We start from the raw sequence: 114,483 nt of genomic DNA on the forward strand, positions 1-114,483 counted from the left end.
GATGCCAGTACCACAAAACAAGGCGGTCGATTGATGTTTTGTTTTGGTGAACAGCGCAGGCCGCGCCGCCCCAGTCTGACACCGATGATCGACGTGGTGTTTTTGCTTTTGGTGTTCTTTATGCTGGCCTCGCAATTCGGGCATGACAAGGCCTTGCCCATCGTTTCAGGTGGCGGCGCGGCAAACTATGACGGCCCCCCGAGGTTGCTGGAGATTTCGCCAGAGGCGCTGGCGCTGAACGGCGTTCCGGTAGCAGTGCCAGACCTTGCGCGCCGCCTTTCTGCGCTGACCAACAGCCCCGATGATATCATCATCTTGCGGCCAGATGCCGGGGCCAGCCTGCAACGTCTGATCGACGTTGCCGAAACCCTGAACCGTGCCGGCTTTGCCCGGCTTGCTGTGGTGGAATAGGCCATGCGCTTTGCCAGACCATCCCGCCGCGCTATGCCAGAGTCGGTTGTGCCGATGATCAACGTGGTATTTTTACTGTTGATCTTCTTTCTGATGTCGGCGCGGCTGGCCCCGCCTCCGCCTGTCGATATTGACCTGCCTTATGCCGGATCGGATAAAGCTGCGGATGATGCGCTTGTGCTGTATCTTGGCGAAAGCGGCGTTGCGATGCTGGATATGGTGGGGGATGCCGTGTGGCAACGGCTTGCTACGGTTGAGCCCGGTCAAACCCTGACGTTGCGGGCCGATGCGGCCTTGCCGGGCGTCGATGTGGCGAAAACGCTTTCGCGGCTGGCGGGCCTTGGCCTTACCCAGGTTGAACTGTCGGTGCGTGCAAAATGAAGGCGGTATTGGAATTTGGCGGGTTTCTGGCGCTGGCATTGGGCGCACATCTGCTGATATGGCAGGCCGGTACCACGGGCGGCACCATAGGCGAGGCAGGTACGGCAGGCCATGCCGGGGCGGACACGCTGGCGCTTGCCGGGGCGGATGCCGATTTGCAAGATCTGGTCGCCGACTGGGATAGCCCGCCGCCGCCTGCCATCACCCCGGCCCGATTGCAGCCGCCTGCACCCGATAGCGCCCCGCAGATGCCGCTGGCCCAACAGACTGCGCCGGGTTTGCCGGTTCCCCCGCCCTTGACGCCGGCCTTGCCGACCGAGGTTATGGATACAGCGATGGTTGCCGATACCTTGCCGCCCCCCCAACCACCGCCGCCCCCCAAGCTGCAGCCGCCGGTGCCAGAGCCAAAACCAGAACCCATTGCCAAACCGGCAAAGCCTGCGGCACCAGTGGCAAAGCCGAAAGCCGCAACCAAGACCGAGCGGGCCAAGGGGCAGGCAAGTAATGCTGCAGGCCAGACCAGCGCAGGCCAGAACGGCGGCGGCCAGAAAAAGCCCGGCACACAGGCCCAAGCCAGCGAAATGGCGCGCTGGGGGGGGGCGATCCGCAAGAGCATTGAGCGAAGCAAGCGTCGGCCCGCAACCGGCAACGCCAAGGGTGCGGTGTCGCTGGCCATCAGCGTTTCGACCAATGGTGCGCTGACCGGGCTGGCGGTGGCCAAAAGTTCGGGTGACGGCGTGCTGGACCGTGCGGCCGTTGATGCGGTAAAACGCGCCCGCTTGCCCAAGGCCCCGGCAGATATTCCCCCCGGCACCCACAGGTTTACGCTTTCGGTGTCATTTACGCGTTAGGGCGTTTCGACCCTGGTTTGCAAACACTGCCCGGCACGCGTTGAAGTTTTCAATTTCAGGCAGCGATATATGCGCAAGGGCCAAGGCGAAACGCTTTAAGGGGCTGGGCCAGGCCTTGATTGCATGCCTTTGTTCCTGCCGCCCCCTGCCAGGAATGGCCTTGTTGCGCGGCAGGCCCTGAAGGCCCATGTTTCTTGGGCCAGTGAATACCCAAGAGACTATGGACCTTACAGGTTTGGGCCGGTTACCTGCTGAACCGCTTGTACTTTGCCCGCTTTGGCTCCAACGCATCCGGCCCCAAGCGGCGGATCTTGTCTTGTTCGTAGTCTTCAAAGTTGCCTTCGAACCATTCCACATGCGCGTCGCCTTCAAACGCGAGCATGTGGGTGCAAAGACGGTCGAGGAAAAAGCGGTCGTGCGAAATGATGATGGCGCAGCCGGCGAAATCCTCAATCGCCTGTTCCAGCGCTTGCAGGGTTTCCACGTCCAGATCGTTGGTCGGCTCATCCAGCAGCAGCACGTTGCCGCCAGAGCGCAGCAGTTTCGCCATATGCACGCGGTTGCGTTCACCGCCTGAAAGCAGGCCGACTTTTTTCTGCTGATCGGTGCCTTTGAAGTTGAACGAACCGGCATAGACGCGGCTGTTCACCTCCATGTCGCCAAGGTGGATAACCTCGGCCCCGCCCGAGATTTCCTCCCATGCGGTGGCATTCGGGTCAAGCGCGTCGCGCGACTGGTCAACATAGGCCAGTTGCACGGTGTCACCCAGGGTGATCGTGCCCTCATCCGGCTGTTCCTGGCCGGTGATCATGCGAAACAGCGTGGATTTGCCCGCGCCGTTCGGGCCAATGACGCCCACAATCGCACCGGGTGGCACGGTAAAGCTCAGATCCTCGATCAACAGCTTGTCGCCCATATGTTTTTTCAGGCCGACAACCTCGATCACCTTGTTGCCCAGACGCTCGCCGTTGGGAATGACGATCTGTGCGGTGGTGGCACGTTCCATGACGGTTTGGCCGGCCATTTCATTATAGCGGGTAAGACGGGCCTTGCCCTTGGATTGGCGGGCCTTGACGCCAGAGCGGATCCACTCAAGTTCCTTTTCCAGCGCCTTTTGCTTGGTCTTGTCTTCGCGCGATTCCTGCTGCATCCGCTTGGCTTTTTGCTCCAGCCATGACGAATAATTGCCCTCGTATGGAATGCCGCGGCCACGGTCGAGTTCCAGAATCCAGCTTGTGATATCATCCAGGAAATAGCGGTCATGGGTCACGATCAGGATCGTGCCTTTGTATTTCATCAGGTGCTTTTGCAGCCAGGCAATGGATTCGGCGTCCAGGTGGTTGGTCGGTTCGTCCAACAGCAGCATGTCGGGTTCTTCCAACAGCAGCTTGCACAGCGCCACGCGGCGGCGTTCACCGCCTGAAAGGTCTTCGACATTCGCGTCATCGGGCGGGCAGCGCAGCGCATCCATCGCTACGCCAACGGTCGCTTCCAGTTCCCACAGGTTGCCAGCGTCGATCTGGTCTTGCAAGGCGGCCATCTCATCGGCGGTTTCATCCGAATAGTTCATCGCCAACTCGTTGTAACGCTCTAGAATTGCGGTTTTGTCGGCCACGCCAAGCATTACGTTTTCTTTCACCGTCAGGTTCGGATCAAGATGCGGTTCCTGCGCAAGATAGCCAACGCGTGTGCCCTTGGCCGCCCATGCCTCGCCCTTGAAATCGGTATCGATTCCCGCCATGATTTTCAGCAGGGTTGATTTACCCGAACCGTTCACGCCGACCACACCGATTTTCACACCGGGCAGGAAGTTGAGGTGAATGTTTTCAAAGCATTTCTTGCCACCGGGATAGGTCTTTGACACGCCGTCCATGTGGTAGATATATTGATAGCTGGCCATGATCTTGCTCCATCCGAGGCATATTTACCGCCTCATGTAGTCAATCTGGGCCAGAAGGGCAATCGCTTGCGCGTGGGCAAAAGTGTTTCCGGTTCTTGTTGAAACCAGCTTGGCACCAGCCCGTCGCAAAGCTGCGGCTGTTTACATTGGCCTTCAGGGCTGGGTGCCGCTTTGGTTTTTTGGCCGGGGAATGGGGCGGCCAAGGGCCAGCAAGCCGGGTCAGCATTGTATTTGCCGCAATCTTGGGGTCAGCATGGCTTCAGGAAATTAGTGGGTTATAGCAGGCAATGCGGCAAGGCTTTCCAATCGCGACCAAAGGTATGAAAATCGGGCTTTTGGGCGGTTCGTTTGACCCCGCCCACGAAGGCCATGTGCATTTGACGCATGAGGCGTTGAAGCGCTTTGGGTTGGACCGGGTGTGGTGGCTGGTCAGCCCCGGCAACCCGTTGAAAGCCCGACAGCCTGCGCCGATGACGGAACGTCTGGCGCGGGCGCAGGGCGTGATGGATGACCCGCGGGTCGTGATTACCGATATCGAGGCGCGGCTGGGAACCCGTTACACCGCGCAAACGCTGGCGGCCTTGATCCGGCATTACCCCGAAGTGCGCTTTGTCTGGCTGATGGGGTCGGATAATCTGGTGCAGTTTGATCGCTGGGACCATTGGCAAGACATCATGCAGATGGTCCCCATCGGCGTATTGGCCCGGCCGGACAGCCAAATCGCAGCGCGGTTGTCAAAAGCTGCCACAGTGTATCGGCGCGTGCGCCTGGCCGAGGGCTCGGCGCGACTTTTGGCAATAGGGCCGCCGCCGCGCTGGTGCTTTTTGGACATGCCGTTGCGGAGCGCCTCATCCAGCGCGATCCGGGCGCGGGGTTGCTGGCGCCCAAAAGGCTGAGCGATTTTGCCATGGCGTTGCTACGGTCCGGTTCGCGCCTTGCGTGCCGTGCGGCCAACATCAACCGTGGCGCCGGTTACGGCCGGACCATCCCGGCCATATCAACCGCTACCGCCTTGCCCAGATCGGCCATGCTGTCTTGCAGCAGTTGGATCGCGTAATGCGGGTTATGGGTGTAGGCGCCGGGGTCTTTGGCGATGAACTGATAGTTATAGGCCGCTTTCAGCAGGCGCGGCGTCCAGCTTTGATAGCGGTTCGGAAAGATCGCCTCGCCGGGGGTCACCGCGCCATCGCCATTCGTATCGACAAAGAAATACGGAAAGGCGTGGGGGTCATAGACGACAGGTGTTTCCGCAACCTCGGCGGCGTATGTCTGGATCGCGGCCCCCAGCTTGGCGTGCAAGGTGGTGATCGAATGGGCAATGCCTTGTGCCATGTCGCCTGTTCCGGTCACGTCAATCGCGGTGCTGCGAATATCGGAATATTTGGCGGCCTCTTTGTGGCAGGTGATGCAATTCTCCATCGGTTTTGGCTTCAGGCTGTGTTGGTTGTGGCATGACAGGCAGGTCGACGGTTCCTCTTTCACATGGATGAACGTGCCGGCATAGGTCTGGCCGTCATATTGATAGCCGCCCGCCGCCACGCTGCCCATCTGGGTCGCTGCCGCGGCTTTGTAATGCACGTTGATAAAGGTCAGATCGCCCGCGACCACATCATCCTCGCGCCCCGCAACCGCTGCGGTTACATCGGCACCTGAGGCGCGGCCCTGATGGCAGGTGGCGCAGATCGCCTCTTTGCCCAAGCCATCGACACGCGCGCCGGAAGGGAACACCACGCTTTGCAGCGCCATGGATTTGGGGTTGTGGCAGGTCACGCAATCCACGGTAGAGCCAAGCGGTTGCGGCTGGTCGATCACATTCACCGCGCGCAGATCCGCGCCCAGATAGTCGATGATCCCGCGGCTGGTGTGGCAGGTCGAACATTCCTTTGGCACCATGCGGATGTCTTCATCATTCCAGTGCTTGAAGGCCTCGGCGCTGCGATCGGCATGGGGCGAGGACAGCCAAGCCTCGGTGATCTTTCCCAGATCGGGCTTTTTCTTTTCCTGCGCCGTGGCCGAAAAGCCAACGGCGATCAGGCCGCATAAGATGATGCAAGGCGCGAGTGTTCTGGTTAACCAATGCATGGTGATCCCCCTGAGAAAGCCGCTTTATGGGCATTGTGCTTTCAAGAAAGTGGTCGGGATAAATTTCAATGTCATTGCGGCAGATCATTGCAGCTTGGCGCGATCGTCAATCCTTTGCGTGCCGGATACGCCGCGCTGCGAATCGAAAAGCCCGCACCACTCTGGCGCGCGCTGTCGGGCCTTGCTGGCGGTGTCGCTATGGCACGGCGGGTTTGACCTTGGCTTTGGCCGTGCCTGACTTTGGCAGGCCTGTGGCGGGTGAGTGGCCGCGCTGGTGGGGTTGCCCAGTGCCAACACCCGCCACGATCTTCACGAATTTATAGTGTTTCGACTTTGGCTTGAAATGCTGACCACCACATAACGCACTGAAAAATTTGATTTCAGGCGGCGGCAGGTGGGCGAGGGTCACGGCGAAACGCCTTGGATTGCGCCCGAGGGCTGCCCGCACAAGGTCGCAGCCTTGCGTGGCAGGCTGGCGCGATATTTTGAAGACGAGCAGGGCCGATCCGGGGCAAAACCCGCGCGCCTGACGGCTTCTTTGGGCGGTGACCCGTTTTGTGGCCCCGTAAGATTGACAGGCCAGCGGCCAGCGCCCTTCAGGGGGGGCAATCGGCGGCGATCACAATCGCTGTATTGGCAGCGGCACATTTCGCCAAAAGCTGTGGGCTGACAGGCGTGTCGGTGAAGAACGTGTCAATCTCGGCCAGCGACACGATCCGGGCCGGTGCCGAGCGTTTGAATTTTGAATGATCGGCAACCAGAAAGGTGCGCCGCGCCTGCGCAATGATGGTTTGGCTGACGATCACCTCTTGAAAATCGAAATCCAGCAAATCGCCGTCCTGATCCAGCGCCGAGCAGCCGATCACCGCAAAATCAAACTTGAATTGCCGGATCGTGCCAGAGGCCAGATGCCCCACAAGCCCACCATCTGACCGCCGCAGCATCCCCCCTGTCACGATCACATCGCAGCCCGGATTGGCGGCAAGAATCCCCGCCACATTCATGTTATTGGTTACCACCAACAGCTTTCGGTGCCGCAGCAATTCCCGGGCGACCGCCTCGGTGCTGGTGCCGATGTTCAGAAATATCGACGCGCCATCCGGGATCTGGGCCGCACAGGCGCGGGCGATGGCGGTCTTGGCACCCTCATTCAGGATGCGGCGGTCTTCATAGCCGATATTGGTTGTGCCCGAGGGCATGATAGCGCCGCCATGCACGCGTTGCAATTTGCCGCTGTCGGCAAGCTCGGTCAGGTCGCGGCGAATGGTTTGAACGGTGACGCCAAAGCGTTCGGCCAACCCATCAACGGTCACGCGCCCCTCTTTGCGGGCAATATCCAGAATGTCTGGCTGACGGAAACTTTGAGACATGTGGCGAATCCTCCTCACCCAAGACTGTTCCCTTATGTTCGCTTTTTCAAGAACAACCATGATTTTGATGTAAATCTTCGCTTTAATTGCTGCGCCGCGGCTTCGCAAGCGGCCTTGCCCGCTCAAGGCTCGATGGAAAATCAATGGCCTAGCGCCGCCATTCAGCCGCAAGGCAAAGAAAGAACAATTTCGAAGGAATTTCTTGCAATAACGCGCATTCTGTGTTTCGTTAGGGGTAGCAAATATTCATTTGGCGGGGAGGCCGGATGACAGCCCAACCTCCATCTTATCCGGTAACGGACCTGTTCATCATCGGCGGTGGCATCAATGGCTGTGGCATTGCGCGCGATGCGGCGGGGCGTGGGTTAACCGTGGCCCTGGCCGAAATGAACGACCTCGCCTCGGCCACCTCCAGCGCCTCTACCAAACTGTTTCATGGCGGGTTGCGCTATCTGGAATATTGGGAGGTGCGTTTGGTGCGTGAGGCACTGATCGAACGTGAAACCCTGCTGCGCGCCATGCCCCATATCAGCTGGCCAATGCGTTTTGTGCTGCCATATCATAAGGATATGCGGTTTGAAGGCGACACGCCCACATCCAGGCTGTTGGGTGTTGTGATGCCCTGGATGAAGGGGCGCAGGCCCGCCTGGCTGATCCGGTTGGGCTTGTTCATGTATGACAACCTGGGCGGGCGCAAGATTTTGCCGGGAACGGTTACCCTGTCCTTGCCCGGCACGCCGGAAGGTGCCCCGATTGAGGATCGTTTTACCCGCGCCTATGAATATTCCGACTGCTGGATTGAGGATTCCCGGCTGGTCATCCTGAACGCGCGCGACGCCGAGGCGCGCGGGGCCAAGATCATGGTTCGCACGAAAGTCATTTCGGCCCTGCGCAAAAACGGCCTGTGGGAAATCACGTTGGACCGGGATGGCCAAACCGAAACGCGTCACGCGCGGGTATTGGTGAATGCGGCAGGCCCTTGGGTGGGCGATGTGATACAGCAAAAACTGCGGATCAATTCAACCGAAGGCGTGCGCCTGGTGCGCGGCAGCCATATCGTGACCAAACGGCTGTATGAGCATGACAAATGCTATTTCTTTCAGGGAACCGATGGGCGCATCATTTTTGCAATCCCGTATGAGCAGGATTTTACCCTGATCGGCACGACCGATGCCGAACATGACAGCCCCGATCACGCGCCTGTCTGCACCGATGCGGAACGCGACTATCTGATTGATTTCGCGAACAGGTATTTCAAGCAAGACATCATGGCCGCGGATGTGGTCTGGACCTATTCGGGCGTGCGGCCCTTATATGATGACGGCGCCAGCAGCGCGACAGCCGCGACCCGGGATTATACTTTGAAAGTGGATGCCAATGGCGGCGCGCCCATTCTGAACATCTTTGGCGGTAAAATCACCACCTATCGCCGCCTTGCCGAAAGCGCGATGGACAAGATTGCAGATCACTTTCCTGGCCTGCCCGCAAAATGGACGGCGGGGGTGGCGCTGCCGGGCGGGGATTTTCCGCATGACGGGGTGCCGGATTTGATTGACAGGCTGCGACAGGATTATCCGTTCCTGACCGCCTTTTGGGCGCGGCGCCTGATACGGGCCTACGGCACCGAGGCGGCTGAGGTTTTAGGCGATGCCCGCGAAGCTGATGATCTGGGCCGCGACTTTGGCGCAACCCTGACCGCACGCGAGGTGGCGTGGCTGATGACCCACGAATATGCCCGCCGCGCCGAAGATGTGGTCTGGCGGCGTAACAAATTGGGGCTGCGAATGGACGCAGCACAAATCGCGGCACTGGATGCGTGGATGCAGGCCGATAAAACGGAATTGATGAAGGCGGGGCGCAGATGATCCCCGCAGCAAGCAGGTAAAAAGAGGGTGAAGGTGCAGCCTGTTCTGGCGATTGATCAGGGAACCACGCCCCGCCGGGCGATCCTGTTTGATGCCGCGATGCAGTTTTGGGCCGATATTATCGGGGCAAAGGCAGACCGTCCGAAGGGGGGTGAAACGACCGCATTGGGGGCGGCATGGCTGGCAGGGCATCGGGCCGGCCTCTACCCCGATCAGGCCGGGTTTGCCGCGAACTGGGCTTTGGAGCGGGTGTTTGCACCGCCAATGGCTGAGGGCCTGCGCGCCGAGAAATATGCGGCGTGGAAACGGGCCGTTGTGGCGACGATGGCGTTTTGACTGCAGGCAGTTGCTATCGCTGGGATATTGAGATAGCGCGCTTGCATGGGGTCTGTTGAGAAAGGCGCGCGATGGTTCGCAAAGATCGCACATATTCGTATTGCCTTTTGACGTATAATCAGTCGAAAACAGTGGCCGCCGCCGTAAAAAGCGCCCTCGACCAAGATTGCGCAGCTATGCAGATCGTGATTTCCGACGACTGCTCAAAAGATGATACGTTCTCTATCATTCAGCAAACCGTCGCGGGGTATGCAGGCCCTCATCATGTGGTCCTTAACCGGAATCAACGAAACCTTGGCCTGGCAGGGAACATAGATATTGTTCACGGCTTAAGCGCTGGCGATGTCATTATTGCTGCGGCTGGTGATGATACCTCACATCCAAGCAGAAGCCGGCAGATCATGCGCGCGTTTGAGACGGATGACTGCCTTCTGGCCTGTTCGCGTGCCGTGGTTGTTGACCCGCAAGGTGTTGAATTGCAGGGGGATTTTCACAAGGCCACCTTTTACCAAGGCTGGGATCTGGCCAAAGTGGCTGGTTCAAATTCTCTCTATATCGGCGCTACCGGGGCATGGGCGCGGGAATTATACACCAAATATGGAGCCTTTGATCCTGCGGCCTATGAAGACCTGGTGTTGGGGTTTCGGGCCGCCCTTGAAGGCCGTATCGCTGTGATCGACGAAAAGCTGGTCAATTACTGTCTGGGCGGCGGCATCACCAGTTCGGCTGATTACTTTGACGATCTTCATGCGTTCAAAGCCCACAGAGCCCAGAGCTATGTGGTTGCTTCGGCCATCATGCGGCAACGGTTGAAAGATGCCCAGACCTATGGGTTGGAGGCAAGCTCTGCCGTTTGGGCGGTTATTCGCAAAGCGCAGACGCGCGCGGCGATTGGGCTGTCATATTACCGGGGGACGCGCGGCGACTTGTTTTTGCACGCCCTTCGCCACCCTTTTCTGGTGCTGGATACCGTTTACTCTGAGCGCCGGCGCTGTCGAAAAATGCTGCGCAGAATGCGAAAGCGCGCGGGGGGGCGGCAGTGACAAAACCACATGTCGAAACCAAGGGGCCAAAAATCTCGGTGGTGATGCCGGTCTATAATGGGGCCGCATTTCTTGAAGAGACGTTGGAGTCTTTGAGAAATCAGGACTTTGAAGACTATGAGATACTTTGCATCGACGATTGTTCGACAGATCACAGCGCCCGCTTGCTTGCGCAATACGCTGAAAAGGATGGCAGATTTCGATATTTCAAGACCCCGGAAAACCTTGGGATCGTTCCAAAGGTCATGAACTTTGCCGCCCCATTGGTAAGGGGGGATTATTTTGCATATACCTCTCAGGACGATCTTTATTCAAAAGACTGGCTGAATTCTCTTTACCAGCGCGCGCAGGTGACAAAGGCAGATGCCGTGCTGCCGGATGTCGAGTTTTTCTTTGCGGGTCGTGCCGACAATCACAGGATTGTGGGCTTGAACGGCGACCGGAGTGCCATTTTATCGGGCCGTGATGCGTTTGTGGCATCGCTGGATTGGCGCATCGCTGGCAACGCGCTGTGGAAATCGGCATTTCTGAAAGAGATCGGCTTTCAAGACTTTGGAATGTTTGCGGATGAATATACGGTAAGGAGCTTCTTTCTGGCCTGTGATACGGTTGCATTCTGTGACGGTGTTTTCTTTTATCGGCAAGATAACCCGGATGCCATTACCAAAAAAGTCAGCGCGAAAACTTTGGATGCGGTTCACAATACCTTCATGTTGTGGCGTTTGGCCAAGGAAAACAGCTTTGATGAGACCATCTGTGGGCCAATGGCATATAAGACATTGAAGTCGCTCATACGGGCTTATGCCCTCATTTTTCGGACCCCTCAGCTTCAGCCCTACATATATAAATGCGACGCGGTTTTTGAGGCGTTGCAATCGGATGGTTTCAGGGCCTCACTTGCGGCAGGCCTTCGCTCTGACAAGGGTTTTCCGCTGCGGTTTGTTTATCTGCGCGCGCAAAGTTCTAAAAAATACCTGCTTGCTGTGGCGCGTGTCAAAGCCGTATTTGGCGCAGTGATGCACGGCAAGCGTCGGCGCGGATGAGACTGGGCCAATAAGGCCGCGCCAATAAGACTGGGCCGGAGATGCGGGTTGCCCGACGGTTTTTCTTGGCAAGGGCAGGCCATATAGCCTTGAAAATGTTCTATCCGCCCTTAGCGCCAATCTGAAAAGCCATATCCCATATAGTCGCGGGCATAGGCATCACGGGCTGTGGCCTCGATTTCGGCGTCGTAGATTTCGGCCAAAATATCGCGCGCTGGATCAGCCAGGCCTGGCAGGGGGGGGCAGGTCACACCGATTTCGGCAGCAAGAAACCCAAGGCCCATTGGCAAACTCTCTTCGCGCAGCACCAGGTCCGGGCCTTGAAACTGCGCGAAGCCCTGAAGCACGGCGGTTTGGCTGGCAAAATGCGGGTCTATGCGCAGGCCGGTCTGGCCCGCGACGTTGAGTTTCAGAAAACGCAGAAACTCCAGAAAGGCTTGGCGATGATCGGCGATTGGCAGGGTGTCGCCGATCTTTGGCAAGGCTATTTTATAGGTTTTGATCAGACTTTCGCGGATATGCGGCAACGCGCCCGTGAGGATATGGCTGCAAAATCCGGCATGCGCGCGGGCGACCGGGTGGCGTAACACCGTAAAGCTGCGGTGTCTGGGGGTTTTCCGCAGCCATTGGCGCAAGGATTTCTGGTTGAAATTATCCGCAATGGGCCCCAGACCCGTCAGCCACTGGGCTATCTCTGCCTCGGGCCCGCCGCGCATGGGCATGTAAAGCGCCGCGCCGGCAGCCAGAAAAGACGGGATAGCTGGGGCGCGGCGGGGTTCAAAATTTGGGGTGCGGGCAAGGTTGAACCGGTCAAGCTGCGATAGCGCGACCGCCATTTCCTCAAAGTTTTCAACCTTTTCGGAAATATCTTCGGGGTTTTGCTTTTTCAAGGTGGCATCGGGGGCCGTCAATGCGGCTTCAACCCCCAGAAAACGCGCGAGTCCGTTAAGAACATCGGTATCGTTGATGTCTTCATAATCTATGTAGAACGCGGTTTGACCACTGGTTTGCAGCCCATGCATCAGCCGCATTTGAAAGGCTTGCAACTGCGCGAGATGGGCTGTGAACTCGGCCGTGTCAAAATGCGCCTTGGCGGTTTTCAGCCGTTTTGCTTGCGTCAGCTTCCACTGGCCAGTGGCTTGGGCAATTTTCCAGCTGACATAGCTTTCGACCGGATTGCGGGTCAGGATGATCTTGGCACAACACGGATCAGCAAGCACGCCGGGCAAGATACGGGGGTCATGGTCGTGAAAATACCGAAACCCCGACAAGCCGGGGCTTTGCGCGCGCATTTGGCGCAACAACAGGTCCGGGTCCGCCTCACGCTGTTGCAAGGTGATGCCAAAAGCCTCGGTCTGGTTCAGCTTGCCGATGAAATGCGGATTGAACGCCTCGCCGTGGCAGGCGATACCGGGGATGGCATTCAGATTCGCCTCCAGGAAATTACTGCCAGTGCGCATCTCTGCAAGCAGGACAAAGCTGTCAAATTTACGTTCCAAGGGATTACTTTACCAAATAGGGCCGGCCACGGCGGGCGGCGTTTTGTTGCAGGTCATCATTCGCCGGAAAGTCACCCATCAAGAGGGGTTGCATGCCCTGGTTGCGCAGATTTTGCAAGAATTGCCCAAAGCCTGCAAGGTCTGTCATGCGGGGGGCCTCGGTCAGGCGGCGCAGGGCGCGGGGGCTGATCTCATCGACGATGGTCTGAAGGGGCTCCATCGGGTTTTCCACAAAATCCGCAAGGTTCCAGATGCGGGTCTGCGCCTTGGTCCAGGGGCTGCGCAAAATGTTGAGATGCACCTGCTCCAACCGTTGCAGGCGCGCGGCCTCTGCCCGAATTTCAGAAAAATTCAGGTTGGATTTGAAAAGCGGCACAGCCCAGGCCCCTGAAATCACCGAGATGGTAGCGTTGGGGTCACTGCTGAGTTGCCAATTGATTTCCTGATTGTCGGCGGGGCCAAATTGAAAGCACTGACGCTCGCCACGGGTATTCCACAGCAGATTCGAAAGGAAGCTTTTGGGGTTGTAATCGCGGATTGCAGGCGCGTTTGACATTGCACCGTTATAGACAGTCTCTCCACCCGAGAATTCAACCGTCTTCAATGAAAACAGATGTCCGTGTACACGCGTCCCGGTCATTTTGCCGAGCCAGGTTTCAAAATTCTCGAACAGTTCCGAAAACCCTTCAAAAACAGAGTAGGGCGAGGCACTTTTGCCGTTTTCCCAGTTATCATTGGGAAAACGGCTTTGCATATAAAGACCCGAACGGCCCTTGGTCCGGCGCTCGACGGCCTTTGAAAAAAGGCGGTCAATCTTGCCGGGGTTGGGTTCGGCAGCGGCTTGGCCGGCACCGCCTTCGGTCATGAACACCCGGTAGAGTTTCTTGGCATGTGGCCATATTTTACGGGCGACAAAGCAATCAGACCGCCGCAAAAGTTGCAAATGGTCATCGTAGAAAATATGCGGTTTGCCCTGAAAGTCGAATTTAGACAGGGTAAGCGAGCGGCTTTCAATGTTTGACGAATAGCGCCGGACCAGCGTTTGAAAATAAGATTCGTCGGGTATCCAAACCCGCCGGAAATAGCGATCAATCTCGCCCCGCTCGGGGTCTTCGAGAATGGCTGACAGGGTTTGGCGTGTCAGGCACCACCATTGGCTACCCAGATGCGGCACAACTCCGTCTGGTATTTTGCGCTTGAACCCAACACGGCGTTGCAGGCGGACATAGCTGTCAAACAGCCGCCGTTGGCTGCGCCATGAAAAGGGAAACCGCAGGGTAAATCGCTCAAGGTCAAGGCCGCCGACAGTCCAGCCGACATCGGATGTGGTCACCGATTCAATGAAATCGGTGCGGGGGCGATCATCAAGATAGGCGACAAGTTCCCGGACCGGCCGCAAAGGCAGGCACGACCCCGAGGCAAGGTAGACATGCCGCACGCCAGGAAACTCTTTCAGCATGATGGTTGCAGCACTTTGGGTTGCAGCAACGATACCCCAGGTGCCCCATTCACAAGCGTAGCGGCGCGAAAACCGAACATCCGAAAGGTTGGCCAAACTTGCTTGCAAACCGTCGAAATCGGCCTTTGGAACCCGCTTGTCGACATGAATCACGACCGGGCAGCCGCGATCAACCCAATGGCGCGCAACCTGTGCCGCGCGGTCAAGGGCGGTATGGCACAGCATGACAATGCCCATGCTCATACCCAGTTTCCTTTGGATATCAGCCCCAGAATTTCAAGTTGCCGCCAGTTGATGTATTTTTCCGACCACTTGCACCACATGTCGGGGCTGTCGTTCAGCCCGGCCTTATAGGCTTTGTATTCATGGCTATTGGCGTAATGTTGGCGGCGCAGCATCTCTTCCTCGGCCTTGGCTGCGAATGTATCAAGGAATTTTGCATGTAACAGGCAACCACTGGCCTTTTCGCCGCCCCATTCGTCATAAACAAGGTTAAGGCCGCGCGGCAGCAGCATATGGGTCGAGGAGGCATAGGCATATTGGCGCTGCCATTTCACCAGCGGAATCTTGTTCAGCGCGGGCGCGCGTTCGGGGGCATCTGCAAAGAACATGCGCGCCCGCGGGCCACCCTGAATCCATAAATTGCCATAGCGGCTGTTGCGGGTGATGGTGTAATTGCCGCTGTCAAACCATTGCGCAATCTCGAACGGGTCCTGGCCTTCACGGTAGGGCTGCGCGCCGATCGGTCCCTTGGGGTACATATCAAGCAGCATGGCCGAAAAGGATTTGATGGACGAGGCATCCAGCCAATCGGTCAAGGCGCGCAGGGGGCGGGTATCGCAAAACGGGTAGACAAAAAATTCGTCAGGGTCGACAACCAGCGTCCAATGGTCATGCGCATAACGCATTTGAAGCCAGTTCAGCCAATCCACGCCAAAGCGCGCGCGCTTGTAGCTATGCGTGCTGTGCCAAAGCGACACATCTTTTTGGTCTTTGAGATAGTCACGCGACCCATCGTCACTGTCATTGTCGACGATCAGGAAATGATTGACCCCAAGGTTGCGGTAATAATCCAGAAAGAACGGCAGCCGCACGCGTTCATTGCGCAGAGTTGAAAACAGCAGGATATCGGCAGGTTTGATGGTTTGAACCCGGGTTGCGACCGGCCTCAGCTCCCTCCGCTTGCGGAAGGCGCGAGCAAGCCAGCGTTTGCGCGCCAGTCTTAATCGGTATCGTGAAAATATGCTCACACCTTGCTTTCCAAAAAATACCGCCACATCAACGGGCTAACGAACATAGTCTTTACCCCTAGCAGCCGAGGCTTAAAACGCTCTTGAAATGTGCATCCCAGCGCGGAATTGCTACCGCTGACATGTTTTTTGCATCCTTCTGTCGCGGCACCACCTGTCCCGGTGTCCCGTTCCGATCCTTTAGCTGAATGATTGTTTCCATCCAAGAATACCTGTCATCCAGGCTTGCGTAAACGGGGTAATTGCCCAGAGTCTCATGATAAATTGGCAAAGGTGGCACAATAACCGCGACGCCAAGACTGGCGGCTTCCAATGGCGGCAGGCCATACCCTTCAACAAGGCTGGGAAACAGCAGGGCGCAGGCGTTTGCCAACAGATTTGCCACAGTATCATCCGGCAGATTTGCCATCTCAAACACGGTTTGGTTGCGGAAAGGCTGCGTATCCAATCGCTGAAAGACGCGTTCATTCATCCAGCCCCGGCGTCCAAGAATAAGCAGATGAGGGATTTCAGCCAGCGGAAGATCACGATGCATCGTTTCCCATATGTCCAGCAAGAACGCGTGATTTTTACGCGGCTCAATGGTGCCGAGCGTGACAAAATACGGGTGGTTGCGCGCCGGGCTGGCGTTGGGCTGCAATGGGGAAATGCCCAAGGCGGCAACCGTGCCGGCTGGCACGCGGCCGTGGCGGGCAAAGTGGCGTTCGGTTTGGGTGCGCGTTGTCTTGGCGCTATGGATAACCAGATCGGCCCCCCGCGCCACCGCTGCCAGCTTTTTGTCAAAGCGGGCAATGGTATTGGGGCGGGTAAACTGGGGGTAATCAAGCGGAATGGTATCATGGATCAGCACCACCACGCGTGACGCACCGCCGGACTTCAGGGCGCGAAACGTCCGTGGGTCCAGGTTTGCGTGCCCGGTATTGAAGCTGGTAAACCCCTGCGGCAGATGCCGCCGCAGGGTTTGCGCCAAACGAGATGGGCGGCAGCGGGCCAAGGCCAGTTTACGCAGGGCGGTTTCGGCGCGGGCAAGCAGTGGGTCACTGCGGCGGGTCAGCCGTGACAAAAGATCGGCGGCGGGAAGCGGGTCGGGCTGATGCAATAGGCTGTGAAGCCCAGCCATCCCGCCTCGATCCAGCAAAAAAAAACCCAATGCGCCCCGGATAACGCCAAAAACAGGCGAGGAGAGCGTGAGGAAATGCGCAAGATAGGCGGCCTCAACCCGGTCAACCCCGGTCGGCTGTCCCTTACCCAAGCGCGACACCAATCGCGTCAGATCAAGCAGCCGTGCCGGGGGGTGCATGGTTTTACTGTGCCGCCTTTTGCTGTGCCAGCAGATCATGCAGATAATCCGCAAATTCTGCTTGCAGATCTTCACGGGCAAGGCCGAAAGCCACGGTCGCCTGCAAAAAGCCAGCCTTGGAGCCGCAGTCATAGCGCTGGCCCCGGAATCGGAAGCCGTAAACGCTTTCCTCACTACCGATTTCTTTTGCGATGGCATCGGTGAGCTGAATTTCACCACCCGCGCCTTGCTTGATGTCATTGAGGTTGTTCAACACCCTGGGTGACAGGATGTAGCGACCAATAACAGCAAGGTTTGATGGTGCTTCATCGGCTTTCGGCTTTTCCACCATGCCCTTGGCGCGAACAATGTCGCCCATATCGTCGGCCACATCCAGAACACCATAGGCGCTGACCCTTTCGGGGGCAACTTCCATGGTTGCGACCATATTGCCGCCGGTTTGGGCATAAGCCTCGACCATTTGTTGCAGGCAGGGTTTTTCGGCAGCGATCACATCGTCGGGCAGCAAGACGGCAAAGGGTTCGTCACCAATCAGGCGGCGGGCGCACCAGACGGCGTGGCCAAGACCCAATGGACGGTTTTGACGCACATAAGCGATGGCCCCGCTGTCCATGTTGGTATCTTTAAGCACCTCAAGCAGTTCTTTCTTGCCTGCATCGCGTAGTCTCGATTCCAACTCGGGGGCGACATCGAAATAATCCTCAAGCGCGGATTTTCCACGCGAGGTGACAAAGATGAATTCTGTGATGCCAGCCGCGCGCGCTTCGTCAATCGCATATTGAATAAGCGGCCTGTCAACCAAGGTCATGATTTCTTTTGGAATTGACTTGGTTGCGGGCAAAAAGCGAGTGCCCATTCCTGCGACCGGAAAGACAGCCTTGGTGATTTTCCTGGTTTTCATTTGCACGACCTAACCCAATTTTGTTGCGTTTTTTTGATTGTATACTCTTGTGACCCCTGCTTCACATCTAATTCGGGCATTATTTCGGCAAAAAGTTGACGGAATGGAAACAGTTCCCGGAAAAAATCGGAATTTACGGATTCCAGGCACATAATTCTGGCCCGATGGGGCGAAGCCTGGCAAGGCGCGCGATTTCTTGTGGCAAGCGCAATGTGATCGGTTGAAAACTGATTTTGTGCCCCGCCCGAAAAGTGTGGCCAAACCGGCCACCGCTTTGTTCCCACCAGCCGTCGGCGGTAAAGCGGTGGATGTGTGGGCGCACACCGCGTGAAAAGAGAAACAGGGTTACAATTTCGCCCTTGGCCCGCGCTGCCTTTGCCTCTGCCTCCAGAGCGGTGCGCTGCGTGGTCGGGCCAAACAACAGGCGGCCCTGACGCGGGCCCGTGTTTGGCAGGGCTGCAAAGGGATGTCGGGTCGGGGCAAGCGGGCTGCCGTTCAGGCCCGGCCTTTGCACGCCGGCGGCCTCTTGCGATTGGGCGATCTTGATGCCGTTGCGCAGCCCTGCCATCAGCCGCCGTACTGCGCTCGGTTCCAACGCGCCGCTGACCATGTGGCGGATCAGCCGGGCGTCTTGATGGGCGATGTGCCTGTCCAGGGCATCTGGGGTCAAACCGTGGCGGGCGGTAAACCGCGCGAGGCTGTATCCGATCTGGGTCAGGTCGGTTGGTACCCGGTCTTTGCGGCGGCGTGAGGAAGCCGCAAAACCGTGATGGACCACCGCATCGGGCACCACCGCCGTAAGCCCGCCATGGGCCGCAAGGCGCAGATTCACATCAGCCTCGTCCAGATAAAAGGCAAAGCCTTCGTCAAACCCACCAATGGCCAGAAGCGAATCGCGCCGAAATGCGCAATTGGTGCCTTGGGTTTTAAGGGTGCGGCGGGCGGTGCCGGGATGCAGGCTGATGCCGGGGCCGGGATCAAAGGGCTGGTCGAAACCATCGCCGTCAACCCACAGCGCCCGCCATTGCCAGGCAAGCCCCGATCGCCCCAAGACATAGCCACCCGCTGCCGTCACTTGAAGATCGGCGAAGGGGGCTGCCAGCCGCGACAGCCAGCTTGGCTCTGGCACGGCGTCATCATCAAGAAAGGCAACCACCTGACCTGCAGCCAGTTGCAGGCCGATATTGCGGGCAGCGGAAATATTGGCCTGATCGTATCTGACAAGTTTTATGGGCAAACCAAGCGTGCCGATGATCTGCGCCGATACCGGATCGGTTACAACGATCAGCTCAAAATCAGGATGATCCATCTGCGCCACCCCTGCCAAAGCCCGCATCAGTGCCGCCGGCCTATGGCGGCTTACGATGATAAGGCTGGTGGCCACAGGCGTCATTTCCTTAGCGTGACACCCGGCGCATAAGCGATGAAAAACGGGTTGTCCCAGCCGGGCTTGCCATAGGTCAGCGATGCATGCGTGTCAAAATACACCACCTGCCCACCCGCGCCGCGCAAGACGGCATCACCGGCTGCTGTGTCCCATTCCATTGTGCGGCCAAGCCGTGGATAAAGATCGGCCTCGCCGGTTGCAACAAGGCAGAATTTCAGGCTGCTGCCAGCCGAAGTCATGTCCCGCACGCCATATTTTCCGATATATGCATCGGTCGCGGCGTCGCGATGAGATTTGGAAGCGACGACCATCAACGCCTGATTGTCTGGGGTAGAGACGCGAATTTCACGGGCCGGGCCTGCACGGTCTTTCAAAAAACGGCCCGTTTCTTCGACCGCCTGCCCATCGGCGCGGGTATAGAACAAACGCCCTTTGGCCGGGGCATAGACCACGCCAAGGACAGGAACACCGTTTTCGACATAGGCGATATTCACGGTAAAATCGCCGCGCCGTTGCACAAATTCCTTGGTGCCATCAAGCGGGTCCACAATCAGAAACGTCGTGGCCCGCAAGGCGTGGCTGTCGGCTTGCTCTTCGGTGATCAGCGTCACATCGGGATAGGCGGCGCGTAAACCGGCGGAAATGATGGCGTCGGCGGCCTCATCCGCTTCGGTCACCGGGCTGGCATCTGATTTGGCGCGCACGTCAAAATCGGGTGCGGCATAGACCTCCATTATCTTGTCTCCGGCTTCCAAGGCCAGTTTCCGCATCAGCGAGACGAGGGGGGGGAAATCCATGATACGCTCCGTTTTGGCGGGCTGGTGGCAATATTGCCAAGACCCCTGAATCCCTTTATCATCTTTTGCTAAGGGATCGGCAAGATTTCCATGGTACAAAATTGACGAGGCCACCCGAGCGCAGAGGTAGGATTTAGGATGTTTCAACGCCAAACCCGGAAAAATCCGGTAAGCACTGCCTTTGGCATGTTGGAACTTATCTTTCACGCCACGGTTCGAAATGTTCGTAAAAACCACGGAAACCCGGTCATCGGGCTTATGCTGAACATTTTGCAGACCGTGATGCTGGTTGCGGTATTTTACTTGCTGTTCAAGGTCTTGGGGATGCGCAGAAATGCGATTCGCGGCGATTACCTTTTATATGTGATGTCGGGCATCTTCATGTATATGACGCATATCAAGGCGTTGTCGGCGGTTTCAAGCTGCGATGGGCCGACCTCGCCGATGATGAAACATGCGCCGATGAACACACTTGTTGCAATCAGTGCTGCAGCCCTGAGTTCGCTTTACACACAGGTTTTATCCGCGACCGTGGTGCTTTACGTTTATCACGCGGCCTTTCAACCCATAGAGTTCCATAACTTTCCCGGCACTCTGGGGATGCTGCTGCTATCGTGGAGCAGCGGGGCAGCCATTGGAACAATTTTGCTGGCGGCAAAGCCTTGGCAACCGGATGCCGTCAACATCGTCGCGCAACTTTATCAACGCGCGAATATGATCGCGAGCGGCAAGATGTTTGTCGCCAATGCGATGCCAAGCTCCAAGCTGGTGTTGTTTGATTGGAACCCGCTGTTTCACACGATTGACCAAGGGCGCGGCTTTATTTTTCTCAATTATCACCCGCATTACAGCAGCTCTACCTATCCGCTGAAAGTAACCTTGGTGCTGTTTGTCATCGGCTTGATGGCTGAAAACTTTACACGCAAACATGCGTCAGTCAGTTGGGGCGCCAAGCATTGACCAGGGGCCGTATCAGGTTGGTGATTCGAACAAGTGAATAGCTAAAACCTGTGCGCCTGTGACTGCCGCGTCGGGTGCATCAAAAAGAAAGTCATTCGGGGCAAGGCTGTATGGGCCAAATTGTGCCGGACCCAAAGTGAAAAGACAAAGCGTGGCGCCGGGCAGGGCGGCAAGGGGCGCATTGGCGACCACCTCTACCTTTGGTTTTTGCAGGGTCCTCATGGTCATCACGTTGAAATCGGTGGCCTTTCCAGTAACATTTTGTGCTGCCAGCGGGATGTCACCGGGAAAAGCCACTGGCATCAGTGCTTCGGCGCGAAAGCTGGCTGCGCCGATCAGGTCAAAGCCGGGGCCGTCAATGACGGTCAAATTGCGCTCAATGCCGGGAAGAAGCGAAAACGCGCCATCCTCGGTCACGGTCGCCATTGAAAACCGCCACAAAAAACCGTCACCCGGTGCCGATTTGCGCATGATTTCTATCGTCAGCCCGCGCCCATTGATCCAAGGCATCTCGGTGTAATCTTTGCGGGTAAGGTGGCGGGTCATCTTGGATGTCATGTTGCGGTTTGCCCCGTAATAGCGGCCGGTGTTGGCTCGGGAGATAATTCTTCAAAGTCGAAATTGTCCAGTCTGGCGGCGCGTTTGCCCGCACGTTCTGCGGCCGTACCGATCCCGTCCAGGTCGATGCGGGCCTGGTTGAAATGAGTGTTCAGCTTTTCTACCCGGCCAACGACCAGTTCGACATCACGGTGCAGCAACCGCAAAGTGGCACGGATTGCCCCGGCCTGTTCACGCATCCGCGCATCTTTCAGCACCGCCCGCATCGTGTTCAGGGTCGCCATGCATGTTGTCGGTGAGACAATCCAGACCTTGGCCGAAAACCCGTCGCGCACCAGTTCGGGGAAATTGGCGTGCAACTCGGCATAGACCGCCTCTGAGGGCAGGAACATCAGCGCGCCATCGGCGGTTTCACCTTCCAGAATGTATTTTTCGGCAATAGCCTTGATATGCGCACGCACCGAAACCCGCATGAAGCGCGCTGCCTCGGTCTGTTCCGAGGGCGAGCCCGCGCGGCGCAGGGCCTCATAGGCCTCCAGCGGGAATTTGCTGTCGATGACAATCGGGCCGGGCGGGTTAGGCAGGTGGATCAGGCAATCGGCGCGCTTGCCGTTCGACAATGTGGCCTGCATTGTATAGGCATCCGGCGGCAGCGCCTTGTGGACGATATCATTCAGCTGGATTTCGCCAAAAGCACCGCGGGTCTGCTTGTTTGATAAAATATCCTGCAAACCCAATACGTTGCCGGATAGTTTTTCGATATTGGCCTGCGCTTTGTCGATGGTTTCCAGCCGTTGCTGCAATTCCCCCAAGCTGCGGGCGGTACGGGTCGAGGTGCCTTGCAAGCTTTCGGTCATGCCGCGCTGCACCTCACTTAGCCGCTTTTCCATCAGTTGCAGCATGGCGGTTTGGCTGTGGGCTTGGGTTTCCGAGACGTGATGCAACCCGCCCGCAAGCCGTTCCTGCCCTTCGGACAGGTTTTGGACGCGCTGGCCAAGCCAGCCCATTTCGCGCATCAAAGGTTCGGCAGCCTTGGCCGACTGCCCGGCGGCGCGCAAGATCAGCAGGAAAAACACCAGAACCACAAGGCTGGCCCCCCCGATGATTACCACCAAAGGATCGTTCCACTGATAGGTTTGCCCAGCGATTTCTATCATCTGCGCCCGAACAGCTTTTCAATATCGGCCAATTTCAATTCCACATAGGTGGGGCGGCCGTGGTTGCATTGGCCAGACAGCGGGGTCGCCTCCATTTCACGCAGCAGGGCGTTCATCTCCTCGGCCCGCATTTGCCGCCCGGAACGGATGGAGCCGTGGCAGGCCATACGCGACAAAACCGCATCAATCTTGCCCTGAAGCCGATCTGAACTGCCAAGGTCCGACAGGTCATCAAGGATATCACGCAGCAGCGCTGCAGCATTGATACGGCCAAGCACGGCCGGGGTTTCGCGCACGGCAATCGCGGTGCCGCCAAAACCCTCTATCACGAGGCCAAGCTGTGCAAGATCGGGGGCCAGATCAAGCAGGCGGGCGGTATCGGACGCAGACAGGTCTATGATGTCAGGAATCAGCAGGGCCTGCGCTGCAATGCCTTTGCTGGCGCGCTCGGCCTTCAACCGTTCATAGACCAGCCGTTCATGCGCAGCGTGTTGATCAACGATAACCACACCGTCGCGGGTTTGGGCGATGATGTAGTTTTCATGCACCTGCGCCCGCGCCGCCCCCAGGGGTTGGGCCGTATCGTCGGGGCTGATTGGCTGCGCCTCAAACCGGGCCGAAGGTGCTTCGTCAAAAGCCAGCGGGGCGGGGGCGGGCGCCTGATAGGCATAAGCGCGCGAAATTGCGCCCGCTGAAGGCCGATCCATTTGATAGATGCGTGGCGCTGTGCCCGCCCCCGGCTGAAACGCGCCCAGCGTTTCCGCACCCACGGTTGATGAGGCACGATGCCCCGCCTCGGCCAATGCGTGCCGCAATGTTGAAACGATAAGGGCGCGGGCCAAGGCGGGGTCACGAAACCGCACTTCGGATTTCGCGGGGTGGACGTTTACGTCAACGTTTTGGGGGTCACATTCGATATTCAGCACCGCCGCCGGGTGCCGGTCCCGGCTGAGCACATCCATATAGGCAGCACGCAACGCCCCCCACAGCATCCGGTCCTGCACCGGGCGACCGTTGACAAACAGGTATTGCGCCGCCGAAGAGCCGCGTGAATAGGTCGGCAACGCGGCATAACCAACAAGGCGCAGCCCGTCACGGCTATGGTCAATCGGCAGGGCATTATCGGCAAAATCACGGCCCAGAACGGATGTGATGCGGCCATGCAGGGCATCGAAAAAATCGCCTGAAACCGGGTCGGCGCGAAACATGACCCGCGATTCGCCGTTTGAAACATCGCGCAGGGTAAAGCCGACCTCGGGCTCGGCCAAGGCCAGCCGTTTGATCACTTCGGCAATCGCCTGCGCCTCGGCCCGGTCTGTGCGCATGAATTTCAGTCGGGCGGGGGTGGCGTAGAACAGGTCGCGCAACTCGACAATGGTGCCCTGACTTAACGGGGTTGGGCGCACCGGGCCGATGCGACTGCCGGATACGGCAATCATCATGCCGTCGCGACCCGCCGGGCGGGAACTGATGGTCAACCGCCCGACCGCGCCCAAGGAGGGCAGCGCCTCACCCCGAAAGCCAAAGGAATGGATGTTCAGCAGGTCGCTGCCGTCAATCTTGGAGGTGGCGTGGCGCGACAAGGCAAGCGGCAGATCTTCTGCGGTCATTCCGCAGCCGTCGTCACTAACGCGAATCAGGGTCTTGCCCCCATCGGCATAGTCGATGCTGATCCGGCCTGCGCCGGCATCCAGCGCGTTTTCCACCAGTTCCTTTACCGCAGAGGCGGGACGCTCCACCACCTCACCCGCAGCAATCCGGTTGATCGCGGCTTCATCCAACTGGCGGATGATGGGGCGCGAGTGCGCGTCTATGTTGGGGGTGGCTGCGTTCATACCACCATTTCTAGCATGATGGCGCGGCGCTGGCCACCATTGGGACAGGGTTATCCACCGTTTTTATCGGCGGTCAGGGGGTGGTCTTTAGTCCTTCTGGCTGGCCGACAACGACGAAATGCAAAGCCTCGGGTTGCAACAGACGTTTGGCAACTTTGGCGATGTCGTCCAGCGTCACCGCCTCGATCTTGGCATTGCGGGTTGTGGCATAGTCGATCGGCAAGCCGTCGGCCTGCATGCCAACAAGGATACGCGCAATGCGGGCGTTGCCATCAAAGCGCAGCGGGTAAGAGCCGGTGAGATAGGTCTTGGTTTTTGCCAACTCCTCGGCGGAAACGCCATTATCATATAGGCGGCGCCATTCGGCCTTTACGATCTCGATCGCCTCGGCCGTGGTGGCGTTGGCGCTGGAAAACTGGCCGACCATGGTTTCGGCATGATCCATCGGCGAAAGAAAGCTGCCGATCCCATAGGTCAGCCCGCGCTTGTCGCGCACTTCGGTCATCAACCGGGCTGTGAAACGGCCTCCGCCCAGAATTTCATTCAGAATATAGGCGGGAAAGAAATCAGGATCGTCGCGCTTGATACCTTGATGGCCGAAAAAGATCACCGATTGCGGGCCGGGAAAATCTACTACGGTCACGCCCCCCTCCAGCGCCCAATCGGCGCGTTTGGGCAAGGGGGCCCCTGTGGCAGGCAGGGCAGACAAAAGCGTGTCAAGCAAAAGGCCAAGCTGCTCGGCGCTGATATCGCCGGTGGCGGCCACATAAATCCGATCACGGCCAAAGGCGCCTTTGAACGCGCCGACAATATCGGCCCGGCTAAGGCTGGCAACGCTTTCCGGGGTTCCATCGCCGTCGCTGCCATAGGGATGTGTGCCATAGGCCAGACGGTCAAACCTGTTGGCCGCGATGCTTTCAGGGTTTTTCATATTTGACTGGATGCTGGATAAAACCTGACCGCGCACCCGCTCTACCGCCTCGGCGTCAAAGCGCGGCTCGGTCAGGGCAAGGCGCAGCAAATCGACCGCCTCATCGCGGTTTTCGGTCAGGAATTGGGCCGAGACACCGATGCCATCCGTGCCTGCGCCAAAGCTGAACCGCGCGGCAAGGGCGTCGCGGGCCTTGGCAAAGCCTTGCGCATCAAGATCGCCGGCACCCTCTTCCAGTAACCCGGTCATCAGATTCACGACGCCGCGCTGGTCGGCGGGGTCAAGCGAGGTGCCGCCGCGAAACTGGATTTCCAGCGCGGTAAACGGGATTTGATGATCCTCGACCAACCATGCGGTAATGCCGCCGGGCGAGATTACCTTTTGAATTGGCAACTCGGCCTGCGCAGGCAGGGCCAGGGCAAGAAGGGCGGCAAAGAAAAAGCGTATGATCATTGGTTTACCCCGCTTTTGGTGTCGTCATTGCTATCATCCTTGCGTTGCAGCCAGCCGGTTACGGCGTTGTCGCGATTCAAAACCTCATGCGCTGCGGCCATAACATCTTTGGGCGTGACGGCCTGCAACAGATCGGGCCATGCCTGCACATCGGCAACGGTCAGCCCACTTGTCAGGGCGGCCCCATATTCGCGCGCCAGCCCGTTTACGTTGTCGCGGGCATAGACTTCATCTGCACGCAATTGACGTTTGATGCGATCAAAGGCGGTTTGATCGACGCCATCAAGCAAGAATTGTGCCAGCACCGCATCAACGGCAGCTTCCAGATCGACAAGCGAGGTATCGGGCGTGGGAACGGCAACAAAGCCAAAATCACTGACATCCAGCGATAACCCATCATAGAACGCGCTGGTATACACCGCCTTGGGGGCCTCGCCGAATTGCAGGGCGCGGGCCATCAGCGAGGTGGTCGAACTGCCGCCCAACAGCTCTGCCAGAAAGGTCAAGGCGGCGGCCTTTTCTTGCGCGCCGCTGTCGCGTTCAGGGGCCAGATAGCTGCGAATTACATAGGGTTGCGCGACGCGGGCATCGGCCATCGCCAAACGCCGTTCCGCCAGTTGCGGCGGCTCGGTGGGGCGGGTGCGGGGGCCAAGGCCGGGGGTGGGCAGGATGGGGCCATAATGTGCCTTTGCCATCGCCTTCACCTCATCCGGGTTCACATCACCGGCGACCACCAGAATCGCATTGTTGGGGGCATAATAGGTTTTGTAAAACGACAAGGCATCTTCGCGGGTCAGGGCCTCGGCCTCATGTTTCCAGCCGATGACGGGGGTGCCGTAGGGGTGGTTCAGATATTGCGCGGCGCGGCGCTGCTCGCCGAAAAGCGAGCCGGGGTCGCTGTCAGTGCGTTGGGCGCGTTCCTCAACGATGACGGCGCGTTCGGTTTTCACATCATCTTCCGACAGGATCAGCCCGCGCATGCGGTCTGCCTCCATTGACATCATCAAATCAAGCCTGTCAGTGGCAACCCTTTGAAAATATGCGGTATAATCGTAAAAGGTAAAGGCGTTGTCATCGCCGCCCTGCGCCTCGACGGTTGCCGAAAATTCGCCGGGGGCCATGGTTTTTGTACCTTTGAACATCAGATGTTCCAGGAAATGCGCGATGCCGGATTTGCCGCGCGGCTCATCAGCGGAACCGACCTTGTACCACATCATATGGGTCACGACCGGGGCGCGGTGATCTTCGATCACAACCGCCTCAAGCCCGTTTTCCAGGGTGAAAGTGGTCACCGTGTCGGCATGGGCCGAGGATGCATACAGCACCCCCAAAGCAAGTGGCAGCAACAGGTTACGCAGCATCGGTATCCTCCGTTCGGCATACCGGACTACACCTAAACACAGCATCGGTCAGGTCAAGCCATCTTGACGCGGAAGTGAAGCGACCACGCGAAGCTGTTTTGCCCCGAACCTTACGGTGGGGGGGCCGACACCGTGCGCACACCGCGCTGGCGCCATTTGCCCAACTCTGCGTGTTTGTTCAGCGATTCGCGCTTATAGGCTTTGAAATAGGTATTCACATTGAACAACCGTTCAAGAATGCGCCCCTTGTTGTCGCGGCGGTATTCCAGATCGGCCGCCGCAAGCTCTGGCCGGATAGCAGCGGCACGGCCATAGCGTGACGCATGATTCACAATCGCATAATCGCCCGCCGGAACACCGGTGCCTTCACGCAAGCGACCACCCAGGGCCAAGGCAATATCGGCCTCGGGGTTCGGGTCGGTCAGGTTGCTGCCGCCAAGCGTCGGTGCCGGCAGTGCCTTGAGGTCTTCGGGCAATTGCAGCGGCTTGGGCGGAAGAATGGCAAATTCATCCGGGCCATCGCCTGTGGCCTGCAGGTTCATCAGATGCGGTTCGCCATCACCGCAGGCTGCCAGCGTCAGCATCGCGGCAACCGCGAGTGCCAATACCCCTTTTCCTGCAAGCATTTCCGCCTCCTTCAAACAATTCGTCCCCTGTTTAGCCCAAACTAATCGGCGCGTCACGGGGTCTTTCGCGTCTTAGTCTTGCTGTCGGCGGCAAAAATAACAAGCCCCGCCGCGCCGGCAAAGATTGCGATATCCGCCACATTGAACGCATAAGGGTTTTCAAAGCCACAGCAAGACATATTCAGAAAATCAGCAACGGCGCCATAGGCAAGGCGATCAATCACGTTACCCAAGGCCCCGCCGATCAGAATACCGGCTGATATCTGGGCCAGATTCGGTTGCTGTGTGCGCGCCATCCAGCGCCAGACCCATGCGGTAATGGCCAGCGAGACGGCGACAAGCACCCAACGCATGATGTCGGAATTATGCGCAAACAGGCCAAAATTCACGCCTTTGTTCCATGCCATGCGAAAGGTCAGATAGGGTGGCCATATCGCCATATCCCCGACTTCACGCAGGTTCAGGCCGAAAACCACAGCCAGTTTGCTGGCCTGGTCCAGAATGAGAATTATCAGGGCGGCCCAGAAAATGCGCATATCAGTGCCGGAAATGCCGCTGGCCGGTAAAGACCATGGCAAGGCCCGCAGCATCAGCTGCCGCGATCACCTCATCATCGCGCATCGACCCGCCGGGTTGGATTATTGCCGTTGCCCCGGCTTCTGCCGCCGTGATCAGGCCATCGGCAAAGGGAAAAAAGGCGTCTGAGGCTACGACCGCGCCGCGTGTCAGTGGCGCAGAAAGCCCCATCGCTTCGGCCATATCCTGCGCTTTGCGGGCCGCGATGCGGGTGCTGTCAACGCGGCTCATCTGCCCTGCGCCGACGCCGACGGTCGCGCCATCCTTGACATAGATGATCGCGTTGGATTTGACGTGCTTTGCCACGGTCCAAGCCATCAGCAGGTCGCGCATTTCCGCATCGGTTGGCGCGCGTTTGGTCACAACCCGCAAATCGGCAAGCGTCACATTGGCCGCATCGCGGTCTTGCACCAGAAACCCGCCCGCCACCTGCCGAAAGGCAAGGCCGGGTGTGGTGGCGTCGGGCAGCGTGCCCGTGGTCAGCAGCCGCAGGTTTTTCTTGCCCGCAAACACCGCACGAGCGGCGTCATCGGCATCGGGGGCAATTACCACCTCGGTAAAGATTTCGACGATCTTTTCGGCGGTTGGGCCGTCAAGTGTCTGGTTCAGCGCGATAATTCCACCAAAAGCCGAGGTGCGGTCGCAGTCAAACGCGCGCTGATAAGCTTCGGCCAGTGTCGCCCCCATCGCCACACCGCAGGGATTGGCGTGCTTGATGATGGCGCAAGCCGGGCCTTTGCCCAGAAATTCCGCAACCAGCTCAAACGCGGCATCGGTATCATTGATGTTGTTGTATGACAGTTCTTTGCCCTGCCATTGTTTCGCGGTTGCCACGCCAGGGCGGTTTGATCCGTCGGTATAAAACGCCGCGCGTTGATGCGGGTTTTCGCCGTAGCGCAGGGTTTGCGCCAAGGTGCCGGCAAAGGCGCGGCGGCGCGGCGCTGGCATATCCAGCGCGCCGCCCATCCAGTTCGAGACAGCCGCGTCATAGGCGGCGGTGCGGGCATATGCGATTTGCGACAGGCGCTGACGGAAGGCGTAGGAGGTGGCACCGTCATGCGCTGCCATTTCGGCCAGCAGCGCCGCGTAATCTTCGGGATCGGTGACCACATTCACAAACGCATGGTTTTTGGAGGCCGCGCGAATCATTGCTGGCCCGCCAATGTCGATATTCTCGATGCAGGTGTCATAATCGGCACCTTTGGCAACGGTCGCTTCGAATGGGTAAAGGTTGACGACCAGCAAGTCGATCGGCGCGATTCCGTGGGTCTTCATGGCTGCGTTGTGCTCGGCGTTGTCGCGCAGGGCCAGCAAGCCGCCATGTACCATCGGGTGCAGGGTTTTGACGCGCCCGTCCATCATTTCTGGAAAACCCGTCACTTCGGCCACATCGCGCACGGGCAGGCCCGCCGCACGCAGCGCTGCCGCCGACCCCCCGGTTGACACCAGATCCACCCCCTGCGCCACCAGCGCTTTTGCCAGATCAATCAGCCCGGTCTTGTCCGAAACAGACAAAAGTGCGCGTTTGACGGGAACAAGATCGGCAGCATTTTCGGCGGGCATGGGCAAATACCTCTGGGCAGTGTTGGGTCAGACCTGGATCGGAAAATCATCACGTTCCAGATCGCGGATGGCCAGCGGAGTATCCTGTGCTTTCGCCAAGGTCCAGCCAATCACGGCATCATAGGCGGCAACATGGCCGGAAAGTACGATTTGTTTTGACGCACGCGGGTTCAGCCGCCCCTTTTTCAAGATAGACCGAGGGTTCAAGCGACAGCCCCCGCGAGCCGGAGTGGCGGAAAATCCAGATTTCTCCGCTTTTCAGCGCCAATGACACCGCGTTGCCGCCAAGATCAATCGCGGCATCAACATCGGGGTGCAGGTGAAAGCGGATGGCAAAGCGAATCTCGGCATCGGCTTTGCGGGCCATGACGCTGGCAAGGCGGGCGCGGTCATCGGCAGAAATGGCGCGCAGCTCATCTTGCCCGCCAAGATGGCGGCCGTCATGCGATAAAATCAGCAGCCGTGCATGGGTCAGCCCGTGGGTTGCAACCCAACCGTCATGCGCAAGGCGCAGCAGATGGCCCTCGGCGGTTTCGGTCGGGCGTGATTGGGTAACATGGGCACGGTCGGCCATTATCTCGGGCGTGCCACGGTTCAACCGGCTAGAGGAATAGCCCTCGACAGACAGGGTCGAATGGCTGGGTGTGGCGCGGCCGGCGCGGTGCCATTCGGGCCCAAAAGGCGCGCCAGAGCCACAATTCACGACGACAGGCCGACGCCCGGATGTCAATTCAAACGCTTGGGTAGAGGCATGGGCCGAAGCCCCTGCGCGCCCCCCCCGGCGGATCGGCAGCATCAATGATGACCGAGGTTCGCCCCCCCGACAGGCGCAAGAACCCCATGGCGGGGCCGTTGCCGGGGGCCGCCCTGATGCCCGATGCCGCCAGTGCGTGGTCAAGCCGCCCTTCCATCCCGCGCCCACCGCCATGAAACCGGGCAAGGGCGCCATCGGAATGACGCAGACTGCGCAAGGTGGGGGCAATGCGTTCAATCGCGGCGCGGTGGGCCTGTGGCACGGTTTGCCCCGCCTGGCCCAATGCCTGAGCCGCCCAGGTCAGCAAGGTGAACACCTCAAGCAACTCTTCGGGGTTGCGCGTGGGCAACCCGCCATATTGGTCAATCTCGGCTTCACATTCGCGGGCCAGGGCCGCCACGGCCGGGGCGACCACGCGTTCCATCCCGGTCAGCGCCAGGCCGGCATATATAAGCCCCGTCAGTGCCTCGAACCGTGGCAGGCCAGGGGCCGAGGCCTGCCAGCGCCGCGACAGGAACATGGTTTGCGCCGAGACCACCTTGAAATAGGCGCGGGTATCGGCAGGGCTGCGCCCATTCATCAGAAGCAGTGCGTGGTTGATCCAGCGGATCAGCCGCCGCCCCGTCAGGTCCGGGGTCCAGCCCGGCCCTTTGCCCTTGCCAAAGCGCGTAATCCAGCCCCAGGTCCAGTCTTGTGCGCGGGATTTGGCGATGGGGTCACCCACGGCCGCCAGATCATCCAGCCAGGCAAAGCCATGCGCCTCGGTCCAGAATTTCGGCGCTGATGCCGGTGCGTCCCACAACAGGGTGCCGGGGGCCTCAACCAAATGCCCAGCCAGCAAAAAATTACCGGCGATCAATTGCTTGCCTCTGGCATACAGCCCGATGCTGCGGGGTTCAGGTTGCGACACAAACCCTGTTGCGGCATGGCTGTGGGATGCGCGCCAAGCCGCAAGCCGGTTCTGCCAGCGCGTTAGTCGCGCCGCGAACCCATCTTCACGCGGGTGAGCCAAGGTGCCTCATCTTTACTGCCACTCAATTATTCGCCCGGTTCTTGGCATTCGCCCGGCCGTGGGCGCGCGCCCGGTTTTGGGTCTGCTTTCGGGGGATCATAGCGGCGCAGGCCTGCGCTGTCACCGCCAATTGAACATCCGTCAAACAGGAAGCCGGAGTCGTGCCATGAAAAACCCATCCATTCCGCCCCTCTCGGCCCAATAATCAGGGCGCAGGCGTAAACCACCAGCCGATGTGATCCATTCGGGGGGGATGCCTTGCAGGGTTGGCGGCTCTACCGTCAGGCCGGGGTGGCGAGCAAGGGTGGCGGCCAGTTGGTCCTCGCCTTCCTCGGGCAGCAGCGAGCAGGTACAAAACACCAGCCGCCCGCCGGGCTTTACGAAACTTAGCGCCTTGTCGATCAGGGCGGTTTGCAGGGCAACCAGTGCCGGAAGGTCGCCAGCATCTTTGATAAAGGCCAAGTCCGGGTGGCGGCGCAGGGTGCCGGTGGCCGAACAGGGCGCATCCAGCAGCACCGCGTCAAACAGCGCGGGGGGCTGCCAATGCAAGGCATCGGTGGCGATAACCTCGGCGTGCAGCCCGGTGCGGGCAAGGTTTTCGCGCAAGCGCAGCAGCCGGGGCGACGAGATATCAAGCGCTGTCACCTGCGCCCCCGTGGCCGCAAGTTGCAGGGTTTTACCGCCGGGGGCAGCGCACAGATCCAGCACCGTCTCGCCTGTTGTTGCGCCCAAAAGCTGCGCGGCAAGGCTGGCGGCGGCATCTTGCACCCACCAATCGCCGCTGGCAAAGCCGGGCAGGTTGGAGACTTGCGTGGCCTGTGCCAGCCGCATGCTGCCGTTGGGCAGGGCGATAGCGCCCTCAATTTCCGGCATTGCGGATTTGGGGGTCAGGTCCAGCGGCGGGGTTTGGCTGTGCACTGCTTCAATCGCGCAGACCACATCCCGGCCCCACAGATGGACCAGCGGTTGCCGCAACCATTGCGGCATGCGTTGCGGCGGCAGTTTGGCAAAGGGCGTTTGCGTAGCCGCCACTTTACGCAGCACGGCATTGGCCAGCCCTGAAAGATGCCCGGTGCGGTTGCCCCGGCTGACCAGATCGACGATGGCGTTCACCACGCCATGCGCAGCCCCGCCGTCAACCGCCAGTTCCACCACGCCAAGCCGCAAAGCGTTCAGCACAAAATCGGGCGGTGATTTGCGCAGATAGGGTTTCAGCACCCGATCCGCCTGTTCAATATGCCGCAGGGTGGTCAGCACCAGCCGTTGCGCGCGGGCCCTTTCCGATGGCGGCAGCTTGGCCAGCGGGCCATCCGGGGCATCCAGCGCCTGGCCTAGTTGCTGGCCCTCATCCAGAACCGCACCCAAAAGCGTAACCGCCGCGCCGCGTGCTGCTGTTCCATCCACTGCCATCGTGCCGCCCCCAAAACTGTCGCAGTTGCCTGCCGGTCCTGTGCCGCCTATATCAAAGCCATTGCCCAGACAAGGAACCCTGTATCATGCCAACCGATGCCCCGTTGCCCGCAGACGCCGATCTGCCACTCGCCGATCTGCCACCCGCCGATCTGCCACCCGCCGATCTGCCACCCGCAGTCCTGCCACCCGCAGCCCAGCGCGCGCTGGCCGAAGCCGCCGCGCGCCGCAAACTTGCCGACGCTGCCGAAAGGTTGCCAGCAGAGTTGGGCGGGCGCACCGGCCCCGAACCCGTGCGCTATGGCGACTGGGAAAGAAAGGGTATTGCTGTCGATTTCTGAAACCTGCAGCCCGCGACGCGGTTAAATCCGGAAAAACGGCTGCGCCAGACGCGGCAGCAGTGCATTGAAGCGCAAAGGCGCATCGGTCGCGGCAAGGCAGATGCAATCTTCGCCGGCCTCGGCAATCGGCTGATGGTTCAGGTCTTCATTGGCTATTTCAAGATCACCGCGCCCGAACCGGGCAACCTTATCATGAAAAGCGCCTTGCAAAACCAAGGTAAGCTCGGTGCCGCGATGCCCGTGGTCGGGAACTTCCTGACCCGCCGGAATATACAGCAGCCGCGCGGTTGCCGCCTTGTCGGTCGGTAAAATCGCTTGCCGCACCCCCATGCCCAGCGACCGCCATTTGACCGCCGCCAGACCGCCGCCCACATAGTCCATCAGCGGCGCGGGCAAGATCTTGTTGCTTTTACGCGGCGGCACATGCGGCGCGGGCTGTGTCAGCTTTGCAAGGGTGGCGGCAAGGCTGCCGTTGGCCATCGCGACCGTCTCGCAACTGTCCAGCAAGACGCCGCCAACTGTATCGAACGCCCCCAAACGCGCCTTGCATTCATCGCAAAGCGACAGGTGAACGGCAAGCACAAGATTGAAGGCCTCGGGCAGGACCCCCGAAGAATAGGCCATCAAAAGCGGGTCGGATATGTGGTGGCGGATGGTCATGGGCAAACCTTTTCAGCTCATCTTGTGGCGCAGGCGGTCAAGCGCCAGCCGAATACGGGATTTGATGGTGCCAAGCGGCAAGCCGGTTTCTGCGGCAATTTCGCTATGGGTCAGATCACCGAAATAGGCGCGCTCTATCAAGTCACGCTGCTTTTCGGGCAAAAGCGCCAGCGCCTCGCCCAGACGTTGTGTCTCTTGGCTCAGTTCCAGCACGTCATGCTGATCCGGTTCGGCTTCTGGCCCCCAAGGCAACTCTTCTGGTTCTGGCCGGCGCGACTTGCGCAGTGCGTCAATCCGGCGGTTGCGGGCAATGGTGAATATCCATGTTGCGGCAGAGGCCCGCGTCGGATCAAAGAGATGCGCCTTTTGCCAAAGCGTCGCCATGACATCTTGCGCGCATTCCTCGGCCAGGCTGGCACTGGCCCCGGATTTCATCAAAAACCCTTTGATGCGGGGGGCGAAATGCTGAAACAGGGCCGCAAATGCAGCTTTGTCGCCGGAGTCGCGGACCCGGATGATCAGCGTTTCCCAGTTCTCCTGCTCAACATCACCCGACACAAATCGCCCTTTCTGGCGCAGCAATGTTGCCGCACCTCGGGCAGCATAGGGCTGCGGCGGGGGGCATGCATCAGGTTTTTCATGGCTAAGGGTATCTAACATACACCTTTTACGCAGCGCGGCGGGTGGTGGATCACCCGACCACCTGATTTTTTGGCAGGGAAGGCAAAGCGACGTGATTGCGTGGCGTAAATGATCCAGTTGCGCCCCGCAATCGTAACCAGCCCAATACCCAAGCCTCGACCAATTGTCGGGCGCGGGCAAAGTGACAGGAGAATTCATAGCATGCCATTCGACGCCACCCCCCCCCGCCCCCCGACGTATTGCCGTGATCGGGGGGGGGCATTTCCGGCATGGCGGCTGCGCATCTGCTGTGCGCCGATCATCAGGTCGTGTTGTTTGAGGCGGAAAAGCGGCTTGGCGGCCATGCCCGCACGGTTTTGGCAGGCAAGCGCGGTGATCAGCCGGTCGACACGGGGTTTATTGTCTTCAACCAAGCGAACTATCCCAATCTCGTGGGCCTGTTTGACAGGCTGGGCGTGCCGACGGCCAAAAGTGACATGAGCTTTGGCGCCTCTATTGGTGGGGGGCGGTTTGAATACGGGTTTCGCAACTGGCAAGGGCTGCTGGCGCAGAGACGCAACATCATCAGCCCGCGCTATTGGGGCATGCTGCGCGATATCTTGCGGTTCAATGCGCAGGCCGAAGCGCTGGCGGGCAATGGGGAAATGACCATCCGCGATTTTCTGGCAAGGCTGGGGGCGGGCGATTGGTTTCGTGATTACTATCTGCTGCCACTTTCCGGGGCGATCTGGTCTACGCCAACGGCGGGGATTCTGGATTTCCCGGCCCGCGCGATGATCGACTTTTTCAAGAACCACGCATTGCTTGGGGTGACCGGGCAGCATCAATGGTATACGGTGCAGGGTGGTTCTGTCGAGTATGTGCGCCGGGTGCAGGCGGCTTTGGCGCAGGCGGGGGTTGATTTGCGCCTTGATGCCCCGGTGGCGGCGGTGCGGCGCGAAGCGGGGCGCGCGTGGGTGCGGGCCAAGGGCGGCGAATGGGAAGGATTTGATGAGGTGATCTTTGCCACCCATTCCGATGACAGCTTGCGTCTGTTGGCGGACCCGACGCCAACCGAGGCCGCCCTTCTGGGGGCAATCCGCTATCAGCCCAATGATGTGATCCTGCATTCCGATCTCACGATGATGCCAAAGCGGCGCGCGGCCTGGGCGTCTTGGGTCTATGTCGAAGGCGCTGGGCCACGCCCCGACCGCATAGACCTGACCTATTGGATGAATTCCCTCCAGCCGATCCCGATGGATGACCCGCTGTTTGTCACGCTGAACGCCAATCGCCCAATACGGCAAGAGCTGATCCACGATCAGGTGACGTTTCGCCATCCGGTCTATGATCTGGGTGCATTGGCGGCGCAAAAGGCGTTGCGGGCAGGCAATGGCGCAAAGGCCACATGGTTTTGCGGTGCATGGATGCGCAACGGTTTCCATGAGGATGGCTTTGCCAGCGCGGTTGATGTGGTCGATGCCATGCGCGCGCAGCAAGCATTGGCCGCCGCATGAACCGGGCCGAATATATCGCAGGCCAGACTTTTCACGGCAGGCGGGGCGCGGTTGAAAATGCGTTTCGCTATGGTGTCGATTATGTGCTGCTGAACCCTGATGATACCCGAATGCCGTGGCTGTTTTCGCGCAACCGCGGCAACCTGACCTCGCTATGGGACAGCGACCATGGCGGCGTGCCAAAACAGGGCAGGGGGGTGGCATGGCTGCGTGAGGTGTTGGTGGCGCATAACCTGCCCGGCCATGAATCCGTGCTGCTGCTGACGCAACCGCGCGTTTTGGGCCATGTGTTCAACCCGGTATCTTTCTGGCTGTGCCATGACGCTGCGGGCGCGCTGCGGGTGGTGGTTGCCGAGGTCAGCAATACCTTTGGCGATCGCCATTCCTATCTGTGCCACCGTCCCGATCTGGGGCCGATCACCCGCCAAGACCGCATCACCGCGCAAAAGATTTTTCACGTTTCCCCCTTTCAGCCGGTGTCGGGCAGCTATGAGTTTCGGTTCGATATCACCCCTGAACGCATCGGGATCTGGATTGATTTTACCAGCGGCAACGGCGGGATGATGGCCACCCTGACCGGCCCCCGCGCGCCGCTGACCAATGCGGCCATTCTGCGTGCTTGCCTGCGCCGCCCGTTCGGGTCGCGCCGGGTGCTGGCGCTGATTCATTGGCAGGCGCTGAAGCTGTGGGTCAAACGGGCGCCGTTCTTCACCCGCCCCGAACCGCCCGAACAAGATGTCTCCAGGTGAGCGTGGGTGTGCTTTGTTGCTGCGCTATCGCCGCAGCGAGGCTGGTAATGCCGCTTCACGCGCCAAAACCTTGCGCTGATAGGCCTATGCTGTGTCTTTGGTCGTGCTGCTGATGCATCATAGGCTTGCGGCCCATGATGCGGTTTTTGACTTTGTGTTGACGGGTCTGCGTGAAAGGTTTATTCCCGACTAAAACACTAAACAAAGCGAGGCCTATGATGACAAAAACTCCTCCCCGACCCGTTTCGCCCCGTCAATGGACCGGGCTTTTACTGACGACAACGGCGCTGGGTGCCAGCGTGCTTGGCGCCGAGGCCCGGATTGCGCCGCCTGCGGGGGCAACTGATCAGACAGTCTGGCTTGCCCAGGCCGAGGGTGGTGAGGGCGGCGAAGCCGGAGCGGTGGCAGGGGTGGACGCCGATACCGCCTATCTGGTGCGGCTTGCCATCGTCGAGGGGCATTTGCTGGCCGCTGCGGCGCTTTACAAGGCGGGAATGGTGGATGATGCGATCGGGCTGTCATATCACCCCGAAGCCGAGATGATGGACGATGTGCGCAGCACGCTTGCCGCGCATGGGCGGGATGATTTCACGCCCTTGATGCTGGCGTTTTCGACAGCAATGGAAGACGGCGCAACTGTGGACGCTATGCAGACGGCGCTGGCGGCGTTTCAGGACGAGGTTGATGCTGCAATTATTGCCGATTCACCCGACGCAAAAAAGCGGTTTGCGGTGGCCGTGGCCGTGCTGAAAGCCGCCGCTGCGGAATATGCGGGCAGCATCGAGGGCGCAGAAGTGACCGATGTACTGGCCTATCATGAGGCGCAGGCCTTTGTGCAGGTGGCCCGCAACCTGCTTGCCGGGCCGCAGAATGATCCGAAAGTGGCCGATCTTGCGGCGCGTGCCCTTGCCGCGATGGAAGCGGCTGACGCGGCGTTTGGCGCGGCAAATGGTGCATTTGTGGCCAATGATCCGGCGATCTTGCTGGCGGTGGCCGCGCGGGTAGAGCTTGTCAGCTCGCAGGTGCGGTAAGCGATGTTTCTGGCGATTGAAAAAGTGATTGATCCGGCGGTGGTTGCGGTGCTGCGCGATGAGGCGGCCGGGCTGGCGTTTGAGGATGGGGCCAAGTCGGCGGGGCGATTTGCGCGCGAGGTCAAAGCGAATGATCAGGCCGCGCCCTCTGACGCGCGCGATGCCGTGCTGGCGGCTGCGGGGCGGGCGTTGCAGGCCAACCCGCTGTTTGTGGCGGCTGCCAGACCAAAGGGGATGACACCGCTGATCCTGTCGCGCTATCGCAAGGGGCAAACCTATGGCTTGCATGTCGATGATGCGTTGATGGGCAATGTGCGAACCGATATTTCCTTTACGCTGTTTCTGTCCGAGCCTGATACCTATGAGGGCGGGGCATTGATCATCGAGGACAGTCTTGAAGCGCGGGCGGTGAAGCTGGCGGCAGGATCGGTGTTCTTGTACCCTTCGACCACCTTGCACCGGGTTGAACCTGTCACATCGGGCGAGCGGCTGGCGATTGTCGGCTGGGTACAAAGCCGCATCCGACAGGCCGCCCAGCGTGAAATCCTGTTTGATCTGGACCGCGCCATTGCACAGTTGCATGCGGAGGCGGGCAAGTCAGAGATGTTCGACACCCTGTGCAAAACGCGGTCAAATCTGCTGCGGATGTGGGCCGAGACATAAAAGACCTTGCAGGCAATCTGCACCCGATTGCCTGCAAGTAAAACCGATCGGCACTTGATAAAACGCGCGCCGACCTGTTGTTAATTGAAGCGGTTGTCGCGTGGAAAGCCGCGTGGGGCCATGCGGCCTGCAGTGGCGCGTTTTGCCAGCCATTCCTCCAGGTTCGTTTCCGTGCGGGTGCGGCCAGCCGGGTCTTTCCAGCTTAGACCCTCGGACAGGGTGAAGGTGGTGGCATCGGACAAGCCGCCATCCTTGTACTTTTGCAACCTAACCCCTTTGCCTTTGGCCATTTCGGGCAGTTCATCCAGTGCAAAAACCAACACCTTGCGGTTTTCACCGACCACCGCGATGTGATCGCCCTGCGCCAATTTGCACACGGCGGTCTTGGCGGTTCCGCGCAAGCTTTGTACTTGTTTGCCGGTCCGGGTCTGGGCCACAACCTCATCCGTCGGACAGATGAAACCATCCCCATCGGAGGAGGCGACAAGCAGTTTTTTGCCGGGCTGGTGGATCATCAAATCGACAATTTCCGCCTCATTCGGCAGGTCGACCATCAGGCGAACAGGTTCACCCATGCCGCGCCCGCCGGGCAGGTTGGCACCCAAAAGCGTGTAGAAACGCCCATTGCTGCCGACCAGAATAATGCGATCGGTGGTTTCGGCATGGAACAAAAAGCGGCCTTCGTCGCCGTCTTTGAACTTGGCTTCGGTATCAAGGGCCGCGTGGCCTTTCATCGCCCTGATCCACCCCATTTTGGAGCAGATCACGGTAATCGGTTCGCGCTCGATCATCGCGTCATAGGGTACTTCTTCAACCTCGCCCGCCTCGGCAAATGTGGTGCGGCGGGTGCCTTTGACCCAAGAATGGCCAAAGGTTTTTTGCACATCCTTCAGGTCGGCACCGATCCGTTTCCATTGCAGGCGCGGGTCTGCCAGCAGGTCTTCAAGGTCGGCGCGCTCTTTCATCAAGGTGTCACGTTCTGCGATCAGCTCCATCTCCTCAAGCTTGCGCAAGCTGCGCAGGCGCATGTTGAGGATGGCTTCGGTTTGCACCTCGGAGAGTTCACCGTCAGCCACCGGGGGCGAGACATAATCGCGTTCCGACATCGCGCGGGGGTGTGATTTGCCCCAATCTTCGGACATCAGCGCGCGTTTCGGGTCTGCGTCATAGCGGATGATGTCAATCACGCGGTCAAGGTTCAGGAAGGCGGTGATGAAACCTTCGAGCACCTCCAGCCGGTGGTCGATCTTGGCCATTCTGTGCTGGCTGCGGCGTTGCAAGACATCACGGCGATGGTCAAGAAACGCACGTAAAACCTCTTTCAGGCTGCATACTTTGGGGGTGCGGCCATCAATCAGCGTGTTCATGTTCAGGCTGAACCGCAGCTCAAGGTCTGAGCTTTTGAACAGCATACCCATCAGCATGTCGGGATCAACCGCGCGGGTCTTGGGTTCGATAATCAGGCGAACATCATCGGCGGATTCGTCCCGCACATCGCCAAATATCGGAATTTTCTTGGTGTTGATCAGCTCAGCCAGTTTCTCGATCAGCTTGGATTTCTGGACCTGATAGGGAATTTCGGTGACGACGATCTGCCATTGGCCGCGGCCCAGATCTTCGACCTGCCAGCGGGCGCGCAAACGAAACGAGCCGCGGCCAGTGCGGTAGGCGTCCAATATATTGCTGGGCGGCTCCACTATCACGCCGCCGGTGGGGAAATCGGGGCCGGGAACAAAACCAACCAGCGCATCATCGGAAATATCCGGGTCTTTGATCATCGCGATGCAGGCGTCAATCAGCTCATGCAGGTTATGCGGCGGGATGTTGGTGGCCATGCCAACCGCAATGCCCGAAGAGCCATTTGCCAGCAGATGCGGAAAGGCGGCGGGCATGACCACGGGTTCTTCCAGCGTGCCATCATAGTTGGGCCGGTAATCAACGGCGTTTTCCGTCAGCCCTTCCATCAGCTTTTCGGCAATCGCCGTCAAACGCGCCTCGGTGTAACGGCTGGCGGCGGGGTTATCACCGTCGATATTGCCAAAGTTGCCCTGGCCATCAACCAGCGGATAGCGCATGTTGAAATCCTGCGCGAGCCGGGCCATTGCGTCATAAATCGCCATATCGCCATGCGGGTGATAGTTGCCCATCACATCGCCGGAAATCTTGGCCGATTTGCGAAAGCCGCCCGTGGGCGACAGCTTCAACTCTCGCATCGCATAAAGGATTCGGCGGTGCACCGGCTTTAGCCCATCACGGGCATCGGGCAAGGCGCGGTGCATGATGGTCGATAGCGCATAGGTCAAATACCGCTCGCCAATGGCGCGGCGCAGGGGTTCCGATACGGTGATCGGCTGGGTATTGGGCTCATCAGAGGATTTTGTCATGGGGGCTATGTAATCGGGCAGCGCGATACGGTCCAGCCGAAAGCGATGCTGCGTGCAAAAGCAAATGTTAAGAAATTTCTTCGCCAAGGGAACTTTTGCGTATTTTGGCGCGTTGAAAAATGGCATGATGAAGCGATTGAGTTATTGCACATAAATGAAATTTCAGGGGGGTGAATATGATCAAGTTAACAGTGCTGTTGGCTGTCGGTATGTTTTTAACCTTGCTGATTGGTGGAGAAGATAATGGTCAGACCCGACAAGGCCTTGTAGGCGTGACCACTGCCCCAGCCATTGAACGCCCGGTGCTGCGCCAGGCCAGCGCCAAGCCAATGGCGCAAACCCCGACAAAACCAGAGCCTGAGGCAGACCTGCTTGCGGCCAGCTTTTCCCCCGTGATCGTGCAACCCCCCCCGTTTTCGGCGATTCCCGGTGCATTTACAGTGTCGGGCACGGTTTCGGGTGTGTCTGTTGCTGCGGTTGAACCTGTAACGTCCCAAGCCGCGCCTGCAGATGATATGCCGATCATGTATGTCAACGCGCGGTCGGTGAACGTAAGGGGCGGGCCTTCGACTGAGTATGAGGTGGTGGGGCGTCTGAGCCGCGCTGAGGCGGTGACTGTGCTCTCGGCCGCCGAAGATGGCTGGGTGCGGATCAGCATTGAGGGCGACGGGCTGGAAGGTTTCATCGCCGCGCGCTTGTTGTCCGATACCGACCCTGCTGCCAACTGAAGCGCGATTGCGGCGCGGGGCGTTTTTCGGTAGGGCTGCGGTTGAGTAAAAGAAGGCCGCACCATGCCCCCCAAGTCGATCTTGATAACTGGTTGTTCATCCGGCATTGGGCTTGATGCTGCGAAAACGCTGCAAACGCGTGGTTGGCGTGTCTTTGCAACCTGCCGCGCCGAGGCCGATTGCAAGCGGCTGCGCGATGAGGGGCTGGAAAGCTTTCGGTTGGATTATGACGATGCCGACAGCCTGAAAGCCGCTGTTGCAGAGGTGGCGGCGCGCACCGGCGGCACGCTGGACGCGCTGTTCAACAACGGTGCCTTTGCGATTCCCTGCGCCTATGAAGACCTGACGCGCGACGCGTTCCGCGCAATTTTGGAAACCAACCTGATCGGCTATCACGATCTGACCAGCCGCGTCCTGCCGATGATGCGGGCGCAGGGGCATGGGCGGATTGTGAACAATTCGTCCGTTCTGGGCATGGTTGGGTATCGCTGGCGCACCGCCTATGTCGCAACCAAATTCGCGCTGGAAGGGATCACCGATGTTCTGCGACTGGAGTTGCGCGGCACAACTATCCATCCGATCCTGATCGCACCGGGGCCGATTACGACGAAGTTCCGCGACAATAGTGCGTTGCGGTTCAAGCGCTGGGTAAAGTGGGAATCCTCGGCCCATCGCGCCCAATATGCCGAGGTGTTGGCGCGGTTTGAGGCGAGTACAGGGCCAGACAGGTTTGAACTGCCCGCCTCGGCAGTCACAAACAAGCTGATTCACGCGCTGGAAAGCCCGCGACCCAAGGCGCGGTATTATGTGACCGTGCCGACCCATATCATGGGGATTGCGCGGCGGGTTTTGCCGGTAAGGGCGTTGGATTGGGTGCTTGCAGGCGGCAAGGGGCGCTAAAAGACATTTCGCCACAGGCTTTTTTTTCCTTCGCTTTTCGCCCGCGCCCGCTTACATCCTTTCTAAATCAAAAGGGACAGACCATGCTTAGCGACCCGCTTTTCATACTTGCCGCGATTGCTTGCCTTGGCGTTTTGGTCATCTTGATGCTTGGCATCGGGAATTTTGGCCGAGGCGGTGCGGGCGGCGCCAAACGATCCAACAAGCTGATGCGCTATCGGATTTATGCGCAGGCGGGCGCGGTTGCTTTGATCATATTGTTTGTCTGGTTGCGTAGCATGGGGGCGCAGTAATGGTTGTTTTGTCAAAGATATATACACGGACGGGTGACAAGGGCGAAACGGCGCTGGGCAACGGCGACCGGGTGGCCAAACATAGTCTGCGCGTTTCGGCCTATGGCACGGTGGATGAGACGAACGCCGCGATTGGCATCGCGCGATTGCACAGTTCGGATGAGATGGACCTCGCGCTGGCGCGGGTGTCGAACGACATGTTCGATCTTGGGGCCGATCTGTGCACGCCCGATCGCGAAAATGACGAAACGGCGCCTTACCCACGGTTGCGCATCATCGATTCGCAAGTGGATCGGCTAGAGGCCGAGATTGACGCGATGAACAGCCGGCTGACGATATTGCGCAGCTTCATTCTGCCAGGGGGCACCGCCTTGGCCGCACATTTGCACCAGTGCCGGACAGTGTGCCGGCGCGCCGAGCGGCTGACGGTAGAGCTGGCGGTGGTTGAAGATGTGAACCCTGCGGCGGTGAAATACCTGAATCGGCTGTCGGATTGGTTTTTCGTCGCGGGGCGAATTGCCAATAATGACGGCAAGGATGATGTGCTTTGGGTGCCGGGCCTGACGCGCTAGGGCCGGATTCCGGCTTTTTGGCCGGGGAATGGCCACCGAAAATCAGTGCCGCGACAAAACGCGGCGTGTGTTGTCGCTAACATGGCGATTTTGGCCTGTCTATTCCCGGCGCAAGATTATATCAAAACCGAGTAAGTTTACGGGGCCTTCCGCCCCATCCCAACCAAGGAGTCCGCGCCAATGAAGGTTCTTGTGCCTGTCAAACGTGTGATCGACTATAACGTGAAAGTCCGCGTCAAGGCGGATGGCAGCGGTGTTGATCTTGCCAATGTCAAAATGTCGATGAACCCATTTGACGAAATCGCCGTTGAACAGGCCATTCGCCTGAAAGAAGCTGGCACCGTCGAGGAAATCATCGTTGTATCCATCGGCGTCAAGCAAGCGCAAGAAACCCTGCGCACCGCTTTGGCGATGGGCGCAGACCGCGCGATCCTGATCGTGGCGACCGATGATGTGCATAATGACATTGAACCACTGGCCGTTGCCAAACTGCTGAAAGCGGTTGTCGATGCAGAAGCGCCGGGGCTGGTGCTTTGTGGCAAACAGGCGATCGACAATGACATGAACGCGACCGGCCAGATGTTGGCGGCGCTGTTGGGCTGGTCGCAAGCAACCTTTGCCAGCGAGTTGGCGATTGAAGGCGACAAAGCCGTGGTCACCCGTGAGGTGGACGGCGGCTTGCAGACGATCAAGGTGACAATGCCAACGGTGGTTACCGTGGACCTGCGCCTGAACGAGCCGCGCTATGCATCGCTTCCCAACATCATGAAGGCAAAGAAAAAGCCGCTTGAAGAAAAAACGGCTGCGGATTACGGCGTTGATATATCCCCGCGCCTGACCGTGCTGAAAACGGTAGAGCCTGCTGGCCGCAAGGCCGGTATCAAGGTGGCATCGGTGGATGAGCTGATTGCAAAACTCAAAGACGAAGCGGGGGTGATCTGATGGCTGTTCTTCTTTTGGGTGAAGTCACCGATGGCGCGCTGAACGTCGATGCAACCGCCAAGGCGGTCATGGCTGCAAAGGTGTTGGGCGATATTACGGTGCTTTGTGCTGGCGCGTCTGCGTCGGCTGCGGCGGCGGAAGCGGCCAAGATAACAGGCGTTTCCAAGGTGCTTTGCGCCGAGGATGCAACGCTTGGGCACCGCTTGGCAGAACCGACCGCCGCGCTGATCGTGTCGCTTGCGGCCGATTACAGCCATATCTTGGCACCGGCAACGACCGACGCGAAAAACGTGCTGCCGCGTGTTGCGGCGTTGCTGGATGCGATGGTGATGTCGGATGTGACGGCGATTATTGATGCCGATACGTTTGAGCGCCCTATCTATGCAGGAAATGCTGTTCAGACCTTGAAATCGCTGGATAAAATCAAAGTTGCGTCGATCCGGACAGCAAGCTTTGATGCGGCGGAAATGGGCGGCGCGGCTGCGGTGGAAAACATCGGCGCGGCGACAGACCCGGCGATGTCATCCTGGGTTGAGGATAAGGTTGCAACCTCGGACAGGCCAGAACTGACAAGCGCCGGGGTTGTTGTTTCGGGTGGTCGTGGCGTTGGCTCGCAAGTCGACTTTGCGATGATCGAGAAACTGGCTGACAAGCTGGGCGCTGCCGTTGGTGCCAGCCGCGCCGCAGTGGACAGTGGCTATGCGCCGAACGATTGGCAGGTTGGCCAGACCGGCAAAGTGGTAGCGCCGAATCTGTATATTGCTATCGGGATTTCCGGTGCGATTCAGCATCTTGCGGGAATGAAGGACAGCAAGGTCATCGTTGCGCTCAACAAGGATGAAGAAGCGCCGATCTTTCAGGTCGCTGATTACGGGCTGGTCGCAGATCTGTTCACGGCTGTGCCGGAATTGATCGAAAAGCTGTAAACCTTGTATACTGACGTTTTGAAGGGGCACCCCATCGGGTGCCCCTTTGCCTTTTGGTCACGGGGTCTGCCCCTTGTGCCCCAACAGTTGCGCGATTGCAGCAGCAAGAGCGCGCCCTACCTCTTGATGCGCGACAGGGCCGGGAACACCTTCAGCAGCGGGCCGCTCCATCGGGGAAAACGCCATGTTTTCTGTGCCTTCAATGGCGGCCTCATGGCTTGAAACCACCTCAAGATAGGCATTTGCGTGATCGCGCACCTGTTCAATCATCGCGGCATTCACCAGAATCGGGTCGGAATAGGGGCTTCCCCCCAGCTTTGCCTGCGACGGCGCGACATCGCCCATCCATAAAAGCAACCTTGGCCCCTTGATCCTGCAAAGCAGTTGCCGCATTCGCTCAACCCAGGTGGCCTGTAGCGCTGCAGAAACCTCTGCAAAGCGATGTGGCGACACCTGAAAGAGGGTCTGCAACATGTGGCGGGTAAAATGAAATTCGGTGAAATCCACATCTCGGTACAGGTTTCGCAGCCGGGTACTGGCCCGCAAAAACCGGTCATTGCGACGGGGATGAACCGAATAAAACGGATTGCTGAGATTTTGCGCGCCGAGGACCTGCACAATCGTCACCTCGGCCCGAGAGGCGATATCAAGCACCTCAAAATCATTCAAAAACACGTCAGGCCCGGCATTCATCCAGCCTAGATTGACGACACCACGTCCCGTGATACTTTCCAAGACCGCCGCATATGGCCTTGGAACAAACTTTCCATAAGTTTCTGTGCCGCCAATAGCGACGACATAGGGCTTCGAAAGGCTTTTCTTTGGCCCCCGAAACACCAGTTTTGACGCGCCATAGTGGCACGGATAATAATCGAGCGACCCCTCGCCCGGATACGCATAGGCCATTGCACCCACCCAATTTTGATAACACCCAAATACGACAGTGGCCCAGAACCCTTACAAAACCGCTAAATCCTGAATTCTCCACAAATTCGAAGTTCTTCATGGAATTTGCCAGAAAAATGCGCACGGCCTTGCACCTTACCCCGACGCAGGCATATGGTCTGCGCAGGCAAGATGCAGGAGAGCAGGCGCATGGAAATCAAATCGGTTGGGATCGTGGGCGCAGGCCAAATGGGCAATGGGATCGCACATGTTTTTGCCTTGGCGGGATTTGATGTCTTGATGACAGATATCAGCCAAGACAGTCTGAACAAAGCCGTGGCGCTGATTGATCGCAACATCGAACGTCAGGTCAGTCGGGGCAAAACCAGCGCCGAAGACAAGGCTGCTGCCATGGGGCGAATCAAAACCACGTTGCGCCTGGCCGATCTTGGGCCCTTGGACCTGATTATCGAGGCTGCAACAGAACGTGAAACGGTAAAGCAGGCGATCTTTGATGATTTGCTGCCGCACCTCAAACCGCATACGATTTTGACCTCTAACACCTCATCAATTTCGATCACACGCTTGGCAAGCCGGACCGATCGGCCGGAAAAATTCATGGGTTTCCACTTTATGAACCCTGTGCCGGTGATGCAGCTGGTCGAATTGATCCGCGGCATTGCCACTGACCGCCAAACCTATGACACGTTGCTGGCCGTAGTCGAGAAACTGGGAAAGACGGCAGCAAGCGCCGAAGATTTCCCCGCCTTTATTGTCAATCGCATCTTGATGCCGATGATCAATGAGGCGGTTTATACGCTGTATGAGGGGGTTGGCTCGGTCAAATCCATCGACGAATCATTGAAGCTTGGTGCGAATCATCCGATGGGGCCGCTGGAATTGGCCGATTTTATCGGGCTGGATACCTGCCTTGCGATTATGAATGTGCTGCATGACGGGCTTGCCGATACCAAATATCGTCCGTGCCCGCTGCTGACAAAATATGTCGAGGCGGGGTGGCTTGGGCGCAAAACCCAACGTGGATTCTATGACTACCGGGGCGAAGTGCCGATTCCGACGCGGTAACGCGTCAGAAATCCTCACCAAAAAGATCTTTGACAAGCTTGTCGAGCGCATCAAGCAATGCGTCGGCCTGCGGCCCTGCGGTTTTGACCAAGATTTCAGACCCGCGGGCCGCAGCCAGCATCAAAAGCCCCATGATTGAATCACCTGAAACGCTCATCCCGTCTTTGCTGACTTCAGCGCTGGCGTCAAAACTCTCGACCACTTCGACAAATTTTGCCGATGCCCGGGCGTGCAGCCCTTTTTCATTGATGATTTTCAAGCGACGCTCGGTCATGGAAGATCTCCTTCTACGCCCAGATCGAGGCTGTTGATATATTTGCGGCCGGCATCCAACGCCAATCTGACAGCATCCTGAACCGCCAATTGTCGTGATTTTGCAAGCTTGATAAGCATGGGTAAATTGGCCCCATAAAGGATACGGCGATCACGCCCAGCGCAGGCCATCAACGCCAGATTTGACGGCGAGCCGCCAAACATATCGGTAACCACCACCACACCGCCGCCCGAATCGACAGCATCGGCGGCGCGGCAAATCTCGGCCTGTTTTGCGCTGCGGTCATGGTCTTCCTCGATCGCCACGGCGATGACGTTTTGCTGCTTGCCGATGACATATTCCAGCGCCGAGAGATATTCGCGCGCAAGCCCGGCATGGGCCACGATGACGATACCGATCAATTTTGATCACCCTGTCCCAGTTACGGGCAAAACAGTTGCCCTGCGTTCCAACTCCCGGTGGCGTTTTGCCACTGGCCAGCCTGCCTCTGCAAGTCTCTGCGCGATAAGTTCCGTAACGGCAACTGACCGATGCTGCCCCCCGGTACAGCCAAATCCAATCGCAAGATGTGTTTTACCCTCATCAAGTTGCGCGGGCAGCAAAAACAGGGCCAGATCGGTCACTTTTTCAATGAATTCAGAAAAGCGTGGATCCGTTGCGATATGGTCAAAAACTGCACTATCGCGACCATCCAGCGGCCGCAACGCAGCGACCCAATGCGGGTTGCGTAAAAAACGGCAGTCAAACACCATATCAATGCCGCGGGGCACCCCGCGTTTATAGGAAAAGGATTGCAACGAGACCGCAAGCCCCGGTTCTTGCGCGCGGCCAAACCACTGGCCCACCTCGGCCCGCAGATCATGCGGCGACATTTCCGTCGTTTCAATCAAATGGTCAGCCCGCGCCCGGATCGGGGCCAATAGATCAACCTCGCGCGATATGCCGATCAGCGGCGTGTCATCCGGGGCCAGCGGGTGCCTGCGACGGGTTTGGGAGAAACGGCGAATCAGCTCATCTTCGGCACAATCCAGATAGATCACACTAAGGGAGATGCGCGGATCGACGGTTAGCCGATCAATCAGCTCTACCAGCGCTGTCGCGTTGAAATCACGGTTGCGGGCATCAAGCCCCAAGGCCATAGGGCGACCGAGGGTCTCACCTTCAATCAGGCGCGGGACCAGCGACAGGGGCAGATTGTCCACAACCTCATAGCCCATATCCTCCAGCGTATTGATTGCGGTCGTGCGACCGGCCCCAGAAGGGCCCGTCACCAAGACGACACGATGCTCGTGGATTTGTTTGTCATTCTTCATACTTACCTGTCAATCCACCCGCCCTGAGCGCAATAACTGCAACAGTCCCACAGGAAAGTGGCGGGATGTTGAGGCGAATACAAGGTCAATCGGCACCCCCAAGAGATCACGCCGACGTTTTGGGGGTAGTCGCTCCGTCTCGACGTTGTCCAGATCAACAATCAGGCAAATCGGGGCCTGCAAAATCGGGTCTGCATGCAGCAGGCCCAAACCGCGCGCTTCTATGAGGCCAAGGATTTGCGGCGGGCAGCTTGCCATGACCTGACCCTGAATGCGTGTCAGGATGGTCCGGTCATCAGCGACAAGCTGGGCACCATGCGCCAACAGGTTCAAGGCAAGCGCAGATTTTCCTGCGCCAGAGGCGCCAAGAACCAACACACCCTTTCCATCGACTGCCACACAGGTCGCGTGCAGGGTTTCTGTCTGCGCTGCCACCTTTGGGCGCTGGAATTCTTGGGGGGGTGGCATATCCATACCCTTTGCTTGCGCCGCTCTGCCGGGGTCAGACCGGCAGGCCGACGACAAAGCGCGCGCCCAAAGGCTCTGATGTGGGGTCCGCCGAAGTCGGCCGGATGTTTTCGGCCCAGATCACGCCGCCATGCGCCTCGACAATCTGCTTTGAAATGGCAAGCCCAAGGCCCGAATGATCGCCGAATTGTGCAACAGGGCGTTCAGAGTAAAAGCGTTTGAACACTTTGGTCAGCGCCTGTTCAGGTATGCCCGGACCGGTGTCTTCTACTACCACCAGTACCCGGTTCTCGCGGCGCCGCGCCCAAACTCGCACGGCATCCCCTTGTTCGCAGAACGAGACGGCATTGGAAATCAGGTTGACAAAGACCTGCGCCAAACGCCCCTCCAAACCAGAAATGACGATGGGATCGTTAGGCAGGTCAGTGATGAAATCGACGCCGTTTTTCTTGGCCTGCTCGCCCAGATATTCCGACAGATCTCTAAGTGTTTTTATGAGGTTGAACTCTTCCTCCTCTTCCTTCACCAGCTCGCTGTCCAGCCGCGATGCGTTTGAGATGTCGCTGACCAATCGGTCCAGGCGACGGACGTCATGCTCGATCACTTCCAGCAATTTTTCGCGTTGATCTTCACGTTTGGCGACCCGCATCGTGCCCACTGCCGAACGCAGGCTGGCAAGCGGGTTCTTGATTTCATGGCTGACATCGGCGGCGAATTGTTCGTTTGCGTCAATTCTGTCGTATAAAGCAGCTACCATTCCGCGCATTGCAACGGAAAGCCGCCCGATTTCATCAGGCCGCGCGGCCAGATCGGGGATGCGCACCCGGCCCGGTGCCATTTTGCGGGCGTCACGGTCACGGCCCAATTCTGCTGCTGCCGCCAGATCTGACAACGGGTTGGCGATGGTTGACGCCAAAACGAGACTGAGCCCGATCGACACCAGCAGGGCGATTACAAACATTTGCAAAACCTGCTCGCGCTCGTGTCGGACAAGGCGGTCAATTTCACCCTCGGCCGAGGTCAGGGCCACAACCCCCAGTACTTCGCCGGCGCTCCAAATCGGGGTGGCAACAGAAAACAGCGTGCCCCCTGCGGAATCCTTGGCCATATTCGAACTGGTCTGCCCTGCCAAAGCTGCCAGAAACCCATTGCGTGCCAGGCTCTCGGAATTTACCTTGGGCTGCCCCTGTTTGCTGCGCGACAAGACGCCCGACACGGCGTCCCAGACCTTATTGAGAAAATCGGTAATCATCGTGGATTGCGGAGCGCCGCTGCCAAGCGGATTGTCGCGCGCCTTGCCTTCCCGCAGCGCGATCACCTGCCCGGCCGTGTCGAACACAAAGGCATCAACGCCCGGCCCGATCGTCACGGCGCCCAATGTCTTGGCAACATCAATCCCCGCCTCATCAAAGATGCCGATGCCTGAAAGGCTGGGAATTTGGGCTTCAAACACATCGGCGACAAGTTCGGCCTCGGTTACCAGCCCCTGTTCGCGCTGCGTGACAAGACTGTCGCGGAACGGGTTCATGAATAGAACGCCAGCGACCAGAATGACCAGGGCCATCATGTTGAAAATGATGATCTTGCGCGCCAGTGGCGATTTGTTCAGCGCAACGATGCCGCGCCGCCCGCGATAGCCGCGCAGTTCGGGTTCGACCAGATCTTCGGGCGTAGTCCAGTCATCGCCCAGCAGCACATCACCGCTGTTATGCCCTTTGGCAGGCCTGCGAGGGATCGTTTGTGCAATGTGCGGCGCAGTGGTCATAACGACGCGTCACTCTTCATTATAGCGATAGCCGATACCGTAAAGCGTTTCGATGGCCAGGAATTCATCATCAGCACTGCGCATTTTCTTCCGCAACCGCTTGATATGGCTGTCAATTGTACGATCATCAACATAAACCTGATCGTCATAGGCGACATCCATCAACTGATCGCGGCTTTTCACGAAGCCGGGGCGCTGCGCGAGGGCCTGAAGCAACAAGAACTCGGTCACGGTCAGCGAGACGTCTTTGCCTTTCCACGACACAGCATGGCGCAGCGGGTCCATCCGCAGGTTTCCGCGTTCAATCACCTTGGTTTCTTCGGTAACGGCAATCTCATCTGTGGCAATCGCATCCTGACGACGCAAAAGTGCACGGATACGTTCAACCAAAAGACGCTGGGAAAATGGCTTTTTCACATAGTCATCGGCGCCCATGCGCAGGCCCAACACCTCATCAATCTCATCATCTTTGGACGTAAGAAAAATGATCGGCATTGAGGTTTTCAGCCTGAGGCGTTGCAGCAGGTCCATCCCATCCATACGCGGCATTTTTATATCCAGAACGGCCATATCTGGCAGCCTGCGGTTGAAGGCATCCAGCGCAGATTGGCCATCATTATAGGTTTCAACCTCAAAACCCTCTGCCTCCAGAGTCATCGAAACCGACGTCAGAATATTTCTGTCGTCGTCCACAAGGGCGATCCTTGACATGGGTGTTTTCCCTATACTGCTCATTGTTATTTTTTCCCATTTTCACTTTTTCGCCACAAAGAATCAACTGGAAACTGCGAATCACCCATCAAGTCCTCTTTAGTTGACGACAAAAAAGCGAATGAATGACTAATTTGCCTCACTTGATCCTCTGCTATGCGTTTGATTGCGCTAACGTCAATCTGGTTGCGCTAACTATGCCAAAGCGTCCTGTTCCATCTGCAAAGGGCCGTGCTATAGGCGAATTGTCGGCCTCGGCTCCGGGGGCGACCGGATTGCGGATTTTAGGCCGCGCTCCGCTTCAAAACCCAGACACTTGTCGCATCATCGGCATCGGGAGCTTGCACTAGATGAACACAGGACGCGTAAACCCAAGCCAAACGCTTGAAAATCAGGGCATAACCGGGCTGGGAACAGTTCACTACAACCTGATCGAACCCGCATTGATTGAGGCCGCTATCACCGGCGGCGAAGGAAGGTTGGGGATCGGCGGGGCTTTCCTCGTCTCGACCGGGCAATATACCGGACGCTCGCCCAAGGATAAGTTTGTCGTTCGTACACCATCGGTTGAAAACACGATCTGGTGGGAAAACAATACGCCGATGACACCGGCAGCGTTTGAGTTGCTGCGCAGCGATATGTTGGCCCATATGAAGGGCCGCGCCTACCATGTACAGGATTTGTATGCGGGTGCAGACCCGGACCACCGACTGGATGTGCGGGTGGTGACAGAGCTGGCCTGGCATGGGCTGTTTATCCGCCACTTGCTGCGCCGTCCGGCGCGGGAGGAGTTGGACAGCTTTGTGCCGGAATGGACAATCATCAACTGCCCAAGCTTCAAGGCAGATCCCGCGCGGCATGGCTGCCGGACAGATACGGTGATCGTGCTGAATTTCGACTCCAGGGAAATTCTGATCGGCAACACCGAATATGCCGGCGAGAACAAGAAAGCGGTGTTTACGCTGCTGAATTATCTGCTGCCCGAAAAGGGTGTCATGGCGATGCATTGCTCGGCCAACCATGCGGTTGATGACCCGGATGATGCCGCGGTGTTCTTTGGGCTGTCGGGCACGGGGAAAACCACGCTTTCGGCTGATCCTGCCCGCACGCTGATTGGCGACGATGAGCATGGCTGGTCGGACAAGGGCACCTTCAATTTTGAAGGTGGCTGCTACGCCAAAACGATCAATCTGCGGGCCGAGGCAGAGCCGGAAATCTATGCCACCACCCATCGGTTTGGCACTGTGGTCGAGAATATGGTCTATGACCCGGAGACGCTGGAACTTGATTTTGACGATGACAGCCTGACGGCAAACATGCGCTGCGCCTATCCGTTGGAGGCCATTTCGAATGCGTCCGAAACAGGTTTGGGCGGGCATCCAAAAAATATCATCATGTTGACCTGCGATGCCTTTGGCGTTTTGCCACCGATTGCCAAGCTGACGCCAGCACAGGCGATGTATCACTTCTTGTCGGGGTTTACGTCAAAGGTGGCGGGAACGGAACGCGGCGTGACCGAGCCTACGCCGACGTTTTCGACCTGCTTCGGCGCGCCTTTCATGCCGCGCCGCCCCGAGGTTTACGGCAAACTTCTGCAAGCCCAGATTGCGGAGCATGGCGCAACTTGCTGGCTGGTGAATACCGGCTGGACGGGTGGGGCCTATGGTACAGGGTCGCGGATGCCCATTCATGCCACGCGGGCCTTGTTGACTGCCGCGCTGAATGGGACGCTGATCGAGGGTGAGTTCCGTCGTGATGCCAATTTCGGCTTTGAGGTTCCGGTATCGGTTCCGGCTGTGGCCGATGTTTTGCTGGACCCGCGGCGCACTTGGGCGGATGAAGCGGCTTATGATGCACAGGCCGCCAAGCTGGTGCGGATGTTTGCGGATAATTTCGGGCAATATTTGCCATTCATCGACGATGACGTGAAAGCCGCAGCAATCTGAGGTAAAGGCCGGGGGAATGTTTTCCTCCGGTCTGTTCGGTTTTCGGGGCGGGATTCAGCCGTTTTTCCCAAGATTTAACTGGCATTGGGCGCCCGCGTTCCAAAGGTACAAGGCTTTTTCAGCCTGTCACCAACCCCTTACAGGCCACCAACCGCTTACAGACCAAGGGCGCGGCGCATCAGGTTCAGCCCTGTCAGCACCAAAAGCACTTGGGTCCACCAGCGAAAGCGGGCTTGGTCCATCCGGTCGCCAATGCGAATACCAACCACCATTCCGATGATTGCAGGCACCACCAACGCGGCCGAGAAAACGGCATTGGGGCCGGTCACCACCCCCGACTTTATATGTGCCATAAGCAGCATCACGGAGCCGAGAAGAAAAACAACGCCCTGCACGCGCAGCATTTCCCGCTTTGCGACGCCCAGCGACATTTGATAGACGATCAGCGGTGGCCCCCACACGCCAGACAAGCCGCCATAAAGACCAGCCACGATGCCAAACAGCCATTCGGCGCGGGTCTGATGTTCCAACCTGATCGCCAGATTGCGGCCTGTCAGTTGCAGCAGCGCATAGACCGTGATCGGCAGGCCCAACAGGCCCAGAAACACCGATTGCGGAATATCACGCACGAATTGCGCCGAAATCGCAATGAAGATTACGGTCGCCAGCAAGAACCGCCAATAACCGACCACGGCATCGCGAAACCCTGGCAAGCCGTCGCGCCCGGCCTGCCGCAGATTGGTGACGATTGTAGGCAAGATCAGCCCGGAAAGTGCCACCTCTGCCGGCAAGAACGACGAAAATGCCGAGATCATGATCATCGGCATGGCAAAGCCGACAGCCCCTTTGACAAACCCCGCAAAAAGGGTCACGGCGACGGCGAGCAAAAACAGGGGCAGCGCAAGCCCGGCCCCAAACATTGCCATAAACTGTTCCATAGGTGATCCTTTCCGCTAGCGCCCGCGTATAGCCGAACGCGGCAGCCAGCGCATCAGTGATTTTTTGCGACACAATCGGTCGTTTGCGGCGTGTGAATTGAAAGCTTGTTGCGCTGCAGATGCAAAGGCTTTAGACCTTTCGCAAGTGCAGCAATTATCCGAGGACGGAGCATCTTATGGCCCATGATGGACACCCCTTTACCGACTCTGACAGCCCTGTTTTGGGTGATCTGTTGGGCCTTACCCAAGCAGTGCTTCCAGAGGTGACCGCGCTGCTTGAACAGGGGCGCGCTGCGCTGCGCGCCATGATGACGGTTGAGGGCAAAATCTCTGGCGCTGCGATGGACGCGCATCAGTTCGCCGCCCATTCGCTTAGCTGGCTGGCGACCTATACCACGAGCCTTGTGCAGTTGCGGGCCTGGGCTGGCAAGCTGGCGGAAACCGGCGCTTTGGGCGATATGGAACGCCTGCTGCTGCAAATCGGCTTTGGTGAGTATCTGGCCCAGATTTCTGGCGGAATCCCGATGTCGCAAGGCGAGATTGCACGAATTTCCGATCTGGGGCTGAAGTGGGTTCCCGGAAAGTCGGCAGAGCGGTTGATTGCACGCGGCAATACGCAAGCGGCACGCACTGCACTTGTGGAATTGATGCAGGACAATCACGGCCGCGCCACCTTTGGCGCCAGCGGTCTGGACGAAGAACTGGAAATGATCCGCGACCAATTCCGCCGCTTTGCTGATGCTGAAGTGGTGCCGCATGCACATGGCTGGCATTTGCGTGATGAATTGATCCCGATGGAAATTATTGACAAGCTGGCCGAAATGGGGGTTTTCGGGCTGACGATCCCTGAAAATCTGGGTGGGTTCGGGCTGTCAAAAGCCTCGATGGTCGTGGTCTCCGAGGAATTGTCGCGCGGCTATATCGGTGTTGGCTCGTTGGCTACGCGGTCCGAAATTGCCGCCGAGTTGATCTTGTGCGGCGGTACGGATGAACAAAAATCGCAATGGCTGCCCAAACTGGCCAGCGGTGAGATTTTACCGACAGCGGTGTTTACCGAACCCAATACCGGGTCGGATTTGGGCAGCCTGCGGACGCGGGCGGTGAAGACTGGCGATGACTGGCTGGTAACGGGAAACAAGACCTGGATCACCCATGCCGCACGCACGCAGGTGATGACGCTGCTGGCGCGAACAGAGGCCGACACCACCGATTATCGGGGCTTGTCGATGTTTTTGGCCGAGAAAGAGCCGGGCACCGATGCGGTTCCATTTCCGACGCCGGGGATGACGGGGGGCGAGATTGAGGTGCTGGGCTATCGGGGCATGAAGGAATATGAACTGGCGTTTGACGGGTTTGCGGTAAAGGGTGAAAACCTGCTGGGCGGCGTGCCGGGGCAAGGGTTCAAGCAGTTGATGCAGACGTTTGAATCGGCCCGGATTCAGACGGCCGCGCGGGCGATCGGGGTCGCGCAGAATGCGCTTGAGGTCGGCATGCAATACGCCATTGATCGCAAGCAGTTTGGAAAGGCGCTGATCGCGTTTCCGCGGGTGTCGGGCAAGCTGGCGATGATGGCTGTCGAGGTGATGATTGCGCGGCAGTTGACGTATTTCGCGGCCTGGCAAAAGGACCACGACAATCGCTGTGATCTGGAGGCCGGGATGGCCAAGCTGCTTGGCGCGCGGGTGGCTTGGGCGGCCGCAGACAATGCGCTGCAAATCCATGGTGGGAACGGGTTTGCGTTGGAATATCAAATCTCGCGGATTCTGTGCGATGCGCGAATTTTGAACATTTTTGAAGGTGCCGCCGAAATACAAGCGCAGGTAATCGCCCGTCGCTTGTTGGATTAATGCTGCCTCTATGGCTGCCGCCGCCCGTTTGCGGGGCGGCGGCGGCCTAAATGCGGGTGCAGTGTGCCGCAACACCACTCCGGCGCGGGCAGGGCGGTTTGATAGCGATTGAGCATTGCTTTGCAAACGTCGACCCCAGTGGCGATATGCTGCGTGTCATAGTCGCCGCCCCGGCATCTGGACCCATTGCTGTTCAACCCGCGCCATGGGGCGAAGGGCGATCGGGCAAAAAATGCCGCGCGAGGCGCGAAAACTTATGGAGTCGTACCGGTTTCAATGCCCTGAGCCCCAGCGGTGCCGCGCAATCTTATGCGCGTCCCTACACTGCTTCAGAAATCCAGATGTTCGACGCTCAGCGCGTTTTGCTGAATGAATTCACGCCGGGGTTCCACCACATCGCCCATCAGCTTGGTAAAGATGTCATCGGCCTCGGCCAAATCTTCAACCTTTACCTGCAACAGGGTGCGCGCCTCGGGGTCCAGCGTGGTTTCCCATAGCTGTTCTGGGTTCATTTCGCCCAAGCCTTTGTAGCGCTGCAAGGACAAGCCCTTTTCACCCTCGGCCAGAATTGCATTCAGCAGGTCAATCGGGCCATTGATTACGGTGTTGCGATCCTTGCGCACCAGATTGCCGTCATTGCCGGTGTAAACATCGCGGTGCGGGGCAGAGACTTGCGACAAACGCCGCGCCTCACCCGAACGCAGGATGGCGCCATCGAGGGTGCGAATTTCCTCAACCCCGCGCAGCACGCGGGCAAGACGGATGCCGTGATCCTGGGTGATGCGCCCGGTCCAGCCACGCTCATATTCAGTGGCGACCGCATCAAGCCGCTGCGCGACTTTATCCGCCACGGCTTGCAGATCGCTATCGGCCTGGCCAGCATCAAACGCGCCGGCAAGGGCGGCTTGTTCAAGAATGTTGCGCGGGTAATGCGTTGGAAAAGCATCCAGAATTCGACGAAACTGGCGCGCGCCTTCGATCACGCGGATCAGGTCGGCACCTGCAATTTCCTCACCCGAAGACATGCGCAGGGTCGCGCCGTCAATCCCTTGCTCGATCAGGTAATCCTCTAGCGCAGCCTGGTCTTTCAGGTAAACCTCGGACTTGCCGCGCGCCACTTTGTAAAGCGGCGGCTGGGCGATATAAAGGTGCCCCGCCTCGATCAGTTGCGGCATTTGCCGAAAGAAGAAGGTGAGCAAAAGGGTGCGGATATGCGCGCCATCAACGTCAGCATCGGTCATGATGATGATTTTATGGTAGCGCAGTTTTTTCAGATTGAATTCATCCCGGCCAATGCCCGTGCCCATCGCGGTAATCAACGTGCCGATTTCCTGGCTGCCAAGCATACGGTCAAAACGCGCGCGCTCGACGTTCAGAATTTTACCTTTCAACGGTAAAACGGCCTGATTTTGGCGGCTGCGGCCCTGCTTTGCCGAACCGCCAGCCGAATCGCCCTCGACAAGAAACAATTCTGCCTTGGAGGCGTCTTTTTCCTGACAATCGGCAAGCTTGCCGGGCAGGTTCGAAACATCCAGCGGCGATTTGCGGCGCGTCAGGTCACGGGCTTTACGGGCCGCTTCGCGTGCCAAGGCGGCCTCGATAATCTTGCCAACGATGATTTTGGCGATGGCGGGATTTTCCTCAAACCACTCGGCCAGCTTTTCGTTCACCATACCTTCAACGGCGGCGCGAACCTCGGAACTGACCAGCTTGTCTTTGGTTTGAGACGAAAACTTCGGATCGGGCACCTTTACCGATAAGACGCAGGTCAGGCCTTCGCGGGCATCATCGCCGGTAAAATCAATTTTTTCCTTTTTGGCGATCCCGGTTGATTGGGCGTAGTTGTTGATTGTCCGGGTCAGCGCGCCGCGCAGGCCAGCCAAATGGGTGCCGCCATCGCGCTGCGGAATGTTGTTGGTAAAGGGCAGAACGTTTTCATGATAGCTGTCATTCCACCACATCGCCACTTCGACCAGAATACCGGCCTTTTCGCCGATGATATAGATCGGTTCGGGCATGATCGAGGTTTTGGAGCGGTCGAGGTATTTGACGTATTCGCGCACGCCGCCTTCATAGAACAACTCGGTTTGCAGCGGCTCGGCTGGGCGTTCATCAATCACGATGATCCGCGCGCCAGAGTTAAGGAAGGCCAGCTCGCGCAGGCGGTTTTCCAAGGTCTTGAAGCTGTAATCAAGATCGGAAAACGTGCCTTCCGGGTGGTTGATTTTGGACGAGGCCATAAAGCGCACTTCGGTGCCACGCTCGCCTGGGGCGGGGCCGACTTCGCGCACATGTTCGACGCAATCGCCATGCTCAAAACGGGCGAAATATTCCTTGTCATTGCGCCAGACCCGCAATTCCAGCCAATCAGACAACGCATTCACAACCGAAACGCCAACCCCGTGCAGGCCGCCAGAAACCTTGTAGGCATTGCCATTGTCATCGGTGTTGTTGAATTTGCCGCCAGCATGCAACTGGGTCATAATGACCTCAGCAGCCGAAACGCCTTCTTCCTTGTGGATATCTACCGGGATGCCGCGCCCGTTATCGCGCACAGAAACCGAGCTGTCAGCGTGAATTTTCACGGTAACGGCAGTGGCGTGGCCAGCCAGCGCCTCATCAATGCCGTTGTCGACGACTTCATAGACCATATGGTGCAGGCCCGACCCATCATCGGTATCGCCGATATACATGCCAGGGCGCTTGCGAACCGCCTCTAACCCTTTGAGAACTTTGATGGAATCGGCGCCGTATTCTGCGGGCTTCTTGGCTTCTTCAGTCATGCGGACTTTCCTTGAATTCTAACCCGATCTATAGGCTTTTGGGCAGGGAATGTCACGCCCAAGACACAAGATTTAGCGGTTTTCAGGTCTATTTTCTACTATCGTGAAAATGCGCGCGCGACGGGCGCAAACCATGAGGTGGGTAGCCTGGCTGTCTTTTGCGCGCGGCGGGCGCCTGATCAGGGAAGCGTCAGGCTGCCATCATCATTCAGTGGCCAGAAAGGGTTCATCGCAACCTCCCAGACATGGCCGTCAAGGTCGGCCCAATAGCCTGAATAGCCGCCCCAGAACACCTTTTCGGGGGGCTTTAACGCGGTGCCACCGGCGGCGAGGGCGGCGGCAAACGCGGTATCGACCTCGGCCTCGGTCGCAAAGTTCTGGGCCAAGGTCATGGCCCCACGCCCCAAGGGCGTGTCGGGGCGGCCTTGATCTTTGGCCAGTTCAGCCAGCGGAAACAGCCCCAAAACCGCACCCTGCATCTGAAAGAACGCAACATTCTGCTGGCTTTCGCCATGTTCTTGCCAGCCAAGCCGGGCGTAAAAGCCACGCGAGGCTGCCAGGTCGGCCACGCCAAGGGTGATCAGGGTAACGCGCTGCGGGGTCATAGGGTGAACTCCTTGATCTGGGATTGGTTGGCGGATTCCGTTACGATGAAACCTTGGGCGCGCGCGCCCAGACTGTCAAACAACGCCGCCTCGGTCCCGGTCATGATCGCTTGCGTGCCCAACGCGCAGATCTCGTCATAAAGGGCGGTGCGGCGCCCGGTATCAAGATGTGCCGCAACCTCATCCAGCAAAAGCACCGGGGCAGACCCAAGATCGCCCGCCAGGGCGCGGGCATTGGCAAGGATAAGGCTGATCAGCAGGGCCTTTTGTTCCCCTGTAGAGCATTGATCGGCGGGAACACCCTTTTCCAGATAGGTCGCAGACAAATCGCTGCGGTGCGGGCCGGCAAGGCTGCGGCCTGCGGCCATATCACGGCGGCGCCCCTCGGCCAAGGCTGAGGCCAGATCTTCCACCGGTTCGGGATTGGTAAGCGCCAGATCCGCGCTTGGAAAGGCAGTATCGGCCCCCATTTGGGCCGCGCTGAGGCGGCGGATGGTTTCGGCGCGATTGCCTTCGATCAGCACGGCGGTTTCCACCATCCGCGCCTCCAAAGCCCGATACCAATGCGCATCCTGCACCTGATCTTTCAGCAAACGGTTGCGGTCACGCATGGCCTTTTCATAGCCCAGAACCGCATCGGCATGGTCGGGTGCAAAGCTGAGCGTCATGCGGTCCAAAAACCGCCGTCGCCCCTCTGCCGCTTCAACCCATAACCGATCCATGGCGGGCACCAGCCATAAGATACGCGCGATGCGGGCAAGGCTGATTTGGGGGGCCGCCTTGCCATCAATGCGCACTTGCCGCGTCTGCCCCGCCTCGGCCCAGGTTTCCACCTCATGCGCCATCCCGAAACCTTGGAGAGAGGCAAGGATTTTCCAACCAAGCGCCTCGGGCTTGCGGGTCAGTTCCTCCATCGTCGCCCGCCGCAAGCCGCGTCCGGGAGACAGCAAAGAGATCGCCTCAAGCAAATTGGTTTTTCCTGCGCCGTTAGGTCCGACAAGGGCCACAGGCCGCCCGTCAAACACCACCCGTGCAGCACGGTGACTGCGAAAATGCGACAAAGCCAGATCTGTAATTGCCAAACCTACCATGCCGGTCTTTCTGTTCGGTAAAAATATCCTGCGAGGGCGCGGCCATAGCGCACCATTAGGTCAAGAACAATGGTCGACGGCGGATGGAATTTCCGGCTTTATCCAAATGACAGGCGCTTGTTAAACCCGCATCGGCATGACGACATAGATGGCGCTGGTATCATTGCCTTCGCGCATCAATGTCGGATCGCCAGAAGAGTTGAACATGAACACCGCATTTTCACGGTCCACCTGGCTGGCGATTTCCAGCAGGTATTTGGCATTAAAGCCGATTTCCAACCGCTCATCCGAATAGGCAACGGCCAATTCTTCCTCGGCGGCACCAGAATCAGGGGCGTTGACCGAGAGGACCAGACGGTCCTCATCCAAAGACAGCTTCACAGCGCGTGAGCGTTCAGAGGAAACGGTCGCCACGCGGTCCACGGCCTTGGCAAATTCCGAGGCATCCACCTCCAGCCGCTTGGTATTCCCGGTTGGGATAACGCGGGTGTAATCGGGGAAGGTGCCGTCAATCACCTTGGATGTCAGCGAGATCGCCGGGGTAGCAAAGCGCACCTTGGTTTCGGAAACGGAAACCGCAATGATCGCGTCATCATCCTCCAGCAGCTTGCGCAATTCGTTCACGGTTTTGCGCGGGACGATCACGCCGGGCATGCCGCCCGCGCCCTCGGGCAAAGGCGCATCAATCCGCGCAAGGCGGTGACCATCGGTGGCCACGCAGCGTAAAACCGGGCCGTCTTCGCCAGTCGACACATGCATATAGACGCCATTCAGATAATAGCGCGTCTCTTCTGTTGAAATCGCAAATTTTGCCTTGTCAAACAGGCGGCGCAAATGTGGCGCGGGGGCTGAGAAATTGCTGGAATACTCCGAACTTGCCATGACTGGAAAGTCTTCTTTCGGCAGCGTCGCAAGGTTGAAGTTCGACCGACCTGCCGTCACTGTCAAACGGCCCGAGGCCGCGTCTTCGGAAAGATTGACCAGTGCGCCATCAGGCAGCTTGCGCACGATTTCGTGCAGCATCACGGCGGAAACTGTTGTCGCGCCGGGGCGCTCTACTACGGCAGCGGCGCTGTCCACCACTTCGATATCAAGGTCTGTTGCACGGAAAGACACGCTGTCGCCAGCGGCCTCGATCAGCACATTGGCCAGGATCGGGATCGTATTGCGCCGTTCAACCACGGACTGGGCCTGACTGACCGCTTTAAGAAGCGTGCCGCGTTCGATGCTGATCTTCATGTTCCCAATCCTTTGCCCGTCTTGCTGCTGGCTAACCTGTCCCCTTGGGCTATGCCGCCGGGATGCCGAATTTAGCGGTTTTTTGATCTTCTACAAGGGGGAACGCGCTGGTGCTACATTGCCCCTTTTGGGCGTTACCCCTGCAACAACCGCTTGAGCATTTGCAGATCATCGGAAAGCTGACTGTCAGATGTCATCAACTCTTCGATCTTGCGCACGCCATGCATGATTGTGGTGTGGTCGCGCCCCCCAAAACGGCGGCCGATATCGGGCAGGCTGCGGCTGGTCAGTTGCTTGGCCAGATACATGGCGATCTGACGCGGCCGCGCGATCGTGCGCACCCGCTTTGGTCCGATCATATCCGATAGGCGGATGTTGTAATGTTCGGCCACCTTGCGTTGAATTTCCTCAATCGTCACCTTGCGATCCGAGGCGCGCAGGATGTCGGCAAGGCAATCTTGCGTCAGGTCCAACGTGATTTCACGCCCAACAAGGCTGGCAAATGCGAACAGTCGGGTCAGCGCGCCTTCGAGCACGCGAACATTGGTGGAAATGCGATGCGCCAGAAATTCCAGAACGCCGGGTGCGATTATGAGGTCGCGGTACTGGGCGTGATAAAACTCGGCTTTTTGCTGCAAGATGCCGAGGCGAAGCTCGTAATCCGTTGGGTGCAGATCGACAACGAGGCCGCATTGCATCCGCGATTTTATGCGCTCCTCCAGGCCTTTGATTTCGCCGGGTGCGCGGTCGGCGGAAATCACGATCTGCTTGTTCTGATCTACCAACGCATTGAATGTGTGGAAGAATTCCTCTTGGGTGCTGTCTTTGCCGGCGATGAATTGCACGTCATCGACCATCAGCACATCGACCGAGCGGAACAGTTCCTTGAAATCCATCACTTGCCGCTCTCGCAGGGCCTGAACGAAACGGTACATGAATTGTTCGGCCGAAAGATAGAGCACGCGCAACTCGGGCTGGCGGGTCTGCAATTCATGCGCGATGGCATGCATCAGGTGAGTTTTGCCAAGCCCGACGCCACCGTAAAGGAAAAGCGGGTTGAAGGTAACAGGGCCGCCCTCGGCGACCCGGCGGGCTGCGGCATGGGCAAGCTCGTTCGGTTTGCCGACGACGAAACTGTCAAAGGTAAAGCGGCTGTCCAGCGGCGCGCCGGGAACCTCTTTGTCCTCTGCGACGCGCTTGCGCGGGGCGGCCTCAGCCGGTTTGACAAGCTCTGCGGGGGCCTTTCGGTCCAGCGCGAATTCAACCCGATCAACGGCCGCGCCCGAACGATGCAGGTGGTGCAAGATCTGCTCGGCAAAGTTGCGTTTGACCCAATCGCCAAAAAATGTTGTCGGAACCGCAAAGTTGGCCACGCCATCTTGCAGGGTTGAAAGTTTCAGGGGTTCAATCCAGGTCACATAGTTGTCTTTGCCCACCCGCTTGCGCAAGTCATCCCGAATTTCCACCCAACGATCGTTCGTCATACCACTACCTGTCCATCGGCCCCACCCTTTTGCCTGAGCGGCAAAAAGGCCTTTATACGCCCCCGCAGCGGCCTGGAGCTCGGCCCGCACGCCAAAGGGCAATGCGTAGCCAATGGACGTAAAACGCCAACCGACACAGCAGAGCTGCATCAGTTTTCGGCCCCATGGCAAAAGCTGCAACGGCGCAACTGTTACCTTTGGGCAAACCCGTTCAACAAGGAAATAGCACCGCCTAAGCGGAGCAATACAGCCGGTCCCTAGCAGAACGCGGTCACGTCTTGTCCCCCAGGACGAAGTGAATTGCTTGGTGAAGGTAGCAACCCCTGTGCGGGCAGGGCAACCGATCTTCGCTGTTGACAGGTATTTGATTGGCGCGAATCTGAAAGGCAGGGCAATTTGGCCACGCCCCAAAATTCCCGGCCTGGGTCAAAGCAAAAAAGGCGCATCCTGGATGCGCCTTTTTATCAAGTTTTTATTGAGTTTTCTGGTTTGCGCGGGCGGTTTTGCCCAGCCGCCAAACCTTAGACCGAAGGAGCGGCCAAGCCGTTGACGCGCGAAGCCAGACGCGAAATTTTGCGCGAAACCGTGTTCTTGTGCAAGACGCCTTTGGTCACACCACGGGCCAATTCCGGCTGGGCGGCGCGCAGAGCCGCAGCAGCAACCGCCTGATCGCCTGTTGCGATGGCTTCTTCTACTTTGCGCAAGAAGGTGCGGATGCGCGAACGGCGGGCTTTGTTGATGTCATAGCGGGCTGCAGCCTGACGGGCGCGCTTTTGGGATTGGGTTGTATTGGCCATGGTCTTGAATTCCTATTCGTCTGGATCGATTATGTTTCTCTTTGCACAATAGACCCAAGACTTCCGCCCATATCAGCGAAATTGATTCTTGCCTTAAGCGGGCCCACACGCATTTCACTGGGCGTATAGGCGAAGATGCGGGTTTTGGAAAGAGAAAAACGTGGTTTAGCGGTCGCGAAACTGCGGCGTGCGCTTTTCAAGAAAGGCGGCCATGCCCTCGGTCTGATCCTCGGTTGCAAAGAGCGAGTGAAACAGGCGGCGTTCGAACAGCAGACCTTCTTGCAAGGTCGTCTCATAGCTGCGGTTTACGGCTTCTTTCGCGGCCATGGCGGTAATCAAGGATTTCTCGGCGATCTTGGTCGCGGCTTTCCGGGCCTCTTCAATCAGATTTTTTGCCGGAACGACGCGGGAGACAAGGCCGCAACGCTCGGCCTCGGCCGCGTCCATGTTGCGGCCTGTCAGATGCATATCCATGGATTTCGACTTGCCGATAAAACGGGTCAGGCGCTGGCTGCCGCCAAACCCTGCAATGACGCCAAGGTTGATCTCGGGTTGGCCGAATTTGGCGGTATCCGACGCAATGATGAAGTCGCAGGCCATTGCCAACTCGCAGCCGCCGCCCAGGGCATAGCCGGACACGGCGGCGATGATGGGCTTGCGAATCTTTTGAATCGCATCTGCGATGCCCCCGAAAAGATCGGCGGTGTAGACATCGACAAAGCTCTGCCCAGCCATTTCCTTGATGTCGGCCCCGGCCGCGAATGCTTTTTCCGAGCCGGTGATGACGATGCAGCGCACCTTGTCATTGGCGTCTGCTGCCTGCAGCACTGTGGCCAGTTCGCTCAGCATTTTGGAGTTGAGCGCATTCAGCGCGTCGGGCCGGTTCAGGCGGACCAGGGCGATATAATCCTCGATCTCAACGATCAGCGTTTCATAGGCCATTTGCACATCCTTTGGCTTGTCATTGGGCCAGACTCTGTAGCAGGGATCGGGGCAGGATCAAGTCATCTCTGGCATTTCGGGCAGAAGAAGGAGGATCGACCAGATTGTACGATGCGCTGAATGGTGGCGCTGCAGCCGGATGAGGTGCAAGGCTGGTTTTCGCGGCCATAAGTGCGGAAACGGTGTTGGAAATAGCCTAATTCACCATCGGCCTGGCGATAGTCGCGCAGCGATGAACCGCCCGCCTCAATCGCCTCGGCCAATACGTCGCGTATCAACGGCACAAGCCCCGCCACATCTTTGGCAGGCAGCTTTCCTGCCGGGCGGGCAGGGTGCAGGCCCGCGCGAAAAAGCACCTCACATACATAGATGTTTCCTAAACCAGCGACATTTTTTTGATCGAGGAGTGCCGATTTTATCGAGGTAGCGCGGCCCTTAAGGCGTTGGGTCAAATAGGTTTCGTTGAAATCATTGCCAAAAGGTTCGGGGCCGATTGCGGCAAGCAGCGGATGGGCATCGCCAAGCGCTGTTTCCAGCAGGTCCATCGCGCCAAAACGGCGGGCATCATTGAACGTGATGCGGGCGCCGCTGGCCATTGTCATCACGACATGATCATGTTTGGCGGGCGCGGGGTGGCGGTGCTGGAAATCGCCCTGCATCTCGCCCGAAATCAGAATGCGACCGGACATGCCGAGGTGAATAAGCAACGATTCCCCCGTCGACAGATCGGCCAGAATGTATTTTGATCGTCGGCGCAAAGCAGTCACCTGTGCGCCGGCCAGCCGTTCGGCCATGCGCGGCGGGAAGGGCCAGCGCAGGTCGGGGCGATTGACGGCGGCGTGGGCGATGGTTTGGCCTGTCATTACAGGCTCTAACCCGCGGCGGACGGTTTCAACTTCGGGCAGTTCGGGCATTTTTGGCGTTATGTCCTGCAAAGGGGGTTACCAGCGAAGGTAAGCAAACCTTGCGCCCCGACAAGCCATTTCGTCATGGATGCTGTCGGTTTGTTGTATCGCGGGCAAAGAAACGGGGTTTTCGGCACACCCCAAATTACCGATCGCGCCGCACCAATCACAAGAACAGGGCCGATCAGGAAAGGAGAAATGCAAAAGGGCATATGCCATATGGGCCTTTGGCCGCAGGGGTGGGCGAACTATGTGGTTTTCCTGACAGCGAGTTGGGTATATCCCGAAGACGACAAAAACAGGGCGAACCGTTGCTATGACCAAGATCAACGAAAAAACCACGCATTTCGGCTTTCAAACCGTCGATGAAGGCGCGAAGGCCGGGATGGTGCATGGTGTGTTCACGAAAGTGGCCAGCAAATATGATGTAATGAATGATGCAATGTCGTTCGGGATACATCGGATCTGGAAAGACGCGATGATGGATTGGCTGGCGCCTCGCCCCGGCCAAAAGCTTTTGGATGTAGCCGGGGGGACGGGTGACGTGTCGTTCCGGTTCCTGAAACGCGCACCGGGGGCGCATGCGACGGTTTGCGATATGACTGAAAGCATGTTGGTCGAGGGGCGGCAGCGCGCCGAGGCCACCAGCAAAGCCGACGCATTGGATTGGGTGGTCGGCGATGCAATGGCGCTACCTTTTGCTGACAACAGTTTTGACGTCTATACGATTTCCTTTGGCATTCGGAATGTGACGCGGATCGAAGATGCCTTGGCCGAGGCCTATCGGGTGTTGCGGCGCGGTGGGCGTTTGATGGTGCTGGAATTCAGCCAGTTGCCCAGCCCGGCGATGCAAAAGGCCTATGACCTCTATTCGTTCAATGTGATCCCGGTAATGGGGCAGGTGATTGCGAATGATCGGGATAGTTATCAATACCTTGTCGAGAGTATCAGAAAGTTCCCGGATCAAGAGACGTTCGCCGCGATGATCCGCACGGCGGGATTCGAGCAGGTGAAGTATCGTAACCTGACGATGGGCGTTGCGGCCCTGCATTCGGGTTGGAAGCTGTAAATGCGCGGACCGCATAACATTATCCGCCTTGTGCGGACGCTGGCCACTTTTGAACGCACCGGCGCGATCGGTGTGGTGCTGGAGGCATTTCAGGCACCGCCGCGCCTGCGCTTTGTGGCGCGGGTTTTGGGCTGGCCGTTCAAGTGGTTGGGCCTGAAAGGTGACCCGGCATTGCCACCCGCGACGCGGGCGCTGACGGCCTTGGGGCCAGCCTATATCAAGTTTGGCCAAATTCTGAGCACGCGGCCCGATGTGGTGGGGGATGAACTGGCGTTGCAGTTGAAATACCTGCAAGACAAACTGCCGGCGTTTCCGGTTTCGGTTGCGAAAGAGATGATCGCGGCAGAATTGGCGGAGCCGGTTGAAAATATTTTCTCGTCGTTTTCAGACCCGGTTGCAGCGGCTTCAATCGCGCAAGTGCACCGGGCGACGCTGAAAGAAACCGGCGCAGAAGTGGCGGTAAAGGTGCTGCGGCCAGGGATTGAGCGGGCGTTTCGCAAGGATATTGATGCCTTTTACTTTGCCGCGGGCGTCATTGAGTTTCTGTCGCCGGCATCGCGCCGCTTGCGACCGATGGATGTTGTGACGCATTTTGATGGCGTCGTGCAAGGGGAATTGGATCTGCGGCTGGAATCTGCGGCGGCGGGTGAGTTTGCGGCGAATACTGAAAAGGACCAGGGTTTTCAGGTTCCCAAACCAATCTGGAACCTGTCCGGGCGCACAGTCATGACCATGGATTGGGCTGAAGGCGTGAATATGGCCGACAATGCCGCCATTGATGCTGCGGGGCATGATCGCAAAGTGCTGGCCACGCGGGTTTTGCAGTTGTTCTTGCAACATGCGCTGCGCGACGGCTATTTCCATGCTGATATGCACCAGGGCAATCTAAAGGTCGCGGCCAACGGCAATATCATTGCCTATGATTTCGGCATCATGGGGCGGCTGGATGAATATACACGCCGGGTTTACGCCGAAATTCTGTTCGGTTTCATTCGTCGCGATTATCGCCGCGTGGCCGAAGTGCATTTTGAAGCCGGCTATGTACCGGCTGACCGTGATATTGATGAGTTCGCGCGTGCTTTGCGGGTGGTGGGCGAACCTATTTTCGGGATGGATGCCACGCGCATATCCATGGCGCGGCTTTTGGCCTATCTGTTTGATGTCACAGAACGATTTGGCATGGAAACGCGAACCGAACTGATCCTTTTGCAACGCACCATGGTTGTCGTTGAAGGTGTGGCACGCAGCTTGAACCCGCAGACGAATATCTGGCATGATGCGCGCCCCATCGTCGAGAGTTATATTAAAGACAACGTCGGCCCCAAGGCCCTGCTAAGTGATTTGAAAAAAACGGTGATGGTACTAGCCCGGTTCGGGCCCAAGTTACCGGGGCTGGTTGAGGCGCAACTGGTCCGGCAATCGCGGCCGGATGTGCCAGAGCCGGAAAGCGGTAGCCTGCACCCCGCGCTTTGGGTGCTTCTTGGTGCAGGGCTTGTTTTGGTGGGTGTGGTTCTGGGCCAAGCGCTATAACTGCGGTCAGTTCACATGCAATGCTTGGGTGATCTTGGGCATTTTGCTTCTGCGCCGCGCTGTGTGGCACTGTCATTGCGGCGCGGGCTACAGGCAGATTACGATAGTCTCTGGTCACCCGGCAATTCTGCTTATTGCCAGGCGGCCAAGGCCGTTTGCATCCAATCAGCCCATAATTGAATGCAAACCACGCGGCTTTCTCTTCGTTTCGCGTTTGATTTATTGTGCCGGATCAAATGAAAAGGGGTTCAGGTGCGTATTCTGAAACCAAGACAAGGCCGCAACGCAGTATGTGAGGGGGCTGGCAAGGCGCCAAAAAAATCTGCTAATTTGCCCCCCGCAAAGCCGTGATTTGGTCTGGAGCCAAAGAGACTCCACCGGGAAGAATAAGGCGCGGGCCGCCTATGCCGGTTTGCACTTCTTGAATGCGGGCATAGCTTTCGACCGGGCCTGTCGCGATTTGCACCCCCTCGCTATAGCTTTCAAGGCTGAGCGTATAGCTTCCGGTGGGCAGCGCCGCCCCCGTAATACCCTGACCAGTCCAGCTATAGGGTGCGATTTGCGGCGGAATATCTTCACGTGCAACCACAGTTCCGGCGCTGTCTTTTACGATGAGCACCGCGCGGTCCGCGCCGGTTTTCGGTGTCGGTGACAGGGTAACAGGCGTGCCATCCATATAAACAGGCGCAGCGCTGCGCGCCTCTTGCCCGACCCATGGGGCGAGTTGGGCCATACCCTGCACCCCCATAAGTCCGGCGAGCGCATCGAGCTTTTGATTCGTCAGCGTTTGCTGTTCAACGCTAGAAAAAGTTGCAAGTTGCACCGCATAATCTGCCGAATCGATCGGATTCAACGGGTCCTGGTTCTGGATTTGTGCAGTCAGCATTTTTAGAAACGTATCAAAATCGGATGAGATTTTGGTGTTGGCCGTAGTTTGCTTGGCCGGAGCCTGTTGACCGATGGTCGGCGTAATTTCCATTTTGTTTCTTTCCTTTGTCAGGCAGAGTCAGACGCGCAGGTCAAGACCCACGTTCTTTTGCTCTGCTGCGTAATGTGTTGATGCAATTGATTTCACTTTGGTAGAATCAGTCGTTTTTGATGTGATCTCTTGCTTGATGCTCGGGGGTTTGGGAGGCGCGTTCCCCCAACTGCCAAAACTGAATGAGGTCATGGTATATCCAGATTGACGAAGGTCTGCGGTAAAGCTCTCAAGGTTGCGGCGCAGTAATTCCAGCGTTTCCGGGCGCTCGGCCTGAATGACGATGCGCAGCTGATCGTTGTCCGGCGTCATCAAAAGCCGCACTTTTCCGAGTTCTTCGGGTGAAAGGACCATTTCAACCGATGATGGCTTGCCCGGCGTGTTGTGTGTTTTGATCTGCTGCACAAGTGCGTCGACAGGGACGGGGGCGGGCAGAACAAGCAAAGCTTGGGGTTGCAGAGACAGGGGTGTCGCCGGAACTGTAAGAGGCGTGTTGAAATGGCTTGCCGCAGAGAAAGCCTGTTCGGAAAAATGTGCCTGCTCGGTTGTAAAAAAGGCGTTAGGCATTCCTACATCAGATTGTGTTGCGGCATTGTGAGAGGGGGCAAAGGTTTGGGCCGGTATTGGCGCTGCCTGTCGTGCAGTGATTTCGTTGCCATATAGCGGCAGCGGCTTGGCACGTTGCTCCCCGTCATTATGTATCGCTGATTGCTTCATGGGTAGCGAAGATACGGGTGGACCGCCCGATTTCTGCATGGGATGGCTGGATTGGCTTTGCGCCACCTCATCAGCATCGCTTGCTGGTTGAGGCGGGGGCTGTGCGACCTCTATTGGCGGCGTTTTTGTGTTTGTATCTGCGGGCAAAGGTAGCGGCGTTGTTGCCGCATTTTCATATGCCATGGCGGCTGTCACTGGTGAAGCCAAATGAATTTGCGGGCCTGGCGCCGTGGGTACACGGTGTGATGCAGCGGGGGGGGCGGTGTTTGCACCAGCTTTCGCCGCTGGTAATTCGATTGAGCCATCCCTCGAGATTTGCCCTGACGGATTCAAAGGCGCGGTGGTGCCCGGCGGTGCTGCCGACAGCAGCCCCATAGATTGAGCGGAAGGTGAGGGCATCAAGGGAATTACCGATTTAGAAGGTGCGGACAAGGGCTGGCGGGCAGCAGAGGGCAAGGGCGCAACCGGCGAAACACCCGAGTCCGGCAATGGCGCGACGGAGAGCACTCTGTTTGGTAAGAATTGGGCTATCTTGCCTGATTCCTGGATCTGCGTATCGGTAGGATCCGAACCACCGGCCGGCCCGTTTGAGATGGAAACTGAAAGCAGTGCTGAGGTCGTTGGTTCGGCCCAATTGGTGCCTGGTGGCGCCGGTGATAGCGCTGCTTCGGGGAGGGGATCCGCTGTTTTTTCGCCGGGTTCCGGCAGTATTGTAATCCCCTTGGTTGGGTAAGGTTGCGCGGGCATTGCCATCGGGGGGGGGGCCTCTGCCTCTATCGGTAAAGATTCTTGCTTTGTTGCGATGGGGGGGGGGCAATGCATCCCTGGGTTCGCTTGGCGAAACCTGCCCCATATAGGCAAGGAAAGCACCGTCAGTTTTATAAGAACTTCCTGATTTAAGCGGCCCAAGCGGTTGGGGGCTGGCCTTGGTGATGCCTTGGTTTTGAACATTGGTCATTTAAATCCCGGCTTCTGCCGCCTCTTCCCGTTTTGCCTCCTTACTATCTGTCAAACTGGTTACCGGTTGTTTACCGAAATCCGCCATATTCCAGAAAATGCAATTCAATCAGGAGCCAATATGACCCCGATCCTTCCAGCGCCAATAAATGGCCCGACCAGAGTTCCCCAGATCAACCCGCTTCGTGAGAAAGCAGCGCAGTTGGAAACAGCCTTCCTGGCGGAAATGTTGGGCCACGCCGGGCTGGGCAGCGGCCGTGAAAGTTTTGGCGGGGGAATCGGTGAAGAGCAGTTTGCCTCCTTCCTTCGCCACGAACAGGCGGAAGCCATGGTAAAAGCTGGCGGAATTGGCCTGACAGAAGTGCTGTTTCGCGCGATGTCTGGTGGTGATGCGGGGGGCGACGATGCAAAAGGATGAGAGCGCATTTGATCGGCTGGAAAAAGTTGTCAGAGACACGGCACTGGCGGCGCGAACCGGCAATCTTGCAGCTATGGGGGAACTGGCGGCGCGAACGGACGCCACCTTGGCCGAGCTTGGCGGTGAAGTTGACAGCGCAAGGCTTGAAGCGTTGCATGATCTTGCCCAGCGCAATGCCAAAGCGTTAGAGGCCGCCGGGCGTGGCGTTAGGGCCGCACGGCGCCGCCTGGCCGAGATAGCCTCGGTGCATGCGGGCGTTCAAACCTATGATATTGAAGGACGAACCAAGAAAATTGGGGGGCCGACCGGGTCATTGAAGGCGCGACTATAGGAAGAATTTTCGACGGGTTTGGATAAAATGCAGCGCATTGGTTTCGTTCAATAATCCCGACCTTAGCACTCTGTTAGAAGTTTGCGTTGATCAATGAACTTGCATCCCAAAAGGGGTGGCGCCTTGGACCTTGACGGTCAGGGCAATGGCAAAATGCCCCTCTCGCCATCTGTAGATGGTTTTTTATTGCCGTGCGCAAAGCGCCGGCCCTTAGAAGGGACCAAATATGTCTTCGATTTTGACCAATAACAGCGCAATGGTGGCCTTGCAGACGCTGAAAGGCATCAACAAGAACATGGGCCAGATCCAAAATGAGATCTCGACCGGCAAATCCGTCGCAACCGCCAAAGATAATGCCGCCGTCTGGGCCATTTCCAAGGTCATGGAAAGCGATGTGAAGGGGTTTATGGGGATTTCGGACAGCCTCTCGCTTGGCTCTTCGACCATCTCGGTGGCGCGTCAGGCCTCTGAAACCGTGACGAAACTGCTGACCGACATCAAAGGCAAGGTTGTTGCCGCTCAGGAAGGCAACGTTGATCGTGGCAAGATCCAGACGGATATTGCTGCATTGGCCGAGCAAATCAAATCGGTGACCGGGGCGGCCCAGTTCAATGGCCTGAATATGGTAAAGGGCACGGAAGATGTCAGCATCCTGTCTTCGCTTGACCGCGAGTCGAACGGTAATGTGACTGCCGCTAATATCAAGGTGGATCGCCAGGATCTGACAAACTCAGCAGGAACTGTCGGCACTGGTGCAAGCTTGGCAACCAAGGCTGTGATTCAAAACAGTGCAACTGCCGTTACTTCGGCGGCGAATACCGCTGTGATCACCTATACGGGCACCGTAGCGAACGACAAGGCCTCGCTGAAAATCGGGGATACGGATGTCAGCTTTACTGTCCTTACTGGCGCTGCGTCCGTAACGGATATGGCAGCAGGCCTTGCCGGGGCGATCAATGGTCTTGGGCTTGAAGGCGTGACCGCAACCAACACGGCGGGGGTGTTGACGATTTCTTCGACCAAGGCATTTGCGGGCCTGAAAGTTGATCAGGCGATTGCAGGCACCGGTACGGCTGCGATTACCAACGTAAACGGTGCTGCACCTGCGGCGCCAAATACGGCTACATCTTCGACAATCAGCCAACGCGCAGAAGAGATCAAATTCGCAACCGGTGGTGCGAATGCAGGTGATGGGTTCACGGTAACGCTTCAGGGTAAGGCTTTCAGCTATGTGGCTGGCAAGGGCGAAACCATGGAAGATGTGGCCCGTGGCCTGAAAATCGCGATTGACTCGGGTGCAGTCGGCGGCGTTGCAACCCAAGTGAAGCAAGATGCGACGTCTGGTGCCTGGAGTTTGATGATCGACAATGATGGGTCGACATCGGCTTCGATGTCCCTCGCCAATTCTGGCGCTGCGGGCGGTACAGCATCAGGCGGGCTGTTTGGTCTGGATGGCCTCAATGTGACAACCGATGCGGGGGCCAAGTCGGCATTGACCAATATCGAAACCATGATCAGCCGTTCTATCGACGCGGCAGCGTCTTTTGGTTCGGCACAAAAGCGGATTGAAATTCAATCTGATTTTGTTGGCCAGCTTTCGGATGCGCTGAAATCAGGCATCGGGTCGATGGTGGATGCGGATATGGAAGAAACGTCGGCGCGTTTGCAGGCCTTGCAGGTGCAGCAGCAGTTGGGGGTTCAGGCGCTGTCGATTGCGAACCAGTCGCCACAGTCGATCCTGTCGCTGTTCCGGTAATATCCGGCCCGACCGGGGCGTACCCAACCGTGCGCCCCGGTCGTTTCGCTGATTTCCCCCATGACCGGAAGGACCTGCCGTGAATATGATGAATACCCTAGCCCGAGAAGCCTATGCACGCCCAGATGCGCCAGTACGCAATGCCCGTGCCACTGAATATGAGCTGTTCGCCCGAATGACGCGCGGATTGTCGATCGCCTGGACCCAGCGCAAACAAAACCACGCCGCCCTTGTGAGTGCATTGCATGACAATGGCAAAATGTGGCGGACCTTGGCTGTCGATGTCGCCGATATCGGGAATGAACTGCCATCGCCGTTGCGGGCACAGCTTTTCTATCTTTACGAATTTACCACCGACCACAGCCGCAAAGTTTTGGATGGGACGGCCAGTGCGGACGTCTTGGTTGATATCAACACAGCCGTGATGCGTGGCTTGCGTGGCGGCGGAGCTGAGGTATGACTGGCCTTGTTCTCAAGCTTGGCCCGCATGAGCGGGTGCTTATCAACGGCGCGGTCATCGAAAATGGTGACCGGCGGTCAAAACTGGCCATTATGACGCCGAATGCACATATTCTGCGGCTGCGTGATGCGATCCACCCTGAGGAGGTTACGACACCGGTGCGGCGGGTTTGCTATATTGCGCAACTGGTTCTGTCAGGTGATGCGGAGCCCGACAATGCGCGCCTGCAATTGCTTCGGGGGATCGAACAGTTAAGCCAAGTCATGACAGATCATGACAGTCGCTTGCAGTTGAATCAGGCCACTGCAAGCGTGCTGGAGGGAAACCACTACCAGGTTTTGAAGGCCTTGCGCAGCTTGTTGCCAAGGGAGGAGCGGTTGTTCGCCGCTTGCCAGTCATGAGCTTTTCGCCAATTGTTCCATTTTCGGGATATTCCGGGTGGGCCTTTTTAAAGCGAACGATGCCTGCCCAAACTGAGGCATTTCAGGCGTCGCCAAGCTTGGCACGAGATGAAGATTATTTTCGTGCCAAGATTGGGTCTGTTAAAACGGCAGAGGATTTGGTGTCTGACCGTCGGCTTTTGAAGGTTGCACTCGGTGCCTATGGTTTGGATGCTGATATCAATAATCGCTATTTCGTAAAGAAAGTGCTGGAAGGGGGCACTTTGGACAGTAGCGCATTGTCGAACCGCCTCGCCGACAAACAATATCGGGCATTTTCTGCGGGGTTTGGTTTTGGGGACTATTCTGTTCCCAACACCCAACTTTCAGACTTTGCCGATAAAACACTGGAAGCCTATCGTGCGCGGCAGTTTGAGGCGGCGGTAGGCGAGCAGGATGACAACATGCGTCTTGGCTTGAACGCCGAGCGCGAGTTGGCTAAATTGGCCGCCAGGGGTGTCAGTGATGATACAAAGTGGTTTTCAATCATGGGCAGTGAACCCCTTCGAAGGGTATTTGAAGGGGCCTTGGGCCTGCCAAGCAAGTTTTCATCGCTTGATCTGGACCAGCAGCTGTCCACGTTTAAAGAGAAAGCTTCCAAGGCATTTGGCAGCAGTGAGATTTCGCAGTTCAGCGACCCTGACAAACTTGATGCATTGATACGCCGATTCCTGATACGTTCCGAGGCCATGGCGAGCTTTTCGGCGACATCACCCGGATCCATTGCGCTTACTCTGCTGCAAGGTGCCAGGTGAGCTGGAGTCTTGGCTTATTTGCGTGCCAAAGCCAAACACGCCTCAAGGCGCTTGAAGCTGACATCAATTCCTGCTGGTTCATCTTCTGCCAGAAATGCATCCAGTGCTGCCCATACCTTTATGGCCGCATCAATAGTCGGATCTGATCCGCTAGTGTACAATCCGGCCTGGATCATCATTTCTGCCCGCTCATAGGCACCAAGCAAGCGCCGTGCCTCTGATATGAGGGCGTTCTCGGCCTTGTTCGCAGCGTCTGGCAAGCTGCGCGAAACAGACCGCAAAAGATCAATCGCTGGAAATCTGCCGCGTTCGGCAATGGCCCGATCCATCACGACATGGCCGTCCAGAACGCCGCGTAAAATATCGGCGACCGGTTCATCCATGTCCGATCCCGCGACCAGAACTGTAAAGACAGCGGTTATGTCGCCGCCGCCTTCCGTACCCGGCCCGGCCCGCTCGGCCAAAGACATGATGGTGTGGGATGTGGACGGCGGAAATCCGCGGAGATTTCCCTGCTCTCCGGCGGCAAGTGCGACCTCGCGGTGAGCTTCGGCAAATCGGGTGATGCTATCGGCGAGCAATAGAACATGAAGGCCTTGATCGCGAAAATGCTCGGCCACTGCCATGGCCGTCCACATGCAGCGCCGCCGTACAAGAGGGGATTGATCAGAGGTTGCGGTGACAACCACGGCGCGGGCCATTCCTTGCGCGCCCAGCACGCGTTCGGTGAATTCGCGCAATTCGCGACCACGTTCACCGACCAACGCAATGACCACAATATCTGCATCTACACCGCGCGCGAATTTCCCTAAAAGCGACGACTTCCCGACGCCAGATCCAGCGAACAGGCCAATGCGCTGACCACGAACAAGGGGAAGAAGTGTGTTGAAAACTGCAGTCCCGGTTTCAAGCCGTGCGCCAAGCGTCCTGCGCGTGGCGGGCGGGGGCGGTGCGGCCCTGAGGGCGCGTGCACAGGCCCCTGGCAGCAGCGGCCGCCCGTCGATGGGATGTCCAAAGGGATCAATGATTCGTCCGATCCAACTGTTGTCAGGTGCGATTTCAGCACGGCCGGCAAACTCAACAATGTCATCTATCGCCAGACCCTCGCCAGCGCCATCAGGTAGAACCGTGATTCCTTCTTTTGATAATCGCAAAACATCGCCCCCAATAGCCGGACCAGTGCTATGAATAATAACCCTGTCACCGAGGCTAGTGCCTTGAGAAAGCCCAGAAACACGAAGAGTACTGCCTGTCAGTTCTACAATTCTGCCAGTGCGTTTTGTGATGGCAATCTGAGAAATTCGGGTACGAAGGCTGTCAAAAATATCGGTCATAGGGGTTCCTCTTCTGTTCACGCTTACCCTTTCTAAAGGAATCACCCTTAAGCCTTAGTGAACTGTAATCGAGGGAGAAGCCCCGATGTTCGAAAAGCTAGAGATTACCAGAATGGCGCAAGCTTTGGCGGCCCATGCGGGAACACGGATGGGCGTCATTACCCAGAACGTCGCGCATGCCGATAGTCCTGGGTATAAAGCCCGCGATTTGCCGGATTTCGCAAAGGCCTATGCAGATCAATATGGCGAGGGCCTGCGGGCCACGCGGCGCGGTCATTTGGGGGCCGGCGGCACGGCGCAATTGGATCCCGTGGTTCAGCGCGGGGCTGATGCACCGAACGGCAATTCCGTATCCATCGAGTCCGAGATGGTGAAGGCAGCGGAAATACGGCAGCAACATGATATGGCGCTGTCGATTTATCGCAGTACCTCAGACATTTTGAAGCTTGCACTTGGGCGGGGGCGGTAACAGATGACCGACTTGATCAAGAGCCTTGCCATTGCGGCATCGGGAATGCAGGCGCAGGCGCAAAGATTGCGGCATGTTTCTGAAAATATCGCAAATGCAGACACGCCGGGTTATCACCGCAAAACCATCAGTTTTCGCGATGCCATTGATGGCGATGGGGTGATTTCAGGCCCGGTGCGGCTTGACCGCAGTGAGCTGACACAGATTTTTGATCCCGGCCACCCGCTGGCGGATCCATCCGGTCACTATGACGGCTCGAATGTCGATCTGGTGATCGAAATTGCTGACGCGCGCGAAGCGCAGCGCAGCTATGAGGCGAACCTCAAACTTTTTGATCAGGCGCGGCAAATGACGCAGAGCCTGTTTGAAATATTACGCAGATAAAGGAGATCCAGAATGGATATCAAGACCTCTATTGCCGCACAAACCTATGCGCAGGCCCGTCAGGCCGCAGCCCCCGAGCCGCAGCCTGACGGAGCAATCGCAGAGTTCTCAAAGCTTGCGGAGAGCTTTGCCAACACCCTGATGACAGGTGAGGCAACGGCGAAAGCTGCTATGGTGGGTGACGCAGATCCACATGCCTTGGTTCAAGCCCTTGCCGCGACTGAAACCGCAATTGAAACGGTTGTGACCGTTCGTGACAAAGTGGTCGAGGCCTATCAAGAGATCCTCAGGATGCCAGTATGACCGAAGGGCTGATTTTTGACACCCTGCGACAGGCGCTTTGGATTGCGGTGATGATATCGACGCCGCTTCTGGCAGTTGCGTTGATCGCAGGGGTTACCGTTGGCCTGTTTCAGGCACTGACTTCGGTGCAAGAGATGACGCTGACATTCGTACCTAAGGTTGGCGCAATGTTGGTGGCTTTTTGGGTGTCGATGAGCTTCATGACCTCTACCCTCGTCAGCTTTTTTACGGATCGTATTATTCCCTTGATTGCGGGAGGCAACTGAATGGACGCGGGAATTTACACAACATTGACGCGCCAATCCGGCCTGATGCGCGAAATGCAGGTTGTTGCGCACAACATCGCCAATATTTCCACGACGGGGTTTCGCCGTGAGGGTGTGATATTTTCGGAATATGTCAAGCGAATGGAGGATGCGCCTTCGCTGTCGATGGCGAATGCCGACACGCGCCATATGGATTTGCGGCAGGCGGGCCTTTCGCAAACCGGTGGAATGTTTGATTTTGCCATACAAGGCGACGGGTTTTTTCTAATTGAAACCCCCGAAGGTCAGTCGTTGACCAGGGCGGGCCATTTCATGCCCAATGCTGAAGGCGAACTTGTGAACCCGGATGGCCACCGCTTGCTCGACTTGGGCGGCACCCCGATTTTTGTGCCGCCGGATATGAACAATATTGCCTTGTCACAAGATGGCACATTGTCAGGAAATGGGCAGCCACTCGCCCAGATCGGCCTCTGGCAACCTGGTGATCCACTCAAGATGACCCATGCGGGCGGCACGATTTTTATCAGTGAAACTGTGGTGCCTGCGGATTCGGCAACGATCCTGCAGGGGTTTGTTGAAGACAGCAACGTCAACCCGATTTCAGAAATTGCCCGAATGATCGAAGTGCAGCGCGCCTATGAAATGGGGCAAGGCTTTTTGGAAAAAGAAGATGAGCGCATGCGGGGCGTCATTCAGACACTTGGTCGATAGGAGAAAAAGATGAAAGCGTTGCAAATTGCCGCAAGCGGCATGGCTGCCCAACAAATGCGGGTGGATGTGGTGTCCAACAACCTCGCGAATATGTCGACGACCGGCTATAATACACGCCGCGCCGAGTTTGCAGACCTGCATTACCAGCAGCTTGCCCGGCCCGGTACGGTTTCGGCGCAAAACGGGGCGATGCTGCCTACAGGCGTTCAGATTGGCCTCGGTGTGCGGGCATCTTCGGTATCGGTCGTGCTTGCCCAAGGGTCCTTGGCGGCGACGGGTGGCGATCTTGACCTCGCAATCGAAGGAAAGGGCTATCTGGAGGTAACGCTTCCGTCGGGTGCAACGGCCTACACGCGTGATGGTGGCCTGAAACGCACCGGCGACGGGCTTATTGTTAACGCTGATGGATATCAGGTAAATCCAGGCATCACGATCCCGTCTGATGCGACCAGCCTGTCGATCAACGCCGAAGGTGAGGTTTACGCCTATTTCAACACTCAGGTGCAGCCGCAATTGCTGGGTCAGCTTTCCCTGACCGGGTTTACCAATGACAAAGGGCTGGAAGCGATGGGGTCAAATCTGTTTCTGGAATCACCGGCGTCGGGGCCGCCCTTGCAGGGCACGGCCGGTCAGGATGGCTTGGGAACGTTGCGCCAGGGCTACCTGGAGGAAAGCTCGGTCGATGCGGTGCGAGAAGTGACAGAGCTTATCAAGGCTCAGCGAGGGTATGAGCTGAACGCCAAAGTTATTACTGCGGCAGATCAGATGTTGTCAGCAACCACGCAGTTGCGCTGATGCTTCGCATTATATCCCTTTTGATGCTTGTTGCCTCTCCGATGGCTGCAGAAAGCTTGATTGCGACACGGGTAATTCGTGCTCAAACCCTGCTGACGGCAAATGATGTCACGCTTGTTGCTGCAGAGATTTCGGGGGCTTTGGCCGACCCATCTGAGGCATTGGGGCTCGAGGCGCGGGTAACGCTTTACCCGGGTCGGGCGATCCGGGCGGGTGATCTGGGACCACCTGCTTTGATTGACCGTAATCAGATCGTCACATTGATTTATCGTGTTGGCGGTTTGGACATTACGACCGAGGGCCGGGCCCTTGGGCGAGGGGGGCTGGGCGATGCGATGCAAGTCATGAATGTTTCGTCACGCATGGTGCTCGTCGGTCGGGTTGCACGAGACGGTTCTGTTCATGTTGGTTCAATACCTTGAAAGATAAAAGAATGCGACTTTTCTTGTTTGCGCTTCTCCTGTTCCCCAGCTGCGCGAAGCTGAGCGAAGTGGGCAAGGCCCCCTCGTTCTCTCCAGTGGAAGGCAGCTATCAGCATCACGCTATGTACTCGACCCCCATGCCCGAATTTGCCGAGCCTACGGGCCCGACCGAGGCATCCTCTCTCTGGACCGCGAACAGTGGTTCTTTGTTCGGGGACCGTCGCGCAGGGCATCGCGGTGATATCTTAACGGTTGTGATCCAGATTGACGATAAGGCTGAGATTTCGAACTCATCGGGCAGGACCCGGAGTGGCTCGCAGGCTATGGGGGTTCCATCCTTGTTCGGTATTCCAGAGCGTTTGAACGAAAGGCTTCCGGCGGGAGCGACAATGGCCGAGGCCGTATCGACATCGTCTGATTCAACATTTGCGGGTCAGGGCTCGGTGCAACGCAACGAAAAGCTGACGCTAAGGGTTGCTGCCACAGTGGTGGAGGAACTGCCAAATGGTGTTTTACGCATTGAAGGACAACAGGAGGTTCGTGTGAACTTTGAACTTAGAGAACTGATTGTGACGGGTTATGTGCGGCCGGCGGATATTTCGCGGCAAAATGAAATTACCTATGATCGCATCGCCGGGGCGCGTATTGCCTATGGTGGGCGTGGGCAGATTACAGATGTTCAGCAACCAAGATACGGGCAGCAGATCACTGATGCTGTCTTGCCTTTCTGATCGTCATGATAGCAAAAGTACTCCCCCTCCTCATGGCCCTGCTTGGTCTCGGGGCCGGTATCGGCGGGGCCATGTTTCTAAGGCCAGCGCAGGATGGCGCCGAAGCCGAAGCAGTCGTTTCGAAAGCCATTCCGGTTAGCACTGAGTTTGTGAAGCTGAATAATCAATTCGTCATTCCGATTGTGGGGGGCGGGCGTGTGACCTCACTTGTAATTATGTCGCTAAGTGTTGAGGTGGAAAATGGTAGCACAGAAAGTATTTTCGCGCGCGAACCAAAGCTACGTGATGCATTGCTTCAAGTAATGTTCGATCACGCCAATGCTGGGGGGTTCAATGGCGTCTTTACCGACGGTGCCAATCTGATCCTGCTTCGTCAGGCCCTGTTAGAAGCCGCACAGAAAATCATGGGTGATATTGTAAAGGATGTTCTGATTTTTGATCTTTCTAGGCAAGATAACTAGGGCTTGTTGAGATTCAGGATTCACAATTTGGCTGACTTCTGATTCACTCCTTCAAAAAAGGAGGTTTGGATGTTGAGCGAGCGTTTTGTTATCAACGATACCCAGTGGGCTTTGATGGAGCCGCATTGTTTTGGCAAAAAAGGTGACCCCGGTCGCACGGGTGGGGACAGTCGCGTTTTCATGGAGGCGGTTTTGTGGATTGCCCGAACCGGTGCCCCGTGGCGTGATCTTCCAGCTGAATTTGGCAACTGGAACACCATTTTCAAACGCTTCCGACATTGGGTCAAAGCCGATGTTTTCAAACGGATATTTGACGCCGTGTCGGGTGATCCTGACATGGAATGCGTCATGATTGATGGCACAATCTGCAAGGTTCACCGCCACGGACAGGGCGCAAAAGGGGGACTAAAGCCAGGCTATAGGGCGATCTCGCGGTGGAATTACCACAAAAATTCTGGGCCTGACTGATGCGCTCGGCAATCTGGTTTCATTTCGTCTGATGCCGGGGCAAGTCCATGATCTGCGCGAAACGGCGGAGATCATTGAGGGTATTTCCTGCAAAATGTTCCTTGCGGATCGCGCATTTGACGCCAACTGGTTGCGCGAAACCCTGAGTGTTTCAGGAATTATTCCGGTCATCCCGCCAAAATCCAACCGAAAATTCCCGCCAGAGTTCGACAACCATAGTTACAAATGGCGGCATCTGATTGAGAACTACTTTCAAAAACTGAAGGAATTCAAACGTATAGCCCTGCGGGCCTGTAAAACAGACCAGAGCTTCGCTTCAATAATCTATCTGGCCGCCGCTACCATCAACTCTCGATGAATCTCAACAGGCCCTAGCATTACAGTTGCATATTTGATTTGAAGTGTGTCTGTTGGGCTATGGCCTGATGAGCGCGTCGCCAGAGCGACCATGCAATGACATGGGCGGGATGAATTTGTTGCCGTGCGAGGCGGGTGGCGATGCGGCGGATTTCCTGCATCGACCAGCGGATCAGTTGGCGGTCTTTCGCCATACCGACCGCATCTTTTTTTTGGGGATCCAAGGGGCGAGTATTGGCCCGATTGCGGATGACTGCCATCATCGCGAACGCGAGCATCACCAGCGAGACGTGGCGATGCCAGCCATGCCAAGAGCGGGTTTCGTTGTGGTCGAGGCCGAACTCATTTTTGGCAGTCTCAAAACTCTCTTCGATCGCCCAACGATGCCCCTCCACCGTCACCAGTTTTTCCACAGGCGTGCCAACCGGGCACCAGGTCGAGAAGAAGGCGAGGTCGCCATCGGCGATATTGCGGCGGATCAGCAGCCCGCGTGTCCAGACACCGGTGAAATCCGCGCTGAAATCATCGGCGTCAAGATCAGCGAGATCGAGATAGGCCCAGTCATGCAGTCTCGCGCCTTTGGTCCCCTGGCCTGCTGACAGCCGGTGCCAGGCATCCTCGGGCAAAGCTTCAGCGATGTCCTTCGCGGTTCCGTTTACGGCCAGCGGCTTACCCCATGAGCGGAACGAATGGTTGGCGTTCACACCCAGCACATAGCCTTTGGCTGCGCGTTTGAGCGCCATTTCCATGTCTCCCACGCCATAAACGCTGTCGGCCGCCACCCAGGAAAACGGCACGTTTGAAGCAATCGCCCGCTCGATCATCGTGCGCGCCAGTGCTGGCTTGGTGGCAAAGCGAATGCTGTCCGGCACATGGGCCGCCGCCAGGCGATCCCGGTCATCCGCCCAGCCCTTTGGCAGATAGAGCGCCCGATCAATGAAGGCATGACCATGCCGGGAGACATAGGATGCGAACACACCGATCTGGCAATTGGTGATCTTGCCGGCCGAACCTGTATATTGCCGACCGACCCCGCAGGATGCCTTGCCCTGCTTGAGAAAACCGGTCTCATCAAGCACGAGAACGGCATCGGGATCGGCCAGCGTCTCAAGCGCGTAATCACGCATGATGTCGCGCAAAAATCCGCGTCCCAGCATCCGCGACCCAGGATCGCCTGTTGCCGCCAGGGGCCGAGATCGCCCGCTGCTTCCGCACGCATCCATCCCGTCTTGCGTCTTTCTTCCCCCAGTAAGCCGTCCAAAAAATGGCCCGCTGACACCGCCACACGCTCCTGCGTGAACAACGGTCGCATCCGCGCCTTCACTTCCCGCAACGAAGACGCCCAAAGTTCAAGCGTCGCCTCGACTGATGCACCTGTCATCCATGACCTCCGATTCATGGAAACTCATGGATTCAGACATCAGAGTAAAATGCAACTGTAATGCTAGGGCCAGGCTTCATAAACAGAACATGACCATGGCGGCAAGCGTGCAGGCTGAGAGGAAGATCTATGGTGGAAAATGGACGGGGCGGTAAAAGTTGATCCATTTCTCTGGCTGGAGCATGTATATTTGGGCATGATTACATTGCGCGACAGAAGAGCTGGTGATTTTTTTGAACGCGGGTGGGAAATGGGTGGGAAAGCGGCAAATGTGGCCGGATCGCCCATGGGTGGGGGTGTTTCGGGAGCACCTTCTTGATGATCGTAAGCGATGCGTAAGCCTTTCAATTACCCACAAGTTTGGCCATGTAGACTGGCTTGTGCAGCTTCAAAACCGATGACGATATCGGCGAGGCGGGAGACGCCGCGCCATAAGACGGTTGGCCCGGGTGGCGCATCATGTTTTCGGGCGAGGCAGCCGCCAAGCCTGGCGATGGCGCGCGGTCGAAATCGAGATCGCGGCTCTGGCCAGATGTTGCTGTAACTCTGGTTCTGTTGACCAGCGCCAGCTCGGTTTCGGTGAGGGCGGCGGTGGCACTGGTCGCTCTGCGCAGCATCGTCATGCAGAATATCCTCCATGCCGTGACGTAGGCGAGGGCGGCGGCAAATCCTCCATTCTGGAGAGCGTGCGATATCCCCTTCGGCGAAAAGGCGTAGGACAAAGAGTACAAGGACAAACTCTTGCCACATGCCCTTGAAGGCGGCACGTTGATTGTGGGGGCGACCGACCGGCATGCTGGGCGGTTTGAGGCAAGCGGCATCTGGGGGCAATCGCCGAATGTCCATGTCGATGGCACGCTGCATCCGGGCGTCTCTCTTAAGCAAACCATCATCGCCCCGCCCCCAGCCTTTCGAAGTCGTCTGAACCGCCCGTCATTCAGGTTAAGGCAACCAAATCATGCAGCACTCAACCCGTCAAGCGCGCTGAGAAAATCAAACCTGACACTCCGTGCATCCCTTGGTGGGTTTCAAGGGGGATTACCTTTCCCTCCAAAATCCGGCTTTACATGCGCTTGGCTTCGCCGTACCAATTTCGCATGATCATCAAGGCCCATCTTTTTCAATTGCCCCGACGCCGACGCTGTCCCAGGTGTTTTCGGGCGATCTGACTTGCCTTTTCGGCAGCTTTCCTTCCAGATATATCCGTTGATTTGACCGCTTGCCTTTGACACGGCTTGCCCTTCCTCAAATAGGACCATGCTATGATTTCTTCTGTCTTGCCGACGTATAATCGCGCCCCCCTTGCCTTTGATAAGGGCGAGGGATCATGGCTGACCACGGTAGACGGCGAGCGCTATCTCGACCTTGGGGCCGGTATCGCGGTCAATGCACTGGGCCATGCCAACCCGGATCTGGTCGCTGTGCTGACGGCCCAAGCCGCGCGGCTGTGGCATGTCTCGAACCTTTACCAAATCCCGCAGCAGCAGCAACTTGCGGATATGTTGGTCGAATATACCTTTGCGGATACGGTATTTTTCACCAATTCCGGTACCGAGGCGGCAGAGTTGGCGATCAAGATGGCGCGGAAATATTGGCATGACAAGGGCGAGCCTGATCGTATTGAAATCCTGACCTTTGATGGCGCGTTTCATGGGCGCTCTACCGGGGCGATTGCCGCAGCCGGGTCGGAAAAGATGACAAAAGGTTATGGCCCCTTGATGCCCGGCTTCAAAACCCTGCCCTTTGGCGATCATGAGGCGCTGCAGGCTGCCATCAGTGACAAGACGGCGGCCATCATGCTTGAGCCGATTCAGGGCGAAGGCGGCATTCGGGTGTTGCCGGATGCCTGCCTGAAAGGGCTGCGTGACCTGTGCGATGAAAGCGGCGCGTTGATGATCCTTGATGAGGTGCAATGCGGTGTTGGCCGCTCGGGCAAGTTGTTTGCGCATGAATGGGCAGGCATTTCGCCTGATATCATGATGGTGGCCAAAGGGATTGGCGGTGGCTTTCCTTTGGGTGCCGTTCTGGCCACCGAGACAGCGGCCTCCGGCATGGTCGCGGGCAGCCATGGTTCGACCTATGGCGGCAACCCTTTGGGCTGTGCCATCGGGGCCAAGGTATTGGAGATCGTTGCCGATCCTGCTTTCCTGGCCGAGGTCAGCCGCAAATCTTCGTTGTTCCGCCAAGGCCTCGAAGGGCTTGTTGCCAATCACCCTGATATTTATGAGGCCGTGCGCGGAACCGGCCTGATCCTTGGCCTGAAATGCAAGGCAGCCAATACGGATGTCGTCAAGGCAAACTACGCCCAGCACCTGCTTACCGTGCCTGCCGCTGACAATGTAATCCGCCTGTTGCCGGCGCTCAACATCCCGGATGCTGATATCGCCGAGGCTTTGGCGCGCCTCGACAAAGCGGCAACGGCGCTTGAGAATTCAGCGATTTAACCCTTTCTTTTCGGTCCAAATATCCCGGGGGGACCGGGGGGCTGGCCCCCCGGCGCGTTCCCCAAAAGCCAAAGCCTGGAAGGCCAGTACCATGACAGATTTTCTTGATATCCACACCACAGATGCCGGGCAATTGCGCGGCATGATTGACTTGGCGCGCGCGATGAAAATTGCCCGCAATGGGCGGCCAAAAGGAACGCCCGATGATGAGCAACCGCTCGCGGGCCACATGGTTGCGCTGATTTTTGAAAAAACCGTCCACCCGGACTCGGGTGTCATTTGACGTTGGCGTGCGTCAGTTGGGCGGGCAGACGATGGTGCTGTCAGGCAAGGAAATGCAGCTTGGCCATGGTGAAACCATCGCCGATACGGCGCGCGTTCTTAGCCGCTATGTCGATCTGATCATGATCCGCACGTTTGAGGAGGCGACGCTTCAGGAAATGGCGGAACATGCCACGGTTCCGGTGATCAACGGGCTGACCAACCGCACCCACCCGTGCCAGATCATGGCAGATGTGATGACCTATGAAGAGCATCGCGGCCCGATTGCAGGCAAAAAGGTGGTCTGGTGTGGCGATGGAAACAACGTCGCGGCCAGCTTTTTGCACGCCGCCGGTCAGTTCGGGTTTGATTTCACCTTTACCGGGCCGCAAACCCTTGAGCCAGAAGCGGAATGGATTGGCTTTGCCCGTGAAAAGGGTGTGCGTGTCGTGCTAGAGCGTGACCCGGAGAAAGCGGTCGAGGGCGCAGATCTTGTGGTGACAGACACATGGGTTTCCATGCACGACCCGGAATCCGCCAAAGAGCGCCGTCACAACCAGTTGCGGGGCTATCAGGTCAATGAGGCATTGATGGCCAGGGCCAAGCCTGACGCCCTGTTCATGCATTGCCTGCCTGCGCATCGCAATGATGAGGTGACAAGCGCCGTGATGGATGGTCGCCATTCAGTCGTCTTTGATGAAGCTGAAAACCGTCTTCATGCACAAAAGGCGGTTATGCGCTGGTGTCTTGGGGTCTGATGCCAAGGCGCCTTGGCGTGAACTCAGGGGCTCAGGTGCCACGCGGCTTGGCGCGCAATGTGGGGTCAGCGGCTCGTGGGTCTTCTGGCCATGGGTGGCGGGGATAGCGGCCGCGCATATCTTTGCGCACATCTGCATAGGAATTGGCCCAAAAGCCGGGCAAGTCCATGGTTACCTGCACCGGCTTGCCGCCCGGTGACAGCAAGGTGATGCGCAGAGGCAGCGATTTTGGCCCGACTGCCGGATGGGCCGTCACCCCAAACATTTCTTGCAGGCGCAGTTCAATCCCCGGCGCGTCGCCGTCATAGTCAATCGGAATACGGCGCCCCAACGGGGTTTCGAAATGCGACGGTGTCAAGCGGTCAAGCCGTTGCATGGCCTCCCAGCCCAGAAGGGCGCGCAGGGCATCGGTCAGGTCAAGCGCGCGTAACTGGCTTTCGGTTTTCGCCTTGGTCAGATAGGGCAGCAGCCAGTCGGGGTCGGCCAGCAGGGCCTCATCGGCTAGATCGGGCAGGTCGCTGCCATCTTCGCGGCACAGGTAAACGCGGGCGCGCAGACGTTGGGCACTGGGTGTCCAGGGCAGGCCAATCACCCGCAGCCCTTCGAAAGCCGCGCGGGCCATGGCCTCGGGGGGGGCATCGGGCCACGGGCGATCATCCAGCACCAATGCCCCAAAACATTCCTGCCGCCGTGCAATGATCTTGCCGTCCCGGCGTGACCACGCGCACAGATCCACCCAGGCGATCTGATCGCTGTAAAGGTTGCGGAGTTCGGCATCGTGCAGCGGGGCGGCCTGACGAATTCTGGCCTCGCGCGTGTCGCCGTCAAGATCGGTGGCAACGATCAGGCGATGGGCGGCAAGCGGCGTGCCCGCGTCCATCACCGCGCCTTTGCCGCCCGACAGGATATAGCGCGGGTCATCGCCCTTGCGGCGCAGCCCGATGCGGTCAGGATAGGCAAGGGCAGCAAGTTCGCCGGGGCTGAGCGCGCTGGTCTTGGTGCTGCGGGTCAGGCGCTTGGCTTCGGATCTGATCCGCTCGATCACGCCACGATCTGCTGTAAAGGGGTGGGTGTCTTCAAAGTGGCGCGGGTTGGCGATAGCGGCAAGCCTAAGGGCAATATCGGGGGGGGCGGCGCGCACCGGGTCACGTTCGGCCAGTAGTGCGGCAAGGGTGGCGGCATCGGGGCCGCCGCCGGCAGTTTGCAGCATATGCCCAAGGCGCGGGTGCAGGGGCAGGGCGGCCAAGGCGCGGCCATGATCGGTGATGCGGCCCCCTTTCAAGGCACCAAGTGCGGCAAGAAGGGCATGCAATTCGGCCATCACGCCGGGATTTGGCACTGTCAGAAAGGCCAGGCCTTCGGCGCTGCCCCAAAGCGCCAGTTCCAGCGCAAGGGGCGTCAGATCGGCCGCTTCAATCTCGGCAGGAGGAAATGCGGCCAGCCCGCCTTCTTCGCCCTTGGTCCAAAGCCGGTAGCAGGTGCCGGGGGCAACACGGCCCGCGCGGCCCCTGCGCTGCGCGGCCTCGGCCTTGGTGACACGTTCGGTAACAAGGCGTGACATGCCGGAATTGGGGTCAAACCGGGCGCGGCGGGATTTTCCGGCATCCACCACCACGCGAATATCGGGCAGCGTCAGCGAGGTTTCGGCAATGGCGGTGGCCAGCACGATCTTGCGGCCCTGTGCCTGCGGGGCGAGGGCGGCGCGTTGATCGGCAAAGCCCATATTCCCGAACAGCGGGCGAATGATGCAGCCTGCGGGCAAGCGGCCCCGGAGTGCGGCCTCGGTGCGGCGGATTTCGCCTTCGCCGGGCAGAAAAGCCAGAAGGCCGCCTTGGGGGCATTCCTCCAAGGCTTGCAGGATAAGGGCGGCAGTTTCGGTTTCCAACCGCGCGCGCGGCGGCAGGGGGCGGGGCAGCCAGCGGGTTTCTACCGGATAGGCGCGGCCTTCGGAACTGATCAGCGGCGCGTCGCCCATCAGGGCGGCCACCGGGGCGGCATCAAGCGTGGCTGACATGACCAGCAAAATCAGATCGTCGCGCAATGCGCTGCGGAGTTCCAATGCCAGGGCAAGGCCAAGATCGGCGTTCAGGCTGCGTTCGTGAAATTCGTCAAAGATCACGGCGCCGATCCCCTCAAGGCCGGGGTCAGATTGGATCATGCGGGTCAGAATGCCCTCGGTCACCACCTCAATGCGGGTAGCGCGGCTTACCTTTGCCTCGCCGCGCACCCGGTAGCCGACAGTTTGGCCAATAGGTTCGCCCAGTGTTTCGGCCATGCGTTCGGCCGATGTGCGGGCGGCAAGGCGGCGGGGTTCCAACATCAAGATGCGGCCCGACGTCAGGCCCGCCCCCAATATGGCCAAGGGTACGCGGGTGGTTTTGCCCGCGCCGGGCGGCGCTTGCAATACGGCCATGCCGCGGGCGCGCAATGCGGCCAGCAAGCGGGGCAGCGCCTCATCAATCGGCAGGGGTTGGTTCGGGTTTGTCACGCAGGTCTTATCGGCGTTTCATTGCGGCTTTACCATAGATAGTCTCCATCGCGATCTCGGTCACGCGCATCCGGCCATTACCGGCGGGCTGGTAGGTAAGGGTAAAGGGAAAGGTGGTGCGTTCGGCCATTTCTTCTGGCTTGAAGCCCGCGATCCGCTGGTATTGGCCAGAGCAAAGCACGGCATCTTTCTTTGCTTGCGGCTTGGCAATGGCGATGGAACTGACATAGCGGCCATCATACATTTTCAGGTTGACCTTGCATTCCTGCCCGGCATCGACATCGCGCAAGATGGCGTAAAGCGCGGTCAGCGTATCCACGGTGCCGCCCATGGTTGCGGGGTCCACGTCTTTATCGCGGCCTTCGCGGGCAGGGGTATATTGTACGGCACTTGGCACCCCGCGCGTATAGGTCATCTTGCTGGTTGATTTCTTTTTGCCATTATCGGAATCCTCGACATAGCTGGACGGGGTATAGCGTGTGCCGGAAACTGCGCCCCTGGCCGTGCCGGTATAGCTGATCTTGCGAAACATCGCGGCAATGCCAGCGCTTTTGAGAAGGCCAGACACGGCATAGCGGTTTCCGTCTTCGAGGGCGGAAAACGCAAGGGTGGCGGCGCTGATGCCACGGATCACGACATCAAACGTGGCCTTGTCTTCAACCCGGTCGGCCGATGCGGTGCTTGGCATGGCAGCGCCAAGGGCCAGGACCAGTGCGGCAATGCGAAGCGATTCTGTCATGCGTTCCTCAATTCTTCAAGGTATTTTGGTCTTTGGCGCATATTCACGCTTTCAGACGTTTTTTTCCTGCTTCGTCTGGAATATAGACCATGGGCGGGGCAAAAAACCCCTAAGCTTGGGGGTAAAGATGACAAAGCCGTCACTTTGTCGAATATCCCCGCAAATTCAAGCGAAACCTTGCCGGAGCCGCCCTATGGATGTTTCACAAATAGCACAAAGCGTTGCAGCCGGGGATCGGCGGGCCTTGGCGCGGGCGATCACCCTGGTGGAATCAACCCGCGCCGAGCATCGTGCGCTGGCGTTGGAACTGGCCGATCGTTTGCGCAGCACGGGGCGGCAAGCGCTGCGGATCGGGCTGTCAGGGACACCGGGGGTCGGAAAATCGACCTTCATCGAGAGTTTCGGGCTGATGTTGGTGGCGCAGGGGTTGCGTGTTGCCGTGCTGGCGGTGGACCCGTCTTCGGCGCGGTCGGGGGGGTCTATTCTTGGCGATAAAACCCGCATGGAACGGCTGAGCCGCGAGGCTTTGGCGTTCATTCGTCCGTCGCCCAGTCAGACGCATCTTGGCGGTGTGGCGCGGCGCACGCGCGAGGCGGTGGCGCTGTGTGAGGCGGCGGGGTTTGATGTGGTTCTGATTGAAACCGTTGGCGTTGGCCAGTCGGAAACCGTTGTGGCCGAGCTGAGCGATCTGTTCATCTTGCTGCTTGCCCCTGCGGGCGGGGATGAGTTGCAGGGCGTGAAGCGCGGCATCATGGAAATGGCCGATATCATTCTGGTCAACAAGGCCGATGGCGATTTGAAGCCTGCCGCGTTGCGTACATGTTCCGATTATGCAGGCGCCTTGCGGCTGCTGCGCCGCCGCCCGCAAGACCCTGGCGGATTTCCCAAAGCGCTGACCGTATCGGCACTGGAAGATGCGGGGCTGGAAAAAGCCTGGGTGGAAATGCAAGCCCTGACCGAATGGCGCAAGGCAAATAACCATTGGGAAACCCGCCGCGCCGCGCAATCGCGGCATTGGTTTGAAGAAGAAGTGCGCCAGGGTCTGCTTGCGGCCCTGACGGCAAAACCCGAAACCCGCGAGGCGATGCGGGCCGCTGGCGATGCGGTTGCACGCGGTGAAATGACCCCCGACAGCGCGGCCGCAAAGGTTTTGCACAGCCTTGCCGCGCGGTGCTGATCTGTTGCGGGGCGGCAGCGTGCAGCGAACGCTGGTCTTAACCTGAATTAACCCGTTCTCGCTAATCCTGACCTCTGTCTTGGTAGGTCGCTGAGCGGCTTGTCTTGCGAAACGCGCAAAACGTGAGGGTTTGGATCAATGAACAAAGCGATTACTGACGGGCTGGTGCTGACGCCCCCCCCGTTTTCGGCGGGGCTTAATCTGTGGTCGCGTGAAAATGGCACGCCAGGCTCCGGCAGCTATGCCGGCCAGCCAAACGCTGCTTTTGTCCCGGCAGATCAGGATTTTGGCGGATGTCTTGAGCTGCAAAAGATCACGAGCACGCAAAAACTGCGGTCCTTTGCCGAAACGCCGATCCTTCCGGGGCTGTATCTTCGGGTGACGGCGCGGGTCAAGGCCATTGCTGGCAACCTGCCAACGGTGCGGATTGCGGCCTGGGCCGGGGCGTCGAACAACACCAATGTAACGGGGGTTCCGCAAACCGGGCCTGCCGTTGCGCTGACAAGCTATGGCGAGGTCGTGACCGTTTCGGCGATCATCTCGACCTCCAATCGGCCGGGGGTCAGCATGGCCTGGGGCGCGGCCCCGGTTTACGGCCATTTCGGCCTTGATCTAACCGGGTCAAATGGTGGTGTGGTCCGCATCGACGACATTGAAATTGAAGACATCACTGCGGCTTTTCTGCGTGATATGATGACTTGGGTTGATGTGCGTGATTTTGGGGCGATCGGCGATGGTGTCGCCGATGATGCACCCGCCTTTGATGCGGCGGATACGTTTGCGCGCCTCAACGGGTTGTCGGTGCTGGTGTCTGCCGGGACCTATTTTCTGAATACCAATGTCACCTTTTCGTCCAAGGTCAAGTTTGAGGGCACGGTCGTAATGCCGCCGCAGTTCCGCCTGTCCTGCACGCGCGACTATAACATGAATACCTATGAGGCCGCCTTTGGCGACGAGGAAGAAGGCTTTCGTCGTGGGCTTCAGGTGTTGTTCTATTTCACCGATCACACAACCTTTGATCTTAACGCACGGCGGGTTGTTCTGAAAAACCCGGTGGATGTGGCTGCGGTTTCGGGGCTGAATACGCTGGTGCAGCGCCGCGTCCTGGCAAACGGCATGCTGGAGGCCGGGAATTCAACGGCCTGGGGCAACTCCAGCGCGACTTCGGTGGCAACCTACACCCCCAACAGCAATGCAATGCGCCTGACGGGGGTGGCCAATGTGGCCAATATCATCGTCGGTTCACGCGTGACGGGAACCGGGGTGGGGCGCGAGATCTATGTCAAATCCAAGGATGTGGGCGCAGGCACAGTGGAGCTGAGCCGCCCGCTTTGGGGCGCCGCAGGCACGCGCACCTATACATTCACGCGGTACAAATACCTGCTGGATTTCAGCGGTTTTTCAAAACTGGGCCGGTTTGAGATCCGGGATATGGAATTTCAGTGCAACGGCCTTGCCAGTGCGGTGAATTTGCCGCCTGCGGGTGTCGGTTTCATCTTTGCGGATTGCAACTTCAACAAGCCAAAAGACCGGGCCATTACCTCTATCGGTGAAGGGTGCCAGGGGTTGCATGTTGATCAATGCCAGTTCTTGTCGAATGAACAGCCGTTGCGGGTGCAGGACCGGACGACGATCGCGTTGAACGTGAATTCCAACGATCCGAAAATCCGCGATAATCGCATTGTACGCTTTGCGCATTTTGCGGTTCTGGGTGGCTCTGGGAATATGCTGATCGGCAATCATTTCTTTCAGGGGGATGATGAATCGGCAGGCGTGCGGCGTGCGGGGGTTGTCTTTACCTCAACCAACATAAAAACGTTGATTACCGGGAATTATATCGACAATTGCTATATTGAATGGGGCAATGAGCATGACTCTGCGCCAGAGTTCAATGCCGAATACTCGTTCGGCGGGCTGACGGTAACGGGCAATATCTTTACCTGCAACGATACGGCTGCGTCACATAGTTTTGTCGTCATCACCCCATATGGTCCGGGCCATTTCATCAACGGCTTTACGATGAATGACAATGCCTTTCGAACCGTGAATACCAATATAGATCGGGTGGAGCGGGTCGATACCACCCATTCGACGCTTGATTTTACCCGGTTTCGTAATGTGGTTGTCGAGTCGAATGCCTTTAACGGCATCAATCAGATCACGCAAAGCCCGGTCACGATTCAACATGATCAGAACACCGCAGCCGATACCTGGGTTATCGACACCGAGGGCTATTTGCCGTTTGGTGGGCGGGCGCGCAATATGCCGGGCCTTACCATGGAAAACGCGGTACGAAATGCCTTGAATGTGATCGAGTATGTGACACCCTATGCCGAAACGGAAAAAGGGACAGGGGCGCGCATGATTTACCTGCGGTGGCCAAAGGCTGTGCGGGGGCGGGTGCACGCGACGATCCGCTGCGATAACCCGAACTGATCTTTACGGCGTGGACGCAAGGCAAGCGCAACAGGCGGGATGGAAACGTCTTGCCTGTTGCAGATTCAGGCGCATTTATGGTCAGGCAAGCAAATCCAGCGCCGAAAGGCGGCGTGCTTTGCCAAAGCCTGCGTTAAGCAGCGCGTCAACCGGATCAAGGCGCACAAAGGCAAAGTCGGCAAAATCAATATAGAGCTTGGCTTTGGGATGCGCCAAAAGCCATAGATCGCGCAGGGGCGGGCGCTGTGTTGCATCGACAAAACTGGCCCGCGCCCGCAGCATCAGGCGTGGATGCGTCAGCGGGTCACCCTTTGGCCCCGGCTCTCCCAAAAGCAGGGCGCAGGTGGGGTTTGCACGCAGACCCGCGAAATGAGGCGCAAGCGCGGAAATCAGGGTCAGCGGCCTGCCCAGATCATCGCGCCCCAGTGAGATGCGGCTGATACCCGGCAGCCCGTCGGTTCCGATATAGGATAATGCCCCGTGCGTCAGGTGCAAGAACCCTTGTGCCACAGCTATCTCTGTCGCATCGGCGGGCGGAGTGGGGTCTGGGCGTTGTTCCATCGGGGCCATTTCTTGCGCTGTGCGCTTGACAAGGGGTTTGCGCGGGGCGTCTTGTTGCCACAAGCAGCGATACAGGCACCCCATGACCAAGACAAGCCAGAGCGACGCACCGGAATTCTTGCCAAAACTGGTTACGGTTTTGCGTGAAGGCTATGGTCTTCAAGATCTGCGGGCAGATGCATTGGCGGGGCTGACCGTGGCGATTGTGGCGCTGCCCTTGTCGATGGCCATTGCAATTGCCAGCGGTGTTGGGCCAGAGCGCGGGCTTTATACCGCAATCATCGGCGGGTTTTTGGTGTCTGCCTTCGGGGGCTCTCGGTTTCAGGTTGGCGGCCCGGCGGGGGCCTTTATCGTGCTGGTTGCAGCCTGTGTGGCTGCAACCGGGATCGAGGGCTTGGTGCTGGCAACCTTGCTGTCAGGGCTGTTGCTGATTGCGGTGGGGGTCTTGCGCATTGGCAGCTATATCCGGTTTATCCCGTATCCGGTCACTGTCGGCTTTACCGCCGGGATTGCGGTTATCATCTTTGCCAGCCAGTTGCGTGATCTGTTCGGCCTGCATCTGGCCGTGACCGAGCCGGGCGAGCTTTTGCACAAGCTGCCCGTTTTGTGGCAGGCGCGGGGCACCGCCAATGCTGCTGCTTTTGCGGTTGCCGGGGCGACGATCGCGATGATCGTCGGGCTGAAGCGGTGGCGCCCCGGTTGGCCGGGGATGCTGATGGCGGTGGTGGTGGCGTCGGTCTTGGTCGCGCTGTTTGGTTTGCAAGTGGAAACCATCGGCACCCGTTTTGGTGGCCTGCCCAGCGGTTTGCCGCGCCCGGCTGTGCCGGAAATATCTGCCGCAAAACTTTGGGCGGCGCTGCCCTGGGCTGTCAGCTTTACCCTGCTGGGGGCGATTGAATCGTTGCTGTCGGCCGTTGTGGCCGATGGGATGACCGGGCGCAGGCACCGCTCCAACGCCGAACTGGTGGCGCAGGGGGTGGCGAATGTCGGCTCGGCCCTGTTTGGCGGCATATGCGTGACCGGAACGATTGCCCGCACCGCAACCAATGTGCGGGCCGGGTCGCGCGGCCCGGTGTCGGGGATGCTGCACGCGGTGTTCGTGCTTGGCTTCATGCTGATCGCAGCACCGCTTGCGGCCTATATCCCGCTGGCAGCCCTTGCCGGGGTGTTGGCGATTGTGGCGTGGAACATGGCTGAAAAAGAGGAGCTGTGGTCACTGATCCGCTTCAGCCGGGCCGATGCGCTGGTGGTCTTGACAACCTTCGCGCTGGTGATCTTTCGAGATCTGACCACGGGTATTGTTGTGGGTGTTGCCCTTGGCGGTGCCGTGTTCATCCGCCGCATGTCTGACGCGACAGAGGTGGGCCACCATGAACGAAAAGGCCGCTATGACCCAAGCGAAGCCAGCCCGTCGGGGCTGGCGGTGTGCTATTTGCGGGGCCCGTATTTCTTTGGGGCTGCGGCGCGGCTTGGTGCCGTCCTGGATCAGATTGCAGACACGCCGCAAGGCTTTGCCGTAGATTTCACCGATGTTCCCTTTATCGACAGTTCCGGGGCGCGGTCGTTTGATCTGTTGGCCCACAAGACCGCACGCAAGGGTGGCAAGCTGTTTTTCACCGCGACCAATGCCGAGGTCAGGGCGATGCTGCAAAGCCACGGGTTGCGCGAACCGCGGGTGACTTACCTGGATGATATTGCGGCAGTCGAGGCTGTTCTGGCTGCGGCCAGACAGGAAAAATTGCCCGAATCAGGTTAGGCAAACCGGCGTGCCCCGCGCCATGTTACCCTGCGGCAGATGCGGCATAACGTTGCGTGACATCAGTGCGAAACAGCCCCCAAGCTGGCGGTCTGCCAGAATTGTCACTGGTTTGTGAACAGCTATCAGCTTGAAAAACAATATCAAAATTTTGCCATAATTTCTGGAATTTACAGATATAAGGCCTAGTTCGTAAATAAATTTACAAGAAAATCATTGTTGTAAAAAGAGTTACGCAAAAATTGACTATTCAGGTATAGTGCCGTTAAGGGAGAGGGTAGCTGCCACACATCGTGGCGGGGCGCCCAAGGGCAATATGCTGCCCGCAATGAGGAGGAACAGTCATGTCGCAACCCGTTCAAGCCGGTTCAGTCTATCCCGCTTCTGATGCGTTTATCGCCAATGCGCATGTGGATGCGGCTACCTATGAGGCGATGTATGCCGCATCTGTCGCCGATCCGGTGGCCTTTTGGGCCGAGCAGGGCAAGCGCGTTGATTGGATCAAGCCCTATACCAAGGTCAAGGATACCACGTTTGAGCTGGGCAAGGTTTCGATCAAGTGGTTTGAGGATGGCCAGCTGAACGTCTCGGCCAATTGCGTTGATCGCCACATGACCACCCGCGCCAACCAGACAGCGATTATCTGGGAACCGGACCACCCCGACACACCGGCGCAGCACATCACCTATGCGCAACTGCTGGAAAACACTTGCCGCATGGCCAATGTGCTGAAGGCGCATGGCGTGACCAAGGGCGACCGCGTTGTCATCTACCTGCCGATGATCCCCGAGGCCGCCTATGCCATGCTGGCCTGCGCGCGGATTGGCGCCATCCACTCCATCGTTTTCGCGGGCTTCTCGCCCGATGCGCTGTCGAACCGGATCAACGACTCTGAGGCGAAATGCGTGATTACCGCCGATTTCGCCCCGCGTGGCGGGCGCAAAACTGCATTGAAGGCCAATACCGATGCGGCCCTTTTGCATTGTGATGACCGGGTGAAATGCCTTGTCGTCAAGCACACCGGCGATCAGACAACCTGGGTTTCGGGCCGCGATGTCGATGTAAAGGCCGAGATGGCCGCCGTTGCGCCCTATTGCTCTTATGTCGAAGTGAATGCCGAAGATCCGCTGTTCATTCTCTATACCTCTGGGTCCACCGGCAAGCCGAAAGGGGTTGTGCATACTTCGGGCGGTTATCTGGTTTACGCCGCGATGACGCATCAGATGACTTTTGATTACCATGATGGCGATGTGTTCTGGTGTACCGCTGATGTGGGCTGGGTGACTGGCCACAGCTATATCATCTACGGCCCGCTGGCGAATGGTGCGACCACGATCATGTTCGAAGGTGTGCCGACCTATCCCGACGCAGGCCGCTTCTGGGAGGTGTGCGCCAAGCACAAGGTCAACCAGTTCTACACTGCGCCTACCGCTATTCGTGCGCTTATGGCGCAGGGGCCCGAATGGGTTGAAAAGCATGACCTGTCCAGCCTGAAGCTGCTCGGCTCGGTCGGGGAACCCATCAACCCCGAGGCGTGGAACTGGTACAACACCCATGTTGGCAAGGGCAAATGCCCGATTGTCGATACGTTCTGGCAAACCGAGACCGGCGGCCATATCGTCACCGCGTTGCCGGGCGCAATTCCACAAAAGCCGGGGTCGGCAACCAAGCCGTTCTTTGGCATCAAGCCTGTTGTCCTGGATGCCGCAACCGCCGCGCTTCAATCGGAAACCGTGGCCGAAGGGGTCATGTGCATTGCGGATAGCTGGCCGGGCCAGATGCGCACGCTTTGGGGCGACCACGCACGGTTCGAGGAAGCCTATTTCAGCCAATATCCCGGTTACTACTTTACCGGCGATGGCTGCCGCCGGGATGAGGACAGTTATTACTGGATCACGGGCCGCGTTGATGATGTGATCAACGTCTCGGGGCACCGTATGGGCACCGCCGAGGTTGAAAGCGCGTTGGTTGCCCACGCGATGGTGGCCGAGGCCGCCGTGGTCGGCTATCCGCATGCGATCAAGGGGCAGGGCATTTACGCCTATATCACCTTGATGAACGATGTGGAGCCTACCGAGGACTTGCGCAAGCAGTTGATCAAATGGGTCCGTACCGAAATCGGCCCGATTGCCAGCCCTGATCTGATCCAATGGGCCCCCGGCCTGCCGAAAACCCGCTCGGGCAAGATCATGCGCCGCATCTTGCGCAAAATTGCCGAAAACGATTACGCAGCGCTTGGCGACATCTCGACGCTTGCCGACCCGTCCGTGGTTGAGGATCTGATTGCCAACCGTATGAATCGGGCCTGACCTATGGCAGAGGCAACACGCACACCTGCCGTCTTTATCTTGCTTGGCCCACCGGGCGCGGGCAAAGGCACGCAGGCCCGCATGCTGGAAGAAGCCTTTGGCCTGGTGCAGCTTTCAACCGGCGATCTGCTGCGCGCCGCAGTGGCTGCGGGCACCGAGGCGGGCAAACAGGCCAATGCGGTGATGCAGGCCGGTGGCCTTGTGTCGGATGATATCGTGCTTGCGGTCCTCAAGGATCGTATGGCCGACGCCGACACCCGGCGCGGCGTTATTCTGGATGGCTTTCCCCGCACAGCGGGGCAGGCCGAGGCGCTGGATGAGGTGCTGCGCAGCACCGGCCAGCGTGTGAATTCGGTGATCTCGATGGAGGTCGAGGATGCACCGATGATTGCCCGCGTCGCGGGCCGCTATACCTGCGCCACTTGTGGCGAGGGCTATCACGACCGGTTCAAACAACCCGTAACGGCGGGTGTTTGTGACAAATGCGGCGGGACGGAGTTCAAACGCCGTGCCGACGACAACGCCCAAACGGCGGGGGCGCGGCTGACCGCGTATCACGCCCAGACGGCGCCGCTTATCGCCTATTACAAAGATCGGGGTGTTCTGGAAACGGTTGATGCGATGGCTGACATCGCAACGGTCGCAGATGCCATGTCGGCCGCTGTAAAACGGGTGATGGGCTAACGAGGGAAGGGGCTGCCTTCGTGTTCTGCGGGGGTGGTTGAGGAACAAAACAGGGAGTTACGCAAATGGCGGACAAATCATCGTCCAACGCCTATTGGAGCGCGAACGTCAGAATCATCAGCATCTGCTTGGTCATCTGGTTCTTGTGCTCTTTCGGCTTTGGCATTCTTCTGCGCCCGATGCTGTCGGGTATCGCGGTCGGGGGTACTGACCTTGGCTTTTGGTTTGCACAGCAAGGGTCCATTCTGGTCTTTCTCGTGCTGATTTTCTTCTATGCTTGGAAGATGGGTAAAATTGACGCCGAACACGGCGTGGAAGAGTAAGGGAAACAGAAAATATGGATCAGTTTACCCTCAACCTGCTATTTGTCGGTGGGTCGTTCGCGCTGTATTTCGCGATTGCGATCTGGGCCCGTGCGGGCTCCACCGCCGAATTCTATACCGCCGGTGGCGGCGTTCACCCGGTTCTGAACGGTATGGCAACCGGTGCGGACTGGATGTCTGCGGCATCCTTCATCTCCATGGCTGGCATCATCTCTTTTGGCGGCTATGACACCTCGGCCTATCTGATGGGCTGGACCGGCGGCTATGTGCTGCTGGCGATGCTTCTTGCCCCTTACCTGCGCAAGTTCGGCAAGTTCACCGTGCCGGAATTCATCGGCGACCGTTTCTACAGCCCGACCGCCCGCATGGTGGCCGTGGTCTGCCTGATCATCGCGTCGGTCACTTACGTTATCGGCCAGATGACGGGCGTTGGTGTTGCCTTCTCGCGCTTTTTGGAGGTCGAGGTTTCGACCGGCCTGTATATCGGTGCGGCGATTGTGTTCTTTTACGCGGTTCTTGGCGGCATGAAGGGCATCACCTATACGCAGGTTGCACAATATATCGTGTTGATCACGGCCTACACCATTCCGGCTGTGTTCATCTCGCTGCAACTGACCGGGCAATTCTTGCCGCCGGTCGGCCTGTTCTCGGAGCACACTGCATCGGGGATGCCGCTGTTGGCAAAACTGGACCAGATCGTGCAAGAGCTTGGCTTTGCCCAATATACCGGCCATACCGATACCACGTTGAACATGTTCTTGTTCACCATGTCGCTGATGATCGGGACTGCGGGTCTGCCCCATGTTATCGTGCGGTTCTTTACGGTGCCAAAAGTGTCTGACGCGCGGTCTTCTGCTGGTTGGGCGCTGGTGTTCATCGCATTGCTTTACACAGTTGCCCCGGCGCTGGGCGCAATGGGTCGTCTGAACCTGACCGATACAATGTGGCCGCGCGGAACTGCGGGCGAGGCACTGTCTTTGGAAGAAATCCAGACCAAGCCTGAATTGGCATGGATGAAAAACTGGGAAGTCACCGGCCTGTTGAAGTTCGAAGACAAGAACGGCGACGGCAAGATCCAGTACTATAACGACAAGTCCAAAAACGAAGCCTTCAACGCAAGTGTTGCTGAAAAAGGCTGGGCCGGAAACGAGCTGACCGTGAACAATGACATCATGGTTCTGGCCAACCCCGAAATCGCACATCTGCCGGGTTGGGTTATTGCCCTTATCGCGGCGGGGGGTCTTGCGGCGGCACTTTCTACTGCTGCGGGCCTGTTGCTGGCGATTTCTTCCGCCATCAGCCATGACTTGATCAAGGGGCAGTTGAACCCGAACATCTCGGAAAAGGGTGAATTGCTGGCGGCGCGTATCTCGATGTCGGTTGCCATCATTGTTGCGACCTATCTGGGCCTTAACCCTCCGGGCTTTGCGGCGCAAACCGTGGCACTTGCCTTTGGTCTGGCAGCATCGTCGATCTTCCCGGCGCTGATGATGGGCATCTTCTCCAAGCGCATCAATAACGCGGGTGCTGTGGCGGGTATGTTGGCTGGTTTGGGTATCACCATTGTGTATATCTTCTTGCACAAGGGCTGGTTCTTTATCCCGGATACCAACAGCTTCACAGATGCGAACCCGCTGTTGCTCTCGATCAAGTCGACGTCGTTCGGCGCGATTGGTGCTTTGGTCAACTTTGGTGTCGCCTATGCTGTGTCCAGCGCAACCAAAGCGCCACCGGCGCATATCCAGGATCTGGTTGAAAGCATTCGCGTACCGAAAGGTGCGGGTGCGGCAACCGGCCACTAAACAAATCTTGCGCCTCCCGGTCCTGTATCGGGGGGTGCTTTTCCTACTTGGATCAAAGGCGGAGACCAATTCATGACGCAAGCCGCGATCATCAGCTTTTTGGAAACCGTCCACCCCTATGACACTTTGTCAAAGGATGATCTGGCGCAGGTTGCAGGCGTGTTCGTACGCCGTGAATTTGCCGCCGGAGAAGAGATTTACCATACAGGCGAGGCCCTTGCTGGGTTGTTTCTGGTCAAGCGCGGCTCGGTAGAGGTGTTGGAGCCGTCAGGCGGGCTTGTTTCGTTGCTTGGCCCCCGCAATTCGTTTGGCGAGCGTGGGTTGATGCGTGGCGGTCTGGCTGTCACCACAACACGGGCCACCGAAACCACCGTTACCCTGATGCTGCCCACCGCCGAGTTTCACCGCCTTATCGCCAATTCCCCTGCATTTGCCCGCTTTTTCAGCCGGGGTCGCGGGGCAGAGGCGCGCGGCCCCGACCTGACCACCCAAAAAGTTGCCGATCTGATGGCGCGCAAGCCCGTGACGCTGGACCCAGATTCCAGCATCCGCACCGCTGCCGCCAAGATGCGCGATCATCACGTCTCATCGCTTGGCATTGTCGAAGACGACGTGTTTTTGGGCATCGTCACCACCCGCGACATGACCAACAAGGTGATGGCCATCGGGCTGGACCCGTCAAGCCCGGTTGGCGGCATCATGACCCGCGATCCCGTAACGCTGCGGCCCGATGATCTTGGGTCTGACATTCTGCATATCATGCTGGAACGGCGTATCGGCCATTTGCCGGTGGTAGAGGGCACGCGGCTGGTTGGCATGGTCACGCAGACCGATTTGACCCGGTTTCAGGCGGTGTCTTCGGCCAGCCTTGTGCGTGATGCGGCAATGGCCGAAACCGTTGATGAAATGGCGGGGGTTACCGCCCGTATTCCGGCGCTTCTGGCGCAGCTAGTCGGCTCTAAAAACCCGCATGAGGTGGTGACCCGGCTTATCACCGATATCGCCGATACCGTGACCCGCCGCCTGTTGAAGCTGGCCGAGGCCGAACTCGGGCCGCCGCCTGTGCCCTATCTGTGGCTTGCCTGTGGGTCGCAGGGCCGACAGGAACAAACCGGCGTATCAGACCAAGATAATTGTATCATGCTGGATGACGCAGTGACGCCCGATGATATGCCGTATTTCGCGGCGCTGGCAAAATTTGTCAGCGATGGGCTGGATACGGTGGGGTATTTCTATTGCCCCGGTGATATGATGGCGAGCAATCCGCAATGGTGTCAGCCCGTGCGGGTCTGGCGCGAGTATTTCCGAAAATGGGTGGCGCAGCCCGACCCCAAGGCGCAGATGCTGGCAAGCGTGATGTTCGATCAGCGCCCCATCGGCGGTGCGGTCAGGCTGTTTCACGATCTGGAAGGCGAAACCCTGGAGATGGCCGCGCGAAACTCTATCTTCGTCGCGCATATGATCGCCAATAGTCTGACACATTCGCCGCCCCTTGGCCTGCTGCGCGGCTTTGCCACGATCCGGTCAGGCGAATACAAAAACCATATTGACCTGAAACATTCCGGCGTGGTTCCGGTTGCTGATCTGGGCCGGGTCTATGCGCTGATCGGCAAGTTGACCGCCGTCAACACCCGCGCCCGTCTGGTGGCGGCAGAAGAGGCGGGGGTGATCTCGACCTCGGGCGCGCGGGATCTGATTGAGGCTTATGATAAAATCGCTGAAATCCGGCTGGAAAATCAAGCGCGGCTGATCCGGTCGGGCCGCAAGCCCGACAACTTCATGGCACCCTCCGACCTGTCGGATTTTGAGCGCTCGCATCTGCGCGATGCGTTTGTTGTGGTGCGCACCATGCAATCGGCCATTGGCCAATCCCGAGGGGCCCGTTCATGAAAGCTGTAACCCTATGCTGATGGATTTGATCGGCACCGCGGCAGCCGGGGCGGGGCTTGCGGGCTTTGTCGTCATTCTGCGCCACCTGACCAAGGGCAGGGTGCCGAAATGGGCCATTCCCGCCGCGATTGGTGCGGGCATGCTGCTGTTTTCGATCTGGAATGAATATTCATGGCATGGGCGCACAACCGGCGCCTTGCCCGATCAGGTGGTTATCCTGTCTTCGCCGACCGACAAGGTGTTTTATCGCCCGTGGACGTATTTGTTCCCCGTGTCGCAGCGATTTGCGGCATTGGACCGGGCCGGGATGGTCAAAAGCATGGAAAACAGCGCGTTTCGCCGGGCTGATGTGCTGTTGGTGCAGCGCTGGTCGCCAACCAAGCGCGTGGCCCTGGCGTTTGACTGTGCCGCTGGCCGCCGTGCAGACCTGATGGAAGGCGCCGAATTTGCCCCCGATGGCACGTTGACCGGCGGGACATGGATGGATGTCGATTCGCAAGATGAAATGCAAAGGGCCGCTTGTCAGGAAGGGTGAAAACCATGCCCAAGGGTGATGGCAGAAAACACAGTATTTTGGTGATCGAGGATGAAGACAACATCGCGCTCGCCCTTGATTACCTGCTGACGCGCGAAAACTATGCCCATGACCGCGTGGCCAATGGCGGCGAGGCGCTGGCCCGTATCCGCGCTATGCGCCCTGATCTGGTGCTGCTGGATGTGATGCTACCGGAAATGTCGGGGTATGAGATTTGTCAGGCCATGCGGCTGGACCCGGATCTGGCCGCCATCAAAATCCTGATGATGACCGCGCGCGGATCAGCGATTGAACGCAAAAAGGGGCTGGCGCTGGGCGCGGATGGGTTCATCTCAAAACCTTTTGAATTGACAGAGCTAAGGTCCGAAGTGCGCCGTCTGTTGGAGCGTTGATACATCAAAGCGGAAAAGGCAAAGCCATGCAAAACAGCCGCATCACCCCCTGTGACCAAAGGGGGCAGCCATGACGCCGAATGCCAAACCCTATGCGTTGGAAAGCCTTGGCTTGCGGATGCGGGTGTTCTTGTTCTTTGCCGCTCTTGCAATTGGGGCTGTGGGGCTGCTCTGCCTTGGGTTGATGCTTGGGTATCACCGTCTTGGGTCGCCAGCCAGTCTGAATGCCTTTGTGCAAGGTGGGGTGATTGGCAGCTTTGGCGTGTTGGGGCTGACGGCGGCGATCTGGTATCTGTTTGACGTCAACGTCTCCAAGCCCATCGACCTGCTGGCCGGCGCGTTACGGGCGCGGGCGCATGCCGATGTAAGTGCGGCGATGGACCCCTCGGTCGCGCGCTACCTTGGCGATCTGGCCCCCGCGGCACATGCCGCAGCGCTGACCCTGTCAGAAACCCGCAATGCCCTGGCCGAGGCCGTGGCCCGCGAAACAACCCGGTTGTCATCCGAGAAAAACCGGCTGGCGGCCCTGTTGTCGGACGTGCCGGTGGGGGTGCTGCTGTGTTCGGGCGATCATCAACTGGTGTTCTATAATGGTATGGCGGTCGATCTGATCGGCGCCGCCAGCAAGGGCGCGGCACCGGGGCTTGACCGCAAGCTGTTTGACTATCTGCGCGAAGGCCCGATCCGCCACGCGCATCACCGCCTGACCGAGGCCGAAGATCAGGACGCCGCCTCGGATCTGCTTTGCGCCACCCGCGACGGGGCCGAGATTTTGGCGGCAAGAATGCGGCTGTTGCCAAAGGATGGGGCTGCAGCCCCCGGTTATGTGCTGACCCTGCGCGATGTAACCGCCGATCTGGCCGCCCATGCCAAACGCGAGGCGCTGTTGACAGAGGTGCTTGACCGGGTGCGCAGACCCGCAGCCAACCTGCGCGCATTGCTTGCCGTGCTGCCAGAAGGCACTGCCACGCCCCCTGCCATGGATGCAGCCTTGCGCCAAGAGGCGGATGGCCTGAGCAAGGCCATAACCGAACTTGCCAAGCGGCGCGACGAAGGGCAGGCGGATCTTGTTCCACGCTCGCCATTGCGCGTGGCCGATCTGACAGACGGCCTGCGCGCACGGCTGGAGGCACGCGGGTTGGCCCTACAGGCCGACGATGCGCCGTTGCTGCTGCGTTGCGACGGGTTTGAAGTGATCTCGCTTTTGGCCCATATGGCGCTTGGGGTGGCAGAGGGGCTGGCGGTTACCCAGTTTGGCCTGACGGTAGAAGAAGACAGCACTGACGCGCTGCTTCGCCTGTCTTGGCAAGGGAATGCCCTGCGGATCGCTGACCTGGAGACATGGCTGGCTGCGGGCTTGGATGAAGATGTGCCGGGGGTAACCGGCCGCCATGTGCTGACCAACCATGCGACTGATATCTGGCCCGAAACGCTGGCAGATGGCCGCCAGGCCATATGCCTGCCCATCCGCATCGCGCGCCGCAGCGGGCCAAGACCGAAACCGATTGCCCGGGCGGTGGTCTATGATTTCGACCTGCTTGGCAAGGCGCGGAATGACAAGGTGGCAGACTCGGCACTGGCCGACCTGACCTATGTGGTATTCGACACCGAGACTACAGGCCTTTTGCCGGGCCAGGGGGATGAGGTTGTGCAGATTGCCGCCGTACGGATCGTGAACGGCAAGCGGGTTGAAGCCGAGGTGTTTGACATGCTGGTCAATCCCGGTCGCTCGATCCCTGCGTCTTCAACCGCCGTGCATGGTATTACCGAGGCGATGGTGGCGGAAGCCCCTGACTTTGCCACCGCAGGCCGCGCCTTTCACAAGTTTGCCGAAGGCGCCGTGTTGATCGCCCATAACGCACCTTTTGATATGGAATTTCTGCGCCGCCATGAAGCCGCCATCGGTGCACGGTTTGACAACCCGATCCTCGACACGGTCTTGCTTTCCGCTGTGGTTTTTGGACAGCATGAAGACCACAGCCTTGATGCCTTGACGCACCGGCTGTCAATCACCATCCCTGAAGAGGCCCGCCATACTGCCATTGGCGATAGCGTCGCGACCGCTGACGCCTTTCTGAAGCTCTTGCCTATGTTGCAAGGGCGCGGCCTGACCCATTTCGGCGCTATCCTGACAGAATTACGCCGCCATGGCCGTCTGCTCAAAGACTTGAACTGATGTGCAAAAGGGAGACAAGGCAGGGGGCATTCTGCCCCCTCTGGCCCTTTGGGGCCATTCACCCCCGAGGATATTTTTGCCGAAAAGAAAGCCGTTCATAAAGTGTTAACCCTGAGAGCCTAGTGTCACAAATGCGGTACAGGCTGGGAAGCCGATGACCGCCCGGAGAGAAAGCGCCCTATCACTGGAGGTTCTCCACGATGGGGCGCTGGACTCGTCTCCGCTTTCTTTTCGGCAAAAATATCCTCGGGGGGAATTCGCCGTCAGGCGAAGGGGGGCTGACAGCCCCCGCTACCGACAAGCCAGATACAAACATTCACGAAAAAGGATCGGCGGGATAGCCGACACCGGCAAGATACAATCCCTGTGGCGGGCAAACTGGCCCGCAAGCGGCGCGGTCTTTGGCTGCCAATGCCTTTGCCACGCGGTTGGGGGGCCAGTTCGTTGCCCCCACGCGTTCAAGGGTGCCGATGATCGAGCGAACCTGATTGTGCAAGAATGAGCGCGCCCGAAGCGTAAAGTGATATTCTTTGCCCTCTGGATAGGGCAGTTCGGTAATCACGATCTCATCCAGGGTTTTGACGGGGGATGCCGATTGGCACATCGTCGACCGGAAAGTGGTGAAATCATGCAGTCCGATCAGATGCGTTGCCCCTTCTCGCATGGCGACAATATCCAGCGGATGCCCTACTTGCCAGACCAATCCACGATCATGTGTAACTGGCGCACGGCGGGTGATGAGGCGAAAGAGATAGCGCCGTTCCAAGGCTGAAAACCGGGCATGAAATGTATCTTCGACCAGCGCGCAGTCAGTGACGGACACAGGCAATGGCCGCAGATGCGCGTTGATTGCGCCCGCCAGTCGAAACGGGTCCCATGCTTTGACCAAATCGCAATGCGCAACCTGACCAAGCCCATGCACGCCCGCATCCGTGCGTCCAGCGGCCGCAATCGTATGCGGTCCCGGCTCCAGCCGGGCCAGCGCAGATTCAATCGCGCCCTGAACCGTGGTTTGCCCCTCGGCCTGGCGTTGCCATCCGTTGAAGGGCCCGCCCTCATATTCTATTTTAAGTGCATAGCGTGGCATATGCCCCGGTTACCGCGTGGCATTTGCGGAGACAAGGGGCTGATACGGTGCCGGAGTACCGCTTATGTATCTTTCCCCCTTTGAACCGGCGGTTGAAGCGCCTATCTTGGCGCAACAGGCAAGAAAAGGGCATTTGGTGCTGGGTGGAATTACAGATGGCCTGAGCCGTGGCGTTGAAAGCGCGATGTCGGGGGTTTCTGAAGCGTTGTTTGAGCCGGTGATCCGGCTTGGCGTGACGGGCTTGTCACGGGCTGGTAAAACCGTGTTTATTACCAGTCTTGTCGCGAATTTGCTGGACCGGGGGCGGATGCCCCAGTTTGGCGCAGCCCCGCGCATCGAAGCCGCATTTTTACAACCGCAGCCGGATGATACCTTGCCGCGGTTTGATTATGAAACGCATCTTGCAGCGCTGACGGGTGCCACGCCGCATTGGCCCGACTCTACGCGTGCGATATCGGAACTGCGCCTGTCTTTGCGGGTGCAGCCTTTGGGGTTTTTCGGCGGGCTGATCGGTGGGCTGACCGGGCCGCGCACGTTTCATCTGGATATCATTGACTATCCTGGCGAATGGCTGCTTGACCTTGCGCTGTTGGACAAGACCTATGCCGATTGGTCCGAGTCTACCTTGGCGCGTGTTGCGCAGCGTAGCGAGGCCGCCGATTTCATGGCACGGGCGCGTGCCGAAGATGCGGGGCTAAAGCTGGACGAACCCTGCGCCCAAGCGCTTGCCGCCAGTTTTACCACCTACCTGCAAGCGGCGCGTGCCGCGGGGTGGTCTGATTGCACGCCGGGCCGGTTCTTGTTGCCGGGGGATCTGGCGGGTAGTCCGGTGCTGACCTTTGCGCCTTTGCCCAAGCCCAACCAAACCCCGCGCGGCAGTCTGTGGCGTGAAATGGACCGGCGGTTCGAGGCCTATAAAGCCCGCGTTGTGCGCCCGTTCTTCCGGGACCACTTTGCGCGGATTGACCGGCAGGTTGTGTTGATGGATGTGCTGGGCGCCATTCATGCTGGCCCAACTGCACTAGAGGATATGCGCCGCACCATGGCCGAAATTCTGGGCGCGTTTCGCCCCGGCCAGAATTGCTTTCTAAGTACGCTTTTACTGGGAAAGCGGGTAGATAAAATTTTGTTTGCGGCGACCAAGGCCGATCATTTGCACCATTCGCAGCACCCACGCCTGACCGCGATCACCGAGGCGCTGCTGCGTGAGGCGCGCGACCGCGCCGCCTTTGCCGGGGCGGAAACCCGCGCCATGTCGCTTGCTGCCCTGCGTGCCACGATCGAGGAAACCCGTGACCATGGCGGCGAAACCCTTGATCTGGTGCGGGGCACGTTGCTGGGCACCGGCAAGCAAGCGGCGATGTTTGCGGGCCTGCTGCCCGAAGACCCCAACCACCTGCTGGGCCCGGCCCGCAAGGGCGAGGCGCGCTGGCTGGATGCTGATTATTCAATCATGTCCTTTGCCCCCGCCCGCCTGGCCCTGCGCCCCGGCGATGGCCCGCCCCATATACGCCTGGACCGCGCGGCGGATTTCTTGCTGACAGATCGTCTGGGCTAAGGGCGGATGCAATGAACAAGGAGCCGAGATGGCCAAACCCGTACTGATCGACCTTGATGATGCGCCCAAATCCACACCGTCGGATGCGCCGCCTGTGCCTGATCTGGGCTTGCCCGAAGGGCGCGCGATGGCCGCAGCGGTTGCGGTGGCTGGGGCGCAGCCCTCGGGGTTGGTGCGGCTGGCGGCCTGGGTCTTGGGCAGCCTGTTCAGTTTTATGATCTCGGTCGCGGTTTATGATTTTGTGATCGGGATGCTGGCGCGCAATTCGGTGCTGGGCTGGTTTGCATTCGGTCTGACAGGTTTGGCGATTGTGGCACTGCTGGGGCTGGCCCTGCGTGAGGCGCTGGGGTTCTATCGGCTTGGGCGGCTTGACCATTTGCGCGCCGAGGTAGAAGCGGCGCGGCTGGCGAACCTGCTGAAACCTGCCGCCAAAGTGACTGATCACATGATCAGCCTCTATAAAAACCGCGCGGATCTGCGTTGGGGGGCGGCACGTTTGGCCGAGAGGCGCGGCGATGTGCTGGATGCCGATGCGTTGCTGAACCTGACCGAGGTGGAATTGCTTGGCCCGATTGATCTGGCCGCACGGGCCGAGATAGAGGCGGCCGCGCGCCGCGTGGCAACCGTGACGGCGATTGTGCCACTGGCGCTGGCCGATGTTGCCGTGGCGCTGTTTTCAAACCTGTCGATGATCCGCAAGATTGCGGCGCTTTATGGTGGGCGGGCGGGGACGCTGGGCAGCCTGAAACTGATGCGCCGGGTGATCGGGCATTTGCTTGCCACCGGCGCCTTGGCGCTGGGCGATGACCTGATCGGCTCGGTTGCCGGGGGTGGGATTTTGGGAAAACTCTCGCGCCGCTTTGGGGAAGGTGTGGTGAACGGCGCCTTGACCGCACGGGTGGGGGTGGCCGCGATGGACCTGTGCCGACCGATGCCGTTTTCTGCCTTGCCGCGCCCGAAAGTGACCAATTTGATGAGCCGCGCATTGACGGGGGTGTTTGACGGGCTCACCAGTTCCGACACGAAAAGCGGCTGATCCGGCGTTGGGATTCAGGCCTTTTGGCCAAGGTGAAATCCGGGCGGTTTGCAGGGGGGCCGCGCCTGAATGCGGGCAGGGCGGGATATGCAGGCCCTTGGTTGGGGTGCAGCCTGCCCATCCGGGCGCGTTTCTGGCTGCAATTGCCGCAATACCCTTCACAGCATGGCTGGACCGCAGGGCAAACCGCGCGTATAACCCCGCCCATGCGACAGATATACGCGAAAACTGCTCGAATTAGCGGCCCGGCGCTCTGACTTTGGTCAGCCGCCGGGATGCTTTTGCTACGCCGCCCCATGCGGCCAGATTTTCGCCCTGTACCCCCAATTCCCTGATCCGTAAGGAACCGCCGAACATGTGCGCCGACACGCCCAGCCATACCCCCGCCAGCACTGCCGATTATAAAGACAGTGTATTCTTGCCCGAAACCGAATTTCCGATGCGCGCTGGCCTGCCGGCGCGTGAACCCGAATGGCTTGCCCATTGGGAAAATATCGGCATCTATGATCGGTTGCGCGAAAAGGCCGCTGGTGGCGCGCGCAAGCCCTTTACCCTGCATGACGGCCCCCCCTATGCCAACGGCAACCTGCATATCGGCCACGCGCTGAACAAAACCATCAAGGATATGATCGTGCGCAGCCATCAGATGATGGGGTTTGACGCGCGCTATGTGCCGGGCTGGGATTGCCACGGGCTGCCGATTGAATGGAAGATCGAAGAGCAATATCGCAAGAAGGGTCTGGATAAGGACGCGGTGGATATCGTTGATTTCCGTCAGGAATGTCGCGCCTTTGCCGCAGGCTGGGTGGATATTCAACGCGATGAGTTCAAACGCCTGGGGATCACCGGCAATTGGGCCGACCCCTATCTGACGATGGATTACCACGCCGAGGCGGTGATCGCGGGCGAGTTCATGAAGTTCCTGATGAACGGCTCGCTGTATCAGGGTTCAAAACCCGTCATGTGGTCGCCGGTTGAAAAAACCGCGCTGGCCGAGGCCGAGGTAGAATATCACGACCATACCAGCCATACGATTTGGGTGCGGTTTGGGGTGGTGGGAACAGCTCAATCGCGAGATAGTACCAGCTATGACGAAATTTTTTCTGGTACAACCGATAGCGAGGTGTTGCCGCCCGTTGAAGCAACTGCATGGCTTCAAGAGTTGAACAGTGCCTCAGTGGTGATCTGGACCACTACCCCTTGGACCATCCCCCAAAACCGCGCTGTATGTTTCGGCCCCGAAATCGCTTACGGCGTGTATGAAATCACCGATGCGCCTGAAACTTCTCAGGCAAAGGTTGGCGAGGTGATCATTGTTGCAGACTGCGCTGGCTGCCTCGCATTTTTGCGGCGGCCAAGCTGGAAGACGGCATGGTTACTCGCTTGTGTGATGTGTCGGCGGAGGAATCCTGGACAGCCTGATACCCTAGCCCACCCTTTCCGTGGCGTCGAAGGTGCCAACGGCGAGTGGGACTATGATGTCCCCATGCTCCCCGGCGATCATGTCACCGATGACGCGGGCACGGGGTTTGTGCATACTGCGCCCAGCCACGGCGATGACGACTATCAGATCGGCCTGAAATACGGCTTGCCGATGACCTATAACGTCGAACCCGATGGCAGCTACCGCAAAGATCTGCCGATCTTTGGCGGCCATGTCATCATCACGCCGGAAGGCAAGGAAGGCTCGGCCAACGTCGAGGTGATCAAGCAACTGGCCTATGCGGGCGCGCTGCTTGCCAAGGGCAAGGTGAAACATTCTTACCCCCATTCCTGGCGGTCAAAAGCCCCGGTGATCTATCGCAACACCCCGCAATGGTTTGTTGCGATTGATAAAAAGCTGGACGATGGCATGGGCGCGATGGGCGATACCATCCGCACCCGCGCGCTGACCTCGATTGACAAGCTGGTGAAATGGACGCCGCAAACCGGGCGCAACCGGCTCTATTCGATGATCGAGGCGCGGCCCGATTGGGTGCTGTCACGCCAGCGCGCCTGGGGCGTGCCGCTGACTTGCTTTGTAAAAAAAGGCGCGAAACCGACCGATGCGGACTTCCTGTTGCGCGACGATGCGGTGAACGCGCGGGTCGTCGCGGCGTTTGAGGCAGAAGGCGCGGATGTTTGGTATGTGCAAGGCTTCAAGGAAAAAACCCTTGCGGGGCTGCATGATCCAGACGCCTATGATCAGATTTTTGATGTTCTGGATGTGTGGTTCGATAGCGGGTCCACCCATGCTTTCGTGCTGCGCGACCGCGCGGATGGCACGGCAGATGGAATTGCCGATGTTTATATGGAAGGCACCGACCAGCATCGCGGTTGGTTCCATTCGTCGCTTTTGCAGGCTTGCGGCACGCTGGGCCGCGCGCCTTACCGCAATGTGGTGACGCATGGGTTTACGCTGGATGAAAAGGGCATGAAAATGTCCAAGTCCTTGGGCAATACTGTGGTGCCGCAAGAGATCATCAAGGATTACGGCGCGGATATCTTGCGGCTATGGGTGGCGCAGGCCGATTACACCGTCGATCAGCGCATCGGCAAAGAGATATTGAAAGGTACGGCAGACAGCTATCGCCGCCTGCGCAACACCATGCGCTTCATGCTGGGCAACCTCGCGGGCTTTGAGGATGCCGAGCGGGTCGCGGTGAAAGAGATGCCAGAGCTGGAGCAATGGGTGCTGCACCGTCTGGCCGAACTGGACGTTGAGGTGCGCCGCGGCTATGCCGCGTTCGATTTCCAGGGCGTGTTCCAAAAACTGTTCACCTTTGCCACGACCGATCTTTCCGCCGTCTTTTTTGATGTGCGCAAAGATGCGCTTTATTGCGATGCGGCCAACAGTTTGCGCCGCCGGTCGGCCCGTACCGTGCTTGACCTGCTGTTCCACCGTCTGACCACTTGGCTTGCGCCGATTCTGGTGTTCACGATGGAGGATGTCTGGCTATCACGCTTTCCCGGCGCGGATAGCTCGGTTCATTTGCAAGATATGCCGGAAACGCCAAGCGATTGGCTGAACCCCGAACTGGCTGCAAAATGGGTTGGCCTGCGGGCGGCCCGTCGGGCAACCATTGCAGCGCTGGAAGTGCAGCGCAGCGCCAAGGTCATCGGTGCCAGCCTGGAGGCGGCCCCGGTGGTGCATGTCGAAGATGCGGCGCTGCTTGCGGCGTTGAAATCGGTGAACTTCGCCGAACTCAGCATCACCTCTGCGGTACAACTGACCGCAGATCCGGCCCCGGCCGAGGCGTTCCGCCTGCCCGAAGTGCCGGGTGTCGCGGTGGTGTTCGAGATGGCACCGGGTGAAAAATGTGCACGTTGTTGGCAGATTTTGCCCGATGTCGGCACCCATTCCCACCCTTGCACCTGTGCGCGCTGCAACGCTGCACTGGGCTGAAACATCGGGGGGCGTTCGCGCCCCCTTTTCTTACCCGGAGGTTTCATGCCCCACCTGCGCACCCTTGGCTATGCCATCGGCCACTGCCCCAGCGACCCGCTGAACGCGATTTCCTTGGCCTGTGACGGGGGCGGGGTTGATACCGCTGGGGGCGCTTCGGGGCAAGGCAAGGCGCGAAGGCAGCACCATGAATAAGGCCGTGTTCCATTCTCCCTTCGGCCCTTTTGCGGTGGTCGAAGAAAAAGGCCTGATCAGCGGCATTGACTGGAGCGCGCGAAAATCAGACCCCACACCGCTGCTGCGCGAGGCCTGCCGCCAGCTTGGCCAGTATTTCGCCGGAGAACGCCGGAGTTTTGACTTGCCGCTGGATTTCGGCACCGGGTTTCAGGAACAGATGCGCCGCGCGATGGCCGATATTCCCTTTGGCGAAACCCGAACCTATGGGGATTTGGCAAAGGCGCTGGGCCGCCCGGCCCAAGCCATCGGACAAGCCTGTGGTGCAAATCCGATCCCGATTCTTATCCCTTGCCACCGTGTGCTGGGGGCGAATGGGTTGGGTGGGTTTTCTGCGCCGGGGGGCGTCGAAACCAAAATCGCCCTGCTGAAACTGGAAGGCGCAGGCGGCTTGCTGATTTAGCGCGGCCGTGCCGGGATGATCTGCTGTGCGATGCCGGCAAATGTCAGGTAAAGCGAGGTCACGATCAGCCCCCAATGC

At 58.4% G+C, this 114,483-nt stretch carries 104 protein-coding genes and 6 pseudogenes (2 of these 110 cut by a window edge); 61 read left to right on the forward strand and 49 right to left on the reverse strand.

Going from position 1 to position 114,483, the window contains the following annotated elements; all coding sequences use genetic code 11:
- The 4 genes in view from VDP61_RS04625 to VDP61_RS04640 are tightly spaced (at most 3 nt apart) and all read left to right on the forward strand, a layout consistent with a single transcriptional unit that may run on beyond the window.
- Positions 1-34, forward strand: partial view of a MotA/TolQ/ExbB proton channel family protein gene (locus VDP61_RS04625; RefSeq protein ID WP_323005779.1) — the 3' portion only. It extends 611 nt beyond the left edge of the window; only the last 34 of its 645 coding nucleotides appear in the window; its start codon lies beyond the left edge, outside the window; it ends in the stop codon at positions 32-34.
- A complete protein-coding gene (locus VDP61_RS04630) occupies positions 34-411 on the forward strand; it encodes a biopolymer transporter ExbD (protein ID WP_323005780.1) in 378 nt (125 codons plus the stop codon). The genes VDP61_RS04625 and VDP61_RS04630 overlap by 1 nt, the downstream gene beginning before the upstream one ends.
- Positions 412-414: 3 nt before the next feature.
- Complete coding sequence (locus VDP61_RS04635; protein WP_323005781.1) at positions 415-792, forward strand: biopolymer transporter ExbD; 378 nt, start codon at positions 415-417, stop codon at positions 790-792.
- A complete protein-coding gene (locus VDP61_RS04640) occupies positions 789-1,643 on the forward strand; it encodes a TonB family protein (RefSeq protein WP_323005782.1) in 855 nt (284 codons plus the stop codon). Before VDP61_RS04635 ends, VDP61_RS04640 begins: the two co-directional genes overlap by 4 nt.
- Before the next feature lie 244 nt (positions 1,644-1,887).
- On the opposite strand, the gene ettA is transcribed toward VDP61_RS04640, so the two are convergent.
- Entirely contained in the window at positions 1,888-3,543 is a 1,656-nt protein-coding gene (gene ettA / locus VDP61_RS04645) for an energy-dependent translational throttle protein EttA (RefSeq protein ID WP_323005783.1), read from the reverse strand.
- Between the two features lie 287 nt (positions 3,544-3,830).
- Between ettA and VDP61_RS04650 the strand changes: the two genes are divergently transcribed.
- The gene (locus VDP61_RS04650) at positions 3,831-4,439 is read left to right on the forward strand and encodes a nicotinate-nucleotide adenylyltransferase (protein ID WP_323005784.1); all 609 of its coding nucleotides are present in this window, start codon (positions 3,831-3,833) and stop codon (positions 4,437-4,439) included.
- A gap of 76 nt (positions 4,440-4,515) precedes the next feature.
- Here the strand turns inward: VDP61_RS04650 and VDP61_RS04655 are convergent, their stop codons facing one another.
- Together VDP61_RS04655 and VDP61_RS04660 are read right to left on the reverse strand one after the other, a co-directional pair.
- Positions 4,516-5,625, reverse strand: coding sequence for a polyheme membrane-associated cytochrome C (locus VDP61_RS04655; RefSeq protein WP_323005785.1), 1,110 nt, complete (start codon positions 5,623-5,625; stop codon positions 4,516-4,518).
- A 596-nt stretch (positions 5,626-6,221) separates the two neighbouring features.
- Positions 6,222-6,995, reverse strand: a complete 774-nt coding sequence (locus tag VDP61_RS04660; protein WP_323005786.1) for a DeoR/GlpR family DNA-binding transcription regulator — start codon at positions 6,993-6,995, stop codon at positions 6,222-6,224.
- Between the two features lie 266 nt (positions 6,996-7,261).
- Here VDP61_RS04660 and glpD point away from each other — a divergent pair, with 266 nt between their 5' ends.
- From glpD to VDP61_RS04680, 4 genes and pseudogenes are all read left to right on the forward strand, one after another.
- Positions 7,262-8,860 (forward strand): glycerol-3-phosphate dehydrogenase, encoded by a 1,599-nt coding sequence (glpD, locus tag VDP61_RS04665; RefSeq protein ID WP_323005787.1) that lies wholly within the window; start codon positions 7,262-7,264, stop codon positions 8,858-8,860.
- A 90-nt stretch (positions 8,861-8,950) separates the two neighbouring features.
- Positions 8,951-9,196: pseudogene (locus VDP61_RS04670) on the forward strand (glycerol kinase); the annotation flags it as partial.
- Positions 9,197-9,267: 71 nt separating this feature from the next.
- A complete protein-coding gene (locus VDP61_RS04675) occupies positions 9,268-10,239 on the forward strand; it encodes a glycosyltransferase family 2 protein (protein WP_323005788.1) in 972 nt (323 codons plus the stop codon).
- 44 nt (positions 10,240-10,283) lie between these two features.
- On the forward strand, positions 10,284-11,282 hold the full coding sequence (locus VDP61_RS04680) for a glycosyltransferase family 2 protein (RefSeq protein WP_323006031.1): 999 nt from the start codon (positions 10,284-10,286) through the stop codon (positions 11,280-11,282).
- Between the two features lie 110 nt (positions 11,283-11,392).
- Here the strand turns inward: VDP61_RS04680 and VDP61_RS04685 are convergent, their stop codons facing one another.
- From VDP61_RS04685 to cysQ, 7 genes are all read right to left on the reverse strand, one after another.
- Entirely contained in the window at positions 11,393-12,781 is a 1,389-nt protein-coding gene (locus tag VDP61_RS04685; protein WP_323005789.1) for a nodulation protein NodH, read from the reverse strand.
- Between the two features lie 4 nt (positions 12,782-12,785).
- Entirely contained in the window at positions 12,786-14,483 is a 1,698-nt protein-coding gene (locus VDP61_RS04690) for a beta-1,6-N-acetylglucosaminyltransferase (RefSeq protein ID WP_323005790.1), read from the reverse strand.
- Entirely contained in the window at positions 14,480-15,490 is a 1,011-nt protein-coding gene (locus tag VDP61_RS04695) for a glycosyltransferase family 2 protein (protein WP_323005791.1), read from the reverse strand. The genes VDP61_RS04690 and VDP61_RS04695 overlap by 4 nt, the downstream gene beginning before the upstream one ends.
- Positions 15,491-15,548: 58 nt before the next feature.
- Positions 15,549-16,790: a glycosyltransferase gene (locus tag VDP61_RS04700; protein ID WP_323005792.1), complete on the reverse strand. Its 1,242-nt coding sequence runs from the start codon at positions 16,788-16,790 to the stop codon at positions 15,549-15,551.
- A gap of 4 nt (positions 16,791-16,794) precedes the next feature.
- Complete coding sequence (gene galU / locus VDP61_RS04705) at positions 16,795-17,691, reverse strand: UTP--glucose-1-phosphate uridylyltransferase GalU (protein ID WP_323005793.1); 897 nt, start codon at positions 17,689-17,691, stop codon at positions 16,795-16,797.
- 133 nt (positions 17,692-17,824) lie between these two features.
- Positions 17,825-19,075 carry a glycosyltransferase family 2 protein gene (locus VDP61_RS04710; RefSeq protein WP_323005794.1) on the reverse strand — a complete coding sequence of 417 codons (1,251 nt, stop codon included), beginning with the start codon at positions 19,073-19,075 and terminating at the stop codon, positions 17,825-17,827.
- 5 nt (positions 19,076-19,080) lie between these two features.
- On the reverse strand, positions 19,081-19,875 hold the full coding sequence (gene cysQ, locus VDP61_RS04715) for a 3'(2'),5'-bisphosphate nucleotidase CysQ (RefSeq protein ID WP_323005795.1): 795 nt from the start codon (positions 19,873-19,875) through the stop codon (positions 19,081-19,083).
- Positions 19,876-20,013: 138 nt separating this feature from the next.
- On the opposite strand from cysQ, the gene VDP61_RS04720 reads away from it, so the two are divergent.
- Positions 20,014-20,835, forward strand: coding sequence for an ABC transporter permease (locus VDP61_RS04720; protein WP_323005796.1), 822 nt, complete (start codon positions 20,014-20,016; stop codon positions 20,833-20,835).
- 12 nt (positions 20,836-20,847) lie between these two features.
- On the opposite strand, the gene VDP61_RS04725 is transcribed toward VDP61_RS04720, so the two are convergent.
- From VDP61_RS04725 to VDP61_RS04770, 10 genes and pseudogenes are all read right to left on the reverse strand, one after another.
- Positions 20,848-21,381, reverse strand: coding sequence for a HutD family protein (locus VDP61_RS04725; protein WP_323005797.1), 534 nt, complete (start codon positions 21,379-21,381; stop codon positions 20,848-20,850).
- An 8-nt stretch (positions 21,382-21,389) separates the two neighbouring features.
- Entirely contained in the window at positions 21,390-22,550 is a 1,161-nt protein-coding gene (locus VDP61_RS04730; protein WP_323005798.1) for a DNA recombination protein RmuC, read from the reverse strand.
- Positions 22,547-24,385, reverse strand: coding sequence for a DNA mismatch repair endonuclease MutL (mutL, locus tag VDP61_RS04735; RefSeq protein WP_323005799.1), 1,839 nt, complete (start codon positions 24,383-24,385; stop codon positions 22,547-22,549). The genes VDP61_RS04730 and mutL overlap by 4 nt, the downstream gene beginning before the upstream one ends.
- A gap of 73 nt (positions 24,386-24,458) precedes the next feature.
- Positions 24,459-25,769 (reverse strand): pitrilysin family protein, encoded by a 1,311-nt coding sequence (locus tag VDP61_RS04740; protein WP_323005800.1) that lies wholly within the window; start codon positions 25,767-25,769, stop codon positions 24,459-24,461.
- Entirely contained in the window at positions 25,766-27,130 is a 1,365-nt protein-coding gene (locus VDP61_RS04745) for a pitrilysin family protein (RefSeq protein WP_323005801.1), read from the reverse strand. The genes VDP61_RS04740 and VDP61_RS04745 overlap by 4 nt, the downstream gene beginning before the upstream one ends.
- 110 nt (positions 27,131-27,240) lie before the next feature.
- Positions 27,241-27,756 carry a DUF3035 domain-containing protein gene (locus tag VDP61_RS04750; protein WP_323005802.1) on the reverse strand — a complete coding sequence of 172 codons (516 nt, stop codon included), beginning with the start codon at positions 27,754-27,756 and terminating at the stop codon, positions 27,241-27,243.
- A gap of 53 nt (positions 27,757-27,809) precedes the next feature.
- On the reverse strand, positions 27,810-28,292 hold the full coding sequence (gene lspA, locus VDP61_RS04755; RefSeq protein ID WP_323005803.1) for a signal peptidase II: 483 nt from the start codon (positions 28,290-28,292) through the stop codon (positions 27,810-27,812).
- 1 nt (position 28,293) lies between these two features.
- Positions 28,294-29,895, reverse strand: a complete 1,602-nt coding sequence (gene purH / locus VDP61_RS04760; protein ID WP_323005804.1) for a bifunctional phosphoribosylaminoimidazolecarboxamide formyltransferase/IMP cyclohydrolase — start codon at positions 29,893-29,895, stop codon at positions 28,294-28,296.
- 27 nt (positions 29,896-29,922) lie between these two features.
- Positions 29,923-31,661 (reverse strand): annotated as a pseudogene (locus VDP61_RS04765) (heparinase II/III domain-containing protein).
- A 141-nt stretch (positions 31,662-31,802) separates the two neighbouring features.
- Positions 31,803-33,071, reverse strand: a complete 1,269-nt coding sequence (locus VDP61_RS04770; protein WP_323005805.1) for an RsmB/NOP family class I SAM-dependent RNA methyltransferase — start codon at positions 33,069-33,071, stop codon at positions 31,803-31,805.
- A 152-nt stretch (positions 33,072-33,223) separates the two neighbouring features.
- Here VDP61_RS04770 and VDP61_RS04775 point away from each other — a divergent pair, with 152 nt between their 5' ends.
- Complete coding sequence (locus tag VDP61_RS04775) at positions 33,224-33,412, forward strand: DUF1674 domain-containing protein (protein WP_323006032.1); 189 nt, start codon at positions 33,224-33,226, stop codon at positions 33,410-33,412.
- Positions 33,413-33,433: 21 nt separating this feature from the next.
- Here the strand turns inward: VDP61_RS04775 and VDP61_RS04780 are convergent, their stop codons facing one another.
- Together VDP61_RS04780 and VDP61_RS04785 are read right to left on the reverse strand one after the other, a co-directional pair.
- Positions 33,434-34,072 carry a ChrR family anti-sigma-E factor gene (locus tag VDP61_RS04780; RefSeq protein WP_323005806.1) on the reverse strand — a complete coding sequence of 213 codons (639 nt, stop codon included), beginning with the start codon at positions 34,070-34,072 and terminating at the stop codon, positions 33,434-33,436.
- A 12-nt stretch (positions 34,073-34,084) separates the two neighbouring features.
- Complete coding sequence (locus VDP61_RS04785) at positions 34,085-34,630, reverse strand: sigma-70 family RNA polymerase sigma factor (RefSeq protein WP_323005807.1); 546 nt, start codon at positions 34,628-34,630, stop codon at positions 34,085-34,087.
- Positions 34,631-34,910: 280 nt separating this feature from the next.
- On the opposite strand from VDP61_RS04785, the pseudogene VDP61_RS04790 reads away from it, so the two are divergent.
- The 4 genes and pseudogenes from VDP61_RS04790 to VDP61_RS04805 all read left to right on the forward strand — a co-directional run bounded on the left by VDP61_RS04790 (position 34,911) and on the right by VDP61_RS04805 (position 38,653).
- Positions 34,911-36,210, forward strand: a pseudogene (locus VDP61_RS04790) (NAD(P)/FAD-dependent oxidoreductase).
- Entirely contained in the window at positions 36,207-36,959 is a 753-nt protein-coding gene (locus tag VDP61_RS04795; RefSeq protein WP_323005808.1) for a DUF1365 domain-containing protein, read from the forward strand. Before VDP61_RS04790 ends, VDP61_RS04795 begins: the two are co-directional and overlap by 4 nt.
- A 218-nt stretch (positions 36,960-37,177) precedes the next feature.
- A complete protein-coding gene (locus tag VDP61_RS04800; protein WP_323005809.1) occupies positions 37,178-37,990 on the forward strand; it encodes a hypothetical protein in 813 nt (270 codons plus the stop codon).
- Between the two features lie 3 nt (positions 37,991-37,993).
- Positions 37,994-38,653, forward strand: coding sequence for a Fe2+-dependent dioxygenase (locus tag VDP61_RS04805; protein ID WP_323005810.1), 660 nt, complete (start codon positions 37,994-37,996; stop codon positions 38,651-38,653).
- A gap of 80 nt (positions 38,654-38,733) precedes the next feature.
- On the opposite strand, the gene VDP61_RS04810 is transcribed toward VDP61_RS04805, so the two are convergent.
- On the reverse strand, positions 38,734-41,037 hold the full coding sequence (locus VDP61_RS04810) for a DNA topoisomerase IV subunit A (RefSeq protein WP_323006033.1): 2,304 nt from the start codon (positions 41,035-41,037) through the stop codon (positions 38,734-38,736).
- A 176-nt stretch (positions 41,038-41,213) separates the two neighbouring features.
- On the opposite strand from VDP61_RS04810, the gene VDP61_RS04815 reads away from it, so the two are divergent.
- From VDP61_RS04815 to VDP61_RS04840, 6 genes are all read left to right on the forward strand, one after another.
- Positions 41,214-41,765 carry an SH3 domain-containing protein gene (locus tag VDP61_RS04815; protein ID WP_323005811.1) on the forward strand — a complete coding sequence of 184 codons (552 nt, stop codon included), beginning with the start codon at positions 41,214-41,216 and terminating at the stop codon, positions 41,763-41,765.
- Positions 41,766-41,828: 63 nt separating this feature from the next.
- Positions 41,829-42,665, forward strand: a complete 837-nt coding sequence (locus VDP61_RS04820) for an SDR family NAD(P)-dependent oxidoreductase (RefSeq protein ID WP_323005812.1) — start codon at positions 41,829-41,831, stop codon at positions 42,663-42,665.
- Between the two features lie 83 nt (positions 42,666-42,748).
- Complete coding sequence (locus tag VDP61_RS04825) at positions 42,749-42,958, forward strand: twin transmembrane helix small protein (RefSeq protein WP_323005813.1); 210 nt, start codon at positions 42,749-42,751, stop codon at positions 42,956-42,958.
- On the forward strand, positions 42,958-43,530 hold the full coding sequence (locus VDP61_RS04830) for a cob(I)yrinic acid a,c-diamide adenosyltransferase (protein ID WP_323005814.1): 573 nt from the start codon (positions 42,958-42,960) through the stop codon (positions 43,528-43,530). Before VDP61_RS04825 ends, VDP61_RS04830 begins: the two co-directional genes overlap by 1 nt.
- A 180-nt stretch (positions 43,531-43,710) precedes the next feature.
- Positions 43,711-44,472, forward strand: coding sequence for an electron transfer flavoprotein subunit beta/FixA family protein (locus VDP61_RS04835; RefSeq protein ID WP_323005815.1), 762 nt, complete (start codon positions 43,711-43,713; stop codon positions 44,470-44,472).
- Positions 44,472-45,398, forward strand: a complete 927-nt coding sequence (locus VDP61_RS04840; RefSeq protein WP_323005816.1) for an electron transfer flavoprotein subunit alpha/FixB family protein — start codon at positions 44,472-44,474, stop codon at positions 45,396-45,398. Before VDP61_RS04835 ends, VDP61_RS04840 begins: the two co-directional genes overlap by 1 nt.
- A 57-nt stretch (positions 45,399-45,455) precedes the next feature.
- Here the strand turns inward: VDP61_RS04840 and VDP61_RS04845 are convergent, their stop codons facing one another.
- On the reverse strand, positions 45,456-46,304 hold the full coding sequence (locus VDP61_RS04845) for a DUF6473 family protein (RefSeq protein WP_323005817.1): 849 nt from the start codon (positions 46,302-46,304) through the stop codon (positions 45,456-45,458).
- A 189-nt stretch (positions 46,305-46,493) separates the two neighbouring features.
- Here VDP61_RS04845 and VDP61_RS04850 point away from each other — a divergent pair, with 189 nt between their 5' ends.
- Positions 46,494-47,369 carry a 3-hydroxybutyryl-CoA dehydrogenase gene (locus VDP61_RS04850; protein WP_323005818.1) on the forward strand — a complete coding sequence of 292 codons (876 nt, stop codon included), beginning with the start codon at positions 46,494-46,496 and terminating at the stop codon, positions 47,367-47,369.
- Positions 47,370-47,373: 4 nt separating this feature from the next.
- On the opposite strand, the gene VDP61_RS04855 is transcribed toward VDP61_RS04850, so the two are convergent.
- Genes VDP61_RS04855 through VDP61_RS04880 form a run of 6 tightly spaced genes read right to left on the reverse strand, consistent with a single transcriptional unit; the run spans position 47,374 to position 51,900 of the window.
- Positions 47,374-47,643 carry an HPr family phosphocarrier protein gene (locus tag VDP61_RS04855; protein WP_323005819.1) on the reverse strand — a complete coding sequence of 90 codons (270 nt, stop codon included), beginning with the start codon at positions 47,641-47,643 and terminating at the stop codon, positions 47,374-47,376.
- Positions 47,640-48,044 carry a PTS fructose transporter subunit IIA gene (locus tag VDP61_RS04860; protein ID WP_323005820.1) on the reverse strand — a complete coding sequence of 135 codons (405 nt, stop codon included), beginning with the start codon at positions 48,042-48,044 and terminating at the stop codon, positions 47,640-47,642. Before VDP61_RS04860 ends, VDP61_RS04855 begins: the two co-directional genes overlap by 4 nt.
- Positions 48,045-48,050: 6 nt before the next feature.
- The gene (rapZ, locus tag VDP61_RS04865) at positions 48,051-48,956 is read right to left on the reverse strand and encodes an RNase adapter RapZ (protein WP_323005821.1); all 906 of its coding nucleotides are present in this window, start codon (positions 48,954-48,956) and stop codon (positions 48,051-48,053) included.
- 9 nt (positions 48,957-48,965) lie between these two features.
- Positions 48,966-49,424, reverse strand: a complete 459-nt coding sequence (locus tag VDP61_RS04870; RefSeq protein ID WP_323005822.1) for an HPr kinase/phosphatase C-terminal domain-containing protein — start codon at positions 49,422-49,424, stop codon at positions 48,966-48,968.
- Positions 49,425-49,458: 34 nt separating this feature from the next.
- Positions 49,459-51,189, reverse strand: coding sequence for a sensor histidine kinase (locus VDP61_RS04875; RefSeq protein WP_323005823.1), 1,731 nt, complete (start codon positions 51,187-51,189; stop codon positions 49,459-49,461).
- Between the two features lie 9 nt (positions 51,190-51,198).
- The gene (locus VDP61_RS04880; protein WP_323005824.1) at positions 51,199-51,900 is read right to left on the reverse strand and encodes a response regulator transcription factor; all 702 of its coding nucleotides are present in this window, start codon (positions 51,898-51,900) and stop codon (positions 51,199-51,201) included.
- 350 nt (positions 51,901-52,250) lie between these two features.
- Here VDP61_RS04880 and VDP61_RS04885 point away from each other — a divergent pair, with 350 nt between their 5' ends.
- Complete coding sequence (locus VDP61_RS04885; protein ID WP_323005825.1) at positions 52,251-53,846, forward strand: phosphoenolpyruvate carboxykinase; 1,596 nt, start codon at positions 52,251-52,253, stop codon at positions 53,844-53,846.
- A 155-nt stretch (positions 53,847-54,001) separates the two neighbouring features.
- On the opposite strand, the gene VDP61_RS04890 is transcribed toward VDP61_RS04885, so the two are convergent.
- Positions 54,002-54,784: a sulfite exporter TauE/SafE family protein gene (locus VDP61_RS04890; protein ID WP_323005826.1), complete on the reverse strand. Its 783-nt coding sequence runs from the start codon at positions 54,782-54,784 to the stop codon at positions 54,002-54,004.
- Between the two features lie 176 nt (positions 54,785-54,960).
- On the opposite strand from VDP61_RS04890, the gene VDP61_RS04895 reads away from it, so the two are divergent.
- Positions 54,961-56,631: an acyl-CoA dehydrogenase family protein gene (locus VDP61_RS04895; RefSeq protein ID WP_323005827.1), complete on the forward strand. Its 1,671-nt coding sequence runs from the start codon at positions 54,961-54,963 to the stop codon at positions 56,629-56,631.
- 329 nt (positions 56,632-56,960) lie between these two features.
- On the opposite strand, the gene gyrB is transcribed toward VDP61_RS04895, so the two are convergent.
- From gyrB to mutM, 8 genes are all read right to left on the reverse strand, one after another.
- A complete protein-coding gene (gene gyrB / locus VDP61_RS04900; protein ID WP_323005828.1) occupies positions 56,961-59,414 on the reverse strand; it encodes a DNA topoisomerase (ATP-hydrolyzing) subunit B in 2,454 nt (817 codons plus the stop codon).
- A 179-nt stretch (positions 59,415-59,593) separates the two neighbouring features.
- Entirely contained in the window at positions 59,594-60,019 is a 426-nt protein-coding gene (locus VDP61_RS04905; RefSeq protein ID WP_323005829.1) for a VOC family protein, read from the reverse strand.
- Positions 60,016-61,110, reverse strand: a complete 1,095-nt coding sequence (gene recF, locus VDP61_RS04910; RefSeq protein ID WP_323005830.1) for a DNA replication/repair protein RecF — start codon at positions 61,108-61,110, stop codon at positions 60,016-60,018. The genes VDP61_RS04905 and recF overlap by 4 nt, the downstream gene beginning before the upstream one ends.
- Positions 61,111-61,230: 120 nt before the next feature.
- The gene (gene dnaN / locus VDP61_RS04915; protein WP_323005831.1) at positions 61,231-62,349 is read right to left on the reverse strand and encodes a DNA polymerase III subunit beta; all 1,119 of its coding nucleotides are present in this window, start codon (positions 62,347-62,349) and stop codon (positions 61,231-61,233) included.
- Positions 62,350-62,483: 134 nt separating this feature from the next.
- Entirely contained in the window at positions 62,484-63,833 is a 1,350-nt protein-coding gene (dnaA, locus tag VDP61_RS04920) for a chromosomal replication initiator protein DnaA (RefSeq protein WP_323005832.1), read from the reverse strand.
- A 521-nt stretch (positions 63,834-64,354) separates the two neighbouring features.
- On the reverse strand, positions 64,355-64,630 hold the full coding sequence (rpsT, locus tag VDP61_RS04925; protein ID WP_323005833.1) for a 30S ribosomal protein S20: 276 nt from the start codon (positions 64,628-64,630) through the stop codon (positions 64,355-64,357).
- Positions 64,631-64,795: 165 nt separating this feature from the next.
- Positions 64,796-65,572 (reverse strand): enoyl-CoA hydratase, encoded by a 777-nt coding sequence (locus tag VDP61_RS04930; protein ID WP_323005834.1) that lies wholly within the window; start codon positions 65,570-65,572, stop codon positions 64,796-64,798.
- A 62-nt stretch (positions 65,573-65,634) separates the two neighbouring features.
- Positions 65,635-66,486, reverse strand: coding sequence for a bifunctional DNA-formamidopyrimidine glycosylase/DNA-(apurinic or apyrimidinic site) lyase (mutM, locus tag VDP61_RS04935; protein WP_323005835.1), 852 nt, complete (start codon positions 66,484-66,486; stop codon positions 65,635-65,637).
- A 307-nt stretch (positions 66,487-66,793) separates the two neighbouring features.
- Here mutM and ubiE point away from each other — a divergent pair, with 307 nt between their 5' ends.
- Both ubiE and ubiB read left to right on the forward strand, forming a co-directional pair.
- Entirely contained in the window at positions 66,794-67,546 is a 753-nt protein-coding gene (gene ubiE / locus VDP61_RS04940) for a bifunctional demethylmenaquinone methyltransferase/2-methoxy-6-polyprenyl-1,4-benzoquinol methylase UbiE (protein ID WP_323005836.1), read from the forward strand.
- Entirely contained in the window at positions 67,547-69,076 is a 1,530-nt protein-coding gene (gene ubiB, locus VDP61_RS04945; protein ID WP_323005837.1) for a 2-polyprenylphenol 6-hydroxylase, read from the forward strand.
- Positions 69,077-69,401: 325 nt separating this feature from the next.
- Here the strand turns inward: ubiB and VDP61_RS04950 are convergent, their stop codons facing one another.
- Together VDP61_RS04950 and VDP61_RS04955 are read right to left on the reverse strand one after the other, a co-directional pair.
- Positions 69,402-70,055 carry a flagellar hook capping FlgD N-terminal domain-containing protein gene (locus VDP61_RS04950; protein WP_323005838.1) on the reverse strand — a complete coding sequence of 218 codons (654 nt, stop codon included), beginning with the start codon at positions 70,053-70,055 and terminating at the stop codon, positions 69,402-69,404.
- Between the two features lie 27 nt (positions 70,056-70,082).
- Complete coding sequence (locus VDP61_RS04955) at positions 70,083-70,955, reverse strand: flagellar hook-length control protein FliK (protein WP_323005839.1); 873 nt, start codon at positions 70,953-70,955, stop codon at positions 70,083-70,085.
- An 895-nt stretch (positions 70,956-71,850) separates the two neighbouring features.
- Here VDP61_RS04955 and VDP61_RS04960 point away from each other — a divergent pair.
- The 6 genes from VDP61_RS04960 to VDP61_RS04985 all read left to right on the forward strand — a co-directional run bounded on the left by VDP61_RS04960 (position 71,851) and on the right by VDP61_RS04985 (position 75,889).
- Positions 71,851-72,147: a rod-binding protein gene (locus tag VDP61_RS04960; protein ID WP_323006034.1), complete on the forward strand. Its 297-nt coding sequence runs from the start codon at positions 71,851-71,853 to the stop codon at positions 72,145-72,147.
- Positions 72,134-72,478: a hypothetical protein gene (locus tag VDP61_RS04965; RefSeq protein ID WP_323005840.1), complete on the forward strand. Its 345-nt coding sequence runs from the start codon at positions 72,134-72,136 to the stop codon at positions 72,476-72,478. Before VDP61_RS04960 ends, VDP61_RS04965 begins: the two co-directional genes overlap by 14 nt.
- A gap of 226 nt (positions 72,479-72,704) precedes the next feature.
- The gene (locus VDP61_RS04970; RefSeq protein WP_323005841.1) at positions 72,705-74,234 is read left to right on the forward strand and encodes a flagellin; all 1,530 of its coding nucleotides are present in this window, start codon (positions 72,705-72,707) and stop codon (positions 74,232-74,234) included.
- An 85-nt stretch (positions 74,235-74,319) separates the two neighbouring features.
- Positions 74,320-74,694, forward strand: a complete 375-nt coding sequence (gene flaF, locus VDP61_RS04975; RefSeq protein ID WP_323006035.1) for a flagellar biosynthesis regulator FlaF — start codon at positions 74,320-74,322, stop codon at positions 74,692-74,694.
- Positions 74,691-75,095: a flagellar biosynthesis repressor FlbT gene (gene flbT / locus VDP61_RS04980; protein WP_323005842.1), complete on the forward strand. Its 405-nt coding sequence runs from the start codon at positions 74,691-74,693 to the stop codon at positions 75,093-75,095. The genes flaF and flbT overlap by 4 nt, the downstream gene beginning before the upstream one ends.
- A gap of 98 nt (positions 75,096-75,193) precedes the next feature.
- The gene (locus VDP61_RS04985) at positions 75,194-75,889 is read left to right on the forward strand and encodes a DUF1217 domain-containing protein (protein WP_323005843.1); all 696 of its coding nucleotides are present in this window, start codon (positions 75,194-75,196) and stop codon (positions 75,887-75,889) included.
- A gap of 14 nt (positions 75,890-75,903) precedes the next feature.
- On the opposite strand, the gene VDP61_RS04990 is transcribed toward VDP61_RS04985, so the two are convergent.
- A complete protein-coding gene (locus VDP61_RS04990; RefSeq protein ID WP_323005844.1) occupies positions 75,904-77,223 on the reverse strand; it encodes a FliI/YscN family ATPase in 1,320 nt (439 codons plus the stop codon).
- An 85-nt stretch (positions 77,224-77,308) separates the two neighbouring features.
- Between VDP61_RS04990 and VDP61_RS04995 the strand changes: the two genes are divergently transcribed.
- The 10 genes from VDP61_RS04995 (at position 77,309) to VDP61_RS05040 (ending at position 82,591) form a co-directional block, all read left to right on the forward strand.
- Positions 77,309-77,692: a FlgB family protein gene (locus VDP61_RS04995; RefSeq protein WP_323005845.1), complete on the forward strand. Its 384-nt coding sequence runs from the start codon at positions 77,309-77,311 to the stop codon at positions 77,690-77,692.
- A gap of 3 nt (positions 77,693-77,695) precedes the next feature.
- Positions 77,696-78,076 (forward strand): flagellar basal body rod protein FlgC, encoded by a 381-nt coding sequence (gene flgC, locus VDP61_RS05000; protein ID WP_323005846.1) that lies wholly within the window; start codon positions 77,696-77,698, stop codon positions 78,074-78,076.
- Positions 78,077-78,088: 12 nt separating this feature from the next.
- Positions 78,089-78,379 (forward strand): flagellar hook-basal body complex protein FliE, encoded by a 291-nt coding sequence (fliE, locus tag VDP61_RS05005; protein ID WP_323005847.1) that lies wholly within the window; start codon positions 78,089-78,091, stop codon positions 78,377-78,379.
- Positions 78,376-78,645 (forward strand): flagellar biosynthetic protein FliQ, encoded by a 270-nt coding sequence (locus tag VDP61_RS05010; RefSeq protein ID WP_323005848.1) that lies wholly within the window; start codon positions 78,376-78,378, stop codon positions 78,643-78,645. Before fliE ends, VDP61_RS05010 begins: the two co-directional genes overlap by 4 nt.
- A complete protein-coding gene (locus VDP61_RS05015) occupies positions 78,646-79,356 on the forward strand; it encodes a flagellar hook-basal body complex protein (RefSeq protein ID WP_323005849.1) in 711 nt (236 codons plus the stop codon).
- Between the two features lie 9 nt (positions 79,357-79,365).
- The gene (flgG, locus tag VDP61_RS05020; RefSeq protein ID WP_323005850.1) at positions 79,366-80,151 is read left to right on the forward strand and encodes a flagellar basal-body rod protein FlgG; all 786 of its coding nucleotides are present in this window, start codon (positions 79,366-79,368) and stop codon (positions 80,149-80,151) included.
- Entirely contained in the window at positions 80,151-80,573 is a 423-nt protein-coding gene (gene flgA, locus VDP61_RS05025; protein ID WP_323005851.1) for a flagellar basal body P-ring formation chaperone FlgA, read from the forward strand. Before flgG ends, flgA begins: the two co-directional genes overlap by 1 nt.
- 11 nt (positions 80,574-80,584) lie before the next feature.
- The gene (gene flgH, locus VDP61_RS05030; protein WP_323005852.1) at positions 80,585-81,304 is read left to right on the forward strand and encodes a flagellar basal body L-ring protein FlgH; all 720 of its coding nucleotides are present in this window, start codon (positions 80,585-80,587) and stop codon (positions 81,302-81,304) included.
- A gap of 5 nt (positions 81,305-81,309) precedes the next feature.
- Complete coding sequence (locus VDP61_RS05035; protein WP_415233604.1) at positions 81,310-81,765, forward strand: flagellar basal body-associated FliL family protein; 456 nt, start codon at positions 81,310-81,312, stop codon at positions 81,763-81,765.
- A 69-nt stretch (positions 81,766-81,834) separates the two neighbouring features.
- Positions 81,835-82,591, forward strand: a protein-coding gene (locus VDP61_RS05040; protein WP_323005854.1) for an IS5 family transposase whose coding sequence is annotated in 2 segments (ribosomal slippage) — positions 81,835-82,175 and positions 82,174-82,591 — 759 coding nt in all. Because the reading frame shifts where the segments join, the coding sequence is not laid out codon by codon here.
- Positions 82,592-82,814: 223 nt separating this feature from the next.
- Here the strand turns inward: VDP61_RS05040 and VDP61_RS05050 are convergent.
- Both VDP61_RS05050 and VDP61_RS05055 read right to left on the reverse strand, forming a co-directional pair.
- A pseudogene (locus VDP61_RS05050) lies at positions 82,815-83,989 on the reverse strand (IS701 family transposase); the annotation flags it as partial.
- 326 nt (positions 83,990-84,315) lie between these two features.
- Positions 84,316-84,594 carry a hypothetical protein gene (locus tag VDP61_RS05055; RefSeq protein ID WP_323005856.1) on the reverse strand — a complete coding sequence of 93 codons (279 nt, stop codon included), beginning with the start codon at positions 84,592-84,594 and terminating at the stop codon, positions 84,316-84,318.
- 30 nt (positions 84,595-84,624) lie between these two features.
- Here VDP61_RS05055 and VDP61_RS17820 point away from each other — a divergent pair.
- The 3 genes and pseudogenes from VDP61_RS17820 to argF all read left to right on the forward strand — a co-directional run.
- Positions 84,625-84,883: pseudogene (locus tag VDP61_RS17820) on the forward strand (hypothetical protein); the annotation flags it as partial.
- A 350-nt stretch (positions 84,884-85,233) separates the two neighbouring features.
- On the forward strand, positions 85,234-86,415 hold the full coding sequence (locus tag VDP61_RS05060; protein ID WP_323005857.1) for an aspartate aminotransferase family protein: 1,182 nt from the start codon (positions 85,234-85,236) through the stop codon (positions 86,413-86,415).
- A gap of 91 nt (positions 86,416-86,506) precedes the next feature.
- Positions 86,507-87,434: pseudogene (gene argF, locus VDP61_RS05065) on the forward strand (ornithine carbamoyltransferase).
- Between the two features lie 31 nt (positions 87,435-87,465).
- On the opposite strand, the gene hrpB reads toward argF, so the two are convergent.
- The gene (gene hrpB / locus VDP61_RS05070) at positions 87,466-89,922 is read right to left on the reverse strand and encodes an ATP-dependent helicase HrpB (protein ID WP_323005858.1); all 2,457 of its coding nucleotides are present in this window, start codon (positions 89,920-89,922) and stop codon (positions 87,466-87,468) included.
- Positions 89,923-89,929: 7 nt separating this feature from the next.
- Entirely contained in the window at positions 89,930-90,661 is a 732-nt protein-coding gene (locus VDP61_RS05075) for a DUF3108 domain-containing protein (protein WP_323005859.1), read from the reverse strand.
- Positions 90,662-90,854: 193 nt separating this feature from the next.
- Between VDP61_RS05075 and meaB the strand changes: the two genes are divergently transcribed.
- Positions 90,855-91,838, forward strand: a complete 984-nt coding sequence (gene meaB, locus VDP61_RS05080; RefSeq protein WP_323005860.1) for a methylmalonyl Co-A mutase-associated GTPase MeaB — start codon at positions 90,855-90,857, stop codon at positions 91,836-91,838.
- A gap of 138 nt (positions 91,839-91,976) precedes the next feature.
- Positions 91,977-94,274, forward strand: a complete 2,298-nt coding sequence (locus VDP61_RS05085) for a glycosyl hydrolase family 28-related protein (RefSeq protein WP_323005861.1) — start codon at positions 91,977-91,979, stop codon at positions 94,272-94,274.
- 81 nt (positions 94,275-94,355) lie between these two features.
- On the opposite strand, the gene VDP61_RS05090 is transcribed toward VDP61_RS05085, so the two are convergent.
- Complete coding sequence (locus VDP61_RS05090; RefSeq protein ID WP_323005862.1) at positions 94,356-94,835, reverse strand: HugZ family protein; 480 nt, start codon at positions 94,833-94,835, stop codon at positions 94,356-94,358.
- Positions 94,836-94,917: 82 nt separating this feature from the next.
- Here VDP61_RS05090 and VDP61_RS05095 point away from each other — a divergent pair, with 82 nt between their 5' ends.
- The 9 genes from VDP61_RS05095 (at position 94,918) to VDP61_RS05135 (ending at position 106,702) form a co-directional block, all read left to right on the forward strand.
- Positions 94,918-96,591 (forward strand): SulP family inorganic anion transporter, encoded by a 1,674-nt coding sequence (locus tag VDP61_RS05095; protein ID WP_323005863.1) that lies wholly within the window; start codon positions 94,918-94,920, stop codon positions 96,589-96,591.
- A 344-nt stretch (positions 96,592-96,935) separates the two neighbouring features.
- Positions 96,936-98,900: an acetate--CoA ligase gene (acs, locus tag VDP61_RS05100; RefSeq protein WP_323005864.1), complete on the forward strand. Its 1,965-nt coding sequence runs from the start codon at positions 96,936-96,938 to the stop codon at positions 98,898-98,900.
- A gap of 3 nt (positions 98,901-98,903) precedes the next feature.
- On the forward strand, positions 98,904-99,584 hold the full coding sequence (locus VDP61_RS05105) for an adenylate kinase (RefSeq protein ID WP_323005865.1): 681 nt from the start codon (positions 98,904-98,906) through the stop codon (positions 99,582-99,584).
- Positions 99,585-99,649: 65 nt separating this feature from the next.
- Positions 99,650-99,907 (forward strand): DUF4212 domain-containing protein, encoded by a 258-nt coding sequence (locus VDP61_RS05110; protein WP_323005866.1) that lies wholly within the window; start codon positions 99,650-99,652, stop codon positions 99,905-99,907.
- Between the two features lie 14 nt (positions 99,908-99,921).
- Positions 99,922-101,709, forward strand: a complete 1,788-nt coding sequence (locus VDP61_RS05115) for a sodium:solute symporter family protein (protein ID WP_323005867.1) — start codon at positions 99,922-99,924, stop codon at positions 101,707-101,709.
- A gap of 72 nt (positions 101,710-101,781) precedes the next feature.
- Entirely contained in the window at positions 101,782-103,599 is a 1,818-nt protein-coding gene (locus tag VDP61_RS05120) for a DUF294 nucleotidyltransferase-like domain-containing protein (RefSeq protein ID WP_323005868.1), read from the forward strand.
- Between the two features lie 13 nt (positions 103,600-103,612).
- Positions 103,613-104,134, forward strand: coding sequence for a hypothetical protein (locus VDP61_RS05125; RefSeq protein WP_323005869.1), 522 nt, complete (start codon positions 103,613-103,615; stop codon positions 104,132-104,134).
- A gap of 5 nt (positions 104,135-104,139) precedes the next feature.
- Complete coding sequence (locus tag VDP61_RS05130) at positions 104,140-104,526, forward strand: response regulator (RefSeq protein ID WP_323005870.1); 387 nt, start codon at positions 104,140-104,142, stop codon at positions 104,524-104,526.
- A gap of 70 nt (positions 104,527-104,596) precedes the next feature.
- A complete protein-coding gene (locus VDP61_RS05135) occupies positions 104,597-106,702 on the forward strand; it encodes an exonuclease domain-containing protein (protein WP_323005871.1) in 2,106 nt (701 codons plus the stop codon).
- Positions 106,703-107,018: 316 nt separating this feature from the next.
- On the opposite strand, the gene truA is transcribed toward VDP61_RS05135, so the two are convergent.
- Positions 107,019-107,789: a tRNA pseudouridine(38-40) synthase TruA gene (gene truA / locus VDP61_RS05140; protein WP_323005872.1), complete on the reverse strand. Its 771-nt coding sequence runs from the start codon at positions 107,787-107,789 to the stop codon at positions 107,019-107,021.
- 133 nt (positions 107,790-107,922) lie between these two features.
- Here truA and VDP61_RS05145 point away from each other — a divergent pair, with 133 nt between their 5' ends.
- From VDP61_RS05145 to VDP61_RS05165, 5 genes are all read left to right on the forward strand, one after another.
- On the forward strand, positions 107,923-109,347 hold the full coding sequence (locus VDP61_RS05145) for a YcjX family protein (RefSeq protein WP_323006036.1): 1,425 nt from the start codon (positions 107,923-107,925) through the stop codon (positions 109,345-109,347).
- 28 nt (positions 109,348-109,375) lie between these two features.
- Positions 109,376-110,383, forward strand: a complete 1,008-nt coding sequence (locus VDP61_RS05150; RefSeq protein WP_323005873.1) for a TIGR01620 family protein — start codon at positions 109,376-109,378, stop codon at positions 110,381-110,383.
- Between the two features lie 355 nt (positions 110,384-110,738).
- Positions 110,739-113,768: an isoleucine--tRNA ligase gene (gene ileS / locus VDP61_RS05155; protein ID WP_323005874.1), complete on the forward strand. Its 3,030-nt coding sequence runs from the start codon at positions 110,739-110,741 to the stop codon at positions 113,766-113,768.
- Between the two features lie 45 nt (positions 113,769-113,813).
- The gene (locus tag VDP61_RS05160; RefSeq protein WP_323005875.1) at positions 113,814-113,963 is read left to right on the forward strand and encodes a hypothetical protein; all 150 of its coding nucleotides are present in this window, start codon (positions 113,814-113,816) and stop codon (positions 113,961-113,963) included.
- The gene (locus VDP61_RS05165; RefSeq protein ID WP_323005876.1) at positions 113,956-114,405 is read left to right on the forward strand and encodes a methylated-DNA--[protein]-cysteine S-methyltransferase; all 450 of its coding nucleotides are present in this window, start codon (positions 113,956-113,958) and stop codon (positions 114,403-114,405) included. Before VDP61_RS05160 ends, VDP61_RS05165 begins: the two co-directional genes overlap by 8 nt.
- On the opposite strand, the gene VDP61_RS05170 is transcribed toward VDP61_RS05165, so the two are convergent.
- Positions 114,402-114,483 carry the 3' end of a CDP-alcohol phosphatidyltransferase family protein gene (locus VDP61_RS05170; RefSeq protein ID WP_323005877.1) on the reverse strand. 614 nt of this gene lie beyond the right edge of the window, so only the last 82 of its 696 coding nucleotides appear in the window; its start codon lies off the right edge, out of view; the stop codon is at positions 114,402-114,404. The genes VDP61_RS05165 and VDP61_RS05170 overlap by 4 nt on opposite strands.

Origin of the sequence: Pseudorhodobacter sp., from assembly GCF_034675685.1 — a bacterium.
Lineage (GTDB): Bacteria > Pseudomonadota > Alphaproteobacteria > Rhodobacterales > Rhodobacteraceae > Pseudorhodobacter.

Excerpts from the sequence above, each read along its gene's own strand:
- VDP61_RS04630 (WP_323005780.1), top strand. The coding sequence starts at position 34 with ATGTTTTGTTTTGGTGAACAGCGCAGGCCGCGCCGCCCCAGTCTGACA.
- VDP61_RS04635 (WP_323005781.1), top strand. The coding sequence starts at position 415 with ATGCGCTTTGCCAGACCATCCCGCCGCGCTATGCCAGAGTCGGTTGTG.
- VDP61_RS04640 (WP_323005782.1), top strand. The coding sequence starts at position 789 with ATGAAGGCGGTATTGGAATTTGGCGGGTTTCTGGCGCTGGCATTGGGC.
- ettA (WP_323005783.1), bottom strand. The coding sequence starts at position 3,543 with ATGGCCAGCTATCAATATATCTACCACATGGACGGCGTGTCAAAGACC.
- VDP61_RS04650 (WP_323005784.1), top strand. The coding sequence starts at position 3,831 with ATGCGGCAAGGCTTTCCAATCGCGACCAAAGGTATGAAAATCGGGCTT.
- VDP61_RS04655 (WP_323005785.1), bottom strand. The coding sequence starts at position 5,625 with ATGCATTGGTTAACCAGAACACTCGCGCCTTGCATCATCTTATGCGGC.
- VDP61_RS04660 (WP_323005786.1), bottom strand. The coding sequence starts at position 6,995 with ATGTCTCAAAGTTTCCGTCAGCCAGACATTCTGGATATTGCCCGCAAA.
- glpD (WP_323005787.1), top strand. The coding sequence starts at position 7,262 with ATGACAGCCCAACCTCCATCTTATCCGGTAACGGACCTGTTCATCATC.
- VDP61_RS04675 (WP_323005788.1), top strand. The coding sequence starts at position 9,268 with ATGGTTCGCAAAGATCGCACATATTCGTATTGCCTTTTGACGTATAAT.
- VDP61_RS04680 (WP_323006031.1), top strand. The coding sequence starts at position 10,284 with ATGCCGGTCTATAATGGGGCCGCATTTCTTGAAGAGACGTTGGAGTCT.
- VDP61_RS04690 (WP_323005790.1), bottom strand. The coding sequence starts at position 14,483 with ATGAGCATGGGCATTGTCATGCTGTGCCATACCGCCCTTGACCGCGCG.
- VDP61_RS04700 (WP_323005792.1), bottom strand. The coding sequence starts at position 16,790 with ATGCACCCCCCGGCACGGCTGCTTGATCTGACGCGATTGGTGTCGCGC.
- galU (WP_323005793.1), bottom strand. The coding sequence starts at position 17,691 with ATGAAAACCAGGAAAATCACCAAGGCTGTCTTTCCGGTCGCAGGAATG.
- cysQ (WP_323005795.1), bottom strand. The coding sequence starts at position 19,875 with ATGGATTTCCCCCCCCTCGTCTCGCTGATGCGGAAACTGGCCTTGGAA.
- VDP61_RS04720 (WP_323005796.1), top strand. The coding sequence starts at position 20,014 with ATGTTTCAACGCCAAACCCGGAAAAATCCGGTAAGCACTGCCTTTGGC.
- VDP61_RS04725 (WP_323005797.1), bottom strand. The coding sequence starts at position 21,381 with ATGACCCGCCACCTTACCCGCAAAGATTACACCGAGATGCCTTGGATC.
- VDP61_RS04730 (WP_323005798.1), bottom strand. The coding sequence starts at position 22,550 with ATGATAGAAATCGCTGGGCAAACCTATCAGTGGAACGATCCTTTGGTG.
- mutL (WP_323005799.1), bottom strand. The coding sequence starts at position 24,385 with ATGAACGCAGCCACCCCCAACATAGACGCGCACTCGCGCCCCATCATC.
- VDP61_RS04740 (WP_323005800.1), bottom strand. The coding sequence starts at position 25,769 with ATGATCATACGCTTTTTCTTTGCCGCCCTTCTTGCCCTGGCCCTGCCT.
- VDP61_RS04745 (WP_323005801.1), bottom strand. The coding sequence starts at position 27,130 with ATGCTGCGTAACCTGTTGCTGCCACTTGCTTTGGGGGTGCTGTATGCA.
- VDP61_RS04750 (WP_323005802.1), bottom strand. The coding sequence starts at position 27,756 with ATGCTTGCAGGAAAAGGGGTATTGGCACTCGCGGTTGCCGCGATGCTG.
- lspA (WP_323005803.1), bottom strand. The coding sequence starts at position 28,292 with ATGCGCATTTTCTGGGCCGCCCTGATAATTCTCATTCTGGACCAGGCC.
- purH (WP_323005804.1), bottom strand. The coding sequence starts at position 29,895 with ATGCCCGCCGAAAATGCTGCCGATCTTGTTCCCGTCAAACGCGCACTT.
- VDP61_RS04770 (WP_323005805.1), bottom strand. The coding sequence starts at position 33,071 with ATGGCAGTGGATGGAACAGCAGCACGCGGCGCGGCGGTTACGCTTTTG.
- VDP61_RS04780 (WP_323005806.1), bottom strand. The coding sequence starts at position 34,072 with ATGACCATCCGCCACCACATATCCGACCCGCTTTTGATGGCCTATTCT.
- VDP61_RS04795 (WP_323005808.1), top strand. The coding sequence starts at position 36,207 with ATGAACCGGGCCGAATATATCGCAGGCCAGACTTTTCACGGCAGGCGG.
- VDP61_RS04800 (WP_323005809.1), top strand. The coding sequence starts at position 37,178 with ATGACAAAAACTCCTCCCCGACCCGTTTCGCCCCGTCAATGGACCGGG.
- VDP61_RS04805 (WP_323005810.1), top strand. The coding sequence starts at position 37,994 with ATGTTTCTGGCGATTGAAAAAGTGATTGATCCGGCGGTGGTTGCGGTG.
- VDP61_RS04810 (WP_323006033.1), bottom strand. The coding sequence starts at position 41,037 with ATGACAAAATCCTCTGATGAGCCCAATACCCAGCCGATCACCGTATCG.
- VDP61_RS04815 (WP_323005811.1), top strand. The coding sequence starts at position 41,214 with ATGATCAAGTTAACAGTGCTGTTGGCTGTCGGTATGTTTTTAACCTTG.
- VDP61_RS04820 (WP_323005812.1), top strand. The coding sequence starts at position 41,829 with ATGCCCCCCAAGTCGATCTTGATAACTGGTTGTTCATCCGGCATTGGG.
- VDP61_RS04825 (WP_323005813.1), top strand. The coding sequence starts at position 42,749 with ATGCTTAGCGACCCGCTTTTCATACTTGCCGCGATTGCTTGCCTTGGC.
- VDP61_RS04830 (WP_323005814.1), top strand. The coding sequence starts at position 42,958 with ATGGTTGTTTTGTCAAAGATATATACACGGACGGGTGACAAGGGCGAA.
- VDP61_RS04835 (WP_323005815.1), top strand. The coding sequence starts at position 43,711 with ATGAAGGTTCTTGTGCCTGTCAAACGTGTGATCGACTATAACGTGAAA.
- VDP61_RS04840 (WP_323005816.1), top strand. The coding sequence starts at position 44,472 with ATGGCTGTTCTTCTTTTGGGTGAAGTCACCGATGGCGCGCTGAACGTC.
- VDP61_RS04845 (WP_323005817.1), bottom strand. The coding sequence starts at position 46,304 with ATGGCCTATGCGTATCCGGGCGAGGGGTCGCTCGATTATTATCCGTGC.
- VDP61_RS04850 (WP_323005818.1), top strand. The coding sequence starts at position 46,494 with ATGGAAATCAAATCGGTTGGGATCGTGGGCGCAGGCCAAATGGGCAAT.
- VDP61_RS04855 (WP_323005819.1), bottom strand. The coding sequence starts at position 47,643 with ATGACCGAGCGTCGCTTGAAAATCATCAATGAAAAAGGGCTGCACGCC.
- rapZ (WP_323005821.1), bottom strand. The coding sequence starts at position 48,956 with ATGAAGAATGACAAACAAATCCACGAGCATCGTGTCGTCTTGGTGACG.
- VDP61_RS04870 (WP_323005822.1), bottom strand. The coding sequence starts at position 49,424 with ATGCCACCCCCCCAAGAATTCCAGCGCCCAAAGGTGGCAGCGCAGACA.
- VDP61_RS04875 (WP_323005823.1), bottom strand. The coding sequence starts at position 51,189 with ATGACCACTGCGCCGCACATTGCACAAACGATCCCTCGCAGGCCTGCC.
- VDP61_RS04880 (WP_323005824.1), bottom strand. The coding sequence starts at position 51,900 with ATGTCAAGGATCGCCCTTGTGGACGACGACAGAAATATTCTGACGTCG.
- VDP61_RS04885 (WP_323005825.1), top strand. The coding sequence starts at position 52,251 with ATGAACACAGGACGCGTAAACCCAAGCCAAACGCTTGAAAATCAGGGC.
- VDP61_RS04890 (WP_323005826.1), bottom strand. The coding sequence starts at position 54,784 with ATGGAACAGTTTATGGCAATGTTTGGGGCCGGGCTTGCGCTGCCCCTG.
- VDP61_RS04895 (WP_323005827.1), top strand. The coding sequence starts at position 54,961 with ATGGCCCATGATGGACACCCCTTTACCGACTCTGACAGCCCTGTTTTG.
- gyrB (WP_323005828.1), bottom strand. The coding sequence starts at position 59,414 with ATGACTGAAGAAGCCAAGAAGCCCGCAGAATACGGCGCCGATTCCATC.
- VDP61_RS04905 (WP_323005829.1), bottom strand. The coding sequence starts at position 60,019 with ATGACCCCGCAGCGCGTTACCCTGATCACCCTTGGCGTGGCCGACCTG.
- recF (WP_323005830.1), bottom strand. The coding sequence starts at position 61,110 with ATGGTAGGTTTGGCAATTACAGATCTGGCTTTGTCGCATTTTCGCAGT.
- dnaN (WP_323005831.1), bottom strand. The coding sequence starts at position 62,349 with ATGAAGATCAGCATCGAACGCGGCACGCTTCTTAAAGCGGTCAGTCAG.
- dnaA (WP_323005832.1), bottom strand. The coding sequence starts at position 63,833 with ATGACGAACGATCGTTGGGTGGAAATTCGGGATGACTTGCGCAAGCGG.
- rpsT (WP_323005833.1), bottom strand. The coding sequence starts at position 64,630 with ATGGCCAATACAACCCAATCCCAAAAGCGCGCCCGTCAGGCTGCAGCC.
- VDP61_RS04930 (WP_323005834.1), bottom strand. The coding sequence starts at position 65,572 with ATGGCCTATGAAACGCTGATCGTTGAGATCGAGGATTATATCGCCCTG.
- mutM (WP_323005835.1), bottom strand. The coding sequence starts at position 66,486 with ATGCCCGAACTGCCCGAAGTTGAAACCGTCCGCCGCGGGTTAGAGCCT.
- ubiE (WP_323005836.1), top strand. The coding sequence starts at position 66,794 with ATGACCAAGATCAACGAAAAAACCACGCATTTCGGCTTTCAAACCGTC.
- ubiB (WP_323005837.1), top strand. The coding sequence starts at position 67,547 with ATGCGCGGACCGCATAACATTATCCGCCTTGTGCGGACGCTGGCCACT.
- VDP61_RS04950 (WP_323005838.1), bottom strand. The coding sequence starts at position 70,055 with ATGGAAATTACGCCGACCATCGGTCAACAGGCTCCGGCCAAGCAAACT.
- VDP61_RS04955 (WP_323005839.1), bottom strand. The coding sequence starts at position 70,955 with ATGGCATATGAAAATGCGGCAACAACGCCGCTACCTTTGCCCGCAGAT.
- VDP61_RS04960 (WP_323006034.1), top strand. The coding sequence starts at position 71,851 with ATGACCCCGATCCTTCCAGCGCCAATAAATGGCCCGACCAGAGTTCCC.
- VDP61_RS04965 (WP_323005840.1), top strand. The coding sequence starts at position 72,134 with ATGCAAAAGGATGAGAGCGCATTTGATCGGCTGGAAAAAGTTGTCAGA.
- VDP61_RS04970 (WP_323005841.1), top strand. The coding sequence starts at position 72,705 with ATGTCTTCGATTTTGACCAATAACAGCGCAATGGTGGCCTTGCAGACG.
- flaF (WP_323006035.1), top strand. The coding sequence starts at position 74,320 with ATGATGAATACCCTAGCCCGAGAAGCCTATGCACGCCCAGATGCGCCA.
- flbT (WP_323005842.1), top strand. The coding sequence starts at position 74,691 with ATGACTGGCCTTGTTCTCAAGCTTGGCCCGCATGAGCGGGTGCTTATC.
- VDP61_RS04990 (WP_323005844.1), bottom strand. The coding sequence starts at position 77,223 with ATGACCGATATTTTTGACAGCCTTCGTACCCGAATTTCTCAGATTGCC.
- VDP61_RS04995 (WP_323005845.1), top strand. The coding sequence starts at position 77,309 with ATGTTCGAAAAGCTAGAGATTACCAGAATGGCGCAAGCTTTGGCGGCC.
- flgC (WP_323005846.1), top strand. The coding sequence starts at position 77,696 with ATGACCGACTTGATCAAGAGCCTTGCCATTGCGGCATCGGGAATGCAG.
- fliE (WP_323005847.1), top strand. The coding sequence starts at position 78,089 with ATGGATATCAAGACCTCTATTGCCGCACAAACCTATGCGCAGGCCCGT.
- VDP61_RS05010 (WP_323005848.1), top strand. The coding sequence starts at position 78,376 with ATGACCGAAGGGCTGATTTTTGACACCCTGCGACAGGCGCTTTGGATT.
- VDP61_RS05015 (WP_323005849.1), top strand. The coding sequence starts at position 78,646 with ATGGACGCGGGAATTTACACAACATTGACGCGCCAATCCGGCCTGATG.
- flgG (WP_323005850.1), top strand. The coding sequence starts at position 79,366 with ATGAAAGCGTTGCAAATTGCCGCAAGCGGCATGGCTGCCCAACAAATG.
- flgA (WP_323005851.1), top strand. The coding sequence starts at position 80,151 with ATGCTTCGCATTATATCCCTTTTGATGCTTGTTGCCTCTCCGATGGCT.
- flgH (WP_323005852.1), top strand. The coding sequence starts at position 80,585 with ATGCGACTTTTCTTGTTTGCGCTTCTCCTGTTCCCCAGCTGCGCGAAG.
- VDP61_RS05035 (WP_415233604.1), top strand. The coding sequence starts at position 81,310 with ATGATAGCAAAAGTACTCCCCCTCCTCATGGCCCTGCTTGGTCTCGGG.
- VDP61_RS05055 (WP_323005856.1), bottom strand. The coding sequence starts at position 84,594 with ATGACGATGCTGCGCAGAGCGACCAGTGCCACCGCCGCCCTCACCGAA.
- VDP61_RS05060 (WP_323005857.1), top strand. The coding sequence starts at position 85,234 with ATGATTTCTTCTGTCTTGCCGACGTATAATCGCGCCCCCCTTGCCTTT.
- VDP61_RS05075 (WP_323005859.1), bottom strand. The coding sequence starts at position 90,661 with ATGACAGAATCGCTTCGCATTGCCGCACTGGTCCTGGCCCTTGGCGCT.
- meaB (WP_323005860.1), top strand. The coding sequence starts at position 90,855 with ATGGATGTTTCACAAATAGCACAAAGCGTTGCAGCCGGGGATCGGCGG.
- VDP61_RS05085 (WP_323005861.1), top strand. The coding sequence starts at position 91,977 with ATGAACAAAGCGATTACTGACGGGCTGGTGCTGACGCCCCCCCCGTTT.
- VDP61_RS05090 (WP_323005862.1), bottom strand. The coding sequence starts at position 94,835 with ATGGAACAACGCCCAGACCCCACTCCGCCCGCCGATGCGACAGAGATA.
- VDP61_RS05095 (WP_323005863.1), top strand. The coding sequence starts at position 94,918 with ATGACCAAGACAAGCCAGAGCGACGCACCGGAATTCTTGCCAAAACTG.
- acs (WP_323005864.1), top strand. The coding sequence starts at position 96,936 with ATGTCGCAACCCGTTCAAGCCGGTTCAGTCTATCCCGCTTCTGATGCG.
- VDP61_RS05105 (WP_323005865.1), top strand. The coding sequence starts at position 98,904 with ATGGCAGAGGCAACACGCACACCTGCCGTCTTTATCTTGCTTGGCCCA.
- VDP61_RS05110 (WP_323005866.1), top strand. The coding sequence starts at position 99,650 with ATGGCGGACAAATCATCGTCCAACGCCTATTGGAGCGCGAACGTCAGA.
- VDP61_RS05115 (WP_323005867.1), top strand. The coding sequence starts at position 99,922 with ATGGATCAGTTTACCCTCAACCTGCTATTTGTCGGTGGGTCGTTCGCG.
- VDP61_RS05120 (WP_323005868.1), top strand. The coding sequence starts at position 101,782 with ATGACGCAAGCCGCGATCATCAGCTTTTTGGAAACCGTCCACCCCTAT.
- VDP61_RS05125 (WP_323005869.1), top strand. The coding sequence starts at position 103,613 with ATGCTGATGGATTTGATCGGCACCGCGGCAGCCGGGGCGGGGCTTGCG.
- VDP61_RS05130 (WP_323005870.1), top strand. The coding sequence starts at position 104,140 with ATGCCCAAGGGTGATGGCAGAAAACACAGTATTTTGGTGATCGAGGAT.
- VDP61_RS05135 (WP_323005871.1), top strand. The coding sequence starts at position 104,597 with ATGACGCCGAATGCCAAACCCTATGCGTTGGAAAGCCTTGGCTTGCGG.
- truA (WP_323005872.1), bottom strand. The coding sequence starts at position 107,789 with ATGCCACGCTATGCACTTAAAATAGAATATGAGGGCGGGCCCTTCAAC.
- VDP61_RS05150 (WP_323005873.1), top strand. The coding sequence starts at position 109,376 with ATGGCCAAACCCGTACTGATCGACCTTGATGATGCGCCCAAATCCACA.
- ileS (WP_323005874.1), top strand. The coding sequence starts at position 110,739 with ATGTGCGCCGACACGCCCAGCCATACCCCCGCCAGCACTGCCGATTAT.
- VDP61_RS05160 (WP_323005875.1), top strand. The coding sequence starts at position 113,814 with ATGCCCCACCTGCGCACCCTTGGCTATGCCATCGGCCACTGCCCCAGC.
- VDP61_RS05165 (WP_323005876.1), top strand. The coding sequence starts at position 113,956 with ATGAATAAGGCCGTGTTCCATTCTCCCTTCGGCCCTTTTGCGGTGGTC.